At 68.6% G+C, this 115,029-nt stretch carries 101 protein-coding genes, 3 tRNA genes and 1 riboswitch (2 of these 105 only partly in view); of the genes, 46 read left to right on the forward strand and 58 right to left on the reverse strand.

Annotated features, from left to right (window positions below; translation table 11 throughout):
• The 3 genes from ACGFZA_RS23545 to pknB all read left to right on the forward strand — a co-directional run.
• Positions 1-640, forward strand: partial view of an FtsW/RodA/SpoVE family cell cycle protein gene (locus tag ACGFZA_RS23545; RefSeq protein ID WP_385277796.1) — the 3' portion only. Its footprint begins 773 nt before the window's first position; 640 of the gene's 1,413 nt are visible here — the last part of the coding sequence; the start codon falls outside the window, past its left edge; its stop codon occupies positions 638-640.
• A complete protein-coding gene (locus ACGFZA_RS23550; protein ID WP_393681676.1) occupies positions 637-2,100 on the forward strand; it encodes a peptidoglycan D,D-transpeptidase FtsI family protein in 1,464 nt (487 codons plus the stop codon). The genes ACGFZA_RS23545 and ACGFZA_RS23550 overlap by 4 nt, the downstream gene beginning before the upstream one ends.
• 167 nt (positions 2,101-2,267) lie before the next feature.
• On the forward strand, positions 2,268-4,265 hold the full coding sequence (gene pknB, locus ACGFZA_RS23555) for a Stk1 family PASTA domain-containing Ser/Thr kinase (RefSeq protein ID WP_393681678.1): 1,998 nt from the start codon (positions 2,268-2,270) through the stop codon (positions 4,263-4,265).
• A 171-nt stretch (positions 4,266-4,436) separates the two neighbouring features.
• Here the strand turns inward: pknB and ACGFZA_RS23560 are convergent, their stop codons facing one another.
• The 6 genes from ACGFZA_RS23560 to ACGFZA_RS23585 all read right to left on the reverse strand — a co-directional run bounded on the left by ACGFZA_RS23560 (position 4,437) and on the right by ACGFZA_RS23585 (position 9,169).
• A complete protein-coding gene (locus ACGFZA_RS23560) occupies positions 4,437-5,165 on the reverse strand; it encodes a class E sortase (protein ID WP_393681680.1) in 729 nt (242 codons plus the stop codon).
• A 34-nt stretch (positions 5,166-5,199) separates the two neighbouring features.
• Positions 5,200-6,525, reverse strand: a complete 1,326-nt coding sequence (locus ACGFZA_RS23565; RefSeq protein ID WP_393681917.1) for a class E sortase — start codon at positions 6,523-6,525, stop codon at positions 5,200-5,202.
• Positions 6,526-6,737: 212 nt separating this feature from the next.
• Complete coding sequence (locus tag ACGFZA_RS23570) at positions 6,738-7,376, reverse strand: aminodeoxychorismate/anthranilate synthase component II (protein WP_385277788.1); 639 nt, start codon at positions 7,374-7,376, stop codon at positions 6,738-6,740.
• Positions 7,373-7,561 (reverse strand): hypothetical protein, encoded by a 189-nt coding sequence (locus ACGFZA_RS23575; protein ID WP_385277786.1) that lies wholly within the window; start codon positions 7,559-7,561, stop codon positions 7,373-7,375. Before ACGFZA_RS23575 ends, ACGFZA_RS23570 begins: the two co-directional genes overlap by 4 nt.
• 56 nt (positions 7,562-7,617) lie before the next feature.
• A complete protein-coding gene (locus ACGFZA_RS23580; protein WP_385277784.1) occupies positions 7,618-8,376 on the reverse strand; it encodes a class E sortase in 759 nt (252 codons plus the stop codon).
• Between the two features lie 25 nt (positions 8,377-8,401).
• Positions 8,402-9,169 (reverse strand): DUF881 domain-containing protein, encoded by a 768-nt coding sequence (locus tag ACGFZA_RS23585; RefSeq protein ID WP_393681683.1) that lies wholly within the window; start codon positions 9,167-9,169, stop codon positions 8,402-8,404.
• A 142-nt stretch (positions 9,170-9,311) separates the two neighbouring features.
• Between ACGFZA_RS23585 and crgA the strand changes: the two genes are divergently transcribed.
• Positions 9,312-9,566, forward strand: coding sequence for a cell division protein CrgA (gene crgA, locus ACGFZA_RS23590; RefSeq protein ID WP_136326732.1), 255 nt, complete (start codon positions 9,312-9,314; stop codon positions 9,564-9,566).
• 319 nt (positions 9,567-9,885) lie between these two features.
• On the opposite strand, the gene ACGFZA_RS23595 is transcribed toward crgA, so the two are convergent.
• A complete protein-coding gene (locus tag ACGFZA_RS23595) occupies positions 9,886-10,785 on the reverse strand; it encodes a rhomboid family intramembrane serine protease (RefSeq protein WP_385278005.1) in 900 nt (299 codons plus the stop codon).
• 156 nt (positions 10,786-10,941) lie between these two features.
• The gene (locus ACGFZA_RS23600) at positions 10,942-11,469 is read right to left on the reverse strand and encodes a peptidylprolyl isomerase (RefSeq protein ID WP_393681686.1); all 528 of its coding nucleotides are present in this window, start codon (positions 11,467-11,469) and stop codon (positions 10,942-10,944) included.
• A gap of 384 nt (positions 11,470-11,853) precedes the next feature.
• Between ACGFZA_RS23600 and ACGFZA_RS23605 the strand changes: the two genes are divergently transcribed.
• Positions 11,854-12,579 (forward strand): DUF5324 family protein, encoded by a 726-nt coding sequence (locus ACGFZA_RS23605; RefSeq protein ID WP_385277777.1) that lies wholly within the window; start codon positions 11,854-11,856, stop codon positions 12,577-12,579.
• 99 nt (positions 12,580-12,678) lie between these two features.
• Here the strand turns inward: ACGFZA_RS23605 and ACGFZA_RS23610 are convergent.
• Positions 12,679-12,751, reverse strand: a tRNA-Ala gene (locus ACGFZA_RS23610).
• Positions 12,752-12,921: 170 nt separating this feature from the next.
• On the opposite strand from ACGFZA_RS23610, the gene ACGFZA_RS23615 reads away from it, so the two are divergent.
• Both ACGFZA_RS23615 and ACGFZA_RS23620 read left to right on the forward strand, forming a co-directional pair.
• Positions 12,922-13,470, forward strand: coding sequence for a DNA-binding protein (locus tag ACGFZA_RS23615; protein ID WP_326737397.1), 549 nt, complete (start codon positions 12,922-12,924; stop codon positions 13,468-13,470).
• A gap of 103 nt (positions 13,471-13,573) precedes the next feature.
• A complete protein-coding gene (locus ACGFZA_RS23620; protein ID WP_393681689.1) occupies positions 13,574-14,959 on the forward strand; it encodes a serine/threonine protein kinase in 1,386 nt (461 codons plus the stop codon).
• A 29-nt stretch (positions 14,960-14,988) separates the two neighbouring features.
• On the opposite strand, the gene ACGFZA_RS23625 is transcribed toward ACGFZA_RS23620, so the two are convergent.
• From ACGFZA_RS23625 to ACGFZA_RS23635, 3 genes are all read right to left on the reverse strand, one after another.
• A complete protein-coding gene (locus tag ACGFZA_RS23625; RefSeq protein WP_385277773.1) occupies positions 14,989-16,323 on the reverse strand; it encodes a hypothetical protein in 1,335 nt (444 codons plus the stop codon).
• The gene (locus ACGFZA_RS23630) at positions 16,323-18,176 is read right to left on the reverse strand and encodes a VWA domain-containing protein (protein WP_393681920.1); all 1,854 of its coding nucleotides are present in this window, start codon (positions 18,174-18,176) and stop codon (positions 16,323-16,325) included. Before ACGFZA_RS23630 ends, ACGFZA_RS23625 begins: the two co-directional genes overlap by 1 nt.
• Before the next feature lie 240 nt (positions 18,177-18,416).
• Positions 18,417-18,551: a DLW-39 family protein gene (locus ACGFZA_RS23635; RefSeq protein WP_003958712.1), complete on the reverse strand. Its 135-nt coding sequence runs from the start codon at positions 18,549-18,551 to the stop codon at positions 18,417-18,419.
• A 329-nt stretch (positions 18,552-18,880) separates the two neighbouring features.
• On the opposite strand from ACGFZA_RS23635, the gene ACGFZA_RS23640 reads away from it, so the two are divergent.
• Positions 18,881-19,255: a DUF6344 domain-containing protein gene (locus tag ACGFZA_RS23640; RefSeq protein WP_385277771.1), complete on the forward strand. Its 375-nt coding sequence runs from the start codon at positions 18,881-18,883 to the stop codon at positions 19,253-19,255.
• Positions 19,256-19,887: 632 nt separating this feature from the next.
• Here the strand turns inward: ACGFZA_RS23640 and ACGFZA_RS23645 are convergent.
• The 9 genes from ACGFZA_RS23645 to dnaA all read right to left on the reverse strand — a co-directional run bounded on the left by ACGFZA_RS23645 (position 19,888) and on the right by dnaA (position 33,015).
• A tRNA-Ile gene (locus ACGFZA_RS23645) sits at positions 19,888-19,964 on the reverse strand.
• 77 nt (positions 19,965-20,041) lie between these two features.
• Positions 20,042-20,653 (reverse strand): DUF3566 domain-containing protein, encoded by a 612-nt coding sequence (locus ACGFZA_RS23650; RefSeq protein WP_385277560.1) that lies wholly within the window; start codon positions 20,651-20,653, stop codon positions 20,042-20,044.
• Positions 20,654-20,746: 93 nt separating this feature from the next.
• Positions 20,747-23,410 carry a DNA gyrase subunit A gene (gene gyrA / locus ACGFZA_RS23655; RefSeq protein ID WP_385277562.1) on the reverse strand — a complete coding sequence of 888 codons (2,664 nt, stop codon included), beginning with the start codon at positions 23,408-23,410 and terminating at the stop codon, positions 20,747-20,749.
• Between the two features lie 52 nt (positions 23,411-23,462).
• On the reverse strand, positions 23,463-25,580 hold the full coding sequence (gene gyrB, locus ACGFZA_RS23660; RefSeq protein WP_385277564.1) for a DNA topoisomerase (ATP-hydrolyzing) subunit B: 2,118 nt from the start codon (positions 25,578-25,580) through the stop codon (positions 23,463-23,465).
• Between the two features lie 438 nt (positions 25,581-26,018).
• Complete coding sequence (locus ACGFZA_RS23665) at positions 26,019-26,579, reverse strand: DUF721 domain-containing protein (RefSeq protein ID WP_385277566.1); 561 nt, start codon at positions 26,577-26,579, stop codon at positions 26,019-26,021.
• Complete coding sequence (gene recF, locus ACGFZA_RS23670; protein WP_385277568.1) at positions 26,576-27,706, reverse strand: DNA replication/repair protein RecF; 1,131 nt, start codon at positions 27,704-27,706, stop codon at positions 26,576-26,578. Before recF ends, ACGFZA_RS23665 begins: the two co-directional genes overlap by 4 nt.
• Positions 27,707-27,824: 118 nt before the next feature.
• A complete protein-coding gene (gene gnd / locus ACGFZA_RS23675; RefSeq protein ID WP_326737411.1) occupies positions 27,825-28,703 on the reverse strand; it encodes a phosphogluconate dehydrogenase (NAD(+)-dependent, decarboxylating) in 879 nt (292 codons plus the stop codon).
• A 146-nt stretch (positions 28,704-28,849) separates the two neighbouring features.
• Positions 28,850-29,980 carry a DNA polymerase III subunit beta gene (gene dnaN, locus ACGFZA_RS23680; protein WP_385277726.1) on the reverse strand — a complete coding sequence of 377 codons (1,131 nt, stop codon included), beginning with the start codon at positions 29,978-29,980 and terminating at the stop codon, positions 28,850-28,852.
• A 1,238-nt stretch (positions 29,981-31,218) separates the two neighbouring features.
• Complete coding sequence (dnaA, locus tag ACGFZA_RS23685; RefSeq protein ID WP_385277571.1) at positions 31,219-33,015, reverse strand: chromosomal replication initiator protein DnaA; 1,797 nt, start codon at positions 33,013-33,015, stop codon at positions 31,219-31,221.
• 380 nt (positions 33,016-33,395) lie between these two features.
• Here dnaA and rpmH point away from each other — a divergent pair, with 380 nt between their 5' ends.
• The 9 genes from rpmH (at position 33,396) to ACGFZA_RS23730 (ending at position 40,273) form a co-directional block, all read left to right on the forward strand.
• Positions 33,396-33,533 (forward strand): 50S ribosomal protein L34, encoded by a 138-nt coding sequence (gene rpmH, locus ACGFZA_RS23690; protein WP_010985740.1) that lies wholly within the window; start codon positions 33,396-33,398, stop codon positions 33,531-33,533.
• Positions 33,534-33,554: 21 nt separating this feature from the next.
• Positions 33,555-33,926, forward strand: coding sequence for a ribonuclease P protein component (gene rnpA, locus ACGFZA_RS23695; RefSeq protein WP_148019659.1), 372 nt, complete (start codon positions 33,555-33,557; stop codon positions 33,924-33,926).
• Positions 33,923-34,282 carry a membrane protein insertion efficiency factor YidD gene (gene yidD, locus ACGFZA_RS23700; RefSeq protein ID WP_393681696.1) on the forward strand — a complete coding sequence of 120 codons (360 nt, stop codon included), beginning with the start codon at positions 33,923-33,925 and terminating at the stop codon, positions 34,280-34,282. Before rnpA ends, yidD begins: the two co-directional genes overlap by 4 nt.
• 3 nt (positions 34,283-34,285) lie before the next feature.
• Positions 34,286-35,554 (forward strand): membrane protein insertase YidC, encoded by a 1,269-nt coding sequence (gene yidC / locus ACGFZA_RS23705; protein ID WP_393681698.1) that lies wholly within the window; start codon positions 34,286-34,288, stop codon positions 35,552-35,554.
• A gap of 14 nt (positions 35,555-35,568) precedes the next feature.
• Positions 35,569-36,078 (forward strand): R3H domain-containing nucleic acid-binding protein, encoded by a 510-nt coding sequence (locus tag ACGFZA_RS23710; protein ID WP_326737415.1) that lies wholly within the window; start codon positions 35,569-35,571, stop codon positions 36,076-36,078.
• Between the two features lie 108 nt (positions 36,079-36,186).
• Positions 36,187-36,903 (forward strand): 16S rRNA (guanine(527)-N(7))-methyltransferase RsmG, encoded by a 717-nt coding sequence (gene rsmG, locus ACGFZA_RS23715; RefSeq protein WP_385277578.1) that lies wholly within the window; start codon positions 36,187-36,189, stop codon positions 36,901-36,903.
• 292 nt (positions 36,904-37,195) lie between these two features.
• A complete protein-coding gene (locus ACGFZA_RS23720) occupies positions 37,196-38,272 on the forward strand; it encodes a ParA family protein (protein ID WP_385277728.1) in 1,077 nt (358 codons plus the stop codon).
• On the forward strand, positions 38,269-39,426 hold the full coding sequence (locus ACGFZA_RS23725) for a ParB/RepB/Spo0J family partition protein (protein WP_393681701.1): 1,158 nt from the start codon (positions 38,269-38,271) through the stop codon (positions 39,424-39,426). Before ACGFZA_RS23720 ends, ACGFZA_RS23725 begins: the two co-directional genes overlap by 4 nt.
• Positions 39,427-39,655: 229 nt before the next feature.
• Positions 39,656-40,273, forward strand: a complete 618-nt coding sequence (locus tag ACGFZA_RS23730) for a GNAT family N-acetyltransferase (protein ID WP_393681703.1) — start codon at positions 39,656-39,658, stop codon at positions 40,271-40,273.
• A 116-nt stretch (positions 40,274-40,389) separates the two neighbouring features.
• Here the strand turns inward: ACGFZA_RS23730 and trxA are convergent, their stop codons facing one another.
• The 7 genes from trxA to ACGFZA_RS23765 all read right to left on the reverse strand — a co-directional run bounded on the left by trxA (position 40,390) and on the right by ACGFZA_RS23765 (position 49,926).
• A complete protein-coding gene (gene trxA / locus ACGFZA_RS23735; RefSeq protein ID WP_219569130.1) occupies positions 40,390-40,719 on the reverse strand; it encodes a thioredoxin in 330 nt (109 codons plus the stop codon).
• A gap of 42 nt (positions 40,720-40,761) precedes the next feature.
• Positions 40,762-41,724, reverse strand: coding sequence for a thioredoxin-disulfide reductase (gene trxB, locus ACGFZA_RS23740; protein ID WP_385277584.1), 963 nt, complete (start codon positions 41,722-41,724; stop codon positions 40,762-40,764).
• Positions 41,725-41,857: 133 nt separating this feature from the next.
• Entirely contained in the window at positions 41,858-42,793 is a 936-nt protein-coding gene (locus ACGFZA_RS23745; RefSeq protein ID WP_393681706.1) for an anti-sigma factor family protein, read from the reverse strand.
• Positions 42,790-43,494, reverse strand: coding sequence for an RNA polymerase sigma factor SigM (sigM, locus tag ACGFZA_RS23750; RefSeq protein WP_385277588.1), 705 nt, complete (start codon positions 43,492-43,494; stop codon positions 42,790-42,792). Before sigM ends, ACGFZA_RS23745 begins: the two co-directional genes overlap by 4 nt.
• A gap of 72 nt (positions 43,495-43,566) precedes the next feature.
• Positions 43,567-45,282, reverse strand: a complete 1,716-nt coding sequence (locus tag ACGFZA_RS23755) for a protein kinase family protein (RefSeq protein ID WP_385277590.1) — start codon at positions 45,280-45,282, stop codon at positions 43,567-43,569.
• Positions 45,283-45,410: 128 nt separating this feature from the next.
• A complete protein-coding gene (murJ, locus tag ACGFZA_RS23760; protein ID WP_385277592.1) occupies positions 45,411-47,579 on the reverse strand; it encodes a murein biosynthesis integral membrane protein MurJ in 2,169 nt (722 codons plus the stop codon).
• A 49-nt stretch (positions 47,580-47,628) separates the two neighbouring features.
• Positions 47,629-49,926, reverse strand: coding sequence for a DUF6049 family protein (locus ACGFZA_RS23765; protein ID WP_393681924.1), 2,298 nt, complete (start codon positions 49,924-49,926; stop codon positions 47,629-47,631).
• A 181-nt stretch (positions 49,927-50,107) separates the two neighbouring features.
• On the opposite strand from ACGFZA_RS23765, the gene ACGFZA_RS23770 reads away from it, so the two are divergent.
• Positions 50,108-51,550 (forward strand): CCA tRNA nucleotidyltransferase, encoded by a 1,443-nt coding sequence (locus ACGFZA_RS23770; protein WP_393681710.1) that lies wholly within the window; start codon positions 50,108-50,110, stop codon positions 51,548-51,550.
• A gap of 106 nt (positions 51,551-51,656) precedes the next feature.
• Here ACGFZA_RS23770 and ACGFZA_RS23775 read toward each other — a convergent pair whose 3' ends face one another.
• From ACGFZA_RS23775 to ACGFZA_RS23785, 3 genes are all read right to left on the reverse strand, one after another.
• Positions 51,657-52,916, reverse strand: coding sequence for an MFS transporter (locus ACGFZA_RS23775; protein ID WP_393681712.1), 1,260 nt, complete (start codon positions 52,914-52,916; stop codon positions 51,657-51,659).
• Between the two features lie 122 nt (positions 52,917-53,038).
• Positions 53,039-54,121, reverse strand: a complete 1,083-nt coding sequence (locus ACGFZA_RS23780) for an inositol-3-phosphate synthase (RefSeq protein ID WP_385277598.1) — start codon at positions 54,119-54,121, stop codon at positions 53,039-53,041.
• Between the two features lie 61 nt (positions 54,122-54,182).
• On the reverse strand, positions 54,183-54,887 hold the full coding sequence (locus ACGFZA_RS23785; protein WP_385277600.1) for a PadR family transcriptional regulator: 705 nt from the start codon (positions 54,885-54,887) through the stop codon (positions 54,183-54,185).
• Positions 54,888-55,287: 400 nt separating this feature from the next.
• Between ACGFZA_RS23785 and ACGFZA_RS23790 the strand changes: the two genes are divergently transcribed.
• Both ACGFZA_RS23790 and ACGFZA_RS23795 read left to right on the forward strand, forming a co-directional pair.
• A complete protein-coding gene (locus ACGFZA_RS23790; RefSeq protein WP_393681715.1) occupies positions 55,288-58,026 on the forward strand; it encodes a transglycosylase domain-containing protein in 2,739 nt (912 codons plus the stop codon).
• Positions 58,027-58,154: 128 nt separating this feature from the next.
• Entirely contained in the window at positions 58,155-59,651 is a 1,497-nt protein-coding gene (locus tag ACGFZA_RS23795; protein WP_393681717.1) for a glycosyltransferase family 87 protein, read from the forward strand.
• Between the two features lie 22 nt (positions 59,652-59,673).
• Here ACGFZA_RS23795 and ACGFZA_RS23800 read toward each other — a convergent pair whose 3' ends face one another.
• The 3 genes from ACGFZA_RS23800 to ACGFZA_RS23810 form a co-directional block, all read right to left on the reverse strand.
• Positions 59,674-60,705 carry an alanine racemase gene (locus ACGFZA_RS23800; RefSeq protein ID WP_136330867.1) on the reverse strand — a complete coding sequence of 344 codons (1,032 nt, stop codon included), beginning with the start codon at positions 60,703-60,705 and terminating at the stop codon, positions 59,674-59,676.
• A 133-nt stretch (positions 60,706-60,838) separates the two neighbouring features.
• Positions 60,839-61,957, reverse strand: coding sequence for a peptidoglycan bridge formation glycyltransferase FemA/FemB family protein (locus tag ACGFZA_RS23805; RefSeq protein WP_350988355.1), 1,119 nt, complete (start codon positions 61,955-61,957; stop codon positions 60,839-60,841).
• A 188-nt stretch (positions 61,958-62,145) separates the two neighbouring features.
• Positions 62,146-62,466, reverse strand: coding sequence for a hypothetical protein (locus ACGFZA_RS23810; RefSeq protein WP_350988353.1), 321 nt, complete (start codon positions 62,464-62,466; stop codon positions 62,146-62,148).
• Positions 62,467-62,746: 280 nt separating this feature from the next.
• Here ACGFZA_RS23810 and rpsF point away from each other — a divergent pair, with 280 nt between their 5' ends.
• The 4 genes from rpsF (at position 62,747) to rplI (ending at position 64,477) form a co-directional block, all read left to right on the forward strand.
• Positions 62,747-63,037 carry a 30S ribosomal protein S6 gene (rpsF, locus tag ACGFZA_RS23815; protein WP_018101872.1) on the forward strand — a complete coding sequence of 97 codons (291 nt, stop codon included), beginning with the start codon at positions 62,747-62,749 and terminating at the stop codon, positions 63,035-63,037.
• A gap of 74 nt (positions 63,038-63,111) precedes the next feature.
• On the forward strand, positions 63,112-63,732 hold the full coding sequence (locus ACGFZA_RS23820; protein ID WP_350988351.1) for a single-stranded DNA-binding protein: 621 nt from the start codon (positions 63,112-63,114) through the stop codon (positions 63,730-63,732).
• Positions 63,733-63,775: 43 nt separating this feature from the next.
• Positions 63,776-64,012: a 30S ribosomal protein S18 gene (rpsR, locus tag ACGFZA_RS23825; RefSeq protein WP_003967857.1), complete on the forward strand. Its 237-nt coding sequence runs from the start codon at positions 63,776-63,778 to the stop codon at positions 64,010-64,012.
• A gap of 18 nt (positions 64,013-64,030) precedes the next feature.
• Positions 64,031-64,477, forward strand: coding sequence for a 50S ribosomal protein L9 (gene rplI / locus ACGFZA_RS23830; protein ID WP_145764537.1), 447 nt, complete (start codon positions 64,031-64,033; stop codon positions 64,475-64,477).
• Positions 64,478-64,615: 138 nt separating this feature from the next.
• Here the strand turns inward: rplI and ACGFZA_RS23835 are convergent, their stop codons facing one another.
• Positions 64,616-65,953: an MATE family efflux transporter gene (locus ACGFZA_RS23835; protein ID WP_385277609.1), complete on the reverse strand. Its 1,338-nt coding sequence runs from the start codon at positions 65,951-65,953 to the stop codon at positions 64,616-64,618.
• 459 nt (positions 65,954-66,412) lie between these two features.
• Here ACGFZA_RS23835 and dnaB point away from each other — a divergent pair, with 459 nt between their 5' ends.
• The gene (dnaB, locus tag ACGFZA_RS23840; RefSeq protein ID WP_385277611.1) at positions 66,413-67,891 is read left to right on the forward strand and encodes a replicative DNA helicase; all 1,479 of its coding nucleotides are present in this window, start codon (positions 66,413-66,415) and stop codon (positions 67,889-67,891) included.
• A 158-nt stretch (positions 67,892-68,049) separates the two neighbouring features.
• On the opposite strand, the gene ACGFZA_RS23845 is transcribed toward dnaB, so the two are convergent.
• On the reverse strand, positions 68,050-69,324 hold the full coding sequence (locus ACGFZA_RS23845; RefSeq protein ID WP_393681926.1) for an MFS transporter: 1,275 nt from the start codon (positions 69,322-69,324) through the stop codon (positions 68,050-68,052).
• Between the two features lie 17 nt (positions 69,325-69,341).
• Entirely contained in the window at positions 69,342-69,890 is a 549-nt protein-coding gene (locus ACGFZA_RS23850; protein WP_385277613.1) for an ArsR/SmtB family transcription factor, read from the reverse strand.
• 259 nt (positions 69,891-70,149) lie between these two features.
• Between ACGFZA_RS23850 and ACGFZA_RS23855 the strand changes: the two genes are divergently transcribed.
• Positions 70,150-71,532, forward strand: a complete 1,383-nt coding sequence (locus tag ACGFZA_RS23855) for a serine hydrolase domain-containing protein (RefSeq protein WP_393681722.1) — start codon at positions 70,150-70,152, stop codon at positions 71,530-71,532.
• A gap of 67 nt (positions 71,533-71,599) precedes the next feature.
• Here the strand turns inward: ACGFZA_RS23855 and ACGFZA_RS23860 are convergent, their stop codons facing one another.
• Genes ACGFZA_RS23860 through ACGFZA_RS23870 form a run of 3 tightly spaced genes read right to left on the reverse strand, consistent with a single transcriptional unit; the run spans position 71,600 to position 73,742 of the window.
• The gene (locus ACGFZA_RS23860; protein WP_393681928.1) at positions 71,600-72,763 is read right to left on the reverse strand and encodes a winged helix DNA-binding domain-containing protein; all 1,164 of its coding nucleotides are present in this window, start codon (positions 72,761-72,763) and stop codon (positions 71,600-71,602) included.
• A 29-nt stretch (positions 72,764-72,792) separates the two neighbouring features.
• Positions 72,793-73,245 carry a GNAT family N-acetyltransferase gene (locus ACGFZA_RS23865; RefSeq protein ID WP_385277617.1) on the reverse strand — a complete coding sequence of 151 codons (453 nt, stop codon included), beginning with the start codon at positions 73,243-73,245 and terminating at the stop codon, positions 72,793-72,795.
• Between the two features lie 38 nt (positions 73,246-73,283).
• Positions 73,284-73,742 carry a MarR family transcriptional regulator gene (locus ACGFZA_RS23870; protein WP_326737439.1) on the reverse strand — a complete coding sequence of 153 codons (459 nt, stop codon included), beginning with the start codon at positions 73,740-73,742 and terminating at the stop codon, positions 73,284-73,286.
• A 140-nt stretch (positions 73,743-73,882) separates the two neighbouring features.
• Between ACGFZA_RS23870 and ACGFZA_RS23875 the strand changes: the two genes are divergently transcribed.
• Together ACGFZA_RS23875 and ACGFZA_RS23880 are read left to right on the forward strand one after the other, a co-directional pair.
• Complete coding sequence (locus ACGFZA_RS23875; RefSeq protein ID WP_393681726.1) at positions 73,883-75,097, forward strand: MFS transporter; 1,215 nt, start codon at positions 73,883-73,885, stop codon at positions 75,095-75,097.
• 112 nt (positions 75,098-75,209) lie between these two features.
• The gene (locus ACGFZA_RS23880; RefSeq protein WP_393681728.1) at positions 75,210-75,635 is read left to right on the forward strand and encodes a heme-binding protein; all 426 of its coding nucleotides are present in this window, start codon (positions 75,210-75,212) and stop codon (positions 75,633-75,635) included.
• A 478-nt stretch (positions 75,636-76,113) separates the two neighbouring features.
• Here ACGFZA_RS23880 and ACGFZA_RS23885 read toward each other — a convergent pair whose 3' ends face one another.
• The 6 genes from ACGFZA_RS23885 to ACGFZA_RS23910 form a co-directional block, all read right to left on the reverse strand.
• A complete protein-coding gene (locus tag ACGFZA_RS23885; RefSeq protein WP_393681730.1) occupies positions 76,114-77,022 on the reverse strand; it encodes a GNAT family N-acetyltransferase in 909 nt (302 codons plus the stop codon).
• Positions 77,023-77,027: 5 nt separating this feature from the next.
• On the reverse strand, positions 77,028-77,555 hold the full coding sequence (locus ACGFZA_RS23890; RefSeq protein WP_393681732.1) for a DUF2269 domain-containing protein: 528 nt from the start codon (positions 77,553-77,555) through the stop codon (positions 77,028-77,030).
• A 179-nt stretch (positions 77,556-77,734) separates the two neighbouring features.
• Entirely contained in the window at positions 77,735-78,214 is a 480-nt protein-coding gene (locus tag ACGFZA_RS23895) for an NUDIX hydrolase (protein ID WP_326737444.1), read from the reverse strand.
• 63 nt (positions 78,215-78,277) lie between these two features.
• Positions 78,278-79,174 carry a LysR family transcriptional regulator gene (locus ACGFZA_RS23900; RefSeq protein WP_393681735.1) on the reverse strand — a complete coding sequence of 299 codons (897 nt, stop codon included), beginning with the start codon at positions 79,172-79,174 and terminating at the stop codon, positions 78,278-78,280.
• Positions 79,175-79,381: 207 nt separating this feature from the next.
• Positions 79,382-80,512, reverse strand: a complete 1,131-nt coding sequence (locus tag ACGFZA_RS23905) for a cystathionine gamma-lyase (RefSeq protein WP_393681737.1) — start codon at positions 80,510-80,512, stop codon at positions 79,382-79,384.
• A gap of 67 nt (positions 80,513-80,579) precedes the next feature.
• Entirely contained in the window at positions 80,580-80,957 is a 378-nt protein-coding gene (locus ACGFZA_RS23910; RefSeq protein WP_385277634.1) for a phage holin family protein, read from the reverse strand.
• A 68-nt stretch (positions 80,958-81,025) separates the two neighbouring features.
• On the opposite strand from ACGFZA_RS23910, the gene ACGFZA_RS23915 reads away from it, so the two are divergent.
• From ACGFZA_RS23915 to ACGFZA_RS23930, 4 genes are all read left to right on the forward strand, one after another.
• On the forward strand, positions 81,026-81,343 hold the full coding sequence (locus tag ACGFZA_RS23915; protein WP_385277636.1) for a cupin domain-containing protein: 318 nt from the start codon (positions 81,026-81,028) through the stop codon (positions 81,341-81,343).
• 140 nt (positions 81,344-81,483) lie between these two features.
• Positions 81,484-81,699 carry a DUF5326 family protein gene (locus ACGFZA_RS23920; protein WP_385277638.1) on the forward strand — a complete coding sequence of 72 codons (216 nt, stop codon included), beginning with the start codon at positions 81,484-81,486 and terminating at the stop codon, positions 81,697-81,699.
• A gap of 240 nt (positions 81,700-81,939) precedes the next feature.
• The gene (locus ACGFZA_RS23925; RefSeq protein ID WP_385277640.1) at positions 81,940-82,710 is read left to right on the forward strand and encodes an IclR family transcriptional regulator; all 771 of its coding nucleotides are present in this window, start codon (positions 81,940-81,942) and stop codon (positions 82,708-82,710) included.
• Between the two features lie 101 nt (positions 82,711-82,811).
• Positions 82,812-83,249, forward strand: a complete 438-nt coding sequence (locus ACGFZA_RS23930) for an SsgA family sporulation/cell division regulator (RefSeq protein ID WP_114245561.1) — start codon at positions 82,812-82,814, stop codon at positions 83,247-83,249.
• A gap of 80 nt (positions 83,250-83,329) precedes the next feature.
• Here ACGFZA_RS23930 and ACGFZA_RS23935 read toward each other — a convergent pair whose 3' ends face one another.
• Positions 83,330-84,661 carry a YibE/F family protein gene (locus ACGFZA_RS23935; protein ID WP_393681741.1) on the reverse strand — a complete coding sequence of 444 codons (1,332 nt, stop codon included), beginning with the start codon at positions 84,659-84,661 and terminating at the stop codon, positions 83,330-83,332.
• Positions 84,662-84,731: 70 nt separating this feature from the next.
• Positions 84,732-84,865, forward strand: a riboswitch (TPP riboswitch).
• On the opposite strand from ACGFZA_RS23935, the gene thiC reads away from it, so the two are divergent.
• A complete protein-coding gene (thiC, locus tag ACGFZA_RS23940) occupies positions 84,858-86,648 on the forward strand; it encodes a phosphomethylpyrimidine synthase ThiC (protein WP_385277644.1) in 1,791 nt (596 codons plus the stop codon). It overlaps the preceding riboswitch by 8 nt.
• 79 nt (positions 86,649-86,727) lie before the next feature.
• Here thiC and ACGFZA_RS23945 read toward each other — a convergent pair whose 3' ends face one another.
• Positions 86,728-87,114 (reverse strand): VOC family protein, encoded by a 387-nt coding sequence (locus ACGFZA_RS23945; RefSeq protein ID WP_393681930.1) that lies wholly within the window; start codon positions 87,112-87,114, stop codon positions 86,728-86,730.
• Positions 87,115-87,233: 119 nt separating this feature from the next.
• Between ACGFZA_RS23945 and ACGFZA_RS23950 the strand changes: the two genes are divergently transcribed.
• On the forward strand, positions 87,234-88,145 hold the full coding sequence (locus ACGFZA_RS23950) for a LysR family transcriptional regulator (RefSeq protein ID WP_393681744.1): 912 nt from the start codon (positions 87,234-87,236) through the stop codon (positions 88,143-88,145).
• Between the two features lie 124 nt (positions 88,146-88,269).
• Here ACGFZA_RS23950 and ACGFZA_RS23955 read toward each other — a convergent pair whose 3' ends face one another.
• The 3 genes from ACGFZA_RS23955 to ACGFZA_RS23965 all read right to left on the reverse strand — a co-directional run bounded on the left by ACGFZA_RS23955 (position 88,270) and on the right by ACGFZA_RS23965 (position 91,620).
• Positions 88,270-89,097 carry a hypothetical protein gene (locus ACGFZA_RS23955; RefSeq protein ID WP_385277648.1) on the reverse strand — a complete coding sequence of 276 codons (828 nt, stop codon included), beginning with the start codon at positions 89,095-89,097 and terminating at the stop codon, positions 88,270-88,272.
• 181 nt (positions 89,098-89,278) lie between these two features.
• Positions 89,279-90,334, reverse strand: a complete 1,056-nt coding sequence (locus ACGFZA_RS23960) for a metallophosphoesterase (protein WP_393681746.1) — start codon at positions 90,332-90,334, stop codon at positions 89,279-89,281.
• Between the two features lie 173 nt (positions 90,335-90,507).
• On the reverse strand, positions 90,508-91,620 hold the full coding sequence (locus tag ACGFZA_RS23965; protein ID WP_326737456.1) for a LacI family DNA-binding transcriptional regulator: 1,113 nt from the start codon (positions 91,618-91,620) through the stop codon (positions 90,508-90,510).
• A 371-nt stretch (positions 91,621-91,991) separates the two neighbouring features.
• Between ACGFZA_RS23965 and hisC the strand changes: the two genes are divergently transcribed.
• The 5 genes from hisC to ACGFZA_RS23990 all read left to right on the forward strand — a co-directional run bounded on the left by hisC (position 91,992) and on the right by ACGFZA_RS23990 (position 101,469).
• Positions 91,992-93,071 carry a histidinol-phosphate transaminase gene (gene hisC / locus ACGFZA_RS23970; protein ID WP_393681749.1) on the forward strand — a complete coding sequence of 360 codons (1,080 nt, stop codon included), beginning with the start codon at positions 91,992-91,994 and terminating at the stop codon, positions 93,069-93,071.
• A gap of 273 nt (positions 93,072-93,344) precedes the next feature.
• Entirely contained in the window at positions 93,345-94,853 is a 1,509-nt protein-coding gene (locus ACGFZA_RS23975) for a cytochrome ubiquinol oxidase subunit I (protein ID WP_385277654.1), read from the forward strand.
• Between the two features lie 19 nt (positions 94,854-94,872).
• Positions 94,873-95,874, forward strand: a complete 1,002-nt coding sequence (gene cydB, locus ACGFZA_RS23980; protein ID WP_385277656.1) for a cytochrome d ubiquinol oxidase subunit II — start codon at positions 94,873-94,875, stop codon at positions 95,872-95,874.
• Between the two features lie 46 nt (positions 95,875-95,920).
• Positions 95,921-99,565, forward strand: a complete 3,645-nt coding sequence (gene cydD, locus ACGFZA_RS23985) for a thiol reductant ABC exporter subunit CydD (protein WP_393681752.1) — start codon at positions 95,921-95,923, stop codon at positions 99,563-99,565.
• 170 nt (positions 99,566-99,735) lie between these two features.
• Positions 99,736-101,469 carry a GAF domain-containing sensor histidine kinase gene (locus ACGFZA_RS23990; protein WP_393681932.1) on the forward strand — a complete coding sequence of 578 codons (1,734 nt, stop codon included), beginning with the start codon at positions 99,736-99,738 and terminating at the stop codon, positions 101,467-101,469.
• A 153-nt stretch (positions 101,470-101,622) separates the two neighbouring features.
• Here the strand turns inward: ACGFZA_RS23990 and ACGFZA_RS23995 are convergent, their stop codons facing one another.
• On the reverse strand, positions 101,623-102,489 hold the full coding sequence (locus tag ACGFZA_RS23995) for an HAD hydrolase family protein (RefSeq protein ID WP_385277660.1): 867 nt from the start codon (positions 102,487-102,489) through the stop codon (positions 101,623-101,625).
• 317 nt (positions 102,490-102,806) lie between these two features.
• Here ACGFZA_RS23995 and ACGFZA_RS24000 point away from each other — a divergent pair, with 317 nt between their 5' ends.
• Positions 102,807-103,769, forward strand: coding sequence for an LLM class flavin-dependent oxidoreductase (locus tag ACGFZA_RS24000; protein ID WP_393681755.1), 963 nt, complete (start codon positions 102,807-102,809; stop codon positions 103,767-103,769).
• Positions 103,770-103,859: 90 nt separating this feature from the next.
• Here the strand turns inward: ACGFZA_RS24000 and ACGFZA_RS24005 are convergent, their stop codons facing one another.
• From ACGFZA_RS24005 to ACGFZA_RS24020, 4 genes are all read right to left on the reverse strand, one after another.
• The gene (locus ACGFZA_RS24005; RefSeq protein WP_385277664.1) at positions 103,860-104,402 is read right to left on the reverse strand and encodes an RNA 2'-phosphotransferase; all 543 of its coding nucleotides are present in this window, start codon (positions 104,400-104,402) and stop codon (positions 103,860-103,862) included.
• 149 nt (positions 104,403-104,551) lie between these two features.
• The gene (locus ACGFZA_RS24010; RefSeq protein WP_393681758.1) at positions 104,552-105,523 is read right to left on the reverse strand and encodes a MerR family transcriptional regulator; all 972 of its coding nucleotides are present in this window, start codon (positions 105,521-105,523) and stop codon (positions 104,552-104,554) included.
• Positions 105,520-107,301: an SDR family oxidoreductase gene (locus ACGFZA_RS24015; protein WP_393681760.1), complete on the reverse strand. Its 1,782-nt coding sequence runs from the start codon at positions 107,299-107,301 to the stop codon at positions 105,520-105,522. The genes ACGFZA_RS24010 and ACGFZA_RS24015 overlap by 4 nt, the downstream gene beginning before the upstream one ends.
• Positions 107,298-108,149: a M24 family metallopeptidase gene (locus tag ACGFZA_RS24020; RefSeq protein ID WP_393681762.1), complete on the reverse strand. Its 852-nt coding sequence runs from the start codon at positions 108,147-108,149 to the stop codon at positions 107,298-107,300. The genes ACGFZA_RS24015 and ACGFZA_RS24020 overlap by 4 nt, the downstream gene beginning before the upstream one ends.
• 474 nt (positions 108,150-108,623) lie before the next feature.
• On the opposite strand from ACGFZA_RS24020, the gene ACGFZA_RS24025 reads away from it, so the two are divergent.
• From ACGFZA_RS24025 to ACGFZA_RS24050, 6 genes are all read left to right on the forward strand, one after another.
• Positions 108,624-109,622, forward strand: coding sequence for an ABC transporter ATP-binding protein (locus tag ACGFZA_RS24025; RefSeq protein ID WP_393681934.1), 999 nt, complete (start codon positions 108,624-108,626; stop codon positions 109,620-109,622).
• Positions 109,612-110,520: an ABC transporter permease gene (locus ACGFZA_RS24030; protein WP_385277671.1), complete on the forward strand. Its 909-nt coding sequence runs from the start codon at positions 109,612-109,614 to the stop codon at positions 110,518-110,520. The genes ACGFZA_RS24025 and ACGFZA_RS24030 overlap by 11 nt, the downstream gene beginning before the upstream one ends.
• Positions 110,517-111,428: an ABC transporter ATP-binding protein gene (locus ACGFZA_RS24035; protein WP_393681765.1), complete on the forward strand. Its 912-nt coding sequence runs from the start codon at positions 110,517-110,519 to the stop codon at positions 111,426-111,428. The genes ACGFZA_RS24030 and ACGFZA_RS24035 overlap by 4 nt, the downstream gene beginning before the upstream one ends.
• Positions 111,429-111,456: 28 nt before the next feature.
• Positions 111,457-112,176, forward strand: a complete 720-nt coding sequence (locus ACGFZA_RS24040; RefSeq protein WP_393059321.1) for an ABC transporter permease — start codon at positions 111,457-111,459, stop codon at positions 112,174-112,176.
• A gap of 285 nt (positions 112,177-112,461) precedes the next feature.
• Positions 112,462-113,157 carry a hypothetical protein gene (locus ACGFZA_RS24045; protein WP_393681767.1) on the forward strand — a complete coding sequence of 232 codons (696 nt, stop codon included), beginning with the start codon at positions 112,462-112,464 and terminating at the stop codon, positions 113,155-113,157.
• Positions 113,158-113,502: 345 nt separating this feature from the next.
• A tRNA-Ser gene (locus ACGFZA_RS24050) sits at positions 113,503-113,589 on the forward strand.
• A 21-nt stretch (positions 113,590-113,610) separates the two neighbouring features.
• Here ACGFZA_RS24050 and ACGFZA_RS24055 read toward each other — a convergent pair.
• Both ACGFZA_RS24055 and serS read right to left on the reverse strand, forming a co-directional pair.
• Positions 113,611-114,408, reverse strand: a complete 798-nt coding sequence (locus ACGFZA_RS24055; protein ID WP_393681769.1) for an HAD family hydrolase — start codon at positions 114,406-114,408, stop codon at positions 113,611-113,613.
• Positions 114,405-115,029 carry the 3' portion of a serine--tRNA ligase gene (gene serS / locus ACGFZA_RS24060; protein ID WP_385277681.1) on the reverse strand. It continues 665 nt past the right edge of the window, so the window shows 625 of its 1,290 coding nt (coding positions 666-1,290); its start codon lies off the right edge, out of view; its stop codon occupies positions 114,405-114,407. Before serS ends, ACGFZA_RS24055 begins: the two co-directional genes overlap by 4 nt.

A 115,029-nucleotide genomic window follows, 5' to 3' on the forward strand; every position in this document is an offset into this window, starting at 1 on the left:
CGTGATCATGCTGTACGTCGCTACCGAGCGGACCAGCTGGATCGTCTTCGGCCTGCTGATGTCCGCCGTCGGTGCCGTGGGTGTCTCCACGTTCGAGTCCCATGTCCAGCAGCGCGTGGATGCCTGGATGGACCCGTTCGCCTGCTATGCGACGGACGGCGCTTGCGAGCAGATCGGCAACGCCATCATGTCCTTCGGGTCCGGCGGCACGCTGGGCACCGGCTGGGGCCAGGGCCACTCCGACCTGATCGGCTTCGCCGCCAACGCCGACTTCATCCTCTCCACCGTCGGCGAAGAGCTCGGGCTGGCCGGGATGATGGCCGTCCTGCTGATCTACGGTCTGATCGTCGAGCGCGGTGTCCGCACGGCCCTCGCCGCGCGTGACCCCTTCGGCAAGCTCCTCGCCATCGGCCTCTCCGGCGCCTTCGCGATCCAGGTCTTCGTGGTCGCCGGCGGCGTCATGGGCCTCATCCCGCTGACCGGTATGACGATGCCCTTCCTCGCCGCCGGTGGTTCGTCCGTGATCGCCAACTGGGCGCTGATCGGAATCCTGATCCGGATCAGCGACACCGCCCGCCGCCCCGCCCCGGCGCCCGCCCCGTCCTCCGACGCCGAGATGACCCAGGTGGTCCGACCGTGAACAAGCCCCTGCGCCGGATCGCCATCTTCTGCGGCGTCCTCATCTTCGCCCTGCTCGCACGGACGAACTACCTCCAGTACGTGAAGGCCGACGAGCTCAACACCCGCGACGAGAACCGCCGCGTCCGCATCGAGCGGTACGCCCACGAGCGCGGCAACATCATCGTCGACGGCGGCAGCGCCATCACCGGGTCCGCCGAGACCAAGGACAGCGACTTCAAGTACAAGCGGGTCTGGAAGAACGGGCCCATGTGGGCCCCCGTCACCGGCTACTCCTCGCAGGCCTTCGGCGCCACGCAGCTCGAAAGCATCGAGGACGGCATCCTCACCGGCAACGACGACCAGCTCTTCTTCGACAACACGATGTCGATGTTCACCGGTGACGAGAAGCAGGGCGGCAACGTCGTCACCACGCTCAACAGCGCGGCCCAGAAGGCCGCCTTCGAAGGCCTCGGCAACAAGAAGGGCGCCGTCGCCGCCCTCGACCCGCGGACCGGTGCCATCCTGGCGCTCGCCAGCACCCCCTCGTACGACCCCTCGACCTTCGCGGGCAACTCCGACAAGGACTCCGCGGCCTGGCAGAAGCTTCAGAAGGACAAGGACAAGCCGATGCTCAACCGGGCATTGCGCGAGACCTACCCGCCCGGCTCGACCTTCAAGGTCGTCACCGCGGCCGCCGCTCTGGAGAACGGGCTCTACACCGACATCGACGCGGACACGAAGTCGCCGCTGCCCTGGCGGCTTCCGCTGACCACCGGACAGCCCCTGGCCAACGAGGGCAACATCCCGTGCGAGAACGCCTCGCTCCGGGAAGCGCTGCGAATGTCCTGCAACACCGTCTTCGGCAAGATCAGCGATGACCTGGGCAACCAGAAGATGATCGACCAGGCCGACAAGTTCGGCTTCAACAAGGAGATCTTCACTCCGGTCCGCTCCGCCGCGAGCATCTACCCCAAGGACAACCGCCCGCAGAACGCCATGGCCGGCATCGGCCAGGCGTCCAACCGCGCCACCCCGCTCCAGATGGCCATGGTGGCCTCCGCGGTCGCCAACGACGGCAAGCTGATGCAGCCCTACATGGTCGCCAAGCGGCAGGCGCCCAGCCTGGACGACATCTACACCCACGAGCCGGAGCAGCTCAGCCAGGCCCTCTCGGGTGAGAACGCCCAGAAGCTCCAGCAGATGATGGAGACCGTCGTCGCCTCCGGCACGGGTGCGAACGCCAAGATCCAGGGCGTGACCGTCGGCGGCAAGACGGGTACCGCTCAGCACGGCCTCAACAACAGCGAGAAGCCGTACGCCTGGTTCATCTCGTACGCGAAGACCGACAGCGGCTCCCCCGTCGCGGTGGCCGTGGTCGTCGAGGACAGCAAGGCGCTGCGCGACAACATCTCCGGTGGCGGCCTGGCCGCTCCCATCGCGAGGGACGTCATGAAGGCAGTCATCGACAGCGAGAAGTGACGTCGCTCATACCGGGCACCGTATCTGCACATTGGGATACCGGTCAGGTATCAGGTATTGCCTGCGGGCTGATCACGTAGTGAGCGGCCGGTAGCGTATGCGCGAACAGCACACCGCCGGACCGCACACCGGTGCGGTCAGGACTGACGGAGAGGGCTGGAACAGTTATGGAAGAGCCGCGTCGCCTCGGCGGCCGGTACGAGCTGGGCTCGGTGCTCGGCCGTGGTGGCATGGCCGAGGTCTACCTCGCTCACGACACCCGGCTCGGCCGCACCGTAGCTGTGAAGACGCTCCGGGCGGACCTCGCCCGCGACCCGTCCTTCCAGGCCCGGTTCCGCCGTGAGGCCCAGTCCGCCGCCTCGCTCAACCATCCGGCGATCGTCGCGGTCTACGACACCGGTGAGGACTACGTCGACGGGGTCTCGATCCCGTACATCGTCATGGAGTACGTCGACGGGTCGACGCTCAGGGAGCTGCTGCACTCCGGTCGCAGACTGCTGCCCGAGCGCACCCTCGAAATGACCGTCGGGATCCTCCAGGCGCTGGAGTACTCGCACCGCGCCCAGATCGTCCACCGCGACATCAAGCCGGCGAACGTCATGCTGACGCGCACCGGCCAGGTCAAGGTCATGGACTTCGGCATCGCCCGCGCCATGGGCGACTCCGGCATGACGATGACCCAGACCGCGGCCGTCATCGGCACCGCCCAGTACCTCTCGCCGGAGCAGGCCAAGGGCGAGCAGGTCGACGCGCGGTCCGACCTGTACTCCACCGGCTGTCTGCTCTACGAGCTGCTGGCCGTCAGGCCGCCGTTCGTCGGGGACTCACCCGTCGCCGTGGCCTACCAGCACGTACGGGAAGAGCCTCAGCCTCCCAGCAACTTCGACCCCGAGATCACGCCCGAGATGGACGCGATCGTGTTGAAGGCGCTGACCAAGGACCCCGACTACCGCTACCAGTCCGCCGACGAGATGCGCGCCGACATCGAGGCCTGCCTCGACGGCCAGCCGGTCGCGGCGACCGCGGCGATGGGCGCGGCCGGGTACGGCGGCTACGGCGGTTACGACAACGACCAGCCCACCACCGCCCTGCGGGCCGCGGACCACGGCGACCGCACGTCGATGCTGCCGCCGGTCAACCCGGACGACGGCGGCTACGGATACGACGACCGCCCCGACCGCCGCCGGCAGAAGAAGGGCAACACCTCGACGATCCTGCTGGTCATCGCGGGCATCCTGGTGCTGATCGGCGCGATCCTCATCGGCAAGGCGGTCTTCGGCGGCGACGGCGACAGCGGCGACGGCACGTTCAAGGCGCCGAACATGATCGGTTCGACGGTCAAGGAAGCGAAGCTGCTCGCGGTCAACACCAACACCATCCTCAAGCAGGGCCCGAAGGAGGAGTGCGAGGAACAGCCCGCGGGCAAGATCTGCCGGCAGACGCCGACGAAGGACCAGACGGTCACGGAAGGCGACACCATCACGGTCTTCGTCTCCAGCGGTGCACCGAAGGTCGAGGTGCCGGACGTCACGGAGAAGTCCGAGGAGAACGCCCGCAAGCTCCTGGAGGAAAAGGGCTTCACGGTCACGGTCAACTCGGTCGAGTCCGCCGACGCCGAACCGGGCACGGTCCTGGACCAGACGCCGAAGGGCAACGCCAAGGCCGAGAAGAACTCCGAGGTGAAGCTCTCGGTCGCCACGGAGAAGCTGCTCTCGATGCCCGATGTGAGCGATCGCTCCTACGACGACGCAGTCGCGCAGCTCACCGGAAACGGCTTCACGAACATCGGCAAGTCCGACGTCGACAACGAGAAGCCCGCAGGCACGGTCGTCGGCCAGACCCCGCCCGCCAACGAGAAGGTGGGCAAGGACACCGCGATCATCCTCAAGGTGTCCAAGGGCCCGACGCAGCCCGCGACAGTCCCGGTCCCGGAGGTCAGGGGCGGGAAGGTGTCCGACGCTCAGCAGAAGCTGAACCAGGCGGGCTTCACGCAGATCCAGTTCGCCCAGGGCAGCTCGCAGGACGGCAACGCCCTGGTTGCCAACATCGATCCGCAGCCGGGCACCCAGGCCGACCCGGCCACCACCGTCATCACGCTCACCACGGTGGGCGGAGGCGGGGGCGGGGGCGGGGGCGGCCTCCTCGGCGGGGGCAACGGCCGATAGGACGTACTCCCGGCACAGCACAGGGCCCCGGTCACCTCAACGGTGACCGGGGCCCTTTGTTCGTTGCCGTACAGGCCGTCCTCGGTACAGGTCAGTTGGTGTACGGGACAGTCGTCGTACGCATCAGCTGCCGTACAGGTCAGCTGTCGTACGGAGCAGTCGTCGTACAGCTCAGCGCAGCTCCGCCGGCTTCGTGCGGTCGCGGTCGACCTTCTCCGTGCGCACCAGCTCGCCCCACACGATGTAGCGGTACTTCGACGTGAAGACGGGCGTGCACGTCGTCAGCGTGATGTAGCGGCCGGCCTTCTTCGCGCCCGAGCCCTTCGGGATCGACTGGAGCACGTCGACGTTGTACTTCGACGTCTCGGGAAGCTCCTTGAAGACCTTGTAGACGTACCAGGTGTCCTTGGTCTCGAAGACGATCGCGTCCCCGGTCCGCACCTTGTCGATGTTGTGGAACTTCGCCCCGTGGCCGTCACGATGGGCGGCCAGGGTGAAGTTGCCCTCCTTGGCCGAAGGGAGCGCGGACTTCACCGGATCGGTGTAGTAACCGGCGATGCCGTCGTTGAGGTTCTCGGTGTCGGTGCCCTTCTTGACGAGCACCTCGCCGTTCTTCATCGAGGGGACGTGCAGGAAGCCGATGCCGTCCTTGGTGTCCAGCGCGCCCGGGCCGTCGGCCCAGCGGTCGCGGACGGTGTCGCCCTGTTTGGTGGCCTCGCGGTCGGCCAGCACGTTCGTCCACCAGAGGGAGTAGACGACGAAGAGCCCGAGCACCAGACCTGCGGTGATCAGGAGTTCACCGAAGACACTGACGGCGGTCGCGACGGGGTGACGTCCCCTGGGCCGCACCGGCGGCGCGGACTCGCCGATCTGTTCTTCGTCCTCGGTCCTCGCTGCCACCGCACCGCCCCTGTCGTGATGTCGTTCGGCCCGCTCAGTCCAGGAGCGCGTCGGGCTTTCCCTTGCTGCGCGGCCGTTCGTCGACCATCTTGCCCCAGACGATCAAACGGTACGTACTCGTGAATTCGGGCGTACAGGTCGTCAGGGTGATGTAGCGGCCGGGCTTCTTGAACCCCGACTGCGGAGGAACCGCGCCGATGACCGAGACATTGGACGGCGAGGTCTGCGCAAGGGTGCTCGTCATCTCGTACGTGTAGTAGGCGTCCTGCGTCTCCACCACGATCTTGTCGCCGGGAGTCAGCCGGTTGACGTAGCGGAAGGGCTCGCCGTGCGTGTTGCGGTGACCGGCCAGGGCGAAGTTGCCCTGCTTGTCCGCGGGCATCGCCGTGCGCAGCGGTGCCTCGCCGTAGTGCCCGACCATGCCTCGGTCGAGGACCTTCTCCTTGCTGATGCCTTCGGCGATCGGCGTGACGACGTCGAGTTTCGGGATGTGGATGATGGCGAAGCCCTCACCCGGCGCGAACACGCCGGGGCTGCGTTTGCCCTTGGCCCAGTCGTCCTGGATCTTGTGCGTCTCCTGGCCGGCGATCTGGTCGGCACGCACGTTCGTCCACCACAACTGGTAGGTGACGAACAGCAGCATCAGTACGCCCAGCGAGATGAACAGCTCGCCGACCACCCGGCTGACGACGACCGCGGGGCTGTCCTTGGCCGCCTTGGCTGCCCGTCGCGCCTCGACCCGCGACATCGGCTTCGGAGGTGCTCCACCCGCGCCCTCGGCCCCCGCCGCCGCGGCCCCCGGCGGCATGTCGCCGCGCCTGCGCCCCCGGCCCTTCGCCGCGCGCCGCCGCTCGGCCCTTCCGCCGGTGGACGGCGCGGCCGGAACGGAGAGAGCGGACGGAAGGGGAATGTCCGGTTCGTCTGTATCTCCGGGGCCGGAATCCCGATCGCGCTCCGGGTGAGGAGGGATCGTCGTCACCGGCAGGACCGCCGTCACCGCCTCGTCGGCGACGACTATGCGCCGCGGTTCCGCCTTCCGCAGCGCGACGGTCTCGTCATGGCGGGGCAACGGCTCGGCGAGTGGCACGGACGACGCGGACGGAACGGACGACGCGGATGGCACGGACGACGTGGGCGACGCGGACGGACCGGGCGACGCGAACGGGACAGACGACGCGGGTGGCACGGGCGCAGTGAACGCGACAGACGGCGTGGTGCCGGGTGAAGCCTGCGCGGGCTCCTGGGGGCCGTACCAGTCCCGTTCGTACCCCTCGGGGTCGTACCACTCCCGCGGAGGGTCCTGGGCCGCCTGTGGCCCGTGTGGCGCCTGCGTCGACGCCGTCCCTGCGCCGGCGCCGATGCCGGGTTCCCTCGCCGCGCCACCGTCCGTGGCAGCCTGCGGCGCGGGAGTGTCCTCCGCCCGGAACCACGGCGATGCGTGACGCCCCGGCAACGGGTCGTTCAGCGGGTCCGCCAGGTGGTCCACCGCCGCCTCGAACGCACCCGCCGCCTCGAACCCACCCGGTTCGTACGGGCCGTTCTGTCCGGCGTCGGATCCGTGGCGGGGTGGGGTCACGCGACGGCCTTGCCCACCACCGGCGCGAGCCCCGCCGACCTCTCGACGGCTTCGGCGTCACCGCACTGCGCCAGCCAGTTCGCCAGCATCAGGTGGCCGTGCTCGGTGAGCACCGACTCCGGATGGAACTGCACTCCCTCGACCGCCAGCTCCCGGTGGCGCAGCCCCATGATGATGCCGTCGGCCGTCCGCGCGGTGACCTCCAGCTCCTCGGGAACCGTGCGCGGCTCGGCGGCGAGCGAGTGGTAGCGGGTCGCGGTGAACGGCGAGGGCAGCCCGGCGAAGACGCCCCTGCCCTCGTGGAGCACCGGGGAGGTCTTGCCGTGCAGCAGCTCGGGCGCGCGGTCCACCACGCCGCCGTACGCCACCGCCATCGACTGCATGCCCAGGCAGACACCGAAGACGGGGACACCGGTCGCCGCGCAGTGCCGCACCATGTCGATGCAGACGCCGGCGTGCTCGGGCGTGCCGGGCCCGGGCGAGAGGAGGACGCCGTCGAAGCCGTCCTGGGCATGGGCCGTGGTCACCTCGTCGTTGCGGAGCACCTCGCACTCGGCGCCCAGCTGGTAGAGGTACTGGACGAGGTTGAAGACGAAGCTGTCGTAGTTGTCCACGACCAGGATGCGGGCGCTCATCGAAGGGCCCCCATCGCGCTCGTGCCGTCGCCGTCCACCGTCACATCGCCGAACGGAAGCAGTGGCTCCGCCCACGGGAAGACGTACTGGAACAGGACGTAGACGACCGCCAGGGCGAGCACGAGCGAAATGACTCCACGCACCCACGCGTTGCCCGGCAGATGCCGCCAGATCCAGCCGTACATGCTGACCCCTCCATTCGGTACGGGACCAGACTAGAGCCTGCCCCGAGAGCCGTGGGTCAGCTGTGGAAAGCCGCCGGCCTGCCGGCGGTCACGGGCTGGGTCGCGTCCAGGTGCGCCCAGGCGATCAGCCGGTGGCTGCTGCCCCATTCGGGATCACAGGTGGTCAGCGTCAGATAGCGGCCCGGCCCGTCGAAACCGGACTTGCGGGGAACCGGGTCGATGACGCCGACGTCGCCGGGCACGGTCCGGTAGGGCTTCTTGTCGATGCGGTACGTGAACCACGTCGTCCCGTCCGTCAGAAGCACCGCGTCACCGGGGCGCAGCTCCGGGAAGTCCTTGAACGGATCGCCGTAGGTGCGCCGGTGGCCGGCCACCGCGAAGTTGCCGGTCTCGCCTGCGGCAGCGGTGCCCCGGTAGTGCCCGAGCCCCTTCTGCAGGGTCTTGACGTTCGTGTTCTCCAGGACGGGCCACTCCCAGCCCTTCCCGAAGCGGGGTATGTAGAGCATCGCGAACGGCTTCCCGTCGCGGTACGCCCGGGGTGCGGGCGCAGGGACGGACGGTGTCGGACCGGACGACTCGGTATCGGACTGCGCGGAATCGGACGGCTTCGGGTCCGACGACGGAGACGGTGTGGGCCCGGGCACGGCAATCGCCCCCTGCGCCCACTGCCTCTGCAGGTCGTCGATCTGTCCCTCGGTCGCCCCCGCGGCCTTCACACCGGTCCAGAAAAGGACGTAGACCACAAAGAGGACGATCAGGGCGCCGACGGTGATGCACAGCTCGCTGAACGTCCTGACGATCAGTCGCACCGACACCGGTCGGCCTCCCCGCAGCTGTCCGCTACTTCACCGGCTCCGCATAGTGGAGATCCACTGTGCCCGAGTAGCCGGGAAGAGTCACCGCCCCGTGCTCCTCGACTTTCCAGCCGAGCCCGTACGCCTTCACGTACAGCAGGTAGTTCTGGATCGCCGGGGAGGCGTCGAGGGCCCCCTCCAGCTTTCCGGGATCACCCACTGCGGTGATCTTGTACGGGGGTGAGTAGACCCGCCCCTGGAGGATCAGGGTGTTGCCCACGCACCGCACCGCGCTGGTGGAGATCAGCCGCTGGTCCATGACCTTGATGCCGCGGGCGCCGCCCTGCCACAGCGCGTTGACGACCGCCTGCAGGTCCTGCTGGTGAATGACCAGGTCGTTGGGCTGGGGATCCGGGTAGCCGGGGCTCGCGGTGGCGTTCGGCGGGGCGTCGTTGAGGGTGACGGAGACCGCGCGACCGGAGAGCTTCGCCGTACCTGCGGCGCGTTCCAACGCCTTGAGCTTGGCGTCCTCCGCCTTGGTGCTGCCGTCGTCGCGCTGGGCGAGCGTGTCGATCTCCTCGCGCACGGTGGCCGCGGACTCGTCCAGGGCGGCATTCTTCTCGCTGCGTTCCTGAATGAGATCGGAGAGTTTCAGCAGCGAGGAGTCCGTACGGATATTGGTGCCCTTGGCGGTATTGGCGCTGGTGACGAAGATGAGGCCGGCCAGGGCGAAAACGGCAGCGGTGAGCACTTTGGCCGGATGCCGGAAGGTGCGCCGGACCGGCCCTGGGGGAGAGTCGGCAGAATTGCTCAACGTACCCTTATCTCCTTAGGCGCCACGGAAGCACTACGCTAACGGACGCCCGGGGGAGGCAGCATTCCCCCTCGCGCCCAGCTACCGGCGCCAGCCACAGTTCCCTGCGCGGTCACGCAGCGCATCGACAGGAGAGTTCCTCGTGCCGAAGTCACGTATCCGCAAGAAGGCCGACTTCACGCCCCCTCCGGCGAAGCAGGCAACCAACATAAAGCTGACCAACCGCAGTTGGGTGGCGCCGGTGATGCTGGCGCTGTTCCTGATCGGTCTGGCCTGGATCGTCGTTTTCTACGTGACCGACGGCGACCTGCCGATCGACTCACTGGGCAACTGGAACATCGTCGTCGGCTTCGGCTTCATTGCCGGCGGCTTCGGCGTCTCGACCCAGTGGAAGTAGCTCCGGGGATCGCCTAGAACCACAGCGGGCACCCGTCCCGCAACCCCTGCCCTGAGTTACCCACAGCGTTATCCACAGGCGGGGGAAAAGGTCAGACGATCTGTGGATAACTCCTCGGCCGTTGACGCCGGTGTGACTGCAGCCACCCCCCGAGCCGGGCGGCACGCCCCTTGTCCTAGCTGGAGAAAGCTGGAAATACCCAGCTCAGCGACAAGGGGCGCAGTCATGTCCGCAGGATGCACAAGATCGCGTGCACGCTGTGGACAACTTCGATCACAAACGGTCCATATCGGGCTTACGGCTTGCGTGGCGTCGCCACTTATGTCAGAGCAGCCGTTCTGGCGACCACGATCAGGACCACCACGACGAGGGCGACGGCACAGGTGCCGTACTGCACGAGATTCCGCCGCTCGCGCGGGGCGTGCACCATGCCGATCGCGATCAGCGCACCGGCGATCAGCCCTCCGACATGTGCCTGCCAGGCGATTCCGCCCCAGGGGTTGAAGGTGATGACCAGGTTGATCGCCAGGAGCGTGAAGACCGGGCGCATGTCGTAGTTCAGCCGGCGCATCAGCACCACCGTGGCGCCGAGCAGGCCGAAGATGGCTCCCGAGGCACCCAGCGAAGGCTGGTTCGGCGCGGCGAGCCAGTAGGTCAGGGCGCTGCCCGCCAGCCCGGAGATCAGATAGAGCGCGAGATAGCGGGCCCGGCCGAGCGCCGCCTCCAGCGGACCGCCCAGCCACCACAGCCCCAGCATGTTGAAGGCGATGTGCCACACCTCCTGGTGCAGGAACATCGACGTCACCAGCCGGTACCACTGGCCCTCCGCGACGCCCTCGGGCGGCCCGCCGTCGTAGTAGACGGCCCGGCCCAGCAGCGCCAGATCGTCGGCCAGCGCGCCGTTGGCCAGCACCGCGACGAACACCGCGACGTTGATCCCCAGAAGGATCTTGGTGACCAGCCGGGGATCGGCCGCGATCCTGCCGCCGGCGAGCGTACGCGGCCGGCCGGCGTCCGGGTGGTGTCCCGTACCGGACCCCTGGCGCACACAGTCCGGGCACTGGAAGCCGACCGAGGCGCTGACCATGCAGTCGGGGCAGATCGGGCGGTCGCAGCGGGTGCAGCGGATCGCCGTCCCCCGGCCCGGGTGGCGGTAACAGCTGACCGGTCCGTCGACGGACGGGCTCGGCTCCTGGCCGCCCGGCGGCTGCTGGTCCATCGGTCCTCCCATCACTCCCGGTCCTCTCGGTCCTCGTCGTGGCAGAGCACGCACGACACCGCCCTGCGCGTCCGCTCTCCTAACAAGTACGGACGGACAGGGCGGTTGGTTCCCGACGGAAGAGCCGGAGAGTGACCGGGCGGTGACGGCAGGCGATCAGCGCTTCTCGATGACGACCGACTCGATGACCACGTCCTGCACCGGGCGGTCGGTGCGGTCGTTGGTCGCGGTGGCCGCGATGGCGTCCACCACCTTCTGGCTCGCCGGGTCCACCACCTCGCCGAAGATGGTGTGCTTGCCGGTCAGCCAGGCGGTGGGCGACACCGTCACGAAGAACTGCGAGCCGTTGGTGCCCGGGCCCGCGTTGGCCATCGCCAGCAGGTACGGCTTGGTGAAGGCGAGGTCGGGGTGGAACTCGTCACCGAACTCGTACCCGGGACCACCGGTTCCGTTGCCCAGGGGGTCGCCGCCCTGGATCATGAAACCGCTGATGACCCGGTGGAAGACGGTGCCGTCGTAGAGCCGGTCCTTGGACTTGGCCCCGGTCGCGGGGTGGGTCCACTCGCGCTCACCGGTGGCGAGTTCGACGAAGTTCTTGACCGTCTTGGGGGCGTGGTTCGGCAGAAGCCGGATCTCGATGTCGCCCTGATTGGTCTTCAAGGTGGCGTAAAGCTGCTCGGCCACGATCTGCCTTCCGTAAGTCTGCTCTGACGTCAACCGATCCTCGCACGGACCACCCCGCCCGGCGCCCGGCCAGGCTGCGCCGCACCGTCCCGATGCACCGATCCGCCCCCCTGCCGACCCCGCCCGCCCGCGGCCTACACCACCGTCCACCGGTGGCCGGCGCGGGAAGACATGCGGCCAAGTGCGTGACGAACCGGCGCGTGGCGGGCCGAACCGTGGCATTGTCGTCGGCAGGCTCCCCTTGCACCTGCTTGCCCCGAGGCATCCCCGATGACCCGAATGACCCGGATGCCAGCCCCGCGTGCCGCACAGGTCCTCTGCAGGCATGATCTCGATCTGGGTGGAAAGGCGGAGTATCTACCCGCCACCAAGGAGGAGGATCCCGTGACCCGCATCGACAGCGTGCGCGCCGCAACCGACTCGGCGAGGGACAGCGTGCAGCACGCCGCGGTAGTGGTGGCGCCCTACGCCGACTCGGCCAAGGAACAGGCCGCTCACTATGCGCACGAGGCCCGCACGCTGCTCGCACCGAAGGTGTCGAAGGCAGCTCAACAGGCTCGTGTCCAGTACGACGCTCACCTCGCACCACGTCTCGAACTCGCCCTCGCACACGTGCCCCCCAAGGTCGACGAGGCCGCGCAGCGCGCCGCGCTGCGCACCCGCCAGGCCGCCCGGAGCGCCGCGGACTACACCGTCCCCCGCTTCGAGCACGCCGTCGCCGCAGCTCAGCCCGTGGCCGAGGAGGCCACGGCCCGCAGCGCGGCCGCCCTCGCCGCTCTGCGCGGGCAGGTGACGGCCAAGGAGATCAAGAAGCTGGCCCGGAAGCACGAACGGCGGGCCAAGTGCGGCCGCGCGTTCAAGGGACTGGCCGTGGCCGGACTCCTCGCGGGCGGCGCCTACGCCGTCTGGCGGTGGTGGGACAAGCAGGCCAACCCCGACTGGCTGGTCGAGCCCCCGGCCCCCACCGAGGTCGACGACCGTGACCCGCTGACCTCGGTCGACGGCAGCGACCGGACGATCCTGGACCCGGAGGTCCGGGCCAAGCAGTCCGACGCGGAGGCGGAGGGGCTGGACGCCCCGGACCGACAGGACCCGGACGACCGCCCCTGACCTGCCCCTGACGTCGGCGGCCGCCCCACCGGCCGTCGGCACAGCACGAAAAAGACCCCCCTGATCTGCGAAAACGCAGATCAGGGGGGTCTGATCATGTGGAGCCTAGGAGATTCGAACTCCTGACATCTGCCTTGCAAAGGCAGCGCTCTACCAACTGAGCTAAGGCCCCGGACAGCAGACAGCACCCGACACCAGGTGTCGTGCGCAACCGCCGCAGACCAGAGTACCGGGTGACCCCCTGAATCCTCCAAAAAGATTGGGACTCCCGGTCGGCAACCACTCTCCGTAAGATGCTCGTCGAGGTTCGCAGCAGCGAAGCCGCAGCGAAGGGGAGACGCCATGGATGCAGCGCAGCAAGAGGCAACGGCCAGAGCCAGAGATCTCCAGCGCAGCTGGTACGGGGAGCCGCTCGGCGCGCTCTTCCGACGGCTGATAGATGATCTCGGCCTGAACCAGGCCCGGCTCGCCGCGGTGCTCGGGCTGTCCGCTCCCATGCTCTCCCAGCTCATGAGCGGCCAGCGGGCCAAGATCGGCAACCCCGCGGTCGTCCAGCGCGTCCAGGCGCTCCAGGAACTGGCCAGTCAGGTCGCCGACGGCAGCGTCAGCGCGGGAGAGGCCACGGCGCGCATGGAAGAGATCAAGAAGTCCCAGGGAGGCTCCGTGCTCACCGGTACCGGCCAGACCACGACGCACGGCGGCGCTCCCACGGTGCGCCGCGTGGTCCGCGAGATCCAGTCACTGCTGCGGTCCGTCGCGGCCGCCGGCGACATCATCGATGCCGCCGACTCCCTCGCCCCGACCCACCCGGAACTGGCAGAGTTCCTCAGGGTGTACGGCGCGGGGCGCACCGCGGACGCGGTGGCGCACTACGAGGGGCACCAGAACTAGACACGACAGACCGGGCACCCGCCCGGCAACCGGAGCATCCGGGTCCGGGCGCAGGCACGAGGATGCGCGGACCGAGACAGGAACGGGGAGCGGGCGCAGCGCAATGGGTGAGGTCTTCGCTGGTCGGTACGAACTGATCGATCCGATCGGACGTGGTGGGGTCGGTGCTGTCTGGCGTGCCTGGGACCACCGGCGCCGCCGTTATGTGGCGGCCAAGGTCCTCCAGCAGAGCGACGCGCACACGCTGTTGCGCTTCGTACGTGAGCAGGCGCTGCGGATCGAGCATCCTCATGTGCTCGCCCCTGCGAGCTGGGCGGCGGACGACGACAAGGTCCTGTTCACCATGGACCTGGTCAGCGGCGGTTCGCTGGCCCATGTCATCGGCGATTACGGCCCGTTGCCCCCGCGATTCGTCTGCACGCTTCTCGACCAGCTGCTTTCCGGGTTGTCGACGGTGCACGCCGAGGGGGTCGTGCACCGGGACATCAAGCCCGCCAACATCCTGATGGAGGCCACCGGCACCGGCCGGCCGCACCTGCGGCTGTCCGACTTCGGCATCTCCATGCGGAAGGGCGAGCCCCGCCTCACCGAGACGAACTACGTGGTGGGGACGCCGGGTTACTTCGCTCCCGAGCAGATGATGGGCGCGGAGCCGGACTTCCCCGCGGACCTCTTCGCCGTCGGCCTCGTCGCCCTGTACCTGCTCCAGGGGCAGAAGCCCGACTCCCAGGCGCTCGTCGAGCACTTCGCCTCGCACGGGACGCCCGGCGCTCCCCAGGGCATCCCCGAGCCGCTGTGGCAGGTCCTGGCGGGGCTGCTGCAGCCGGACCCGCAGGCCCGCTTCCGCACCGCCACGGGCGCGCGCAAGGCCCTGACAGCCGCCGTCGAGATGCTGCCGGAGCCCGGGGACGACGAGGAGCCGGTGGAGGTCTTCGACCAGATCGGCCCGCTGCCCGCCGGATTCGGTCCCACCGGCCCCGTACAGGCCCCACCGATCCCTCAGGCCACCCCGGCCGCCCCGCAGGCCCCTCAGCTGACCGGACACCAGGAAACGGGACAGCGGCAGCCGGGCACGGGAGAACAGGCAGCCACCGGGCAGCAGTCGTACGTGCGGCCACCGGCCGCGATGTCGGAGACGGGCAGCTTCCACCTCCCGCCGCCCCCGCAGCACACGGCGCCCGCGCCCCAGGCCGCTCATCCCCTCGCTCCGCACCCGGCGGCCCACGCGGCGGCCCCCTTCGCCGCCCCCGCACCGGATCTTTCGCAGGCGCCCACCTCCGCCGTCCGGCACGAACAGCCGCCCACCCGTGCCTACACCGCCCAGCACCCGCAGGCCCCGGTGGCGGCACACGCTTCCGCGCCCACTCCGCACGCACCTGCGCACACCCCGCGAACGCGTCCGGGACCGTCCCCGAAGGTGGCGGTCCCGGTGCTGCTGGTGGCGCTGATCTGTTTCGCCGTGGGCATCTGGGCGCTGACCCAGGCCTGAGCGGGAGGCGGGCCGGCCGGGCCCGCCGGCTACCAGGCCTGCGGCGGCGGCCCCGCGTACGGGGGCTGCCCGCCGGTGGCGGCCGCGCGGCGCCGCGCGATGAGCATCCACGCGCCCAGAGCCAGAACCAGCACGGCGCCGGCGCCGATCCCCGCCGCTCCGACCAGCTTCATGGTGTTGCTCTTGCTCTCGGCCGCCTGCGGGCCGCTCCGGCCGCTCCTGGCCAGGTCCTTGTCGTTCTCCGTGACCGCGAAGATACCGGCATCGCCCGCGTACGGCGTCTTCCCCGCCGTGCCCTCGACCTTGACCGACAGCGTCAGCGGGAACGGCTTGTCGCCGTAGTCCTTGGCGACCGCGGGGCTCAGCGAGACGGACAGGTAGTACCAGCCCGCGAAGCGCATGGCGCTGACAGCGGTGTCGGAGTCGAACCTGTTCCGGTACGCGACCGGAGGCACCGGATCCAGCGAGACGGAGGCCGGCTTGCCCGTGTACGACATCGGTGACGCGTCGTCGACATGGCCCTGGGCCGGGTTGTCCAGGGACAGGGCGAGCGCGTTGCCGATGTACTCGTCCGAGGCGGGGCTGTTGCCGAGACGGGCCGTGGCGAAGATCTGCTGTCCCCAGTCCACCGGAACGCGGTAGAAGAGGGTCTGACCCGGCTCGACCGCGTCCTTCCACTCGCCCGTGTTCAGACTCGTGGCGTCGTAGTAACTGCTGCCGCCGTGCCTGCGGTTGTCGGAGGCGGGCGTGGGCGGCGCGGGCGACGCGGACGGCCAGTCCTGCGGCGCCTCGGTCGGCATCGCGGCGTCGTCGGCGAGCTGCGGCTCCGACGCGTACCGCAGTTCCAGGTCCCAGTCCTCCGGCCCCGAGGTGGCCTTGCTCTCCCGCTCGACCAGGACGTTGTACGTACCGGGGCCCTGGCAGCTGCCGCTGTCCCTCTCCACGACCCGGTAGGCGTACGCGGTGATCGGGCGGGGGAACTCCGCGGACTCGAAGTTGGCGTCCTCGGAGCTGCACTGCAGGTCCGAACTGTCCCTGATGCTGACCGTGATGCCGTCCCCGTAGGCGACCTTGCCGCCGCCCTTGGGCACGACGACGGCCGAGACGTACGCGTTCGTCGTCGCGTCCAGGTTCAGGCGGTAGTAGAGCTTCTCGCCGACCTTGATCGAACTCTTGTAGACCGAACCGGCCTTGAGCTCCGTCGCGTCGGTGTTGACCGCCGCGCCGCTGACCGCCTCCGCCTCCGGGTCGAACGCGTACGGCGCCGCATCACCGGACGCGTACGCCTGTCCCGGCAGCGCCGCCACCGCGCACATCGCCGCGACCGCGGCCAGCGTCACCCGGCCTCTGCTGCGCTGCCTCATCACGCGCTTCCCCTCGTCGTCCGTGCGCCTGCCCGGCGGCGGCTGCGTACATATACGAACACGGCGGCCGGCACGGCGATGACGGCCGCTCCGGCAGCAGCCGCGATGCCGGTCCATCCTGCCCCTCCCGCACCACCGCTGTCTGCGGACGCGATCGAATCGCCCTTCTCGTCCGCGTCCCGCGCGGCCCCGCCCTTCTTCGCCGCCACGGGGGCGCCGTGCTCCGGGCCGGTCCGCTCGTCTCCGAGCACCGACACCCTCAGCACCAGACCGATCTGCGGATTCTCCGCGATCTCGGCGGCCCGCGCGCCCAGCGTCACCGAGATGTAGAAGCCGCCCCCGGTATGGACGGGCTGGACGTCGGTCCGGTTCTCGTAGCGGTTGGTCCAGGCGACCGGAACCCCGCCCATCGCCACCGCCGAAGGCCGGCCGCTGTACATCGCGTGCGGGTTGAACTCGCTGCCCCCCGTGAGCGGGTAGCGCGCCGGTGTGTAGAGCTGGGTCGTCCCGTAGGAGTACGTGACCTCGGAGCGGTCGACCGTCGGCTCGTTCGCGAACTCCACGTCGTAGCGCACCTGCTGGCCCCAGCCCGCCGGAACCTTGTACCAGAGCGTCTGGGACGGCAGGATCCGGTCGCGCCACACGCCCTCGCCGATCGTCTCGGCGTCGTTGAACCCGGTACCGCCGCGCACGTCGCGGGGGTCGCCCGTCGGCAGCGTGGCCTCCTTGCCTCCAGGGCCGTACTCCGTCTGCGACTGCGCGGGCGTCACGCCCTTCGCCAGCGGCGCCTCGACCCCGTACACCAGCTCCAGGGGCCAACGCGCGGCGTCGGAACCCTTCTTGCTCTCCCGCTCCACCACCAGCCGGTACCGGCCCGCCCGGTCACAGGTGCGGGTGCCCTGTTCGGAACGGATGCGGGCCACCGCCGAAGTCAGCGGAACCGCACCCTCCTTCTGCAGGAAGCGCGCGGTGTGCGTCCCGCAGGAGCCGTACGCGTCGTACTCGATCGTGGTGCTCAGCGCGTCGAACGTGTCCACGGCAGCCCCGGGTTGCGGCACGGCCGTCGCCGCGAAGTCCACCGTGGACTCGGCGTCCAGATCGACCGCGTAGTACCGCTTCTCGCCCGGCCCGATGGTGTCCAGATACTGCCCGGGTACGAGGGCGGGGGCACGGTCCGCGGTGGCCGCACCCGTCACCCGCTCGCCTCGGAGGCGGTAACCGTCGGCGGACAGCTGGGAGGCACGCTGGAGCTGACGGGCCAGCGCCTTGGCGTCCGGTGCGTCGTAATAGCGGCCGTTGCCCGCGTCCGCGATGCACTCCAGCTGCTTGCGGGCCGCACCCTTCACCTGGAAGCCGACGGTGTCGATCCGCAGCCCGACCCCCTCCTTGCCGAGCTGCTCGGCGACCTCGCAGGGCTGCGGCGTACCGCAGTTGTCCTCGCCGTCGGAGATCAACAGGATCGTGCGCGTCCCGATGGCCCCGTCCGCGGGCTCCGGCAGGTCCTGTGCCGCCTTCCGGAGCGACAGGCCGATGGGGGTGTCCCCGCGGGGGCGTACGGCCGCCACGGCCTGCTTCATCGCGGCCCGGTCGAGCTTGTCCACCGGACGTACGAGCCGGGTGTCCGTGCAGCCCTGCGGCTGGTCGGCCCCGTACACACGCAGGCCGGTGGGATAACCGTCGGGGAGCCCGTCCACGACCGTGCCGACCGCCGTGCGCGCGCTCTCCATCCTGGTGCGCCCCGTGCCGTCGTCGTCCCCCATGGATCCGGACGAGTCGAGCACCATGACCAGGCTGCCGCTTCCGTCGGACCGGACCGCGTCAGGTGCGCCGCCGGCGTCCGCCGGGTCCGCCATGGCCGGTAGCGCGCCTGCCACCAGGGCGAAAAGCGCCCCGCCGATCCATGTCCCCACCCGCACAGTGCGCTGGTGATTGCGTGCCCTCACGCGTGCCCCCTCGACCGAATCCCCGGCTTCTTTGCTCAAGCAACCTATTGATTTGCTTCGGCGAACTCAAGAGCACAGGTGTCACGGTCCCGCAACAGCACGAAGCCCCGGTCGCATCTGCGACCGGGGCCCGCGACAGGCTGTTCTGTCTCACACACCCGAACCTGCGGGCACGGAGTCAGTCGCCTCCGTCCACAGATCCTGCTCGGCGCGATCCGCCTGGATCTGGCGGTACACGAGGAGCCCGCCGATGGCGGCCAGTGCGACCAGGAGAAGCTTCTTCACCGCGCGACCTCGTCTTTCCTTGGCATTGGGGAGTTCTGCTGCCCGACTATACACATCGGCCGATATCGACCGGTGACCTCCCCGCAACCCAACTGGCGCCTATGGAAGAGCGATCGTCGGAAGATTGTGCATCGGCGGCCGACCGGCACGGACGGCCACCGGAGGACCGCCCTGACCCGCCCCGGACACCGCGTTCCGGGACCGGTTGCACCATACGAGTGGTGTTCATCTGAAGAACGGCATATCGGTAGCGTCGGTCCACGAAATCGCGGGCCGGATCCACATCATCAGAAAGGTAAGCAAACCGGACCACCTGAAAGTGAGGGGCCATGAGCACCTTCAAGGCCAAGAGCATCTGGACCGCCTTCATCACCGCGTTCTTCGCACTTCTCGCGTCGCTGGGCCTCGCAAGCGCCGCCACCGCGGCCACGGAAGCCACGGTCACGGAGCCGGCGACCACGAGCCACGAGCACAGGGCCCCGACCGCCGCAACCCCGACCGCCCCGTCGGTGCGATGGACCCTTCCGCGTGACCGGGCACTGCCGCCCACGATGAAGCAGCGCATCCGCGCCGAGGCACACGGCTCCTCACCCGCCGGCCGGACGCTCGCACCTGACACCCTGGACACCGCCCGCGCCACTCACGGCGCCCACGCCGCCCTCGGCCACGCACAGGACCAGGACGGGGCTCCTCTCCCACCCTGAGCGCACAGCGCCTGACACCGCGAGGCCCCTGGACCGGGATTCCCCGGCAGGGGCCTTCTTCATGCCCTGATGCCGGTCGCGGGTGCGGGCGTAGGGGCTTGCTGGCGTGCGGGGCGTGGGCGCGTGCGGGCGTGCGGAACCGCCGCAGGCGTACGGGCGTGCAGGCGTACGGGCTTGCAGGCGTACGGGCTTGCGCTACCGCCTCAGGGCGTACGCCTGCGCGGACCGCCACACCCGTACGCCTGCGGACCACCGTGCCCGGCAGGCCCGGTCGGCAAATCCGCAGGCCCGGTCCGCAGGCCCGGTCCGCAGATCCGCAGGCCCGTCGGACAGACAGATCCGGCAGCCCCGGCCCCCCGCCTCGGCGAATCCCGCCGTCACGCGCCTCGGTGAATCCTGAATCCCGGTGTCACGCGCCTCCGGCGCCTTCGCATCCCCTCCCCGGGAGCGCCTCGCGGAGGCGTGCGCCCCGCTGCGGCATGCCGATACGGCGGAGACGGGGAGCGGGTTCCGGTCGTCGACCGGGGGCGTTCGAAACCGACAGCTCGTGCCTGGCCCCGCGGGGGCCTCCGCCGTCGGAGGCACCGAACACGCAGAGACCCCCAACCATGATCGGTTGGGGGTCTCTGTACTGGTGGGGCTAACAGGATTTGAACCTGTGGCCTCATCCTTATCAGGGATGCGCTCTAACCAACTGAGCTATAGCCCCGCCGCGCTTTTGTGTCGCGCTGACGTGAAGAAGATTAGCGCACGTCGGGGCCAGTCCCAAAATCGATACCCGCGCCGCTACTCGTCCTCGGCCAGCGTGAGCTCGACACCGCCCACGAAGCCGGCCGACAGGTTGTAGATGAAGGAGCCCAGCGTCGCCAGCGCGGTCGCCAGCACCACGTCGATCACCGCGATGACCGAGGTGAAGATCAGCACCCGCGGCAGGGACAGGAACGACTGCAGGTCGAAGCCGTTGCCCTCGTTGGAACCGGTCGCCTCGCTGATGGTGCCGCCCACGGTCTCGAAGACGCCCATCGCGTCCATGACCATCCACAGCACCGCCGACGCGACCACCGTGCAGATGCCGAGCGCGATGGACAGCAGGAAGCTGACCTTCATCACCGACCACGGATCCGCCTTGGCCACGCGCAGACGTGCCTTACGGGTACGCGGAGTCGTCCGCGCCCCCGTGCGGGGTCTGCGGGTCGCCTGGGCCGTTCCTGCGCCCTGCATGGCGCCCTGCCGCCCCCCGTGGGACCGGCCACCCTGGGTCCCGCCCGCAGGGGGCGAGGGGTAGGCCTGCGGCGGGTGGTACGGGCCCGCCTGGCCCGGTGCGGGTTCCCGCTCACCGGGCAACGGCCCGGTCGCGTAACCCTCGTACTGGGGCTGAGGGCCCCGGGTATCCGTCACAGTGCCCCCTTGGGAGTCCGTGGCAGGGCCACGGGCGCCGTTCTCGCCGGCTTCGGAAGCGGCCGAACCGGCGCCCGTGGCTCCACTCACGCTCTACTCCTCGTGCTCCCCGGTCGAGGACGTGTTGCCCTCGACTGTGCCGTCGACCGTGCTCTCGGCAGTCGCGTCGGCCGTGGTGGCCTCAGCTGTCACTGCCTCGGTCGTCTCGCCCTCGGCGTCGGCGGGACCGTCGACCTCTTCGGCCTCGCGACCTGCCTCGGCGTTGCGCGCGATGCCGACGACGGCGTCTCGCTTGCCCAGATTGATCAGTTGGACGCCCATGGTGTCACGGCCCGTCTCCCTGACTTCATTGACTCGCGTACGAATCACACCACCGCCGAGCGTGATGGCGAGGATCTCGTCCGTCTCCTCGACCACCAGCGCGCCGACCAGCGAGCCCCGGTCCTCCACGATCTTGGCGGCCTTGATGCCCAGGCCGCCGCGACCCTGGACGCGGTACTCGTCGACAGGGGTCCGCTTCGCGTACCCGCCGTCAGTGGCAGTGAACACGAAAGTACCGGGCCTGACGACATTCATCGAGAGCAGTTCGTCTCCCTCACGGAAACTCATGCCCTTGACGCCCGAAGTGGCGCGGCCCATCGGGCGCAGCGCATCGTCCGTCGCAGTGAACCTGATCGACTGGGCCTTCCTGCTGATGAGCAGCAGGTCGTCCTCGGACGACACCAGCTCCGCGCCGATCAGCTCGTCGTCGCTGCCGTCGGCCGTCTCGCGCAGGTTGATGGCGATGACGCCGCCGGAACGGGGCGAGTCGTAGTCCTTCAGCGCGGTCTTCTTCACCAGACCGCCCTTCGTGGCCAGGATCAGATACGGCGCGGCGTCGTAGTCGCGGATCGCCAGGATCTGCGCGATCTCCTCGTCCGGCTGGAAGGCCAGCAGGTTCGCCACGTGCTGGCCGCGCGCGTCGCGGCCGGCGTCCGGGAGCTCGTAGGCCTTGGCCCGGTAGACGCGGCCCTTGTTGGTGAAGAACAGCAGCCAGTGGTGCGTCGTCGACACGAAGAAGTGGTCGACGATGTCGTCTTCCTTGAGCTTCGTGCCGCGCACCCCCTTGCCGCCCCGCTTCTGCGAGCGGTAGTCGTCCGTCTTCGTGCGCTTCACATAGCCGCCGCGGGAGATCGTGACGACGATGTCCTCCTCGGCGATCAGGTCCTCGATGGACATGTCGCCGTCGAAGGGCACGAGCTTGGAGCGCCGGTCGTCGCCGAACTTGTCGACGATCGCCGCCAGCTCCTCGCTGACGATCTGCCGCTGCCGCTCGGGCGACACCAGGATCGCGTTGTACTCGTTGATCTTCGCCTGGAGCTCGTCGTGCTCGGCGGTGATCTTCTGGTGCTCCAGCGCGGCCAGCCGGCGCAGCTGCATCTCCAGGATCGCGTTCGCCTGGATCTCGTCGATCTCCAGGAGGCCCATCAGGCCCTCGCGCGCGATCTCCACGGTGTTGCTGCGCCGGATGAGGGCGATGACCTCGTCGATGGCGTCCAGGGCCTTGAGCAGGCCACGCAGGATGTGCGCGCGCTCCTCGGCCTTGCGCAGCCGGAACTTCGTGCGCCGGACGATGACCTCGATCTGGTGCGTCACCCAGTGGCGGATGAACGCGTCGATCGACAGGGTGCGCGGCACCCCGTCCACGAGCGCCAGCATGTTGGCACCGAAGTTGGTCTGCAGATCGGTGTGCTTGTACAGGTTGTTCAGGACGACCTTGGCGACCGCGTCCCGCTTCAGCACGACGACCAGGCGCTGGCCCGTCCGCGACGAGGTCTCGTCGCGGACGTCCGCGATGCCGCCGACCTTGCCGTCCTTGACCAGGTCGGCGATCTTCTGCGCGAGGTTGTCGGGGTTGGTCTGGTACGGAAGCTCCGTCACGACCAGGCACTGGCGGTTCTGGATCTCCTCGACCGCCACGACCGCGCGCATCGTGATCGAGCCACGGCCCGTGCGGTACGCCTCCTCGATGCCCTTGCGGCCCACGACGAGCGCGCCCGTCGGGAAGTCCGGGCCCTTGATCCGCTCCAGGAGAGCGTCCAGGAGCTCTTCCTGCGACGCCTCCGGGTGCTCCAGGTACCACTGGGCGCCGGACGCGACCTCGCGCAGGTTGTGCGGCGGGATGTTGGTCGCCATGCCGACCGCGATGCCCGCCGAACCGTTGATCAGCAGGTTCGGGAAGCGCGCCGGCAGAACCACCGGCTCCTGGTTGCGGCCGTCGTAGTTGTCCTTGAAGTCGACGGTCTCCTCGTCGATGTCACGGACCATCTCCATGGACAGCGGCATCATCTTGCACTCGGTGTACCGCATGGCGGCGGCCGGGTCGTTGCCCGGGGAACCGAAGTTGCCGTTGGAGTCCACCAGCGGCATACGCATCGACCAGTGCTGCGCCAGGCGCACCAGGGCGTCGTAGATCGAGGAGTCGCCGTGCGGGTGGTACGTACCCATGACGTCACCGACGACGCGGGCGCACTTGTAGAAGCCCTTCTCGGGCCGGTAGCCGCCGTCGTACATCGCGTACAGCACCCGGCGGTGGACGGGCTTGAGGCCGTCCCGCACGTCGGGCAGGGCACGCGACACGATGACGGACATCGCGTAGTCGAGGTAGGAGCGCTGCATCTCCGTCTCGAGCCCGACGGGCTCGACACGCATGCCCACGCCCTCGACGGGCGGAACCTCTTCGGGCGTCACGGGGACAGGGGTGTTCTCGTCGGCCATTGCTGGTCAAAGTCCTTTCGCGCTGCGGCTGCGGCTTGCTTGTACGGCCGACTCAGATGTCGAGGAAGCGGACGTCCTTGGCGTTGCGCTGGATGAACGAGCGCCGCGCCTCGACGTCCTCACCCATCAGCACCGAGAACAGGTCGTCGGCCTGCGCCGCGTCGTCGAGCGTGACCTGGCCGAGCACACGGTGGTCGACGTCCATCGTGGTGACACGCAGCTCCTCGGCGTTCATCTCGCCGAGGCCCTTGAAGCGCTGGATCGAGTCTTCCTTGATCCGCTTGCCGTTCTGCTTGCCGAGTGCCACGAGGGCATCGCGCTCGCGGTCCGAGTACGCGTACTCGAAGTCGTCCCGGCCCCACTTGATCTTGTAGAGCGGCGGGCGCGAGAGGTAGACGTGCCCGGCCTCGACCAGCGGTCGCATGAAGCGGAAGAGGAACGTCAGCAGCAGGGTGTTGATGTGCTGACCGTCGACGTCGGCGTCCGCCATCAGAATGATCTTGTGATAACGGAGCTTCTCGATGTCGAAGTCCTCGTGGACCCCGGTGCCGAAGGCCGAGATCAGCGCCTGGACCTCGGTGTTCTGCAGGATCTTGTCGATCCGGGCCTTCTCGACGTTCAGGATCTTGCCGCGGATCGGCAGGATGGCCTGGTACATCGGGTTACGGCCGGACTTCGCCGAACCACCGGCGGAGTCACCCTCGACGATGAAGATCTCGCACTTCGTCGGGTCGTTGGACTGGCAGTCGCTCAGCTTGCCCGGCAGCGAGGCGCTCTCCAGGAGCCCCTTGCGACGGGTCAGGTCACGCGCCTTGCGGGCCGCCACACGGGCGGTCGACGCGGCGATGCCCTTGCGGATGATGTCGGCGGCCTCGTTGGGGTTCCGGTCGAACCAGTCCGTCAGCTGCTCGTGGACGACCTTCTGCACGAAGGTCTTGGCCTCCGTGTTGCCCAGCTTGGTCTTCGTCTGGCCCTCGAACTGCGGCTCGCCGAGCTTGACCGAGATGATCGCCGTCAGACCCTCGCGGACGTCCTCACCGGTGAGGTTGTCGTCCTTCTCGCGCAGCAGCTTCTTGTCTCGCGCGTACCGGTTGACCAGCGAGGTGAGCGCCGCACGGAAGCCCTCCTCGTGCGTACCGCCCTCGTGCGTGTGGATCGCGTTGGCGAAGGAGTAGACACCCTCGCTGTACTGCGTGTTCCACTGCATGGCGATCTCGGCCGAGAGAAGACGGTCCTTGTCCTCGGCCTCGATGTCGATCACTGACTGGTGGATGACATCGCCCTTGCGGGAGTTGAGGTACTTGACGAAGTCGACGATGCCGTTCTCGTAGTGGTACGTGACCGTGCGCGTCGTCTCCTCTTCGGGGACGTCCACCGCCTCGGCGCTGTCCGCACCCGCCGTCGCCTTCGCCGACTCGCGCTCGTCGGTCAGCTTGAGGGTGAGGCCCTTGTTGAGGAAGGCCATCTCCTGGAAGCGCCGCGAGAGGGTCTCGAAGGAGTACTCGGTCGTCTCGAAGATGTCCCCGTCGGCCCAGAAGGTGACCGACGTGCCCGTCTCGTCGGTGGCCTCGTTACGGGCCAGCGGGGCGGTCGGGACGCCGAGCTTGTAGTCCTGGGTCCAGCGGTAGCCGTCCGTCTTGACCTCGACGGCCACGCGGGTGGACAGCGCGTTGACCACGGAGACACCGACGCCGTGCAGACCACCGGAGACGGCGTAGCCGCCGCCGCCGAACTTGCCGCCTGCGTGCAGCACGGTGAGGACGACCTCGACGGCCGGCTTGCCCTCGGACGGCACGATGCCGACCGGGATGCCACGGCCGTTGTCGATCACGCGCACCCCGCCGTCGGCGAGGATCGTGACGTCGATGGCGTTTGCGTGCCCGGCCATCGCCTCGTCGACCGAGTTGTCGACGACCTCTTGTACGAGGTGGTGGAGACCACGCTCACCGGTCGAACCGATGTACATGCCAGGCCGCTTGCGGACCGCGTCCAGACCCTCCAGCACGGTGATCGCGCTGGCGTCGTACGAGGCTTTCACCTCACCCGAAGCCTTCTGCTCGGCCTTCACCTCGGCCGGGGCGGGAGCAGCGCTGCTCTCACCGGGGGTGGACGGAATGTTCTCGTTGGGGTTGCCGGAATCGGCCACGAAGCGCCCTTTCTGGCACAGCACAGGCCGTTCTCCGGGCAGGCGGGAGCGGCTGCGTCGTTCGGCTTGTATCGACGAATCCCGCAAGGACGCGGGATTGTCCACCAGTCTACCGGTAGCGCCGACCCGAATGGGGGTTTGCCGGTACCTGAGTCCGCATGTGCCGCCCTGAATGAGCGCCTGACGACTCCCCATATTCGGGAAGGGGCCTCAAGAGGCTCACACGGGCATTGAGCGCTTCTGCCTGTCAGCCTCCCACTACGGTGAGGGACACCCGCTCGCCGCCACATGGCTGCAACCACCACATACTCCCGCCACAGGGGCAACGGAGTCATCGGCGACAAGCAGGGCACACCACACCCCGGGCCTCGCGCGCACAGCAGGGGGATCACGGTGGACCGGAAGGAGAATTGCCGCCCGCCAGCCGGAAAAGACCAGGTCAGGCGCGGTTGTCAGGAGGTGTCATCCGTAGGTGTCGCCCGGGCCGGTACTCCCCGGCGCGCGCAGCGGACCGTATCTGCGGGCCGGTCCTCCCGGTCCCAGGACCTTGATCATCCGCACGGTGCCGTGCCCGAGATCCGCGTTCAGCCGGGCCACCAGCTGCGGTGCCAGCAATCTGAGCTGCGTCGCCCACGCCGTGGAGTCGCACTGCACCGTGAGCACCCGCTCGTCGGGGGCCTCGTCATAACGCAAAGGCACACAGTGATTGGCCAGATCGTCACCCACGATCTGCGGCCAGCGGCCCATCACACCGCCCACCGCGGCCGGCGTCTCCCAGCCGCGCTCGGTGATCAGACGGTTGATCGCGGCCCCCAGCGGCAACGGATCCCGGCCGTCCGCCCGCGCACCGGAACGCAGCCCGCCGCCCCGCCGGGCCTGCTTCTTCTGCTGCGCGGCCGCACCGCGCGCCTTCGCCTGCTCCTTCGCCGCGCGCAGGGCCACCCGCGCCAGGTCCACACCCGAGGGCTCCGGCTGCTTCGCCGGGTCCCCGGCCGGGTCCTTGCCGCCCCCGTCGCCGCTCACAGCCGCTCCACCTCACCGGCGGACACCGCGTACCGCGTACCGGCGAGCACCCCGGGGACGTCGTCGTCCACCGCGGCCGTCACCAGCACCTGCTCGCCGGGGGCCACCAGCTCGGCCAGCCGCTCCCGGCGCCGGGCGTCCAGCTCGGCGAAGACGTCGTCCAGCACCAGCACCGGTTCGTTGCCCTCGGAGCGCAGCAGATCGTACGAGGCCAGCCGCAGGGCCAGCGCGTACGACCAGGACTCCCCATGGCTCGCGTACCCCTTGGCGGGCATCCCGCGCAGGCCCAGGACCAGGTCGTCGCGGTGCGGGCCGACCAGCGTCACGCCCCGCTCGATCTCCTGCTTGCGCACCTCGGCGAGGGCCGCGATCAGCTGCGCGTACAGCTCCTCGCGCGTGCGGGCCGGCTCCACCTCGGCGCCCACCGAGCTCCGGTACTCCAGCGTCACCGGACCGCCGCCCGGCGCCACGTCCGCGTACGCCTTGTCGGCCAGCGGCTGCAGCGTCGCGATCAGGTCCAGCCGCTGCGCCAGCAGTTCGGCGCCCACCCGGCCCAGATGCTGGTCCCACACGTCGAGCGTCGACAGGTCCATGGACCGTCCGCCGTGCCGGCGCGCCATCGCCGCGGACTTCAGGAGCGTGTTGCGCTGTTTCAGCACCCGTTCGTAGTCGGAGCGCACCCCGGCCATCCGCGGCGAACGCGCGGTGACCAGCTCGTCCAGGAACCGCCGGCGTTCTCCGGGGTCGCCCTTGACCAGCGCGAGATCCTCCGGAGCGAACAGCACCGTGCGCACTATTCCCAGTACGTCACGAGGCCTGACCTGCGAGGATCTATTGATCCGGGCACGGTTGGCCTTGCCCGGATTCAGCTCCAGCTCGACCAGCTGGGACCGTTCGCCCTGGGTGACGGCCGCCCTGATGACAGCCCGCTCGGCCCCCATGCGCACGAGAGGAGCGTCGGAGGAGACGCGGTGGCTGCCGAGCGTCGCGAGATAGCCGACCGCCTCGACGAGATTGGTCTTCCCCTGGCCGTTGGCCCCCACGAACGCGGTGACGCCCGGGTCGAGAGGCACCTCGACCCGGGCGTACGAGCGGAAGTCGGCCAGCGACAGATGCGTGACATGCATGGTGTACGCCGACCTTCCCGGCTTCCTGCTCCGTGCTGCGGGACGGACCGTCCGGTCCGTCCCGCCCCTCGTTGCGGTTACTGCTTGTGCGCGCGACCGCTGCTTCTCGTCGGTCCCGCTACTTCTTGTTCTCGACCGCGTGGCCGCCGAACTGGTTGCGCAGCGCGGCGATCATCTTCATCTGCGGGGAGTCGTCCTGGCGCGAGGCGAAACGCGCGAAGAGCGACGCGGTGATCGCGGGCAGCGGCACGGCGTTGTCGATGGCCGCTTCCACGGTCCAGCGGCCCTCACCGGAGTCGGCGGCGAAGCCACGGAGCTGGTCCAGGTGCTCGTCGTCGTCCAGCGCGTTGACCGCCAGGTCGAGCAGCCAGGAACGGATGACCGTGCCCTCCTGCCAGGAGCGGAAGACCTCGCGCACGTCGGTGACGGAGTCGACCTTCTCCAGGAGCTCCCAGCCCTCGGCGTAGGCCTGCATCATGGCGTACTCGATGCCGTTGTGAACCATCTTCGCGAAGTGGCCGGCGCCGACCTTGCCCGCGTGGACGGAACCGAACTCGCCCTCGGGCTTCAGGGCGTCGAAGACCGGCTGGACCTTCGCGACGTGCTCGGCGTCACCGCCGTACATGAGCGCGTAGCCGTTCTCCAGGCCCCAGACACCGCCGGAGACTCCGCAGTCGACGAAGCCGATGCCCTTGATGCCCAGCTCGACGGCGTGCTTCTCGTCGTCGGTCCAGCGGGAGTTCCCGCCGTCCACCACGATGTCGCCGGGCGAGAGCAGCTCGGCGAGCTCGTCGACCGTGGACTGGGTCGCGGCACCTGCCGGGACCATCACCCACACGACGCGGGGGCCCTTGAGCTTGCCCACAAGCTCTTCGAGGCTGTGGACATCGGCGACGTCCGGGTTGCGGTCGTAACCGATGACGGTGTGGCCGGCGCGGCGGATGCGCTCGCGCATGTTGCCGCCCATCTTGCCGAGGCCGACGAGACCGAGCTCCATCAGAGATTCCTTAAGCGTTGTGCCGATTCGTACCCGAGACCGAGCCTACGCCCGGCAGGGGACAGGACGCCGGGCATGCTCGGCGCTGAACGTGCCCGTCGGGTCCTGCCGCCGTTCCTTGAGCGTCGGCAGGACCGGTGGCCGGATCAGCCGGAGAGGCGGACCGGCATGATCAGGTACTTGTACGCTTCGTCCGCTTCGGCGTCCACGGCCGGGCGGCCGCTGAGCAGCGCGGGCTTGGTGGACGTCGTGAAGGAGAGCTGCGCGACCGGGGAGTCGATGGCGCTCAGGCCGTCGAGCAGGAAGGTCGGGTTGAAGGCGATCGAGATGTCGTCGCCCTCCAGCACCGAGTCGACGCGCTCCACAGCCTGTGCGTCGTCGCTGGAACCCGCTTCCAGGATCAGGACGCCCTGCTCGAAGCTGAGCCGCACCGGAGTGTTCCGCTCGGCCACCAGGGCCACGCGCTTGACGGCCTCGACGAACGGGGCCGTCTCGATGACCGCGACCGAGTTGAACTCGGTGGGGAAGAGCGTGCGGTACTTCGGCAGATCGCCTTCGAGCAGTCGGGTGGTCGTACGCCGGCCCGCACCCTCGAAACCGATGAGCCCCTCACCGGCACCGGAGCCCGACAGCGCCAGCGTCACCGTGTCACCACTGGTCAGCGCCTTGGCGGTGTCCAGCAGCGTCTTGGCGGGCACCAGCGCGACGGCGGAGGCGTCGGCGTTCTCCGGCTTCCACAGGAACTCGCGGACCGCGAAGCGGTAACGGTCGGTGGAGGCGAGGGTGACGGTGTCGCCCTCGATCTCGATGCGCACACCGGTGAGCACGGGCAGCGTGTCGTCGCGGCCCGCCGCGATGGCGACCTGGGCGGCTGCCGAGGCGAAGACCTCACCGGGCACGGTGCCGGTCGCGGTCGGCATCTGCGGAAGGGCGGGGTACTCCTCCACAGGAAGGGTGTGGAGTGTGAAGCGCGAGGAGCCGCAGGCCACGGTCGCCCGTACACCGTCTGTGGAAATCTCCACCGGCCGGTTGGGCAGGGCGCGACAGATATCGGCGAGCAGGCGGCCGGAGACGAGCACCGTGCCGTCCTCCTCGATCTCGGCGTCCACCGAGACCCGGGCCGAGACCTCGTAGTCGAAGCTCGAGAAGCTGAGGGCTCCGTCCTCAGCCTTCAGCAGAAGGCCCGCAAGAACGGGCGCCGGCGGACGGGCCGGGAGGCTACGGGCCACCCAGGCCACAGCCTCCGCGAGTACATCGCGCTCCACCCGGATCTTCACCGGAACCGCCTCCTGCTGTTGCTCGCTCGCCCTGCTGGCCTTCGTCGTCTGGTCGGGTCGCTCCACCGATGCCGGGGGGAGGACGCCGGGGACCAGTCTGACGTACGGCACCGACACTCGGTGCTGCTCGGGGTCAAGTCGCGACAAGAGGTTCGGGGAGCTCCGGCGCCGAGTTGTGCACAGCCCCCACTTCGAAGCGGATTCCGGGCTAACTATAGGTGGCAGTAGTAGTAGGGCCTGTGGAAACGGTGGATAACGTCGTTTTCGCAGGTCAGGCCCACTTTTTTGTCCACCGACCCTGTGGGTGGCACCGGTGGACAACCCGGTGTTTCTGTGGACACCCGAAAGTTGTGCACACCCGATACACAGGGCAGGGGGGTTTCTCCCCAGGGCTGTCCCCAGCTTTACCCACGTTCCCCACAGCCCAACCGACCCTCTTGGTGTGACGCCTTTCACTCGCGGCGGTGAAAGCGGGTGTCGCGTTGCCGAACAGTGGACAGCGGTGTGGAGAAGCCCGTCCTTCCTGGGGAAAACGACCACCGGCCTGTGGGCCGTCGGTGGACAACCGCGGCGGGCCCCTGTGGGCGAAAAACTTGTCCACAGGCTGTGGATCATTGTTGACCACAAATCCCCAGCCCTCTGAGCTGGCCTGATGGAGTATCGGCTGGCGCGCCTGTGGAAGCAGTATGGACAACTTTTGGATCCCCAGGCTGTGGAGGGAGGATTCTCCCCAGATCTGTGGAGAACAGCCCTTCCACAGCGGGGATTCGAACAGTGTGGGAGGTCAGGGGGCCTGCTCGATCCCCTGAGGAACGGTCAGAGAAGGCCGATCGGGCCGCTCGTGGAGGGTCCCGCGTGCCCCTCACCGCGGGTCTCGGCGACGCAGAGCAGCTCTCACAGCAACGCAGGCAGCCCTCGCGGCGGCGTATGACAGCTCTTATGGCGGCACAAGGCAGCTTCCGCGGCGGCGCACGGCAGCTCCCGTGGGCGACATCGGGCAGCTCCCACGGCGTCGTACGACGCCTTTTGTGGCGGCACAGGGCAGCTCTCCGGCGATCTACCGGGCTCCTGCGATGGCGTGCGGTCGGCCGCCGGGCTGTCCCAGCCGCTTCCTGACCCGCCTTTCCGACCCGCTTCCCGGGAATGCGGAAGGGCGCTCCGCAGACTCCCTGGGAGTCTGCGGAGCGCCCTTCTCGTCGGTGCCTGGTGGCGTGTGCCGGCGACGTTGCGGGAGCTCGTCAGCCGTTCTTGATGCGGTTGGTGAGCTCGGTGACCTGGTTGTAGATGGAGCGCCGCTCCGCCATCAGCGCGCGGATCTTGCGGTCGGCATGCATCACCGTCGTGTGGTCCCGGCCACCGAACTGCGCACCGATCTTGGGAAGCGACAGATCCGTCAGTTCACGGCACAGGTACATGGCGATCTGGCGCGCCGTCACCAGCACTCGGCTCCGGGAGGATCCACAGAGATCCTCCACCGTAAGACCGAAGTAGTCGGCGGTCGCCGCCATGATGGCCGTCGCCGTGATCTCCGGCGCCGAGTCCTCACCGCCCGGGATCAGATCCTTCAGCACGATCTCGGTCAGCCCGAGGTCCACCGGCTGACGGTTGAGGCTGGCGAAGGCCGTCACCCGGATGAGAGCGCCCTCCAGCTCACGGATGTTGCGGGAGATGCGGGAGGCGATGAACTCCAGCACCTCGGGCGGGGCGTTGAGCTGCTCCTGCACGGCCTTCTTGCGGAGGATCGCGATGCGCGTCTCCAGCTCGGGAGGCTGCACATCGGTGGTCAGGCCCCACTCGAAACGATTCCGCAGCCGGTCCTCCAGGGTCACCAGCTGCTTGGGCGGGCGGTCCGAGGACAGCACGATCTGCTTGTTGGCGTTGTGGAGCGTATTGAAGGTGTGGAAGAACTCCTCCTGCGTCGACTCCTTGCTCGCCAGGAACTGGATGTCGTCGACCAGCAGGATGTCGACATCGCGGTACCGCTTGCGGAAGGTGTCGCCCTTGCCGTCGCGGATCGAGTTGATGAACTCGTTGGTGAACTCCTCCGAGCTCACGTACCGCACCCGAGTGCCCGGATAGAGGCTCCGCGCGTAGTGGCCGATGGCATGCAGCAGGTGGGTCTTGCCGAGCCCCGACTCTCCGTAGATGAAGAGCGGGTTGTACGCCTTCGCGGGCGCTTCGGCCACCGCGACGGCCGCGGCGTGGGCGAAGCGGTTGGACGCCCCGATGACGAAGGTGTCGAAGAGGTACTTCGGGTTCAGCCGGGCGTGCGGTTCGCCGGGGCCGGGCGCCGGTGAGGGCTGTGCGCCCATCGGGCCGGTGCCGCCGCCGGGACGTCCGGTGCCGGCACCCTGCCGGTGCGGGGGCTCCTGCATGTCGTGGCGCTCGGGGCGCTGCGACTCGTACCCCTGGCGCTCGGGAGGCTGCGGACGGTAGTCGTGCTGGGGCTGCTGCTGGGGGCGGCCGCCGTACGGCTCGCGCCACTGGTCGGCCGACGTGTCGCGGTCCTGGAACCCGCCGAGCCGGGGCTGCTGCCAGGACAGGTCTTCCTGGGTACGCGGCCAGGCGCCGGGCTCGGGGCGCTGCTGCTGGTAGTCGGGGTAGGCGGGACGGGCCGTCGGCATGCCGTCGTCCGAGGGCCGGTGACCGTAACCGTCGTAGGCGTCGTTGTGCTGACGCTCGTCGTGCTGAGGCCCCTGATAGCGGTGCTGCGGCTGCTGGGACTGGTGCATCGGGGGCGCCGGCGGGTTCGGCGGTTCGCCCGCGGAGTCGTCGACCGTGATCGCGATCCGGATCGGCCGGCCGCATTCGCGGCTCAGCGTCTCGCTGATGAGCGGGGCGAGCCGGCCCTCCAGGACGCGCTTGCCCCATTCATTGGGGACGGCGAGCAGCGCGGTGTCGGCGACCAGGGCGAGCGGCTGACACCGCTCGATCCACTGCTTGTCCTTCGGCTCGATGCCCTGCTGGCCCTCCCCGAGGAGCTGCTCCAGCACGCGTGGCCACACTGCGGCAAGATCGGCAGGTACGTCAGCCACAAGGCACGCTCTCTCGCTGGTCCCACGAATGTGTGTTTCTCGGGACGTATGGGTCGGGATGGGTGAGGACCGGCAGGCGGGAAGAAAAAGAACCGGGGTTCAGCCACGGTAGGCGGGCCGACCCATGCGGTTCAAGTCGTTGTCCACAGGCTGTGCACAATGGGGGGTCCGACAGGGTCGGTTTGACCGGATGGCGTAGCCGCGCGTACCGTGACCAGGTCGAGTTGTCGATGGCTGCTGCCGCCTGCCTCCGATGGGCAAAGATCACGATCTGTGATTGTGAAGCGGTGCAACTAGGGCGTTTACGCGAGTCTCTCGTGGGCGCACGGTGACAGCCAGGCGATGTCCCGCCAATACACGATCATTACTGGAGCCCCCGAGTGAGCAAGCGCACCTTCCAGCCGAACAACCGTCGTCGCGCGAAGACCCACGGCTTCCGTCTGCGTATGCGGACCCGTGCCGGCCGCGCGATTCTCGCGTCCCGCCGTGGCAAGGGCCGCGCCAGCCTGTCCGCCTGATCGCGTACAGGTCGTCATGACGTGCTGCCTACCGAGAATCGGCTGAGGCGGCGCGAGGACTTCGCGACCGCGGTACGACGAGGACGCAGGGCAGGCCGCCCTCTACTCGTCGTCCATCTACGCAGCGGTGCAACGGACCCGCACGTGACTGGGGAGACTGCTCCCCCGCCGCGTGCGGGTTTCGTTGTCAGCAAAGCAGTGGGTGGCGCGGTCGTCCGCACAGCGGTGAAGCGAAGGCTTCGCCATCTGGTCCGAGAACGGCTTGCCCTGCTGCCCCCCGGTAGCCTGGTTGTCGTACGCGCGTTGCCCGGTTCGGGTGACGCCGACCATGAACAGCTGGCCCGAGACCTGGACGCCGCGCTTCAGCGGCTACTGGGAGGGGGCGCGCGATGAAGTACCCGCTGCTGGCTCTCATCAAGCTGTACCAGTGGACGATCAGCCCACTTCTCGGGCCTGTCTGCCGTTACTACCCGTCGTGTTCCCACTATGGATATACGGCGATCGACCGGCACGGAGCGATCAAGGGAACAGCGCTGACAGCCTGGCGCATCCTGCGATGCAATCCGTGGTCACCCGGCGGCGTGGATCACGTCCCACCACGCAAACGTCCGCGTTGGCACGAGTTGCTGCGTAGTGCCCTACGCGGCAGCAAGGGCGGGGACTCCGCCGCTGATGTGCCTCCCGGGAGGTCGGCCACCGATCTCCCGAGCTCGGCCGCAGAGACTTCGCCCAATGCTCAAGGAGCCTGATTAGTGGACACGATTGCCAGTCTGTTCAGCTTCATCACGTGGCCCGTTTCCTGGGTCATCGTCCAGTTCCACAAGTTGTACGGGGCGATCTTCGGCCCTGACACGGGATGGGCCTGGGGTCTTTCCATCGTGTCCCTCGTGGTGCTGATCCGTATCTGCCTGATCCCGCTGTTCGTCAAGCAGATCAAGTCGACGCGGAACATGCAGGTGCTCCAGCCGAAGATGAAGGCGATCCAGGAGCGCTACAAGAGCGATAAGCAGCGTCAGTCCGAAGAGATGATGAAGCTGTACAAGGAGACGGGTACCAACCCGCTCTCCTCGTGCCTTCCGATCATCGCGCAGTCGCCGTTCTTCTTCGCCCTTTACCACGTGCTCTCGGCCATCGCGTCGAACAAGAAGATCGGTGTCATCGACCAGTCGCTGCTGGACAGCGCACGTCAGGCGCACATCTTCGGTGCCCCGCTCGCTGCCAAGTTCATGGACAGCGCGGAGAAGGTCGAAGCGCTGGGCGCCTCGCTCGTGGACGTCCGGATCGTCACCGCGGTCATGATCGTGATGATGTCGGCCTCGCAGTTCTTCACGCAGCGCCAGCTGATGACGAAGAACGTCGACCTGACGGTCAAGACGCCGTACATGCAGCAGCAGAAGATGCTCATGTACATCTTCCCGCTGATCTTCGCCGTCATGGGTATCAACTTCCCCGTCGGTGTCCTCGTCTACTGGCTCACCACGAACGTCTGGACCATGGGTCAGCAGATGTACGTGATCAACCAGAACCCGACCCCGGGCAGCAAGGCGCAGGAGCAGTACCTCGGCCGTCTCCTGAAGAGCGTCACCGCTCACGGTGAGGTGCGGGGACGGACCAGGCGCAACACGGTCAAGCGGATCGCGGTCAAGGGTCCGGACCGTAATGACATCGAGCGGAAGTTCGTCACGGGACTGGCCAAGCTCGGCCTGGCCCCGCAGGAGGACGGCTCGGTGGTCAAGAGCGATACGGCCGTGGCCGAGGCCGAGGGCGGAGCCGCGCAGCGGCGTCAGCAGCCCAAGCGCCAGACGAAGGCGAAGCGCCAGACCGCGGCAGGCCACCCGGCCGGGGCCAAGGACACCGATTCCGGCGAGGCCGAATCCGAGTCCAAGACCTCCCTGCAGAAGAGTGCACCGCAGGACGACAAGTCCAAGCCGGCGGGCAAGCCCGCGTCCGGCTCCTCACGCCAAGCCAAGTCCGGACAGCGCAAGGGCCCGCAGCGGCCCAAGCACCCGTCCAAGAAGTAAGAAGGAGTCCATCCGTGACGGAAGGCACCACCTCCACGGCCGCTGAGGGCAGCGACACCTTGACCCGTCTCGAGCAGGAAGGGGAGATCGCAGCGGACTACCTTGAGGGCCTGCTCGACATCGCCGACCTGGACGGCGACATCGACATGGACGTCGAGGCGGACCGGGCCGCGGTCTCGATCATCAGCGATTCGGCACGTGAACTGCAGAAGCTCGTGGGTCGCGACGGTGAGGTGCTGGAGGCACTTCAGGAGCTGACGCGGCTGGCCGTGCACCGGGAGACCGGTGACCGGAGCCGTCTGATGCTGGACATCGGCGGCTTCCGGGCCAAGAAGCGCACGGAGCTTGCCGAGCTGGGTGCCAAGGCCGCGGACGAGGTCAAGAACACCGGTGAGCCGGTGAAGCTGGACCCGATGACGCCGTTCGAGCGCAAGGTCGTACACGACGCGGTTGCGGCCGCAGGTCTGCGCAGCGAGTCGGAGGGCGAGGAGCCGCAGCGCTTCGTCGTCGTCCTTCCGGCCTGACCGGACCCTCTCTTGTCGGCCCCGTCTGTTCGCAGACGGGGCCGATCTTTGTCAGCCTGATAGTCAGCCACCCATGGTGCGGTGATGCGGTATGGAAGGACGGTTCCCGTGACGGAGGAAGTAGAGCTTCCCCAGGCGCCCGACGAGGCCCGGGAGGTGTTCGGTGAGTGCTTTCCCGAGGCCGTCCGGTACGCGGAACTGCTGGCCGACGCGGGGGTCAAGCGGGGACTGATCGGTCCGCGCGAGGTCCCGCGTCTGTGGGAGAGGCATCTGCTGAACTGTGCGGTGCTCTCCGAGGTCGTTCCCGAGGGCGTCACGGTCTGCGATGTCGGTTCGGGTGCCGGCCTGCCGGGGATTCCGCTGGCGTTGGTGCGCCCGGATCTGAAGATCACCCTGCTCGAGCCGCTGCTGCGGCGGACGAACTTCCTCCAGGAGGTCGTCGAGCTCCTGGGCCTGGACCATGTCACGGTCGTCCGTGGCCGGGCCGAGGAAGTCTTGGGCACGCTCCAGCCCGTTCATGTGGTGACGGCCCGAGCGGTGGCCCCCCTGGACCGCCTGGCGGGCTGGGGAGTGCCCCTGCTTCGCCCGTACGGGGAGATGCTGGCGCTCAAGGGTGATACTGCCGAGGAGGAGATCAACGGCGCACGAGCGGCCCTCAGCAAGCTCGGGGTCGTGGAGACCGAGGTGCTCCACGTGGGCGAAGGTGTGGTCGATCCGATGTCCACCGTGGTGCGTGTGGTGGTGGGCGAGAGCCCCGGTGGTGTGAGGTTCGCCGCAAAGCGAGCCAAGGCCGCGAGAGTCAGCCGGACACGTCGTCGTCGCTGAGTAGCGCGATTACGCTACGCATCTGACTGTTACCTACCGTTTGATCCCGATCTCGGTCATATGTCGGTCAAGGAGCTGTGCGTACCCCGCGCGGAGTGTCGTGCCCCTGTAGCTACGCTGCAGGGGCATCGTGTTTCACGTGAAACGTCGCTCTCTGCTGCATGGAATCATCGGCCGCGGTCGTGCGGCTGCCACCCCTCGCCATCGCAGGCCCGTTAGGGCTACGGAGTTGTCCACAGAAGTGGATTCATCCACAGAAGAGCGGGCCTCGCTGGTTCACGACCCCGAAACCATGGCAGGCTCTGCTCATTGCGAGCCTGAAGTCGAGGAGAGTGAATCCTTGCGGTCCGACGCCAACATCGCGGGACCGATGACCGATCCGGTCCCCGGTCCCCGAACCGAATCGGCGGGGGACGGTGTTTCACGTGAAACACCGCCGCCGATGGATGACACACCTATCGGTCGTGCGGCCCAGCTGGCGGTGGAGGCCCTCGGCCGTGCCGGCGAGGGTCTGCCGCGGCCTGACCAGACGCGAGTCATGGTGGTGGCCAACCAGAAGGGCGGGGTGGGCAAGACCACCTCGACGGTCAACCTTGCCGCGTCGCTTGCACTTCATGGTGCACGCGTTCTGGTGGTCGACCTTGACCCGCAGGGGAACGCCTCTACGGCTCTGGGCATCGACCACCATGCCGAAGTCCCCTCGATCTATGACGTCCTGGTGGAGAGCAAACCGCTCTCCGATGTGGTTCAGCCCGTCCCGGACGTCGAAGGCCTCTTCTGCGCCCCGGCCACCATCGATCTCGCCGGTGCGGAGATCGAGCTGGTGTCGTTGGTGGCGCGGGAGAGTCGACTGCAGCGGGCGATTCAGGCCTACGAGCAGCCGCTCGATTACATCCTGATCGACTGCCCGCCTTCGCTCGGCCTGCTGACGGTCAACGCCCTGGTGGCCGGTGCGGAGGTGCTCATCCCCATTCAGTGCGAGTACTACGCGCTGGAAGGGCTGGGACAGTTGCTGCGCAACGTCGATCTGGTGCGGGGGCATCTCAACCCCGATCTCCATGTGTCGACGATCCTGCTCACCATGTACGACGGCCGGACCCGGCTCGCGTCACAGGTCGCAGAGGAGGTGCGCAGCCATTTCGGCAAGGAGGTGCTGCGGACCAGCATTCCTCGTTCGGTACGGATCTCTGAGGCGCCGAGCTATGGGCAGACCGTATTGACCTATGACCCGGGTTCGAGCGGTTCCCTGTCCTACCTGGAAGCAGCCCGTGAGATCGCCCTGCGCGGGGTCGGGGTCCAGTACGAGGCCCAGCATGCCCACACGGGCAGTCGCAACAGCCAGCAGAATACTTCGGAGGGGATCCAGTGAGTGAGCGTCGTAGAGGTTTGGGGCGAGGGCTCGGTGCCCTGATCCCCGCCGCTCCGCAGGAGAAGCAGGTGCCGCCCGCCGGGATGGGCACGTCGACGCCCGGAACGATGCCGGTGCTGACGTCCGAGCGGGGCGTGGCCGTCGCCAAGGTGACCACCCTTGGCTCGGGTGGACCTGTGGTGCCGGAGCCGAGCGCACCTGTTTCGGTGCCCGAGGGGACCGGCGGGCCGGCCGAGGTGGCGGGGGCGTACTTCGCCGAGCTGCCCATCGACTCGATCACGCCGAACCCTCGTCAGCCCCGCGAGGAGTTCGACGAGGACGCGCTGGCGGAGCTGGTGACCTCCATCAAGGAGGTCGGTCTCCTCCAGCCCGTCGTTGCCCGGAAGACAGGGCCCGGGCGCTATGAGCTCATCATGGGTGAGCGGCGTTGGAGGGCCTGCCGTAAGGCCGGGCTGACGCAGATCCCCGCGATCGTCCGGGCGACGGACGACGAGAAGTTGCTCCTGGACGCGCTCCTGGAGAACCTTCACCGGGCTCAGCTGAACCCCTTGGAGGAGGCGGCTGCGTACGACCAGCTGCTCAAGGACTTCAAGTGCACCCATGACCAGCTGGCCGACCGGATCGGGCGTTCGCGGCCGCAGGTGTCCAACACCTTGCGCCTGCTGCGACTGTCGCCGCGGGTTCAGCGCAGGGTCGCCGCCGGAGTGCTGTCGGCGGGACATGCGCGGGCGCTGCTCTCGGTGAACGACTCCGAGGAGCAGGACAAGCTGGCCCATCGCATTGTGGCCGAGGGACTTTCGGTGCGTGCGGTCGAGGAGATCGTGACGCTCATGAGCTCCAGGCCCACGAGCGCCGCGAAGCCCAAGGGGCCGCGGGCCGGCGGTCGGCTGTCGCCGGCTCTGACCGATCTGGCGTCCCGGCTGTCCGACCGGTTCGAGACCAGGGTGAAGGTGGATCTCGGTCAGAAGAAGGGCAAGATCGTCGTCGAGTTCGCCTCGATGGAGGATCTGGACCGCATCCTCGGCAGCCTCGCACCGGGCGAGGGCCGCGTTCTGGACCGTGCTTCCGCGGAAGAGACGGACCCCGCTGAGGGGGCAGCTTCTGCCGAGGGAACGGCTTCGTCTGAGACGACTGCCGAGGACGACGAGGGCTGACGTTCTGAGTGGTGAGTGGCGGGCTGTCTACCGGTGGGTGTCGGTGGACAGCCCGCTTTTTGCTCTCCGAGGAACACGGCTCGCCCTTTGCTTTCTCACGGTGTCGGCTTGATCCCCTGGTGGATACGATGCGTTCTGGTAGAGCACATCCAAGGTGATCCACCTCCGTGAACGGAGTGCACCGGCCGTCGCGTGATGGGGCGGGTGAGGGAAGTGAGGAACGACCTTCATGGGGCGTCGGCTCGTACCGCTCACATTGGACAACCTGTCCGATCTCCCGCAGCGTTGCCGGTCGTGTGTCTTCTGGGAGCTCGATCCGGTGCGCGGTGCCGCCGCGGTCAAGGGCGGGAGGTCCGAGGAGGAGAAGGAAGCCTGGATCTCCGCGGTTCTGCTGGAGTGGGGGTCCTGTGGCCGCGTGGTCTATGTGGACGATGTGCCCGTCGGATTCGTCCTCTACGCACCGCCTGCCTACGTGCCGAGAGCAACGGCCTTTCCGACGAGCCCTGTCTCCCCCGATGCGGTTCAGCTGATGACTGCCCTGATCCTCCCTGGGTACCAGGGCCAAGGGCTGGGGCGAGTCATGGTGCAGACGGTGGCTAAGGACCTGCTCCGCCGAGGGTTCAAGGCCATCGAGGCCTTCGGGGATGCCCGGTGGAAGGAACCCGCGTGTCTGTTGCCGGCGGAGCACTTGCTGGCGGTGGGATTCAAGACTGTTCGGCCCCATCCGGTGCATCCACGGCTGAGGCTGGAGCTGCGCACGACGCTTTCCTGGAAGGAAGACGTCGAGATGGCACTGGACCGACTGCTGGGCGTAGTGCAGAAGGAACCGGCGCTGCGTCCGCTGTGAGCGGTGCATGGCCAGGAACGTAGAACGGGCCCATCCCCTGGGGGATGGGCCCGTTCTACGTTCTTCACTTCTCACGCTTCATGTTTCACGTGAAACAGCGGGGCTGCTGTACTGCCCTATTCGGTGATGAAGCCTTCGAGGTCGCGGAGGATCGCGGCCTTCGGCTTGGCACCGACGATGGTCTTGGCGACTTCGCCACCCTGGTAGACGTTCAGCGTCGGGATGGACATGACGCCGTACTTCGCAGCGGTGGCCGGGTTCTCGTCAATGTTGAGCTTGACGATCTCGATCTCGCCGTGCTCGGCCGCGATGGCCTCCAGAGAGGGGGCGATCTGACGGCACGGGCCGCACCAGGCAGCCCAGAAGTCCACCAGCACGGGCTTGTCGCTCTTCAGGACGACCTCGTCGAAAGAGTCGTCGGTCACGTTCTTCAGGGCGCCGGCCACGGCGGCCTCCTTAACTTCGCGGGGTGTGGGGTGAGGCGTGGATCAAACGGTGGCTGCAGCGACCTTCTCGTCGTCGGCGAGCGCGGCCAGGAAGCGCTCGGCGTCGAGAGCGGCGGAGCAACCGGTGCCGGCAGCGGTGATGGCCTGCCGGTAGGTGTGGTCGACGACGTCTCCGGCACCGAAGACGCCGGAGAGGTTGGTGCGCGTCGAGGGGGCGGCGACCTTCAGGTAGCCCTCGTCGTCGAGGTCGAGCTGGCCCTTGAAGAGCTCGGTGCGCGGGTCGTGGCCGACGGCGATGAAGAGGCCGGTCACGGGGAGCTCGGACGTCTCACCGGTCTTGGTGTTGCGCAGGGTCAGACCGGACAGCTTCTGCTCGCCCTGCACACCGGCGACCTCGCTGTCCCAAGCGAACTTGATCTTCGGGTCGGCGAACGCCCGGTCCTGCATGGTCTTGGAGGCACGCAGGGAGTCACGGCGGTGGACGATGGTGACCGACTTGGCGAAGCGGGAGAGGAACGTGGCCTCTTCCATCGCGGTGTCGCCGCCGCCGACCACGGCAATGTCCTGGTCCTTGAAGAAGAAGCCGTCGCAGGTCGCACACCAGGAGACGCCACGTCCGGAGAGGGCGTCCTCGTTGGGCAGACCGAGCTTGCGGTGCTGCGAGCCGGTGGTAACGATGACGGCCTTGGCGCGGTGAACCGTGCCGGCGGTGTCGGTGACCGTCTTGATGTCACCGGTGAGGTCCACGGAGATCACGTCGTCCGGGACGAGCTCGGCGCCGAAGCGCTCGGCCTGGGCGCGCATGTTGTCCATGAGGTCCGGGCCCATGATCCCGTCCTGGAAACCGGGGAAGTTCTCCACGTCAGTGGTGTTCATCAGCGCGCCACCGGCGGTGACGGCGCCCTCGAACACCAGCGGCTTCAGCGAGGCGCGCGCGGTGTACAGGGCGGCTGTGTAGCCCGCGGGGCCGGAGCCGATGATGATCACATTACGCACGTCGCTCACGGGTTTCTTCCTCGTCTCTGCAGACTGCCTACTGTCCACGCCTACTGGGGTCGGTTCAACGACTCTCACCCCACCCAACGGATCCTACGGGGGATGCATTCCCGACGTGCCGGGGCGGCATCCGGCGTGATTCTCAGGGGCGCTGGTAGGCGTGCGTCAGTAGGAGCTTTCCCTTGGCCGAGGGCTTGGCACCCACACACGCCGCGTCGACGACGTAGGCCTGCACCCTGCGTGCGTCCGTGGGATGCGGCAGGACAACGAGGAAGGCATCGGCGCCTTCATACGTGCCCCGCTGTATGGCGAGAGCGGCACTCGTCCTACCGATGCCCTGCTCGACACAGGACGGGACCTTCACAGAGGGAGAGCGGAGCGGGTTCCGAGGCGATGCGGACGTGGGGGCAGTGGATTCCGGCGAGGACTTGGTGTCGGCGGAGGGATCCTGCGCCTCGCTGCTGGAGTCCTGCGAGCTGGCAGCATCAGCATGGGAGCGCAAGAGACTGTCGACCTGCTCTCCCAGTGTGGACTGAGAGAACGTGTCCGATTCTGTCTTCGAGAGGGCGGATCCTCGGTCCATCGCAGTCCTGTCGTCGCTGCTCTGGGAGAGCTGGACGTTCTGCATCAGGAAGATGCTGACGCTGACCAGGGCGGCTCCGAGAGCGGCCCCGAGCACCACAGTGCGCCGGCGTCGCCGTGCTGGGCGACGGCCGGGCCCGGTGGCAGCACGCGCGTGCCCGGCGGGCCGGTCTGCGAGCTCCGGGGAAGTTCCAGCGGATGTGGTTTCACGTGAAACATCGGCCGCCGCATCCGGTGTCCTGGGCAGGGAGCGGGCTTCTTCCGCGAGTGCGGCGTCGATGCGATCTGCGATGTCGGACGGCATGGGTTCCGGGGCGGGCAGAGCGCCGAGTAGACCGCGGATCTCCTCCAGCGACTGGTGGACGTCGGCGCAGAGCCCGCAGGCGGCCATGTGGCGCTGGACGTCAGCTGAGCGCGAGGGAGAGAGCAGCCCTTCGGTGAGGTCGGAGATCTCGGAGACGTCCGGGTGCTGGGTCGTGTCGGTCGTCGATGTCATGTGCGTCCACCTCCGCCCTTCGCTGCCGCCTGATCGCTTGTGTCTGCGTCTCTTGGTCCCGCCGCTGGTGGGACGGATGCTCTCGGCGTCCGGTTCCCTTCTGCCTCGGGACCCTCGCCTCCGCCGTTTCCGATGCGGAGATGAGTGAGCTGAGGGGCCAGCCTGGCGCGCCCCCGCGCGCAGCGGCTTTTCACGGTGCCGACCGGCACATCAAGGATCTGGGCCGCCTCCGCCACCGGGTATCCCTGCATGTCGACGAGGACGAGCGCGGCGCGCTGTTCGGCGGGGAGGGTGGCCAGGGCCGCGAGCAGCTCGCGATGGAGGTCCTGACGTTCGGCCGGTGCCTCGGCGGACTCATGCGGCTCCAGGAGCTGGTCGAACCGCGCAGGGTCGTCCACCGGCGCGGTTTTCCTGGAGGAGGCTTTGCGGACACGGTCGAGGCAGGCATTGACCGTGATGCGGTGCAGCCAGGTGGTGACGGCGGACTGCCCGCGGAAAGTATGGGCCGCGCGAAAGGCAGAGATCAGGGCGTCCTGTACGGCATCGGCCGCTTCCTCGCGGTCGCCCAGCGTCCGCAGCGCCACGGCCCACAGGCGGTCGCGGTGCCGGCGTACGAGCTCACCGAAGGCGTCCGGTTCACCGGCTACATGGCGAGCGAGGAGGTCTGAGTCGCTGAGTTGTCCGGACGGCTCGGCGGCCACCTCCCCCTCCCTCCCTCTCGGAATCAAGATCCGTCTGTCTATCACGGTTCAGGTGGGGAGGGGGAGGGGCGGTCAGCCGAGAACGGAGATCTCTGAAATTCCTCCGCGATATCCGCTGCCGGTGTCGTCCTGCGGGAGCTCCGTGATGTGGATCAGGAGATAGCGGGTCCGCACCGGCTTGGCGAGGGTCTCCTTGAGACTGCTTTCCGTCGTTCCCAGCTGAGTGAGGCGTTGCGGGAAGTCGGAGAGGGAGGAGGGCGCCGAGGCGTTCTCGTCGGCCGCCAGAACTTCGGCCTTCTGTCCGCTGCGGTACATGGTCACGTCGATGCCTGAGACGTCTTTCACGCTGCCCAGGTCTACGACTATCCCGCTGCCGTCCTTGCGGTTCGGATAGTTGCCGAAATTCGGGAAGCCCAGGTAGCGAGGAGTGATCCACGAGGTGCCCGGCTTGCCGTCGACGGCGTTCGGTGCCTCGTCCTGGCTGATGCCCGAGCCGCTGGGCATGAACTCCGCAGCATCGGCGATCTGGAGAGGCTTGGCGGGCTGGGACTTCGGCTTGTCGCCGTTCTCCGGGTTGGTCTGTGTGGTCCCCGGGTCGTCCGAGCCGTTGTCGCGGTCGAGGAGCGTCTCGGCGAGCTGCCAGCTGCCCAGACCCAGCGCGGCGATGAGCAGCGCGGACACGGCCCATTTGAGGGCCTTCCCGGTGCGGCTCTGCAGCGGGGCAGGGGGTGCGACGACGGGCGGGGTGACGCCGGCGCCGGGTACGGCCGGACGCCCGTAGGTGCCCTGCTGGTACGTGGTCCGCTGGTACTCGGGCGGCGCGGCGAAGGTCGGCTCGGGCGGGCGGATGCGCGGCATCGCCGCAACGGCCTTGGCCAACTCGTCGGGGGTGGTGCACGGCTGTTCCTGGCGGGAGGCCGTGGCTCCGTCATTGGCTAGCGCCCGCATGGCGATCTCGGAGAGACCGCGGTGGACTCCTGCCCGCACCTGGTCGGGTGCGATCAGCCCCACGCCCTTGGGGAGCCCGGTGAGGCCGTAGGCGTCGCTCTCGTAGGGCCAGCGCTGGGTGAGCGCGGCGTACAGCAGGGCACCGATCGCCTCGGTGTCGGCGCGCTGCGGTCCGGCGGAGGTGATCCCCCGCAGCGCGGCGTTCACCGCGAGACCCCGGATGCGGTACTGGCCCGAGGAACTGCGCAGCACCGCTCCGGGCGTGAGCCTCAGATGGGCCAGCCCCTCACGGTGTGCGGCCGCCATGGCCTGGGAGATCTGACTGACGAGCTGGTACGCGTCGTGCGCGTCCATCGGCCCCGCGCCCAGGAGAGCGGTCAGCTCGGTGGCGTCGGGGAGCCACTCGTGGACGACGTAGACGAGATCGTTCTCCTCCACGGCGTCGAGGACCTGCACGAAGCGGGGGTCGCCGAGCAGTGCGGAGGAACGGGCCGCGGCCAGCACGGAGCGGGCCCGCGGGTGGTCCGCGGGCAGGAGGTGTACACCCACCGCGCGCCGCAGTTTCTCGTCGACGGCACGCCAACTGCTGAACCCGTCCAGACGGGTGACGCACTCCTCGAGCCGGTAGCGCCCGGCAAGCTTGTGACCGCTGTGCAGATCAGGGGTCGGCACGGCGGTCTCGGAGCCGCTCGGCTCGTTCTCCGCGTCCTGAGGGTCTGTACCCGTTGAATCCTGAGCTTCTGCCGTACCGTCGCTCGTGGCCTCGTCCGCCTTCGCGGCCAGCGGCTCGTCGCCACTGTTGTCGGCCACGTCGACGGCAGCCGTGCTACGTTCCGCCACCGTCGTTCCTGCCTCCCCATCCGTTGGGCGATGCCAGCCAGCCCCGCACAGTCACGCCAATTGTGCCCACACTCCAGCGCTATGCACGACACGCGGAGACCGGTGATGGTTGTGCGGGCCGGTGATCCTCAGCGGCCGAGCCGTCCTCGGACCATGCCGACCATGCCGTTGATCTCTTCGATCCGCATGCGCTTCGCCGCGACGAAGAAGACTCCCAGCAGCACGATCCCACCGCAGGCCAGCGCGATGAGCGAGCCACCGGCGCCGTCGCCGAGCACCCGGAGAAGGCCGAATCCCACAGCGCCGCCGACCACTGCCGCCGGAATCGCGGCGAGGCACAGCCGGGCATAGGTGCGCAGCACGTGGGCGCCGTCCAGGTCGCCCCCCAGCCGGTTCCGCAGCCGCCTCCAGGCGATACCGACCCCGACGGCGTAGGCGAGCCCGTACGAGGCGGCCATGCCGACCACAGCCCACTGGGCGGGCAGCACGACGTAGCAGATGGCCGAGGCCGCCGCGTTGACCAGAGCGACGATGACCGTGTTGTAGAAGGGCGTGCGGGTGTCCTCGTACGCGTAGAACCCTCGCAGCACGACGTACTGGACGGAGTAGGGGATCAGACCGAGGCCGAAGGCCATCAGGATGAAGCCCATGGAGCGGGCGGCTTCCGGGCCGCTCGAGGCGTAGAGCAGGGTGCACATCGGTACGCCCAGGGCCAGGAACGTGAAGGCGACCGGCACGATGGCCACCGCCGAGTTGCGCAGCCCCTGCGAGATGTCGTCGCGCACCGCACCCGGGTCGTTGTCATGGGCGGCACGGGAGATGCGCGGCAGCAGGGCGGCCATGACCGACACGGTGATGATCGCCTGCGGCATGCCCCAGATCAGCTGAGCGTTGGAGTACGCGAGGAAGCCCGCCCCGTTCTGGCCGGACGCCTTGCCGGCAGAGGTCGCGAGCTGGGTGACGACCAGCACACCGGCCTGGTTGGCGAGGACGAACAGCACCGTCCACTTGGCCAGCTTGACCGTCTTGCCGAGCCCGTGGCCCTTCCAGTCGAAGCGCGGACGGAAGCGGAATCCGGCTTCGCGCAGATACGGGACCATGGCCAGGGCCTGGACGACCAGGCCGAGCAGCGTGCCGATGCCCAGCAGCCGGATGCCCTCCGGCGGGATCGTCGTGACGCCCATCTGGGACTCGTGCGAGGTGCCGTACACCCAGATGAACAGGCCGAACGTGACGATCATGACGATGTTGTTGAGGACCGGGGTCCACATCATCGCGCCGAACTTCCCGCGGGCGTTGAGGATCTGCCCCATGACGACGTGCACACCCATGAAGAAGATGGTGGGCAGGCAGTACCGGGCGAACGTGGTGGCCACGTTGTTGGCCGCCGGATCAGCGGCGATCGTCGACGACATCAGGCGGATGAGGAAGGGCGCGACGAAGACCGCGAGGGCGACGATCAGCCCGAGCGCGACCATGACGAGGGTGAGCAGCCGGTTGGCGTAGGCCTCGCCGCCGTCCTCGTCGTCCTTCATCGAGCGGACCAGCTGGGGGACGAAGACCGAGTTGAGGCCGCCGCCCACCGTGAGGATGTAGATCATCGTCGGCAGCGTGTAAGCGATGGTGAAGCTGTCGCCGAGGAAGGCCGCACCGAGCGCGGCGGTGATCACCAGGCTGCGGATGAAGCCGGTGAGCCGTGAGACGAGGGTGCCGGCGGCCATGACAGCGCTGGACTTCAGCAGACCGGACGCCCGGCCGCCACCGCCGGATTTCGGCGGCTGGGGGGCAGGAACGGGGGACGGCTCGGGCCGGTCGGGGGGCGGGGACCCGGCCGGACCTTCCTGATCCCGGAAGAGATGAGCGAACGCGTCCGGCTCCTCGCGGTTCGTCGACGCCTGGGTGACGAGATCGTCCAGGCCCACGAACTGGGTGGTCGCGGCGTCGTCCCCGTACGGCAGGTGGCGCGACGGGCCGTCCGGCTCGGGGGGCGGGGTCTGCGCCCAGATCCGGGGGTCGGGCGGGTACTGAGCGGCCGGCGGCTGCTGGTAGAGCGGCTGCGGCTGCTGGTAGTAGCCGGGAGGCGGCGGCGGATGCGCGGCGCGGTCGTACAGCGCCTCGCTCACCGGGTCCTGGGCGGAGAGATCCTGGGACCGGTAGGGGTCGTAGTCGTAGGCCGCCTGCAGGTAAGGGTCGGGGGGCGGGGGCATCTGCTCCGGCCCTGGCGGCACCGGTGGCCCGCCGGAAGACCCAGCTCCGCCCGTACCCTGACCGCGGTCACCGTCGTACGGCGCGTTCATCGAAACCCCACCTCATCGTCCCCGGCCGACCGGCCACGACAGACATCGCTCAACGGTCCACTTTCTCACCCGTGCCCGGCGGCTTCGTGCTTTCGGGACCGGTGTCCGGCGTCGGGTCACTCGGCTGCTCGGGTTCACTGCCGTCGTCGCCCGCCGCGCCGCCCGCGTTGGCGCGCTTGCGATGTGCATACATCCGGATGCCGGCGAGAACCAGCAGCAGGAGCCCCCCGGCGATCACGAGCAGGACGGTCGGGGTGAGTTCGGACACCTTCACGGTGAACGCCATCTCCTCGCCGTACGGCCTGCCGTCCTCCGTGTAGAGCTGCGCGGTCATCTGCACTTGACCGTTGATGTTGGCCGCGGCGTCGAACTTCACGGACTGGCTGTGGCCGGCGCCGATCAGGATCGGCTGTTCCGCCACTGCGCCGCCGTCGTTCAGCTCCAGACGCGTCGCGTTCTCCGACTTCAGGCGGAGCACGAGGTGCTTGACGTCCTGGAGCAGTCTGTTCTGCACCGTCACGGGAATGGTGGCGCTGCGTCCGGACAGGGTGACATCCGACTTCGAGATGAGCTGGACCTCGTTGGTCAGGCCCTGGAGGTAGGTGCGGACCGAGTCCCGGTACTGCTGGGCCTCCAGGGGCTTGCCCCGCCACGACGTCGACATGGAGCGGTTGATCGCGTTACCGAAGGGGGTCACCACCCGCTCGGGCTGGGTGAGGATGACCCGGAAGTTGTCGAGGGAGGCCTGGGTGGACTTGATGTCCTGGAAGGCCTGGGTGGGCAGCTCCTGGCTGCGCAGCTTCTTCGGGTACTGGGACGTCCGGGGGACCGTGGTGGTCGCGTCCGCGTCCGGCTTCGCACCTGCGGCTTGCATCAGGGTCTGCGACTGCGTCCAGCGCCCGTCGTCGAGGGCGTGAAGCGCGCGAGCCATCGACTGGGCCTGGGCGATGGTCGGCATCCGCTGGGGCGCCACGACGATGCTTCGGTCCTCGTCCGTGTCCTGCTCGGACAGGGCGAGCGTGAGGGCCAGGAACTTCTGCACGGCGAGCGTGGAGTTCCCCGCGTTCGTCATGTCGCCCTGGAAGGCCGTGGAGAGCCGGGCGTCGGAGACCACCGCGGTGGTGCCGCCGCCGATGGGTCGCGCAGCGGTCGGCGTGTACAACAGGCCGGCGGTCTCCTGAAGGCTGTCACTGCGGGCGATCACGTTGTGGGCACCGGTCGAGGTGGCGACATCCACGATGGACGGGTCGATCGCACCGTCGACGGGCCAGGCGAAATCGGTCGACGGCTTCATGTGGAGGATGGTCTCCACGGTCATTCCGGCGACCTCGCTGGCCGTCTGGAGGTGGCTGAGCGTCCCCGACACGTTTTTGCCGCGGTGGGCGATGGACGCCAGATCGGGATCTCCGAAGGGCAGCGCGACGACCTTGCCGTCGGCCACGGCCGATTCCAGTGAGCCGAGCCACTTCTTGGCCACGGCCTGGTTCGTACCGGGAACCGTGGTGTCGCCCGACTTGACGCGGTAACTCTTGGTCATGGCGTCGACACTGGAGAGCAGATCCGGGTCGATGACCCAGGTCACGGGCAGCTGACTGCCGAGCGACACCATGCGTTCGAGGCGGCCGCCCGGTGCGATCTCGGCGGCCAGGTCGTCATCGGCGAACACGGGGGTCTGCTGCTCGTCGGAGCCGGTCTCCGCGGTGAGATGCGCCGATGCGATCAACGGCCAGAGGTAGCTGATCCCCGTCTTGGAGTCGCTGTCCTTGTCCTGCCAGGGCAGGAAGGTCCGCTTGATGCCGAGCACGTGGTCGTACGGAGCGCGAGCCGTCCGGCCCGACAGTGATACGCCCAGTTGGTAGACGCCCTCGTCCCCGAGCTCCAGCTTGCTGACGGGCACGGACAGGGTGAAGTCCTGGCTGATGCCCGAGGCGAGCTTGGCGATCTTGACCGTGTATGTGCCCCCGAGCGGGTAGGGATCCGTCCCCGGGACGTATCCGGTGCGCTGAGCGGCCGCGTCGATCGAGGTCCGGCCGTAGAGCTGCGGGCCCACACGCAGGTCGACCTGCGCGTCGGTGACGGTTTCCTTGCCCTTGTTGGTCAGGGTGCCGGAGACGGTGAGCGTGTCCCCCTTCACAGGGGCGCTCGGCGTCAGCGTGTCCAGAGACACCGCGACGGTGCTGGACCCGGTGGGAGCCCGGCTCGGCTCGCCTGCCTGCGCCTGCGGGGCGGCCACCCCGGCCAGCAGGGTGGCGACGAGTGGAGCCCCGGCGAGCGCTGCGGCGGTGCGCCGCAGCCACCGGCGGGCAGGAGAGGGACTCATCCCCTGAATGTCTGCCGCCTCGGCCACGCGTATCCGTCCCTCGTCGTCGTCAGCTGCTGTCACTCGTTGTCCGTTGCTGCGTCCCCGCATGGTAACGATGTGCGCGGTGGCCAAGTGCCGGGGAGTGCGTCACATGATCGGGAGAGTCTCACAGCACGAGCGGAAACGATGACGCCCGGGCCGGTCCGGGCACGTACCCTTTTCTGTTGTGCCGAACGCCAATGAAGACAACTCCAGCGCCCTGACCCAGGTGCAGCTCCGCGCAGTCAGCGAACTGCTGCGGGTGTCCCCGGTCGCCGACGATCTCGCCCGCCGATTCCAGGATGCCGGATTCGGTCTCGCCCTGGTCGGCGGCTCGGTCCGGGACGCGCTCCTCGGCAGGCTGGGGAACGATCTGGACTTCACGACCGACGCACGACCCGAGGACGTACTGAAGATCGTGAGGCCCTGGGCGGACTCGGTCTGGGAGGTCGGGATCGCCTTCGGCACGGTGGGTGTCCAGAAGGACGGCTACCAGATCGAAGTCACCACATACCGGTCCGAGGCGTACGACAGGACCTCGCGAAAGCCTGAGGTTTCCTACGGTGACTCCATCGAGGAAGACCTCGTCCGCCGCGACTTCACGGTCAACGCGATGGCGGTCGCTCTGCCGCAGAAGGAGTTCGTGGATCCGCATGGTGGCCTCGCGGACCTCGCGGATCGGGTGCTGCGCACCCCTGGAACGCCCGAGGACTCCTTCTCCGACGACCCCCTGCGCATGCTGCGTGCCGCGCGTTTCGCCGCGCAGCTGGACTTCGAGGTCGCTCCGGACGTCATCGCCGCGATGACGGAGATGGCGCGCCGGATCGAGATCGTCTCCGCCGAGAGGGTGAGGGAGGAGCTCAACAAACTCCTGCTCTCTTCGCACCCCCGTAAGGGGCTGGCACTCCTCGTCGACACGGGGCTCGCCGAGCAGGTCCTTCCCGAGCTTCCCGCGCTCCGGTTGGAAAGTGACGAGCATCACCGTCACAAGGACGTGTACGAGCACTCCCTGACCGTCCTGGAGCAGGCGATCGCTCTGGAGGAGGACGGGCCGGACCTCGTTCTGCGCCTTGCTGCCCTTCTCCATGACATCGGCAAGCCGAGGACCCGCCGCTTCGAGAAGGACGGACGGGTCTCGTTCCATCACCACGAGGTGGTGGGTGCCAAGATGGTCAAGAAGCGAATGACCGAGCTCAAGTACTCCAATGACATGGTCAAGGACGTCGCGAAGCTGGTGGAACTGCATCTTCGCTTCCACGGGTACGGCGACGGGGAGTGGACCGACTCGGCGGTCCGTCGCTATGTGCGTGATGCGGGGCCCCTCCTTGAGCGCCTCCACAAGCTGACCCGCTCGGACTGCACCACGCGGAACAAGCGCAAGGCCAGTGCCCTCTCGCGGACCTACGACGGGCTGGAGGAGCGCATTGCCCAGTTGCAGGACCAGGAGGAACTGGATTCGATCCGGCCGGATCTGGACGGGAACGAGATCATGGAGATCCTGAGCGTCGGACCGGGGCCGGTCATCGGCAAGGCTTATGCGTTCCTGCTTGAACTCCGGCTGGAGAACGGGCCGATGGAGCATGACGCGGCCGTGGCAGAGCTCAAGAAATGGTGGGCGGCGCAGAGCTGAGGCCGCGAAGGCCCGCTCTGGCTGGAGAGCCGCTGGGCATGTTTCACGTGAAACATGCCCAGCGATGGTGATGCCGACGCCGTTGTTTCACGTGAAACAACGGCCGTCAGTCGGCCCTGCTCCATCGGAACAGCGTCGCTGCCACCAATGCGTAGAGCACGGCCACGCCGATCACCACTGTCGCCGATCTCCCATCGTCGGGCAGGAGCAGCGCAGAGGCCCCGGCGGCACCCACGAACGCCACGTTGAACAACACGTCATAGAGCGAGAAGACCCGGCCACGGAACGCGTCGTCCACCGCTGTCTGAACCACGGTGTCCGTCGCGATCTTCGCCCCCTGGGTGACCAGTCCGAGCACGAACGCCGCGATGAGCATCGGCAGGGGCCTGAACCAGAGGCCAAGTGCCGGCTCAAGGACGGCCGCGGCCGTAGCGCACACCACCATCCAGCGGAACCTGCCCAGGCGTCCCGCGGCCCAGGGAGTCAGCACGGCCGCGGCGAAGAACCCCGCCCCGGACGCTCCGACCGCCAGGCCGAGAAGTGCGAGCCCGTCGGAGTCGTGATCGGCCCAGGCGTATCGGCACAGCATCAGGACCATGACCGTCAGCGCCCCGTAACAGAAGCGGAGCACCGTCATGGCGGCCAGTGCTTGGGCGGCACTCCGTCGCGCCGCGAGATGGCGTAGGCCATGACCGAGGCCGCGTGCGGTGGTGGCCAGGGCTGTACGCAGCCGAAGGTGACTCCCGCTCCTGTCCGGCCCCAGCAGGCCCGACGCGAGGCTCAGGGACGCCAGTGCAGAGGCGAGGTAGAGCCCCGCTCCCAGGAGTACCACCGCGGCGTCGGAATCGGCGAGCAGGAGCCGTACGGCGAAGGCGAGACCGCCGCCCGCGGTGGCGGCCAGGGTGCCCGCGGTCGGCGACAGCGAGTTGGCCATCACCAACAGATCCCGGTCGACGACACGTGGCAGCGCAGCGGAGAGGCCGGCCAGGACGAAGCGGTTGACCGCCGTGACGCAGAGCGCCGAAGCGTAGAAGAGCCAGTCAGGGGCGGAACCGAGGATCAGGAGCGCGGTGCAGCAGGCGAGTGCGGCGCGCAACAGATTTCCGTAGAGGAAGACCTGCCGACGCGGCCAGCGGTCCAGCAGCACACCGGCGAAGGGGCCGATGAGCGAGTAGGGCAGCAGGAGTACAGCCATCGCGGAGGCGATGGCACCGGCGGATGCCTGCTTCTCCGGGGAGAAGACGACATGTGCCGCGAGGGCCACCTGGTAGACGCCGTCGGCCGACTGGGACAGGATCCGCACGGCCAGCAGGCGGCGGAAGTTCCGAAGGCGCAGGAGTATGCGCAGGTCACGCGCGACGGGCATGGAAGCAAGGGTCACATACGTTGAGGGTCCCCGGGCGGATTGCCCGGGGACCCTCAACGGTGCGGAGCCGAAGAGCGTTGCCGCTCTTCACCATGCCGCGCCGACACACCGTGTCCGGTGGGTCAGTTGGAGACCTCGCCGCGGATGAACTTCTCGACGTTCTCGCGGGCCTCGTCGTCGAAGTACTGGACCGGCGGGGACTTCATGAAGTACGAGGACGCGGAGAGGATCGGGCCGCCGATGCCGCGGTCCTTGGCGATCTTCGCTGCGCGGACGGCGTCGATGATGACACCGGCCGAGTTCGGGGAGTCCCAGACCTCGAGCTTGTACTCCAGGTTCAGCGGAACGTCACCGAAGGCGCGGCCCTCAAGGCGCACGTACGCCCACTTGCGGTCGTCCAGCCAGGCCACGTAGTCCGACGGGCCGATGTGGACGTTGTCCGCACCGAGCTCGCGGTCACGGATCTGCGAGGTGACGGCCTGCGTCTTGGAGATCTTCTTGGACTCCAGGCGCTCACGCTCGAGCATGTTCTTGAAGTCCATGTTGCCGCCGACGTTCAGCTGCATCGTGCGGTCCAGGACGACGCCCCGGTCCTCGAACAGCTTCGCCATCACGCGGTGCGTGATGGTGGCGCCGACCTGCGACTTGATGTCGTCGCCGACGATCGGGACACCGGCCTCGGTGAACTTGTCCGCCCACTCCTTGGTGCCGGCGATGAAGACCGGAAGAGCGTTGACGAACGCGACCTTGGCGTCGATGGCGCACTGCGCGTAGAACTTCGCAGCGACCTCGGAACCGACGGGCAGGTAGCAGACGAGCACGTCGACCTTGCGGTCCTTGAGGATCTGGACGATGTCGACCGGGGCCTCGGCCGACTCCTCAATGGTCTCGCGGTAGTACTTGCCCAGGCCGTCGTGGGTGTGGCCGCGCTGGACGGTGACGCCGGCGTTCGGCACGTCGCAGAGCTTGATGGTGTTGTTCTCGCTGGCGCCGATGGCGTCCGAGAGGTCGAGACCGACCTTCTTCGCGTCGACGTCGAAGGCGGCGACGAACTCGACGTCCCGGACGTGGTACTCGCCGAACTGGACGTGCATCAGGCCGGGCACCTTGCCGGCCGGATCGGCGTCCTTGTAGTACTCGACGCCCTGGACCAGCGAGGCGGCGCAGTTGCCCACGCCGACGATGGCTACGCGAACCGAACCCATTCCGGTTGCTCCCTGTGTGTAATGGATGTTCCTGATGAGCCCCCGCGGATCTGCGGAGAACTCACTTGGCGGTGTCGCCGGACGGATCCGGCGGGTTGTTACCCCGCCGGGGCAGGCCGTCCGGCTCTCCTGCGGTGTTCTGCTGAGCTGAGCCCTCGGGCGAGGATCGTCGATGATCCCGTCCCGACCGCTCGCTCTCGATGAGCTCGTTCAGCCAGCGCACTTCGCGCTCCACGGACTCCATGCCGTGTCGCTGCAGCTCAAGTGTGTAATCGTCGAGGCGCTCGCGGGTGCGGGCCAGAGAGGCGCTCATCTTCTCGAGACGCTCCTCCAGCCGGCTGCGACGGCCTTCCAGCACCCGCATGCGCACGTCGTGCTCCGTCTGCCCGAAGAAGGCGAAACGAGCAGCGAAGTGCTCGTCCTCCCAGGAGTCGGGGCCCGTGTGCGAGAGCAGCTCCTCGAAGTGCTCCTTACCTTCTGCCGTCAGCCGGTAGACGATCTTGGCGCGGCGCCCTGCCAGTGAAGAAGCGGGTGCCACAGCACGGCCGGCGCCGGGCGGAAGGTCTGCCGGAGCATTCCCCGGCTCCTCGATCAACCAGCCGTTGGCGACCAGCGTCTTGAGGCAGGGGTAGAGGGTTCCGTAGCTGAAGGCACGGAAGATCCCCAACGAGGTGTTGAGGCGCTTGCGCAGCTCGTAGCCGTGCATCGGGGACTCGCGGAGCAGTCCGAGGACGGCGAACTCGAGGATGCCTGAGCGTCTGCTCAACCTCGCCTCCTCCTTCTCCGAGTGCTCTCGCGTGCCCTGTGCCGAGCCTGTGTGCCGAGTCGATGTACCGAGCTGATGTATCGACTCGATACATCAGCACGATAGATCGGACTCCGGGCTGCGACAAGGGGGGCCTTAGTGAGCGGCGTCACATCACTAATTCGTAGCAACCGACTTGCGTATTTTGGGGTGAAGTTCGGCGCCGGGGGGGTTTTGACCGTGCGTAGTCTGTGCGGCATGCAGACCACCGGGAACCGTGTGACGTCCGAGCGCGTCAGTTCTCGCGGACTAACCGGATGCACTGCGGATGAGCCTTTCGCGGGGCTGGTCCGTAATTCGGGGGACCGGATCTCAACTGCCGCTTCCAGGCGCTCTCGCCTGCCCGAGGAGTAGTCGTTCGATGAGCGAGCACCGTCGCAAGATGCCGCAACCGCAAGGTGGCGGTCGTGCCGCGGCCAGACGAGCCGCCCAGCAGTCCTCCGGACGCCGCGCGGCACCGTCACGCGGAGTAACTTCCGAATCACCTTCCGATTCGTACGGGGACGAGACCCCGTACGGCGGGCGTGCAGCGGCCAGGCGGGCCGCCCAGCGGGGCGGCGGTGGCCGCGGTGGTTCCGACGGCGGCGGTGGCCGGCGTCGCGGAGGCGGGGAGGGCGGCCAGGAGGGCCCCGGGAGGGGCCGTGGGCGCGGCAGCCAGCGCCCGGGCAAGAAGCGCTTCATCGACTACCCGCGCTCCGGCAGGCAGGGCCTGCGGCGCTGGATGCCGTCGTGGAAGCTCGTCTCCGGCCTCTGTATCGGCTTTCTCGGCCTTCTGATGGGGCTCGCCGGTCTCGCGTACGCGATGGTCGCCAAGCCTCAGGTCCAGGCGGCCGCGAGGGCGGAGAACAACGTCTACTTCTGGAAAGACGGCTCGCAGATGGTGGCCACGGGCGGTGAGGTCAACCGTCAGATCATCGACTACGCCCAGATCCCGGAAGCGATGCGCAACGCCGTCATCTCCGCCGAGAACAAGACCTTCGACACCGACCACGGCATCGACCCGATGGGTATCGCCCGGGCCGTGTTCAACATGGCCAAGGGCGGCCAGACCCAGGGTGGCTCGACGATCACCCAGCAGTACGTGAAGAACGCGCAGCTGTCGCAGGAACAGAGTCTGAGCCGTAAGTTCCAGGAGCTCTTCATCACGCTGAAGGTCGGCAGCGAGATGGATAAGAAGGACATCATGGCCGGGTACCTCAACGTCTCGTACTACGGACGTGGTGCCTCGGGTATCCAGGCGGCGGCACGTACGTACTACGGCAAGGACGCCAAGGACCTGAACCCGAGCCAGTGCGCCTTCCTGGCCACCCTGCTCAAGGGAGCGAGCTACTACGACCCCGCAGGTGCCCCGGAGATCGACTCCGTGGAGGCAACCGCGCAGAAGAACAGGGACCGGGCCGAGAAGCGCTGGAGCTGGATCCTCGACGAGGAGGTGAAGGACGGCCGGATGTCGAAGGAGGACCGGGCCAAGTACACGAAGTTCCCGATGCCCGACAAGCCGAAGAAGAACGCCCAGCTGGGCGGCCAGATCGGCTACCTCGTCAATACGGCCAACACCTACATCGTCAACAACGACAAGAGCATCACCCGCGAGAAGCTCGCCCAGGGCGGTTACGAGATCCACACGACCTTCGACGAGAAGAAGGTCGGGCAGCTCAGCAAGGCCGTCAAGAAGATCTACGACACGAAGATCGACCCGAAGAAGCGCCCGAAGACGGACACCCACGTTCAGTTCGGCGGCTCCTCGGTCAATCCGAAGACCGGCGCCGTCGAGGCCATCTACGGCGGTGAGGACGCGACGAAGCACTACACCAGCAACGCCGATCCCACCGGTGCCGCCGTCGGCTCCACCTTCAAGCCGTTCGTGCTGGCTGCCGCGATGGAGTACGGCAAGCGGGACCCCTCGGGGGGCACGGAGCAGGACGAGTCCGAGCGTACGAAGGTCTCGCCGAAGAGCGTCTACAACGGCAACAACAAGCTGAAGATCAAGAAGTACAACGGCGAGATCTGGACCGACGAGAACGGCAAGGAGTGGCTCCAGACCAACGACGGCAATGAGTCGAAGGGCAATATCACCCTTCGTGAGGCGATGCGGGTGTCGGCCAACTCGCCCTACGTGCAACTCGGCATGGACGTCGGCACCGACAAGGTGAAGGCGGCTGCCATGGCAGCCGGCCTGAAGGACGACCGGTACATGGCCGACGCGCACGTCCCGTCGTTCTCCATCGGCACCTCCACGCCCAGCACGACCAGCATGGCGGGCGCGTACGCCACGTTCGCGGCCAGTGGCCAGCAGCGTGAGCCCTTCTCGGTGACCGAGGTGAAGAAGCGCGGCGAGATCGTCTACCAGCACAAGGTGGTCTCCAAGAGCGCCTTCTCCAACGTCATCGCCGACAACGTGACGGACGTACTCAAGAACGTCGTCGAGAAGGGAACCGGTACGCCGGCCAGGCTGCCCGGACGGGACGTCGCGGGCAAGACGGGTACGACGGACTTCAACAAGTCCGCCTGGTTCGTGGGCTACACCCCGCAGTTGTCGACCGCGATCAGCATGTACCGGATGGACGACGACGACAGCCACAAGGACCGTGCCTTCGAGAAGATGTACGGCACCGGTGGCGAGGAGAAGATCCACGGCGCCTCGTTCCCCGCCAAGATCTGGCACGACTACATGGCCGAGGCAATGGAGGGCCAGGAGAAGATCTCCTTCCCGAAGCCCGAGCCGATCGGTGACACGGTCTACGGCGGCGGCGCGAAGAGCCCCGAGCCGACCCCCACCCCGACCCCGACGCCTACGCCCACGCCTTCCGAGACGGCGACGGTCACCCCGTCTCCGACACCTGACGTTCCGACGCCCGACCCGACCGAGACGTGCAGTACGTGGGACGTGACCTGCCAGAACAACAACGGCGGCAACTCCACCGGCTGGACCGACGGGGGCACCGACAGCGGGACGACCGATGGAACCACGAGCGGCACTGACGCCGGGACCACGACCGGGACCACGGAAGGGGAGACTGCCGGAGGCGCCAGCCCCTCACCCGACACAGGCGGCACCGGGAACGGCAACGGCAACCCCTGGGGCGGCCAGGTCGGCTAGACGGCGGCTCACCCCACTCGTCCGCCGTCGCGGACCGAGGTGAGCCGAGCAGTGCGACGAGGGCCGCGGCACCCCAGGGTGTGGCGGCCCTCATCGTTTCCACACGTCGGTACGGCAGGATGTGCGGCATGCCAAGCGCAGAGGATACGAGCGTGCACCAGGAACCGTCTGTCGTACGGCCCACGCACCAGGACGAGGTCGCCGCGGCCGGCAGTGAGCTGATCGGCGGGAGGTCGGGCCGCTGGGCGCGGCTGGGCAGCACCGCGCTCACGCCCGTGGGTGCCGTCGCGCTGGTGGCGATCGGGATGTTCGCGCTCGGCATGGTGCAGAAGCTGCCCTGCTACAACTGGGCCTGGTTCAGAGGCGCGGGCTCCCAGTACACCCACGCCTGCTACTCCGACATCCCGCACCTGTACTCGGGGCGTGGGTTCGCCGAGGGCCTGGTGCCGTACTTCGACCGGCTGCCCGGCGACATGCAGTTCCTGGAGTACCCGGTCCTCACCGGCGTGTTCATGCAGATCGCCGCCTGGCTCACCCCGGGTGGCTCCATCCAGGACCAGGAACAGGCTTACTGGCTCGTCAACGCGGGCATGCTGATGATCTGCGCCGCAGTCATCGCCGTGTGCGTGGCACGCACGCACCGCCGCCGTCCCTGGGACGGTCTCCTGGTGGCACTGGCGCCCGCGTTCGCCCTCACGGCCACCATCAACTGGGACCTGCTGGCCGTAGCCCTGACGGCCGCGGCGATGCTCATGTGGTCGCGGAGCCGCACCCTCGCCTTCGGCATCCTGATCGGGCTGGCCACGGCCGCCAAGCTCTATCCCGTCTTCCTTCTGGGCCCGGTCTTCGTGCTGTGCTGGCGGGCGGGGAAATGGCGGGAGTTCGGGGTGGCGACGTTCGGCGCCGCAGGCTCCTGGCTGGTGGTCAACCTGCCGGTGATGGTGTTCGCGCCCGAGGGCTGGAAGAAGTTCTACACGTTCAGCCAGGAACGCTCGATCGACTTCGGATCCTTCTGGCTGGTCATCACCCAGCGCACCGGTGAGTCCATCGAGGTCTCCACGGTCAACACCGTCTCCACGCTGGCGACGGTGGGCCTGTGCGCGGCGATCGGGGCGTTGACACTGACGGCACCGCGCAGGCCCCGGTTCGCCCAGCTCGCCTTCCTCGTCGTCGCGGTGTTCATCCTCGTCAACAAGGTCTATTCACCGCAGTACGTGCTGTGGCTGATCCCCCTCGCGGTGCTGGCCCGGCCGCGCTGGCGGGACTTCCTGATCTGGCAGGCATGCGAGGTCATGTACTTCCTGGGGATCTGGATGTACCTCGCCTACACGACGAGCGGGGACAAACACCAGGGTCTGCCGACGGAGGGCTATCAACTGGCGATCGTCCTGCACCTGCTGGGCACGCTCTACCTCTGCGCCGTGGTCGTACGGGACATCCTGATGCCGGAGCGCGACGTGGTGCGGAAGGACGGTTCGGACGACCCGTCGGGCGGTGTGCTCGACGGGGCCGATGACGTCTTCGTGCTGGGTCACGCGGCGGCGCACCCGCCGCGCCATGCCGCGCTGACGGAGGCGGGACCGCGGGTGGAGTGGGGCACGACGGGCACACCGGCCGCCGACTGAGCGACCGGCGGCCCGGGGCGCCTCAGCGGTCGACGAGCCGGTCGAACTGTGTGGTCGTGTGACGCAGATGGGCCACCAGCTCGTCGCCCACCCGCGGCTCCTCGGCGTCCGAGGGCACGAACAGGATCGACACCTGCATGTGCGGCGGCTCCGCGAACCAGCGCTGCTTGCCGGCCCAGACGAACGGCGACAGATTGCGGTTGACGGTGGCCAGTCCGGCCCGGGCGACCCCCTTGGCGCGGGGCATCACGCCGTGAAGGGCCTTCGGGGCCTCCAGGCCCACGCCGTGCGACGTGCCGCCCGCGACGACGACCAGCCAGCCGTCGGAGGCGGCCTTCTGCTGCCGGTAGCCGAACCGGTCGCCCTTGACGACGCGCGTGACGTCAAGCACCGCGCCCCGGTACTCCGTGGCCTCGTGGTCGCCGAGCCACAGCCGGGTACCGATGCGCGCGCGGAACCGGGTCTGCGGGAACTGCTGCTGCAGCCGGCCCAGTTCCTCGGCGCGCAGATGACTCACGAACATGGTGTGCAACGGCAGCCGGGCCGCCCGGAGACGGTCCATCCAGGCGATGACCTCTTCGACCGCGTCCGAGCCGTCCGTGCGGTCCAGCGGCAGGTGCAGGGCGAAGCCTTCGAGACGTACGTCCTCGATGGCGGCGTGCAACTGCCCGAGCTCCTCCTCCTTGACGCCGTGGCGCTTCATCGAGCTCATGCACTCGATGACGACCCGGGCGCCCACCAGGGCGTGCACGCCGTCCACGGACGAGACGGAGCGGATGACCCGGTCGGGCAGCGGCACCGGCTCCTCGCCCCGCCGGAACGGCGTGAGCACCAGCAGATCACCGCTGAACCAGTCCTTGATCCGGGCCGCTTCGTAGGTGGTGCCGACCGCGAGGATGTCGGAGCCGAAGCGGATCGCCTCGTCGGCCAGCCGCTCGTGGCCGAAGCCGTACCCGTTGCCCTTGCAGACCGGTACGAGCCCGGGGAACTGGTCGAGCACGGATTTCTGGTGCGCCCGCCAGCGCGCGGTGTCGACGTACAGGGAGAGCGCCATGGCCGGTCCGGAACCTTTCTGGTGGCTGCGGTGGTGTCAGAGGGGTGCGGAGCTTCCGGAACAGCTTCCGGAAGAGCCCATTGAAACGAATAAAGCCGGTTTCGTCAGCCTTGCGCGGCGAAACGGCGGCCGGTCAGCGGCGTGACATGTAGATGTCGAGAGCCTTGTGCAGCAGCTTGTTGAGCGGGAAGTCCCACTCACCGAGGTACTCCGCGGCCTGGCCGCCGGTGCCCACCTTGAACTGGATCAGGCCGAAGAGGTGATCGGTCTCGTCCAGTGAGTCGGAGATGCCGCGCAGGTCGTAGACCGTGGCACCCATCGCGTACGCGTCGCGCAGCATTCGCCACTGCATCGCGTTGGAGGGGCGGACCTCACGCTTGTGGTTGGCCGAGGCGCCGTAGGAGTACCAGACGTGCCCGCCCACGATCAGCATGGTCGCGGCCGCGACGTTCTCGCCCTCGTGACGGGCGAAGTAGAGCCGCATCCGGTTGGGGTCCTCGTTGTTGAGGGCCGTCCACATGCGCTGGAAATAGCCGAGCGGACGCGGGCGGAAGTGGTCGCGCTCCGCCGTGATCTCGTACAGCCGCTGCCACTCGGCGAGCTCCGCGTAGCTGCCCTGGACGACCTCGACGCCGGCCTTCTCGGCCTTCTTGATGTTGCGCCGCCAGAGCTGGTTGAAGCCCTTGTGCACGTCTTCGAGGGAGCGGTTGGCCAGCGGCACCTGGAAGATGTAGCGGGGCTGTACGTCACCGAATCCGGCGCCGCCGTCCTCGCCCTGCTGCCAGCCCATCTTCCGCAGCCGGTCGGCGACTTCGAAGGCCCGGGGTTCGATGTGGGTGGCCTCGACGTCGCGCAGACGCTTCACGTCCGGGTCCTGGATGCCGGCCTTGATGGCGGTGGCGTCCCAGCGGCGGATCACGACGGGCGGGCCCATCTTCACCGAGAAGGCACCCTGCTGCTTGAGGTGCGCGAGCATCGGCTGCAGCCAGTCGTTCAGGTTGGGGGCGTACCAGTTGATGACCGGGCCCTCGGGCAGATACGCGAGGTATCGCTTGATCTTGGGCAGCTGCCGGTAGAGCACCAGACCGGCGCCGACGAGCTGGCCGCCCTTGTCGAACCAGCCCAGGCTCTCCGAGCGCCATTCGGCCTTCACATCCGCCCATGCCGGGACCTGCATGTGACTGGCCGCGGGCAGGCTCTGGATGTACGCCAGATGCTGCTCTCGGCTGATGGTCCTCAGGGTCAGGCTCATGCGGGGCGCTCCTCGGCAGGTGTGTCCCCATGGGTCAGGGGCTCCGGCTCTCGCGCCGAAGCCTACTGTGACCCGGAAGCGCGCGGTCTGGCCCCGTCGTACCCGTGCGCTCCCGCTATGGCGTACGGGGCGGCCCCGTCCGTGGACGGCGCCGCCCCGCCGACTGCCGGGACGCTCCCGCGGCGCGCTCAGCTGATCACGCCGCCGAAGAGTCCGCCGTGGGCCATGCCGAGGAAGAACCCGAGGCCGGCAGCGCCCATGCCGATGAACAGCGGGAACCTCTCCCGTGTGGTCGCGGAGATGTACAGCCCGTAACCGCCCGTGAGGATTCCCACGAGTCCGGCCCATGAGCTGACCAGATGCAGGCTGTGGAACATCGCCGTCACGAACGCGAGGGCGCCGAGCACCACGGTCACGGCCACCAGGGCGTCCTGGAGGGGGTGGGGCCTGCCGTCCGTCGCGAAGAGGGAGACGGAGGAGCGGGAGCGGGATCGCATTGCTTGTGCCATGGAATACCTCCTGGCCGAAAGGCGGCGCATCGTGGCGCCGCTCACACCCGATGTGTACAGATTGCGTCTCCTGACCACCGGATTTCAACCGGAAGCCGGTCTACGGGTACTCTGTACGGTCTGCACCGGTGTCTGCCCAGGCCAGCACAGTCAGCCCCTCCTCGACGGAGGGTGTTGTCAGTGGCGGCTGTTTTACTCGGAGACACTGATGCTTCACGCATCACGACCCTCCTGCCACGGAACGACCGTGGCCGCTGAGTCCAAAGGAGGTGGGTTCCACATGCGTCACTACGAGGTGATGGTCATCCTCGACCCCGATCTCGAGGAGCGAGCAGTCTCCCCGCTGATCGAGAACTTCCTCTCCGTCGTCCGTGAGGGCGAAGGAAAGGTTGAGAAGGTCGACACCTGGGGCCGTCGTCGGCTCGCTTACGAGATCAAGAAGAAGCCCGAGGGCATCTACTCGGTCATCGACCTGCAGGCCGAGCCTGCGGTCGTCAAGGAGCTCGACCGCCAGATGAACCTGAACGAGTCGGTCCTCCGGACCAAGGTCCTCCGTCCCGAGATCCACTGAGCTTCTAGCTCAGTGGTCATCGGGTTCGAGTAGCAGCAAGCAGCCAGAAGCAATCCCCGCCGAGAGGTTCATCCATGGCAGGCGAGACCGTCATCACGGTCGTCGGCAATCTCGTCGACGACCCCGAGCTGCGCTTCACCCCGTCCGGTGCGGCGGTCGCGAAGTTCCGCGTCGCGTCCACTCCCCGCATCTTCGACCGGCAGACCAATGAGTGGAAGGACGGCGAAGGCCTGTTCCTCACCTGCTCGGTCTGGCGTCAGGCGGCGGAGAACGTCGCCGAGTCGCTCACGCGAGGCATGCGCGTTGTCGTGCAGGGCCGGCTGAAGCAGCGGTCGTACGAAGACCGCGAGGGCGTCAAGCGCACGGTCTACGAGCTGGACGTCGAGGAAGTCGGCCCCAGTCTCAAGAGCGCCACCGCCAAGGTCACCAAGACCACCGGTCGCGGTGGTCAGGGCGGCCAGGGCCAGGGTGGATACGGCGGCGGTCAGCAGGGTGGCGGTAACTGGGGCGGCGGTCCCGGTGCTGGTGGCCAGCAGGGTGGTGGCGGCGCTCCCGCCGACGACCCGTGGGCCACGAGCGCGCCGGCCGGCGGCCAGCAGGGCGGGGGCCAGCAGAGCGGCGGAGGCGGTTGGGGCGGAAGCTCCGGCGGCTCCGGCGGTTCTGGCGGCGGCTACTCGGACGAGCCGCCCTTCTAGGGCAGCTCGTACCCCCACTTCTTGATCACACAGGAGAAACACCATGGCGAAGCCGCCTGTGCGCAAGCCTAAGAAGAAGGTCTGCGCGTTCTGCAAGGACAAGACCCAGTACGTGGACTACAAGGACACGAACATGCTGCGGAAGTTCATTTCCGACCGCGGCAAGATCCGTGCCCGCCGCGTCACCGGCAACTGCACGCAGCACCAGCGTGACGTCGCCACGGCTGTCAAGAACAGCCGTGAGATGGCGCTGCTGCCCTACACGTCCACCGCGCGATAAGGGAAGGGTGACCGAATCATGAAGATCATCCTCACCCACGAGGTCTCCGGCCTCGGTGCTGCTGGCGACGTCGTTGACGTCAAGGACGGGTACGCCCGTAACTACCTGGTTCCGCGTGGCTTTGCCATTCGCTGGACCAAGGGTGGCGAGAAGGACGTGGCGCAGATCCGCCGCGCCCGCAAGATCCACGAGATCGCCACGATCGAGCAGGCCAACGAGATCAAGTCCAAGCTCGAGGCCGTGAAGGTCCGTCTGGCCGTTCGCTCCGGCGACGCCGGCCGTCTCTTCGGCTCTGTCACCCCGGCCGACATCGCCTCGGCGATCAAGGCTGCCGGTGGCCCGGATGTCGACAAGCGTCGCGTCGAGCTCGGCTCGCCGATCAAGACGCTCGGCGGACACCAGGTGTCCGTGCGTCTGCACCCCGAGGTCGCTGCGAAGCTCGGCATCGAGGTTGTTGCTGCCTGATTGGGCCGCACCTCAGCAGAACAGTGAAGGGCCGCACCCTCTGGGTGCGGCCCTTCGCCGTTGTCCCGGGCAGCCGGGTTTCACGTCTTCCTGTCTTCATGGCTGCCTGTTTCACGTGAAACAGGCAGCCATGAGCCCTCAGCGGGTGGCCCCGGTGATCATCCAGGCGCCGGAACGGACGCGAAGCCAGAGGGTTGCCATGCGAACGAGCATCATCAGCGTCATCGCACCCCACAGCGCGGTCAGGCCGCCCCCGAGGACGGGTACCAGCAAGGCCACCGGGGCGAAGACGGTCAAGGTGATGAGCATGGCCCAGGCCAGATAGGGCCCGTCCCCGGCGCCCATCAGGACGCCGTCCAGGACGAAGACGACCCCGGCGATCGGTTGCGTCAGAGCTACCACCAGCAGGGCCGGGAACAGTGTGTCCTGCACGGACCGATCGCTGGTGAAGAGAGGGACGAACAGAGGACGGGCGAGAAGGATCAGGGCTCCGAACACCACCCCGGAGACGACGCCCCACTGCACCATGCGGCGGCAGGCCTCGCGCGCGCCCTTGGTGTCATCCGCTCCCAGGTAGCGTCCGATGATGGCCTGCCCGGCGATGGCGATGGCATCCAGCGCGAAAGCCATCAGGCTCCACAGCGACAGAATGATCTGATGCGCCGCGATGTCGGTGTCGCCCAGCCGGGCGGCGACGGCCGTGGCGATGAGCAGGACGGCGCGGAGCGACAGGGTACGGACCAGGAGGGGGACACCTGCCTGGGCGCTGGCCCTGATGCCTGCGATGTCGGGACGCAGGGACGCTCCGTGGCGCCGTGCGCCGCGGACCACGACCACGAGATAGACGATGGCCATCCCGATCTGAGCGATCACCGTGCCCCAGGCCGATCCTGCGATGCCGAGCCCGGCACCGTAGACGAGGGCTGCGTTGAGGGCCGCGTTGGCAGCGAATCCGCCGACGGCGACGTAGAGCGGAGTGCGGGTGTTCTGCAGGCCCCGGAGGACACCGGTCGCCGCCATCACCACGAGCATCGCGGGGATTCCGAGGCTGGAGATCCGCAGATAGGTGGTGGCGTAAGGGGCTGCTGTGTCGGAGGCGCCGAACACCTCGACGAGCCAGGGAGCCAGGGGGAGGGTGAGGGCGATGACGGCAAGGCCCAGCAGAATCGCCAGCCAGATGCCGTCCATGCCCTGGCGGATTGCTGAGGCCAGATCGCCGGCGCCGACCCGCCGGGCGACAGCCGCGGTGGTGGCGTAGGCGAGGAAGACGAAGATGCTGACGGCGGTCGTCAGCAGGGCTGCGGCGACGGCCAGGCCGGCCAGTTGCGGAGTGCCGAGATGGCCGACGATGGCGCTGTCGACCATCACGAAAAGCGGCTCGGCCACGAGTGCGCCGAAGGCGGGGACGGCGAGGGCGATGATCTCGCGATCATGCCGCCGACGACGGGACGGCGGGGTCGTCGGTACCTGGATCATGGGAGGCAATCTAATCTTCCACAGGTAATGGACGCAAGCATCGAGAGAGTCTTACACACTCCACGGTGTGACGTTCTGGCATGTGCCGGTTGTCGGGAACTTGTGCCGACTCGGAAAGTTTTTCTCCCCCACAGCCCGTGGATGGAGAAAGTGCAGGTCAGGTGCTTATTGGTGTCGTCGCTATGAGTTTGTCCACAGTGCTGTCCCCCGGTCCGTGCACAGGTTCCGGGGAGTTCTCCACAGCATCTGGTCCGTCGTCCACATGCCCTGTGGATAACCAGATTGGCTGACGCTTCCGGGACGCCTACCGTGGTCCGGCGCCCCCACCTCGTTTCGGCCCTGGAAACCCGCAGATCCCGACACACCGGAACCGGAGTCGGGCGTCCTGATTGTCGGTGCTGTGCCGTAAGAAAGAGTGGCACGGCTAGGTCCGCGGAGCGGACGGGAGGTGGTGGCCGGATGAGCATTCCCGAGCCTTTGGACGATCCCTGGGCCGATACCGGTCCCAGCGACCGGCTGCCTGTTTCCCGCCAGCGACGGGGCGAGGGCAGGGACCGCGGTGAGCAGCACGACCGAGGCCGGGAGAGCGGCGGATGGGAGGGCGGTTCCCCCGGTTTCGAGCGGGTCCCGCCCCAGGATCTCGACGCGGAACAGTCCGTCCTCGGCGGCATGCTCCTGTCGAAGGACGCCATCGCCGACGTCGTGGAGATCATCAAGGGCCACGACTTCTATCGTCCCGCGCACGAGACCGTGTACCAGGCGATCCTCGACCTGTACGCGAAGGGCGAGCCGGCCGACCCGATCACCGTGGCGGCCGAACTGGTCAAGCGTGGCGAGATCACCAAGGTGGGCGGAGCCCCGTACCTGCACACCCTGGTCCAGTCGGTGCCGACCGCGGCCAACGCTTCGTACTACGCGGAGATCGTTCACGAGCGGGCCGTCCTGCGGCGACTCGTCGAGGCCGGCACGAAGATCACGCAGATGGGATATGCGGCCGACGGTGACGTCGACGACATCGTCAACTCCGCCCAGGCCGAGATCTACGCCGTCACCGAACAGCGGACCAGTGAGGACTACCTGCCGCTGGGCGACATCATGGAGGGTGCGCTCGACGAGATCGAGGCGATCGGGTCCCGCAGCGGAGAGATGACCGGTGTGCCGACCGGGTTCACCGACCTCGACGCCCTGACCAACGGTCTCCACCCGGGACAGATGGTCGTCATCGCTGCCCGTCCCGCCATGGGTAAGTCCACGCTCGCCCTGGACTTCGCCCGGGCCTGCTCGATCAAGAGCAACCTGCCCAGCGTGATCTTCTCCCTGGAAATGGGCCGGAACGAGATCGCGATGCGTCTGCTGTCCGCCGAGGCACGGGTGGCGCTCCATCACATGCGCTCGGGCACGATGACCGACGAGGACTGGACGCGGCTGGCGCGGCGGATGCCCGACGTCTCGGCGGCCCCGCTCTACATCGACGACTCGCCGAACCTCTCCATGATGGAGATCCGGGCCAAGTGCCGGCGCCTCAAGCAGCGGAACGACCTCAAACTGGTGGTCATCGACTATCTGCAGCTGATGCAGTCCGGTGGTTCGAAGCGTGCCGAGAGCCGTCAGCAGGAGGTCTCGGACATGTCCCGAAACCTCAAGCTGCTGGCCAAGGAGCTGCAGTTGCCGGTGATCGCGCTCTCCCAGCTGAACCGTGGACCGGAGCAGCGCACCGACAAGAAGCCGATGGTTTCCGACCTTCGTGAGTCCGGATCGATCGAGCAGGACGCCGACATGGTGATCCTGCTGCATCGTGAGGACGCTTATGAGAAGGAGTCACCACGTGCGGGTGAGGCCGACCTGATCGTGGCGAAGCACCGTAACGGTCCGACCGCGACGATCACGGTCGCCTTCCAGGGTCACTACTCGCGCTTCGTGGACATGGCGCAGACCTGACCGGTGTGGGCACGGGGCCGGTTCGGCCCATGCATCGTGCCCGTGGGCCGACTGCGCGTCACCCACGTCGGGTTCAGCCGGACCCGCGGGGCCGACGCTGACGACGGCCCACCGATCGGCCCTGGCTCCGCCGTGCCGTGCCGGCTTCCGCGAAGGCATCACGGCAATTCGGCCGCACCTTCCCGGGCGGGATCCGCGGACTCCGGGCGCTCCGGTCCGTCGGCCGGGGCTGCGGCGCGCAGGGCCGCCTCGACCCGGCGGTTGCCGGTCATGGTCGCCGTGACGGCGGTCATGGCGAGGAGGAGACCGGCGGCGGCGTACAGCGGGGTGCGTATGTCATACGCGGTGGCCAGCCAGCCGCCGAAGAAGGCGCCGAACGGGGCGGCGCACATGGCGAGCATGCGAGAGGTGGAGGCGACCCGGCCCATCAGGTGGGCGGGGACGATCGTCTGTCGGAGGGAGGGACCGAGCACCATCGTGGCACCCATGCCCGCTCCGCAGACGGCGAGTGCGAGTCCCGCCAGGTAGGCATTCGGGGCAGCCGCAAGCCCCAGGATGGCAAGCCCTTCGATCGATGCCGTGCAGGTCAGCGCGGTGCCTATGCCGAGTCTCCGGCCGAGGAAGGAGGCGATGCCCGCGCCGAGCAGGCCGCCGGTGGCCTCCGCGGTCAGGAGCAGGCCGAAGCCGAACGCGCCGATGCCGAGACGCTCGCGAGCGAAGAGAGCGAGCACCGTCTCCACGGCGAGGAAGGCGACGTTGCCCACTGCTGGACGGAGCGCGAGCCCGAGCAGCAACCGATCCCGGAAGACGTACGAGGCCCCGGCCCGGGCCTGCCGGAGCAGCGACTCGCGGGACTCCGGTACGGGCAGGGGCGCGGCGGGCAGCGAGCGGACGAGCAGCGCGGAGAACGCGAACGACACCGCGTCCGCGAGCAGGGGAACCGCCCGCCCGAGTGTGAGCAGCGCACTGCCCAGGGGCGGCCCCGCGAAGCCGGACGTGGCCGTCTGGGTTCCGCGCAGGCGGGAGTTGGCGCGCTCCAGGAGCGCGGGGTCGCGGCCGAGCAGATCCGGCAGATAAGCCGTGGCTGCCGTGTCGAAGAAGAGCCCGCCGACCCCGAGCAGGAAGGCGACGGCCGCGAGCAGCGGAATGCTCAGCATGTCGAGCGCGGCGGCCGCCGCCGGTATCGCGAGCAGCGCCGCGCGCGTGGCGTCCGCGACCCACATCGTGCGCCGGCGGTCCCAGCGGTCCACCAGTGCGCCGCCGAGCACCCCGAAGAGCAGCCACGGCAGCGTGCCGGCGGCCGTGACGACGGCGAGCGCCATCGGATCCCGCGTCAGCGACAACGCGAGCAGCGGAAGCGCGCCATGCGTCACTCCGTCACCGAGCGAGGACACCGTCTGCGCGGTCCACAGCCGGCCGAACCCGGCGGGCAACCTTCTTCCGTCAGACTTCACTTGGCATCCTCTTCGGTCTGCTCGTGGGGTTCCGGCCGCGCCGGCCGGAACAGTGCGAAGGCGAGCGATACGTCGGGCAGGGACGGATCGGACAGCTCGCGGTACTCCTCCGCCAGTGCCTGCAGGCGCGCACCCAGTTCCGTGAACTGCTCGGCGGTGAGCCGCAGATGCGCCATCCCTACATGTCGTTCGCTCTCCACAGGGGCCGACTCCAGGTCCGCCACCGCATGTCGCATCAGCACATCCGGCTGCCCCACCCCCGGATCGGGCAGCTCGATCGTCCGTGCGGCCATCGCGTAGTACCGCTCGGTGACCCCCCGCACCTTCCGCGTCCGCACGACCTTCACCAGGCCGGCCCGTTCGAGCAGTCGCACGTGGTAACTGGAACTTCCCTTCGCGAGACCCACCCGGGCAGCGATCTGGGTGATCGTCGCCGGCTCGAAGCGGAGCACGGCCATGATCCGGTGACGCGTGAGATTGGAGACGGCGCGCAACTGCGCGTCAGTGGTGACGTGAAGGGTCTCGGGGAGTTCGTCGGCAGGCATGTGCTCAATGGTCAACGAGTCTTGACCATTAGGCAAGAGGAAATGCCCGCCGTCTTCCGGGAGTTCGTCGTCCGGGCGCGAGACCGTCGCTTCTCCGTGCGGCAGTGGCCGGTGCGCCGCCACCGATGGCCGGGACCGTCGACATGGCTGCCGCCTCGTGGACAACCCCATTCGACGAAGGTCTCGATCGCGCTGAGAGGGCCGCGACGGCACCGGAAATGAAGTCGCCCCACGGCGGTCCGGGAGGTAGTTGTTGACGATGACTTCTCCCGCTGAACAATTGCTGCCGGGCACGCAGCGCGCGCTGCTGCACCGCATCGCCACGGCTCAGGCCGAGGGGCGCTCACCTTCTTTTGCCGCTGCCGTACAACGGCAGGGCCGCATCGTCTGGGACGGCTCCCGCAGCTGTGTCGACGGCCATGCTCCGGACACGGACACACAGTTCAGGATCGGTTCGCTCACCAAGACGTTCACCGCCGTGCTGGTCCTGCGGCTCCGGGACGAGGGCCTGCTGGACCTGGGCGATTCCCTGGAGAAGCATCTGCCCGGTACGGGCGCGGGTGACGTCACCCTTCACCAACTGCTCGGCCACAGTGCGGGGCTCGGTGCCGAGTCGCCCGCGCCTTGGTGGGAACGGACACCCGGCAGTCTGCGGCCGGGCCTTGCGGACGTCCTCGGTGACCGGACCAGGATGCACCCTCCCGGCCGCCGGCATCACTATTCGAACCCGGGCTACACACTGCTCGGAGCGCTGATCGAAGCGGCCCGCGGAGCGTCGTGGGCCGAGGTGCTGCGCAGAGAGATCCTGGAGCCGCTGGCCATGCACCGGACGAGCCCGCAGGCGCAGGCTCCGCACGCCGGTGGCTGGGCCGTGCATCCCTGGGCGGACGTCATGCTGCCCGAACCGGCCGAGGACCTGGGGCTGATGGCGCCGGCCGGTCAGCTCTGGTCCACCACCGCCGACCTTCTGCGTTTCGCCGCCTTTCTTGCAGAGGGAGACGACCGGGTGCTCTCGGCCGCATCCGTGGCGGAGATGCGGGAGCCGGCGGCTCCGCCCGAGTCCGGGGACTGGGACGGGCATTACGGGCTGGGCCTTCAGGTGGTCCGGAGGAAGGGCCGCACACTTATGGGGCACACGGGGTCGCTCCCCGGCTTCTTGGCGGCGCTCTGGTTCAGCGTCGAGGATGATGTGGCTGCTGTCGCGGTCGCCAATGTCACGTCCGGCGTGCTGGTCGGTGAGGTGGCCGCCGAACTCGTCGACATCGTTGCCGAGGCGGAGCCCCGTATCCCGGAGCCGTGGCGCCCGTTGCCCGAGGTGGATGCGGAGCTTCTGGCACTTACCGGCCCTTGGTACTGGGGTACCCGTCCGAACGTCCTGCGACTGACCCCGGACCGGGGGCTGGAGCTGCGGACGCTGAACGGTCAGGGCCGCGGGGCCCGCTTCACCGCCCGTCCGGACGGGACCTGGATCGGGCTGGACGGCTATTACGCGGGGGAGACGCTGAGCGTGGTGCGGAACAGCGACGGCAGCGTGAACCATCTGGATCTTGGTTCGTTCGTCTTCACACGTGAGCCGTACGATCCCGCTGCGGCCGTTCCGGGTGGCGTGGACGCGGACGGATGGCGAGGCCTGGAAAGCTGAGTGGGTGGGCGTTGAGCTGCTCGGAGAGTTGAGTCGCCCGTTTCACGTGAAACGGGCGGCGGGCCGGTCAGGCGGTCAACTCCCTTTCCAGCGGCGTGCGGAAGCGGGGCGTGATCCGTGCCTCGCCCACCCAGCCCGCAAGCCGTGATGCCTCTGTCTCGATTGCGGCGGAGGCATCGCGGCCCGCGTCGGTGAGGAGCCGCCACACCGGCTCGCCGTCGCCTCGCAGAGCCCATCCGCCCACGATCCGGCCGTTCCACCACACGGTGGGGCCGACATTGCCGGAACGGTCGAAGAGCGCTTCCCGGTGCTCGGCGGGAAGGTGGAAGCCGCGATCGGCCCACCCCATGGCACTCGGATCAAGTGCGGGCAGCAACGCGGCCCAGGGCTCGGGCGCCGGATCGGGTTCGTAGTCCTGCGGCGCGATCCAGGCCGTGGCGCCGCTGTCGAGCCGTGCCTCTTCCGCCCCTGCTGTTGCCAGTGCCCGGCGCACCTGGCCGATCCCCCAGCCCGTCCACCACTTGAGGTCTCCCTCGGACGCGGGGCCGTAGGAGCGGAGCCAGCGCAAGGCCAGCTCCGCCTGAGCCCGGCCGGTGTCCTGTGCGGGCCGTGGCGAGGATGCCGTCCACCGGAATTGGCTGGAGGTCCAGGAGCCGCGTGGCCGGTCCCGGCGGATCCGCCCTTCGGCTGCCAGCACACGGATGACCCGTGAGGCCACGCCCTGCACAGCTTCCTGCTTCTTTCCGGGGAAGAGCGTGATCTTGGTGCGCAGAGCGGGTACGGCGGCGGAGAGCTCGCTGCCTGTGGCGGAGCCGCGGACTGCGAGGGCTGCGAGGACGGACTTCTCGGTGCCGGTCAGCCACTGGTCGTCCAGCCCGTTGCCGTCCTCCGCCAGGTGTTTGAGGAGATTCCGGCGTTCTTTGGCGGCGACAGCGCGCGCATTGGAGGCCTCGGCCCACGGGGCCATCTCCTGCGACATGACGAACAGGGTGTTGCGCATGGAGAGCAGCCGGACCAGGGAGACGTCCTCGTAGAGGTGCTGCTCCACCAGGGCGACGTCCGGCTCCCGGAGACGTGCGCAGGTGGAGAGGAAGACGGTGGCCGCGTCGGTGGCGTGCAGGGCGACGACGGCGTCGGCCACGGCGACGGGGGACTCGGACCGCACCGAGGGGGCGAGAAGGTGGCGGCGGCCGATCCTGATGCGGCGCTGTTCGTCGCTGATGCGGTGCACAATCGACTCCTCCGAGACGGGAACCTCGGTCAAAGGGCGAGCTTGAAGCCCACATGGCTGGCCACGAAGCCGAGCCGTTCATAGAAGCGATGAGCGTCGGTCCGAGTCGCATCGGACGTCAGCTGAACCAGCTGGCATTCCTGTCGTCGTGATTCATCCACGGCCCACTGAATCAGCTGCGTACCGAGACCGCTGCCGCGCTCGTCCGTGTGAACGCGGACGCCCTCGATCACCGACCGTGTCGAGCCGCGCCTGGAGAGCCCTGGGATCACGGTCAGCTGGAGTGTCCCGACGACGCGGTCCGCGCGTACGGCGACCATCACATGCTGATGGGGATCGTCGGTCAGCCGGCGGAACGCCGCGAGGTAAGGGGCGAGGTCGTCCGGTGACTCGCGTTGGGCACCCAGCGGATCGTCGGCGAGCATGGCCACGATCTCGGAGAGATCGCCGACGGCCGCAGGACGGATTTCCGGATCGCTCATGATCGGCAGCCTACGCCGCGACCCAGTGGCGGGACCCTCTATGCGGGAACCTTCAGCTCCTCGACCGTCCGGACGAGCGGGGCCAGTTCGGGGTTCTTGGCGGCCTCGTCCAGTGCGGCCCTCAGCGCGGTGTCATTGGTCGGCCGCGCCTCGGAGAGCAGTGTGAGGCCGGCTTCGGTGACATCGGTGTAGATGCCCCTCCGGTCGGTGTCGCAGAGGTACCGGGTCAGCAGGCCCCGGTCCTCAAGGCGGGTGACCAGACGGGTGGTGGCGCTCTGGCTGAGCACGACGGCGTCGGCCACCTGCTTCATCTGCAGATGGCCGCCCGGTCCGTTGTGCTGGCGGCTCAGGACGTCCAGCAGGGAGTACTCCCGCACGCTGAGGCCGTGCCCGGTCTGCAGGGCCCGTTCGATGTGGGCCTCGATCTTCCCGTGGAGCAGGGAGAGCGCGCACCAGCCCTGGGAAAGGGCGGTCAGGGCCGGGTCCGTCGCTGTCATGGGTCTCTCCTCCGTGCCGGAGTTGCTTGCGTCCAGGATAGGCGACGAGCGCAATAGCTCGCGCTTGCAATTAACCCGCGCCTGCAATTATTGTGGACGCTCGTAAGGCGCAGACGCAATCTCCAGGGAAGGTGAAACCCATGCCGCTCGCGCTCCTCGCCCTCGCCATCGGGGCATTCGGTATCGGAACGACCGAGTTCGTGATCATGGGGCTGCTCCCCGAGGTGGCTGCGGACTTTCAGGTCTCGATCCCGACTGCGGGCTTCCTCGTCACCGGCTACGCGCTCGGTGTCGTCATCGGAGCCCCGCTGATGACCCTCCTCGGCACCAAGGTCAGCCGCAAACGCATGCTGATGATCCTCATGGCGCTGTTCGTCATCGGCAACGTGGTCTCCGCGACGGCTCCCGTCTTCGGAGTGATGCTCGCGGGCCGGGTGATCGCTTCGCTCGCCCACGGCGCGTTCTTCGGCATCGGATCGGTGGTGGCAGCCGACCTGGTCGCCCCGCACAAGAAGGCCGGCGCGATCGCCATGATGTTCACGGGGCTCACCGTCGCCAATGTCGTCGGTGTGCCGCTGGGCACCTACATCGGTCAGAGCGTCGGCTGGCGGAGCACGTTCTTCGTCGTGGCCGCTCTCGGCGTCATCGGTCTGCTCGGCGTGGCCCGGCTCGTTCCCGACCAGCCCCGCCCCGAAGGTGTCCGACTGCGCCACGAGCTCGCTGCCTTCCGTAACGTGCAGGTACTGCTCGCCATGGCGATGACCGTGCTGGGCTTCGGAGGGGTCTTCGCCGCGATCACCTACATCACGCCGATGATGACGGAGATCGCCGGCTACTCGGCCTCCTCCGTCACCTGGCTGCTGGTGCTCTTCGGCCTCGGCATGGTCGGAGGCAACCTGCTCGGCGGCAAGTTCGCAGACCGCCACCTGATGCCCCTGCTGTACGTGTCGCTGGGTGGCCTCGCCGTCGTCCTGTTGCTGTTCACGCTGACCGCCCACAACCAGATCGCGGCAGCCGTCACCATCTTCCTGATCGGTGGCCTGGGCTTCGCGACCGTGCCCCCGCTGCAGAAGCGGGTGCTCGACCAGGCGGCCGGGGCCCCGACCCTCGCCTCCGCGGTGAACATCGGCGCCTTCAACCTGGGCAACGCCCTGTCCGCATGGCTCGGCGGCATCGTCATCGCAGCCGGTCTCGGCTACACCGCACCCAATTGGGTCGGTGCCGTGCTCGCCGCCTCCGCGCTGGTGCTCGCCGTCGTCTCCAGCACCCTGGAGCGCCGTACGACCACTCGAAGCCGCCTCGTGACCGCCCACACCCCGGAGCCGGCCGGCGTACCCGTGGCCGCCCGGCACTGACGGCTCCGTATCCCCCACACCCCGGAGTCGGCGGCCATACCCGTGGCCGCCCGGCAGTGACGACTCCGTATCCCCCACACCCCTCACCGCACCACATCAAGGAGACACCCCCATGAGCACGCTCACCGCCGCTGTAGCCCCGCTGACCACGCAGGAAGCGGAGGCGCTGATCGACGCAGCCCGTACGGCCGCCGAAGCCGCAGGCGTCGCGGCAGCCGTCACCGTCCTGGACGCGGGAGGCCACCTGCTGGCCTTCCGCCGCGACGACCGGGCCGTTCTGATCGCCGGCGAGACCAGCACCCGCAAGGCGTACACGGCACTTCAGCTCGACGCCTCCACAGCCGACCTCGTCGAGGCGGTACAGCCGGGCGGACTCTTCCACACCCTGCCGACCGCACTGGACCGCCCGCTGCTCTTCATCGCCGGCGGTGTCCCGGTCCATCGCGATGGCCGGCTGATCGGCGCCGTCGGGGTCGGTGGCGGTGCGCCCGAGCAGGACCACGGATTCGCGACCACCGCCGTCGCAGGCCTGGTCTGAGGTCCGTTCGCCCTGCATGCACAGATAGTCAGCCTGCGCGCAGAAGCAATTGGATGGTGCCGGTTCCCATGTGCCCGGAGGATCTCCGTCCATGGGAGCCGGCATTCACGGGTCCATCGCGTGCCGGGCGCGAGAGTCGCAGCCGGAGGACGTGTGGTCCGCGGCCGTCGATCCGGACTTGCTGTCGGATGGGCGGGACTCCCCGCCGATCCCGCGGCCGGCGTGACCGGTGCCTCCGGCCCGATGGACTGGCCGGATAGGGAGCGAACGGAGCGGCGGGATGATGACCGCTTCTACCGGCTGCAGCGGATGACCCCGGCGCGAGGCCGTGCCGCCGGACGGTGCCTGGAGGCCGGTGTCGTCCGTGAGGGATGCTCTCGCCGCCGTCCATGAGGACGCCGACGTCCGGCTCACCGTGTGTTTCGACGACTGAGACCGGACCGGGGCGACCGATGGCGGGCGGAGTATCGGCAGCGCTTCAGCCCGTTGCCACGCTCAGCGGTGCGAAACGCCGTGTCCAGTCCCCCGGTGGTGGCGGGGTGCCGAGGGTCATGATCGTGGTCGACGAGCCCGGCTCCAGACCACATTCCGCGAACCAGGCCAGCAGTTCTTCGTGACGAGCATCGACGTCCGCGCGCAGTGGACGGTCCGTCGCCCCGGCGAGCGAGATGACGAGCAGCTTCGCCGTGGCGGTGTCCCGCGCGATCAGCGGCCCGACCACATGGTTGTCCGAGCTGGGCCACAGCGCGGCGTACCCGATGAGTTCCCCGTTGTCCTCGGCCACGCGCAGATGGTCGGCGAAGGCCGGGAGACGGGCCAGGAGCTGCATCCGGTCGAGACCGGACACCTCCGAGTCCAGATGCAGCATGGCGGGCAGATCCCCCGCCGTGGCAGGGCGGACAGTCAGGCCCGTAACGTCATCCGGGCCCGGCTGACCCCCCGTGGTGCGGCTGCCCGGCTCCGAGGCCGGCCGGAAGTGCCCGCTCACTCGTTGGGTCCGTCCCACCGTCCTGAAACCGAGCTCCTCGTAGAGCGGGCGGCCTGCCGGTGTTGCGTAAAGGCTGAGCGGAGCGCCCCCGGTCGAGTCGATCACCCGGTGCATCAGGTGTCGCGCGACCCCCTGGCGGCCGTAGCGCCCGGCGACCAGAAGCATGCCGATGGCCGCCATGTCCGGACCGTACGAGGTCACCACGCAGGTCGCCATCAGACCCTTGCCCTCGGGATCGTCGATGCCGTAGGCCGTCCCCGCGGTGAGGAGTAGTCCCCATCGGTGCTCATCGCGGGGCCAGCCGCGTTCCTCGCTGAGATCGGCGCACGGGACCAGATCATCCCGGGTGAGACGCCGGACGGGTAGGTCGGCGAGCGGGCGGGTCAATGAGCTGGGCATAGGGGTCAGGCTGTCCGACTCGGTGATCGCTCGTCCACCGCTTTAACGGATCTGTTCGAGATACGCAGCCGTCGGCCGCGTCGAGTAGGCCCCCAGGGCTTCAGTACGGAGATTGCGGTGATGAACAGATAGGTCGCCGTGGCGACCGAAGGTGCCACGACAAGGCTGATGTCGGCAGCCCCGCGTTCCGCCGCTTCGTTGATACCGGGGCGCAACGAGAAGACCGACAGTCCCGTCGCGACCAGGGTGAGCCAGAACTTCACCCAGATCCAGCGATGTCTGGCCAGTCCCCAGGGGGTGCCGAGGGACAGGATCAGGCCGGTGAGCAGGGACCCCAGCGCGACCGGGACGACGAGCCAGTCACCGAAGATCTTCATGGCCCTGGTGGCCGCCTGCGCCGTGACCGGATCGCCGGTCGAGAAAGCGGTGATGCCGAGCGTCAGCAGACCGACGGTGAGACCGAGCCAGCTGACGGATACGGATACGTGGGCGACGAGCAGGCTTCTGCGGGTGCGGCGCTTCAGTGGTTTCACGTGAAACACGGTGCAGCGGACCGCGTGAAGGGTCATCTGCCGAGGGGAGTATCCCCGTGTACTGGCCTCGGCGTACGAGTGGCTCGGAAGCGGGACCGTTCGCCCCGCGATCCGGCTGCTGCCCCTGCGAACCGGCCCGGACCCGTGGTGCCGCCCCAGGTCGGTACGCCTTCGGGGAATCAGCCCAGGTCGGGTGCGTGCATTGCTCGCACACCCTCGATATTGCCGTCCAGGTAGTGCCGCAGTGAGAGCGGCACGAGGTGCACGGCAGCGATCCCGACCCTGCTGAACGGCACCCGCACGACGTCGTACTCCCCGCAGGGGTCGTCGATCTCGGGGCCGTGACGCAGGGACAGGTCCATCGATTCGAGTCGGCAGACGAAGAAGTGCTGGACCTTGACGCCCTTCACGCCGCCGCCCTCGATGTGCTCCACGGTGTCGACGAAGCAGGGCACCACATCGGTGACCTTGGCGCCGAGCTCCTCGTCCAGCTCGCGGTGCAGGGCCTCGACGACAGTGGCGTCCTCGCGCTCGACCCCGCCACCTGGTGTGAGCCAGTACGGGTCCACCCCCGGCTTGGTGCGCTTGATGAGGATGAGGTCGTTGCCATCGAGCAGGACGGCGCGTGCGGTGCGCTTGACCACAGGACGTTCGGTCATGGCAAGAGAGTGGCCCGCAGAACCGGTTCTGAAACACCTGAGGCCTGCTGGACCGTCCTGCGGTCACCAGTCGGCGGCGGCGCGCAGAAGTAAATCGTGCGCCCGAGCGAGATGCGGAAGAGCGAGCGTGCCGGTCCGCGCAGCCAGGAAGTACGTACGCAGGGGCGGCACCGGGGGATCGAGCAGCGCCACCACCTCACCCCGTTCCAGTGCGCCCGCGCACAGATACCGGGGCAGCACGGCGAGCCCGGCCCCCGCCGCCGTGCATTCCAGGACCGCGCGCAGATCGGGTGCGATGACGGCCCCGGTTGCCGCGGGGCGGCTGTCGAAGACCGCTGCCCAATAGCGGGAGACGAGGGGCAGGCTCTCATGCACCTCGACCACCGGAAGCTGCTCCAGGACCACCGGGCCGTTGCGGCGCAGCGTTCCCGGTCCGAGACGTCCGGCCCATCGGGGTGCTGCGACCAGAACGTGTTCCTCGTCGCAGAGCGGCGTGGCGGTGAGCAGCCCACCGCGCGGGCGGGCCGTCACGATGGCCAGGTCATGGTGACCGGCGGCCAGACCGTCGAGCGCCTCGTCGGTGTCTGCGGAGAACGAGCTGCGCAGTGCGAGCCCCTGGGTGATCAGTGGGGTGAGGGCCGGCAGAGCCCGCAACGAGGCGAACTCCGGTGGTCCCGCAAGATGCAGCGTCCGAACGCCCGACTCCTCGTCGAGCTCGGTCTCGGCGATCTCGACGAGCGCGTCCAGGTGGGGAGCAGCCCGGTGCGCGAGCTCGTCGCCCATGGTGGTGGGTGTCACGCCACGGGCGCGGCGGAGGAAGAGTGGGCGGCCCAGCTGCCGTTCCAGGGTGCGGATCTGCGAGGTCACGGCGGGCTGGGAGAGGCCGAGAAGCGCGGCGGCTCGGGTGAACGAGCCCGCGCGGTGCACGGTGACGAAGGTGCGCAACAGGGTCAGGTCCATGTCCGTCCCCTCTCACGCGTGTGACTCGTCGGACCCGGACAACTATAAATATGTCGATAGGTCGCTGCCGCTACTGTGATTGGACACTGACGCAGAGTCAACTAGCCTTGTCGAGGCGGTTCTTCGCGAGGAGAAGGCGGAGAACCGGGACGGTCCGAGCCACGAGGGGGGAGGCTCGGACCGTCCGTACCGTACCGGCGTGGGAGATCAGCTCCCGGTGACGGCCTCGGCCAGGGCGCGTTCGACGTCGGCCACCAGGTCGGCGGCGTTCTCGGCGCCGACGGAGAAGCGGATAAAGCCGTCCGGTACGGCGTCGCCGCCCCAGCGGGCCCGGCGTTCGGCGGTGGAGCGTACGCCTCCGAAGCTGGTGGCGTCCTCGGCGAGATGCAGTGCCGAGAGGAAGCGCTCGGCAGTCCCGCGATCCGCCAGCACGAACGAGACGACGGAACCGAAGCGCCGCATCTGCCGCACGGCGATCGAGTACGAGGGGTCCGTAGGCAGACCGGGATAACGCAGCCCGCTCACCTCGGGCTGCTTGGCGAGAGCCTCGGCAAGCACGAGGGCGTTCGCGCACTGCCGCTCGATCCGCAGCTCCAGCGTTGCCAGGGAGCGGTGAGCGAGCCAGGCCTCCATGGGGCCGGGGATCGCACCGACCACCTTGCGCCAGCGCCGTACTCCCGCCGCCAGCTCGGAGTCGCGGCAGGTCACATGGCCGAGCAGGATGTCGCCGTGGCCGGTCATGCCCTTGGTGTCGCTGGCCACCGAGAAGTCGGCGCCCAGCTCCAGCGGGCGCTGGCCGAGCGGGGTGGCGAGGGTGTTGTCGACGGCCACGAGCGTGCCGCCCGCATGCGCCGCCTCGACCAGCCGCCGTATGTCACAGACGTCGAGCCCGGGGTTGGACGGGGTCTCGATCCACAGGAGCTTCGCCCCCTCCAGGGCGGCCAGCTGAGCGTCGCCCCCGGTCGGGGCGGTGCGCACCTCGACGCCGTACTCCTCGAGCTGTGCGCGTACCAGCGGAAGGGCCTGGTACCCGTCGTCGGGCAGCACGACGACATCGCCGGTACGCACCTGGGACAGCAGGACCGCCGAGATCGCCGCCATGCCGGAGGCGAAGACCGTGGTCTCGACGTTCTCACCCGGAGCCTCGAGTTCGCCGATGGCCCGCTCCAGACGGGTCCAGGTCGGATTGGTGTCACGGCCGTAGGTGTACGGCCCGGTCGGTTCGCCGGACAGATGGAAATGCGCGGCGAAGACCGGCCCGGGGAGTGTGGGCTCGAACTGCTGCGGTTCCGGCAGGCCCGCACGTACTGCCCGGGTTCCGTCGCCCATGGTGCTCATACAGCTTCCTCGCTTCTCTCCCCGGTCGGTCGCCGGTCCTGGCGTCACTGTTTCAGGTGCCCGGGGGTCAGTCCTCGTCGGGCAGGATGACGTTCAGCGCCCAGGACACGATCGAAATGATCAGGCCACCGAGGATGGCGGTCCAGAAGCCGTGGACGTGGAAGCTCAGATCCAGCACGCCGGCCAGCCACGAGGTCAGCATCAGCATCAGGGCGTTCACGACCAGGGTGATCAGGCCGAGCGTGAGGATGAAGAGCGGCAGTGTGAGCAGCTTCACCACCGGCTTGACGAGGAAGTTGACGAGGCCGAAGATCAGCGCGACCACGATCAGGGTGATTATCTTGCGGCCGGTGCTGCCACCGGTCAGCGTGATGTCCTGGAGCAGCCAGATGGCCACGGCCAGCGCACCCGCGTTGGCGATCGTCTTGACTACGAAATTCTTCATGTGTCTGATCGTGGCAGACATGATCGGTGGCGGACACCGGCTGGGCACAGGCGAGGGGCGGACGGGCCGTGAAGGCATTCAGACTGGACGAGCTGGAGGCGGAACGCGCCGCCAACGACGGTGCCTATCTTCAGTTCGTTCGCGAACGGAACATGTCCGTCGGTCTGTACGCCCTGAACGCCGGTGAACTCGACCCGCAGCAGCCGCACAACCAGGACGAGGTCTATCTCGTCGTGAGCGGGCGAGCTTCGATCACCGTGGGCATGGAAACGACCCAGGTGGGCAGGGGAAGTGTCGTGTACGTACCGGCCGGCACCGCCCATAAGTTCCACCACATCACCGAGGACCTGCGCGTGATGGTGGTCTTCTCGCCGCCCGAAGGCTGAGCCGGTCCCACCGGGGGACGTTCCGCACCTCGGGGATCCCTAGGGGATCGATCAGGGGAGTTCAAGGGATCGGGAGCCCCGCAGCCCGCCCCCGCGCCTCTAGCATCGAAGCAGGAACTCACAGAGACGAGGTATGGACGATGGCCGTGCGGGAGATATTCGCGGGAATGCCCTGGTGGGTGAAGTGGATCGCGGTGCCCGTCATCGCGATCGTCGTGTTCGGCGGGCTGATCGCCAGCATCGTCGGCTTCGTGATCGGTCTGCTGTTCAAGCTTCTGCTCTGCGTGATCCTGATCGGCGGGCTTGTGTTCGTCGTGCGGAAGTTCACGTCCTCCTCCTCGCGCAGCGACTGGTAAGCGCGGCCCGGCTGGGCGATTAGCCCAGCTGAGCTAAGCGGAAGGCGAAACGGCACCCGGCCCGGATGCTCCCGATACAGTGGCAGTCCGCTGCCGCCGCCTGGGAAAACACCGTCAGTCGCCACCCTGACCAGTGGTTTGTACGGCATCCGGCCTTCTGGACCCCAGGCCTGTGGCAGATCTGTGGGGGCGGCCCCCACAGGCGGGCTGACCGCCCGTCACCATGCCTGGGGGTGACCGTTGACCACGGCATCGAGTACCGCTGTTCCGACGCTGATCGGATCGGTGCAGCGGGCGCTGAGGTTGCTGGAGGCTGTGGGCACCCATCGCGACGGTGCGCCGGCCAAGCAGCTGGCCCGGGAAGCGGGACTCCCCCTTCCCACCGCCTACCACCTGCTGCGCACGCTGACACACGAGGGATATCTGCGCAGGGAGAACGGGGTCTTCCTCTTCGGTGCCGCCGCGGAGCGGCTGGTGGACGACGGCGCACTGCAGAATCGTCGCAGCAGAATGACGCAGTCCCTGGGGCGGTGGCGGGACATCATCGGGGCCCCGGTGTACTGCGCGGTCTACCGCGACGGTGAGATCGAACTCGTCGCGGTCGCGGACACTCCCGCTCTGCCGGCGGTGGAGGAGTGGGCGGCCTTCGGCGAAACGGGCCATGCCCACGCGATCGGCCAGTGTCTGCTGAGCCAGCTCGACGAGCAGGCGCGCGAGGACCATCTCGACCGGCATCCGGTCCGCCCGCTGACTCGCTACTCGGTGCGTGACCGCCCGGCACTTCTCGAGCGGCTGCGGTCGGTCGAGCGTACGGAACCTGTCATCGAACGACAGGAGTACGCCCTCGGGACGGTCTGCGCGGCCATCCCGATCACGGCCGGATTCACCGCCGCCGCGATGGCCATTTCGGTCCCCCTCGACCAGGAAGATCGGTTGCTCCCCGCAGTCGAACGACTACGTGGCGAAGTGGCCAGCCTCTTGCGTTCGTTCGTGTTCTCTATCAGTATCTGAAAAATCACTCCTTGTGATCTGCTATCGGGTGCACCACGATGGCGTCAATAGGGCCATGGGGGATCATTCCTGGCCAGATTCATCTACTGCGGGGTTGAACGATGCGCGAGTCGGTTCAAGCTGAGGTCATGATGAGCTTCCTCGTCTCCGAGGAGCTCTCTTTCCGTATCCCGGTGGAGCTCCGGTACGAAGTGTGCGATCCGTACGCGATCCGGATGACCTTCCATCTCCCCGGCGACGCCCCCGTCACCTGGGCTTTTGGCCGTGAGCTGCTGCTCGACGGTCTCAACAGCCCCAGTGGTGACGGCGACGTGCACATCGGGCCGACGGAGCCCGAAGGGCTGTCCGACGTCCACATCCGGCTCCAGGTGGGCGCCGACCGTGCGCTGTTCAGGGCCGGCACGGCACCTCTTGTGGCCTTCCTCGACCGGACGGACAAGCTCGTGCCACTCGGGCAGGAGTGCACGCTGGGTGACTTCGAGGGCAATCTGGAAGAGGCGCTGGGGCGGATTCTGGCCGAGGAACAGAACGCCGGCTGACGAAGACCGTGCCCATGGCCTGTATGCCGCTCGAACAGCACACCTGCCGAACGGGTGAATCGCTCTCCGTGTCCGGGCACTCAGGACCTCGCCCGGCGACGGCGTCCCCTGCCGTTGCGTACGGGTGCCTGCGCTTCGGATTTCGCCGCGAATCCGGTGCGGTCCGCAGCGACGACCAGTGCCGCGAGCGCGGTGGTCACCGGCACCGAGGCGACCAGTCCGATCGAGCCGATCAGGGTGCGCACGATCTCCTCCGCCACCAGTTCGCTGTTGGCCACCGCTCCCACGCTGCTCCGGGCGATCGAGAACAGCAGCAGCAGCGGAAGCGCGGCGCCCGCATAGGCCAGCACCAGGGTGTTGACCACAGAGGCGATGTGGTCGCGTCCGATTCTGATCCCTGCCCGGTAGAGCTCCTTCGCACTCATCGTCGGGTCCGCCTGATGCAGTTCCCAGACCGCCGAGGTCTGGGTGACCGTCACATCGTCGAGTACCCCGAGGGATCCGATGATGACGCCGGCCAGCAGCAGCCCGCTCATGTCGATGTGCGGATACAGGCCGTGGATGAGGCCGGTGTTGTCGTCGGTGTTCCCGCTCAGGCTCGCCCAGCCGATGAAGAGCGAGCCGAGCAGTCCGATCAGCAGCAGTGAGATCAGGGTGCCGATGACGGCGACCGAGGTGCGGGCGGTCAGTCCGTGGCAGATGTAGAGCGCGATCAGCATGATGGCGCCGGCCCCGACGACTGCCACGACCAGCGGGTTCGAACCTTGCAGGATCGCCGGAAGGATGAACAGCGTCAGGACGGCGAACGACAGGGCGAGTGCCACCAGAGCCATGACCCCGCGCATCCTGCCGACGGCGACCACCACCAGGGCGAAGATCCCGGCCAGCAGCAGCAGCGGGAACTTCCGGTCCACATCGGTCACGGAGTACTGGAGGTCATGGGGCGCGTCGGGGGCGTATGCGACGACCACCCCCTGTCCCTCCCGCAGCTGTCGGGGTGCGTCCGGCTGGACGACCTCGATGAACCGGCGGCCCTTTTCCTGGCCGCTCGTCACTTCGACGGTGGCCTTCTCGCACAGGTCCTCGCCGGTGGGCGGTTCACTCGTGGTCGGTGACGTGTCACCGCTGACGGGGATCTGGGAGGCGTTCACGTCCTTGCAGTCGATCTTGTCGATGTTCACCACCTTGCCCTGCTGGGTCTGCCGGTCGAAGCCGACGCCGGTGCGCTCGTGCGCGGGCGCACCACCGGGCCAGAGGACCACGAGCCCGACGACGACCGCAGCCGCGAACGGAATCAGCACGGCGGCGATCACTTTGCGCAGATGGCCGGAGACGGGTGCGGCGGGGCCATGGCTGTGGGAATGCGTGTGCTGATGGCCCTGCGGTGCGGAGTCGTTATGAGGGGATGTCACCGGCCGATCATCGCAAGAGGGACGGGGCCCTCTGGCCAGCCGGCCGATGAGGGCGCTAGCGTGGTGGCACCTTTGCACACGCGGGAGCTCGGAGCACCGGGCTGAGAGGGCGCTGATCTCCGTACGTCCGTACGGGACAGGCTGCGCCGACCGCCGAACCTGTTACCGGGTAATGCCGGCGTAGGGAGTAGGTCTCATGACCACATCGGACGTACGCACGCCTGCCTCGAACCAGAGCGACGAGGCGGAGAAGTCCATCGGATGGCACAAGGGTTACGTCCAGGGCTCACGCCCGGACCTCCGGGTGCCGGTCCGCAAGGTGCACCTCACCAACGGCAACGACGTGACGCTGTACGACACCTCGGGGCCGTACACCGATCCCTCGGCCGAGACCGATGTCCGCCGCGGACTGGCGCCTCTGCGGGAGAACTGGATCATCGCCCGCGGCGACACCGAGGAGTACACGGGGCGTCCGGGCCGTCCCGAGGACGACGGGCTCAAGCACACCTCACCGCGCGGTGGGCTGCGCAATCTGGATGCCGTCTTCCCGGGCCGTCCGCGCCAGCCGCGGCGCAGCCGGGACGGCCGGCCCGTCACCCAGCTCGCGTACGCCCGCCGGGGCGAGGTCACCCCGGAGATGGAGTACGTCGCGATCCGGGAGAACGTCGCGCCGGAGGTGGTCCGCGAGGAGATCGCCGCCGGCCGGGCCGTGCTGCCGGCCAACGTCAACCACCCGGAGATCGAGCCGATGATCATCGGTAAGCGGTTCCTGGTGAAGGTGAACGCCAACATCGGCAACTCCGCGGTCTCGTCCTCCATCGAGGAGGAGGTGGACAAGATGACCTGGGCGACCAAGTGGGGCGCCGACACCGTCATGGATCTGTCCACCGGGCGCAACATCCACACCACCCGTGAGTGGGTTCTTCGCAACTCCCCCGTGCCGATCGGCACCGTGCCCCTGTACCAGGCCCTAGAGAAGGTCGACGGCAAGGCGGAGGAGCTGACCTGGGAGATGTACAAGGACACCGTCATCGAGCAGGCCGAACAGGGCGTCGACTACATGACGGTCCACGCCGGCGTGCGCCTGCCGTACGTTCCGCTGACGGCCCGCCGTAAGACCGGCATCGTCTCCCGGGGCGGCTCGATCATGGCGGCGTGGTGTCTCGCGCACCACAAGGAGTCGTTCCTCTACGAGAACTTCGAGGAGCTCTGCGAGATCCTCGCCTCGTACGACGTGACGTACTCCCTCGGCGACGGGCTGCGGCCCGGGTCGATCGCGGACGCCAACGACGAGGCCCAGTTCGCGGAGCTGCGTACGCTCGGCGAACTGAACACCGTCGCCAAGCGGTTCGGCGTCCAGACCATGATCGAGGGCCCGGGGCACGTCCCGATGCACAAGATCAAGGAGAACATCGACCTTCAGCAGGAGATCTGCGAGGAGGCGCCGTTCTACACGCTGGGCCCCCTGACAACCGATGTGGCACCGGCGTACGACCACATCACCTCGGGCATCGGTGCCGCGATGATCGCCTGGTGGGGGACGGCGATGCTCTGCTACGTGACGCCCAAGGAGCATCTCGGTCTGCCCAACCGGGACGACGTGAAGACCGGGGTCATCACCTACAAGATCGCGGCCCATGCGGCGGACCTCGCCAAGGGGCACCCGGGGGCGCAGGAGTGGGACGACGCGCTGTCGGACGCCCGGTTCGAGTTCCGCTGGGAGGACCAGTTCAACCTGGCCCTCGACCCGGACACGGCACGGGAGTTCCACGACGAGACGCTGCCGGCCGAGCCGGCGAAGACGGCGCACTTCTGCTCGATGTGCGGACCGAAGTTCTGCTCGATGAAGATCAGCAGGAGCATCACCGAGCAGTTCGCCCCCGATCTGGTCCTGAACAGCGACGCCGAGGTGCAAGCGGGGATGCTCCAGAAGTCGAAGGAGTTCTCGGAGGGCGGGAACAGGCTGTATCTGCCGCTCGCGGACTGATGCGGGACGGCGGAGGCTGATCGCGCCCCGAGGAGCCCGGTCCGGGTGAGGCCCACCTGGACCGGGCTCCTCGGCGTGGTCAGGCCGCGGTGTCCTGCGGGTACCAGCGGAGTTCCACGGTGTTGCCGTCCGGGTCCCGGACGTAGACGGACGTGGCGGTGCCCCGCGCGCCGAAGCGCTCGACAGGTCCTTCGAGGACGGAGAAGGAAGCCGACCCGATGAACTCGTCCCAGTCCAGCGGTTCCACGGTGAGGCAGATGTGGTCGACGTTGGATTCCCCCCGAGGGCGGCCGACCAGGTCGATGATGGTCTCAGGGGTGATTCTCACGGAGGGGAACGGGATCTCGCCCGCGCGCCACTCGGCCACGCGCACCGGCTCCAGCCCGAGGCGTCCGACGTAGAAACCCAGGGCCCGTTCGACGTCCCCGACGTTGAGGACCAGGTGGTCGAATGCCTTGACGCGCAGAGAGGTCACTGCTTCTCCAGAACGATGAGTCGGTGCGGGACGGCCGCTGCCTACGATCCGCCGGAGGACGTCCGCCAACAAGGCAGGATCTGCATACGAACGTTGAGCCCGGTTCAACGATGAGGGGATGGATCATGCTGGAGCGGGTGGAGGTCGAGACCTTCCTGACGCTTGCCGAGGAGCTGCACTTCGGCCGTACCGCCGAGCGCCTGCGCGTGACGACCGGGCGGGTGAGCCAGGTGATCAAGAAACTTGAGCGGCGGATCGGCGCCATGCTGTTCGAGCGGACCAGCAGAACCGTGCGGCTCACGCCGCTCGGACGACAGCTGGCCGATGACCTGGTGCCTCTCGTCGCAGGGATGGACGAGGCGATCCGAAGGGCCTCCGACGCCGGCCGTGGCGTCACGGGATCGCTGCGGGTCGCCTTCCTCGGTGAGTGGACCGCCCCCGCACTCCTGAAAATCGTCGATCTGTTCAGCGAGCGCCACCCCGACTGCAGGGTCGAGGTGCGGGAGGTTCAGCTGTCCAACTCGCGCGCGAGTCTGCAGGACGGTTCGGTGGACGTCCTCATCGCCTCGTACCCGTTCGACGGTATGGCCTGCGGGCCGAAACTGCTGACGGAGGAACGGGTGCTCGCCGTTGCGGCCGGGCATCCGCTCGCCGCCGAGGAGTCCGTCTCCGTCGAAGTGCTCGCGGAACACCCCGTAGTGCAGTACCCGGAGGTGACGTCGGCGGGGTTCAAGCGGGATCGCACACCGGACCACACCCCGTCGGGCAGGCCGGTGCCGAAGGGGCCGGCCGGAGGATCGTTCTCCGAGATGCTCACACTGGTCGCGATGGGCAGGGGTGTTCTTCCGGTCGGGGAGCACTCCCGCCTCTACTACCCCCGGCCGGACGTCGCCTATGTGCCCCTGCACGACGCGCAGCCGATCGAGCGGGGACCGGTCTGGATGCACGAGAACGCCACCGAGCGCGTGCGCGAGTTCGTACGTGCTGCGGCGGACGTTGCCGAGGAACTGTCGACGCCATGAGTGCGCGACCCCCGCGGTGGGTCGTTCCCTCGTCCGGCCGATGTCACCGGCTCCGGTCCGGGGGAGCCTTCGACGACTCCCCCGGAAGGTCCGCCGGCAGGTCTGCAGGACGCAGTCGGCCCGCTCAGTCCAGCTCGTGCTCCGGGCCCCCGAAGTCGGGGCTCGTGAAGTCCGGGCTGGTGAACGTCGGGCGGGGCGCGGCTGCCGGACCGTCGCCCGGACTGGAGAAGTCCGGCCTGCTGTAGCCGATCTTCGGGATGCGGTTGGCCGAGCGGTGCGGGATGCGTGCGGCGGGGGCGGCCCCGGGGTCGGCGAGGGCGTCCCGCAGGAACGGCAGGATGCCGCGTTCCAGCAGGGCGTGCCGCCAGGCCTCCCTTGCGCGCGCCACGTCTTCGGGCAGCTCCTCGCCCTGTTCCTCGGCGGCCACCGACGTGGAGCCGTTGCGCAGAGCCGTGACGAGGAGGCCGACGGCGGCGACGAGGATCGCGGCCGCGGTCGCCGCCGCGAAGAACCAGCCCGCGCCGATCATGGTGCGCGCGAAGGCCGGGGGCGGGTCGAGCGCCCTGAGGATGTAGCCGATGAGCAGGAAGATCACCGCGGCGGTACCGGCCAGCACCGGGGCCAGCACGGTGATGACGACTCCTATGCCCGCGCCCGACTGGTTCGCGTCGGCCGGGCCCGTGTCGGGTTCACCGTCCTCGTCCCGGCGGGTGGCCGCGGCGGCGCGGATCTCCTCGCGCGCCTTGACGTAGTACTCGTACTCGGTGGCCGCGGCGGCCGTGATCAGCGCCGTGGCGGCCATCGCCATGGTGCGCAACTGCACCGGGTTGAGCCGTTCGCCGACAGCGGCCAGATCCGGTCGTTCATGGGCGTGACGCAGTGCGTCGTCGAGGATCCGCTCGTACTCGGGGCGGTCCTCGGTCAGCAGGTGCGGAGCGCTGTTCATGTGCATCCCCCGATGCTCCGTAGGGCCTGTGTACCCGGTCGAACCGGGCTGTCGGGCGGAAACGGAGGAGAGCCTGCTACTGATACGCCGATGGTAGAGCGCCCACGGCACGGGGTGACAGGGGGTTTCCGGAAATAGGCCCAGTGGTCCGCGTGTTCAGGTCGGGATGCGTCTTCCCCGAAGAACGTCAGTCATGCAGCGGGAGTTGCACGACCAGTAGCTTTCCGGCCATGGTCACTCCGCCGTCCATGGCGATGGCGAGCCCGCCCGCGTACACGTGCGGTCCGTCCACCAGCGGTCCCGACCTGTCCTCGCCGTCCTCGGAACCGACCTCGCCCAGGAGGTAGGGGATGGGGCTGTGACCATGGACGACGCGTCGGCCGCCGTACGCAGCCATGAGCTCCTGCACCGCCTGCGGACCCGATTCGTCGCGGAAGGCGAACCGCTTGGTCAGCTTGCGGAAGAGGTCCCAGCATTCGTCGGCGTCGTTCCGCGTGAGAATGGCGTGCACCGTGTCGTTGACGTCCTCGATGGTGGTGCCGTAGTCGAGGTACGCCGTCGTGTCCGAGTGCATCAGGAGGTGCTCGTCCTCCTCGACGACGGCGTCAAGCCGGGACATCCACTGGAGGTGGACGTCCTGGAGCCGTTCCATGTCGGCCTTCTGGCCGCCGTTGAGCAGCCAGGCGGCCTGGAAGGTGGCCGTGCCGGCGCCGGAGTTGACCGGGGTGTCGCCGAACCTCTTGGCGCCGATGAGCAGCAGCTCGTGGTTGCCCATCAGGGCCTTGCAGTAGCCGCCGGCGGCCGCGGCCTCGGCGGAGAGGCGCATCACGAGGTCGATGACGCCGATGCCGTCGGGCCCCCGGTCGGTGAAGTCGCCGAGGAACCAGAGGCGCGCGTTGCCCGCGGCCCAGCTGCCCTCGGAGTCGATCAGGTCCTGTTCGGCGAGGGCGGCGAGAAGCTCGTCCAGATAGCCGTGGACGTCACCGACGACGTAGAGCGGTCCGAGACCCGGCTCCCGGGCGGGCCGCGGCTCGGGCACGCTCCGCACCTGGACCGTGTCCTCGCGGCTGATCACGGGGAGGTCGCGCGCGGTCGGCGTGTACCCCTCCGGCGGCTCGCCCCCCGGGAAGTCGTTGCCCGGGTGCGGGGCGGGCGGCGCAGCGGACTGCGCATAGGGCGGTACGCGGAAGTCGCGCAACGTCGCCGTCCGCACCACGGGTTCCTGACCGGCCCCCTGTGTCATCGACCCCTCCACCACCGTCGCGCCGCCGTACACCTGACGGGCCCTGCTGGTCGGGGTGGTCCGCGGTGTCGTGCGCCCATCATAGGAATGAGGATCGTGCTCTGTGACGCACCAGGGGTGGTGAATCCGCGCGCACGCCAGGTTCATCGGTCGATTAGTCCCAATTGGCCTGATCAATCCCCTGCCGGGGAGCGTGGTGCGCTCACCGTGGTGCGTGGCGGACGGCGTTGCGACGAGGTCCGGACGATGAGTTCCGTCGGTATGACCTGCTCCACCGGTCCGTCCTGGTCGACGCCTTCGATGGCGTCGATGAGTAACTGGACGACCGCCGTGCCGATGCGTCGCGGTTTGAGCGAGAGCGTGGTGATGGGCGGCTCGGTCGTCGCGTACACGGTGGACTCGCTGCAGCAGACCAGGAGCAGGTCCTCCGGGACGCGCAGGCCGTACCGGCGGGCGGCCGCGAGCAGATCGGTCCCGTTGGGGTCGAAGAGGCCGTAGACGGCGTCCGGGCGGTCCGGACGGGCCAGCAGGCGGTCGGCCGCCACGGCGCCCGCGCACGGGTCGTGGGCCGGGTACGACTCGTACACCGGGTCCTGGCCGACGCGCTCGCACCAGTGGAGGTACGCGGTGGTGGACAGCCGGGTGTACGTGTCGGTGGTGGTGCCGGTGAGCAGCCCGATGCGGCGGGCGCCGGCTGCGGCGAGATGGTCGAGGAGGTCGAGGACGGCTGCCCGGTGGTCGTTGTCGACCCACGCGGTGACCGGGAGGGTCCCGGCCGGCCGGCCGTCGGAGACGACGGGCAGCCCCTGGCGCACGAGCTCGGTGACCACCGGGTCCTGGTCGGAGGGATCGATGACGACGGTGCCGTCGAGCGCGACATTCGACCAGACGTCGTGGCGTGAGGTGGCGGGAAGGATGACGAGGGCGTAGCCGCGGGCGAGCGCGGCAGAGGTGGCGGCTCTGGCCATCTCGGCGAAGTACGCGAATTCGGTGAAGGTGAAAGGTTCATCCCCGTAGGTCGTCACGGTCAGGCCGATCAGGCCCGACTTGCCGGTACGGAGCGTTCGGGCCGCGGCGGAAGGGCGATAGCCCAGGCGCTCGGCGACCTCGCGGACATGGCTGCGGGTGGCGTCCGGGAGCCTGCCCTTGCCGTTGAGCGCGTCGGAGACGGTCGTGATGGAGACCCCGGCGGCGGCGGCCACGTCCCGGATTCCTGCTCGTCCCTGCCGGCCGCCGCGCCGGGGGGTCTCCGTCCGGCTCACCTGGTGCTTCCCTGCTGCTGTCATGGCGAGCCGATAGTAGGGCTCGGGCAGGCACTTGGCCTGGTCGCATATGCACTCGTTGACAGGCACGTTTCTGCATGATCATCAAGGTCCAATTGCCTTGGTAACAGAGGGTCTTATGGGGAAGTGCCATCAAGTGTCACGTGTCCGGCCGGATGGGCCTGCCGATACGTCGATGTCTCGAAGAGGTCTCAACTCACCTCTTCGAGGGACGCGCGCCACGGAGTGAGCCACCGGCGCGCGCCACAGCCGGGGGCGCTCCCCCTCATTCCGGGGTTCACCGGACGAATCATCGGTCCACCCATTCGCACCGGCGCCCAATCCTCATAAGGTGAGCAGTATTGATGTGTACGGACGGTCGAGGAGGACCTGCGGTGAGCGAGACGAGCCCCAAGCTGCGCGCCGAACTGGATGGCGTACCCGCCTATGTGCCGGGCAAGCCGGCCGCGGCGGACGGACCGCTCGCGTTCAAGCTGTCCTCCAACGAGAATCCGTATCCGCCGCTGCCGGGGGTGATGGAGTCCGCACTGGCCGCGGCCGCGAACTTCAACCGGTACCCGGACATGGCGTGCACCGGCCTGATGAACGAGCTGGCGAACCGTTTCGGTGTGCCTCTCTCGCACCTGGCCACCGGCACCGGTTCGGTCGGCGTGGCCCAGCAGCTGTTGCAGGCCACCTCGGGCCCGGGCGACGAGGTCATCTACGCCTGGCGCTCCTTCGAGGCGTACCCGATCATCACCCAGGTCAGCGGGGCGACGTCGGTGAAGGTGCCGCTGACCGGCGGTGAGGTGCACGATCTGGACGCGATGGCGGACGCCATCACCGACCGGACCCGGATGATCTTCGTCTGTAACCCCAACAACCCCACCGGCACTGTGGTGCGCCGGGCGGAGCTGGAGCGGTTCCTGGACCGGGTGCCCGGCGATGTGCTCGTGGTGCTCGACGAGGCGTACAAGGAGTTCATCCGCGACGTCGAGGTCCCCGATGGCATCGAGATCTACCGGGACCGGCCCAATGTGGCGGTGCTGCGGACGTTCTCCAAGGCCTACGGCCTGGCGGGGCTGCGGGTCGGCTTCGCCGTGGCCCACGAGCCGGTGGCGGCCGCGCTGCGCAAGACGGCGGTGCCCTTCGGGGTCAGCCAGCTCGCCCAGGACGCGGCGGTGGCGTCACTGCAGGCCGAGGACGAACTCCTGGGCCGGGTGGGTTCCTTGGTGTGCGAGCGGCAGCGGGTGTACGAGACGCTGGTGCGGCAGGGCTGGACGGTGCCCGAGTCCCAGGCGAACTTCGTCTGGCTGCGGCTGGGGGAGCGTACCGCCGACTTCGCCGCTGTCTGCGAGAAGGCCGGTGTGGTGGTGAGGCCCTTCGCGGGTGAGGGCGTGCGGGTCTCGATCGGCGAGGACGAGGCGAATGACCTGTTCCTCAAGGTGACGGAGTCGTACCGCAAGGACCTGTAGCGCCGGCCACCTCCGGCCGCCACGGCCCCGCCCTCGTTCGCGAGGTGCGGGGCCGTTCTGCGTGCGTGGGCGCCGATGCGGGGGTGTCTGCTTCGGCGGCAATGATCGTTACGTCCCCAGGGGCACCCCCGGTCTTACCGTCCGAAAGCGTGTGCGCCATAATTGCTTGTGAATGTGAACGCGTTCACAAGCGTGTCCTGTTTCCTCCGCTGTTCAGCCGGATTTATAGGACAAACTGCCGATGTATTGGCGGCGACGTAAGGAGAAGACGACGTGGAGCTGGCTCTGGCGCCGGAGACCCTGGCGCGATGGCAGTTCGGAACGACCACCGTCTACCACTTCCTCTTCGTTCCCCTGACGATCTCTCTGGCCGCGCTGACCGCCGGCCTGCAGACCGCCTGGGTGCGGACCAACAAGGAGAAGTACCTCAGGGCCACCAAGTTCTGGGGAAAGCTCTTCCTGATCAACATCGCCATGGGCGTCGTCACGGGCATCGTCCAGGAGTTCCAGTTCGGGATGAACTGGTCCGACTACTCGCGGTTCGTCGGCGACATCTTCGGTGCCCCACTCGCGTTCGAGGCCCTGATCGCCTTCTTCTTCGAGTCCACGTTCATCGGCCTGTGGATCTTCGGCTGGGACAAGCTGCCGAAGAAGATCCACCTCGCCTGCATCTGGATGGTCTCGATCGGCACCATCCTCTCCGCGTACTTCATCCTGGCGGCCAACTCCTGGATGCAGCACCCGGTCGGCTACCGCATCAACAAGGAGCGCGGACGCGCCGAGCTCACCGACTTCTGGCACGTGCTCACGCAGAACACCGCGCTCGCCCAGTTCTTCCACACCATCACGGCGGCCTTCCTGGTCGGCGGCGCGTTCATGGTCGGCATCGCGGCCTTCCACCTGGCGCGCAAGAAGCACATCCCTGTGATGCGTACCTCGCTGAGGCTCGGACTGATCACCATCGTGATCTCCGGACTCCTCACCGCTGTCAGCGGTGACCAGCTGGGCAAGGTGATGTTCAAGCAGCAGCCGATGAAGATGGCGGCGGCCGAGGCGCTGTGGGACGGGCAGAATTCCGCGCCCTTCTCGATCTTCGCGTACGGAGACGTGAGCAAGGGCCACAACTCCGTCGAGATCTCCATCCCCGGGATACTGTCCTTCCTCGCCGACGACAACTTCAACTCGTACGTCCCCGGCATCAACGACATCAACAAGGCCGAGCAGGAACGCTTCGGGCCCGGTGACTACCGGCCCAACATCCCCGTCGCCTTCTGGAGCTTCCGGTGGATGATCGGCTTCGGCATGGCGTCGTTCGGCCTCGGGATCCTCGGGCTCTGGCTGACCCGGAAGAAGTTCATGCTGCCGCCGGGGATGCGCACCGGTGAGGACGAGGTGCCCCATCTGGTCCTGTTCAAGAACAAGGCGCTGAGCCCGAAGCTCGCCAAGTGCTACTGGATCGTCGCGCTGTGGACCCTGCTCTTCCCGTTGATCGCCAACTCCTGGGGCTGGATCTTCACCGAGACGGGCCGCCAGCCCTGGGTGGTCTACGGCGTCCTGCAGACCCGTGACGCGGTCTCCCCCGGCGTCTCGCAGGGCGAGGTGCTGACCTCACTGATCGTGTTCACGGTGCTGTACGCGGTGCTCGCCGTCATCGAGGTCAAGCTCCTCGTGAAGTACATCAAGGCCGGACCGCCGGAGCTCACGGACGCCGACCTCAACCCGCCCACCAGGATCGGCGGCGACCACGACGACGCCGACCGCCCCATGGCCTTCTCCTACTGAGAGCACAGGGAGCCGAGAGATGGAACTCCACGACGTCTGGTTCGTGCTCATCGCCGTTCTCTGGACCGGCTACTTCTTCCTGGAGGGATTCGACTTCGGGATCGGTGTCCTGACCAAGCTGCTGGCGCGGGACCGGAAGGAACGACGGGTCCTGATCAATACGATCGGGCCCGTCTGGGACGGCAACGAGGTCTGGCTGCTCAGTGCCGGCGGGGCGACCTTCGCCGCGTTTCCCGAGTGGTACGCCACGCTGTTCTCCGGCTTCTACCTGCCGCTGCTGATCATCCTGCTCTGCCTGATCGTGCGGGGTGTCGCCTTCGAGTACCGGGCGAAGCGGCCCGAGGTGAAGTGGCAGACCAACTGGGAACACGCGATCTTCTGGACCTCGCTGATCCCGGCCCTGCTCTGGGGCGTGGCCTTCGGGAACATCGTCCGCGGCGTGAAGATCGACGCGGACATGGAGTACGTGGGCAACTTCTGGGACCTGCTCAATCCGTACGCGATCCTCGGCGGACTGGTCACGCTCACCCTGTTCACCTTCCACGGTGCGGTGTTCGCCGGTCTCAAGACGGTCGGGGACATCCGGGCCCGGGCGCGCAGGCTGGCGCTGAAGCTGGGCGCGGTCACCGCGGTTCTCGCTCTGGGCTTCCTGATCTGGACCCAGATCGACAACGGTGACGGCTGGAGCCTGATCGCGATGATCATCGCCGTGGTGGCCCTGGTCGCCGCGATCGGCACCATCGCGGCAGGGCGCGAGGGCTGGTCCTTCGCCTTCTCGGGCGTGACCATCGCGGCCGCGGTCGCCATGTTGTTCCTGACGCTCTTCCCGAACGTCATGCCGTCCTCGCTGAACGACGCCTGGAGTCTCACGGTCACCAACGCGTCGTCCAGTCCGTACACCCTGAAGATCATGACCTGGTGTGCGGGGATCGCCACTCCCGTCGTCCTCCTCTACCAGGGCTGGACGTACTGGGTGTTCCGTAAGCGCATCGGTACTCAGCACATCGCCGACGCGCACTGATTCCAGTGAGTGCCTTGACCGAGCCGAGCGCCATGGGGTGTTTCACGTGAAACCGATCGATCCGCGTCTGCTCCGCCACGCCCGTGCCACCCGCCTCTTCCTGGTGGCAGTGGTGGCCCTCGGGCTGGCCGGGGCGGCGCTGGTCATCGCCCAGGCGATGCTTGTCGCCGAGGTGGTCGTGGGCGGCTTCGAGGACGGGCTCACCGGTGCGGGCCTCCGCACGCCCCTCCTCCTGCTCGCCGCGGTTGCACTCGGCCGGGCCCTGGTCTCCTGGCTCACCGAGCTGGCCGCCTACCGGGCGGGTGCGGCCGTCAAGTCCGAACTGCGCGGGCGCCTTCTCTCCCGGGCGGCAGAGCTGGGACCGGACTGGCTGAGCGGGCAGCGCACCGGTTCGCTGGTGGCTCTCGCCACCCGGGGGATCGACGCGCTCGACGACTACTTCGCGCGCTACCTCCCGCAGCTCGGACTCGCCGTGGTGGTGCCGGTGGCCGTGCTGGCCAGGGTCGTCACCGAGGACTGGGTCTCGGCGGCGATCATCGTCGTCACGCTGCCGCTCATCCCGCTCTTCATGATCCTGATCGGCTGGGCCACCCAGTCGCGGATGGACCGGCAGTGGCGCCTGCTCTCCCGGCTCTCCGGCCACTTCCTCGACGTGGTCGCGGGGCTGCCGACACTGAAGGTCTTCGGCCGGGCCAAGGCCCAGGCCGAGTCCATCCGAACCATCACCTCGCAGTACCGGCAGGCCACCCTGCGCACGCTGCGGATCGCTTTCCTCTCGTCCTTCGCCCTGGAGCTCCTGGCGACGCTTTCGGTGGCGCTCGTCGCCGTCACGATCGGCATGCGGCTCGTCCACGGTGAGCTCGACCTCTACACCGGACTGGTGGTGCTGATCCTCGCGCCCGAGGCCTACCTGCCGATCCGGCAGGTAGGCGCTCAGTACCACGCCGCTGCCGAGGGACTCTCGGCAGCGGAGGAGATCTTCGCCGTCCTGGAGACCGAGCCGCGCATGGGCGGTACGCAGGACGTTCCCCGCTCGCTGCGGCTGGAGCTGGAAGGAGTGACCGTCCGGCACGCCGGGCGCACCGAACCCTCGCTCGCCACGGCCTCACTCGTCGTGGACGAGGGGGAGACCGTCGCGCTGGTCGGTCCGAGCGGCGTCGGCAAGTCCACCCTGCTGAACGTGGTGCTGGGGTTCGTGGAACCCGACGAGGGGCGGGTTCGGGTCGGCGGGACCGATCTCGCGGCCCTCTCCCCCGAGCGCTGGCGCGAGCGGATCGCCTGGGTGCCGCAGCGGCCGCACCTCTTCGCGGGTTCGATCGCGGAGAACGTCCGGCTGGCCCGCCCCGAGGCGGACGACAGCGCGGTGACGGCCGCGCTGCGCGATGCGGGGGCGTACGCATTCGTGTCCGCGTTGCCGGACGGCGCCCGCACGCTCCTCGGCGAGGACGGTGCGGGGCTCTCCGCCGGACAGCGCCAGCGGCTCGCGCTTGCCCGGGCGTTCCTTGCGGACCGGCCGGTGCTGTTGCTCGACGAGCCGACGGCAAGCCTGGACGGCGAGACGGAGGCGGGCATCGTCGAGGCGGTACGACGGCTGGCGAGGGGCCGCACCGTGCTGCTGGTCGTCCACCGGCCGGCGCTGCTGTCGGTGGCCGACCGGGTGGTGACGCTGGCGCCTGCCGGAGTGACCGGGCCGGCTTCGGACGCGGCGGCTGCTGCGGTGGCCACATCTGCTGCGGTGCCCGGGGCAGAAGCGGAAGAGGCGTCTCTGCCCGGGGCGGTGTCGGACGAGACGTTCGCTGCGGTGCCCCGGGCGGCGTCCGGCGTCGCGTCCGACACGGTGGCTCAGCCGGTGGGGACGCCGACGGCCGCTGCGGAGTCCGAGCCGGCACATGAACCCAGGACACTGCGGGACACCGCTGCGTGGACCGGACACGTGCTCGCCCGGGTGAGGGAGGCCGCCGGAGCGCAGCGTGGCAGACTGCTGCTGGCCCTGCTGCTGGGAAGCCTGGCGACGGGCTCGGCCGTCGGCCTCATGGCCGTTTCCGGCTGGCTGATCTCCCGCGCCTCCGAACAGCCTCCGGTGCTCTATCTGATGGTGGCGGTGACGGCGACCCGCGCCTTCGGGATCGGGCGAGCGGTCTTCCGCTACGCCGAACGCCTCGTCTCGCACGACGCCGTGCTCCGCATGCTCGCCGAGCTCCGCGTTGCCGTCTACCGAAGCCTGGAGCGCATCGCGCCCGCGGGCCTGCGCCGGACCAGGCGGGGCGATCTGCTCTCACGGCTCGTCGCCGATGTGGACGCCCTCCAGGACTACTGGCTGCGGTGGTTGCTGCCCGCCGGGACCGCGGTCGTCGTAGGAGCGGGAGCCGCTGCATTCACCGGCTGGCTGCTGCCGGAGGCGGGCCTCGTACTGGCCGCCGGACTGTTGCTGGCCGGAATCGGGGTCCCGCTCGTCAGCGGAGCCTGCGCCCGGCACGCGGAGCGCCGCCTGGCGCCCGCACGGGCCGATCTGGCCACCCGGGTCACCGACCTGCTCGGCGGAACCGCCGAGCTGACCGTCGCGGGCGCGCTTCCGGGGCGCGTCGCCCGGACCCGGGAGGCCGACGGCGCACTGACCCGGATCGCCGCCCGCGCGGCGGCCGCCACCGCGCTCGGTGGTGGTCTCAGCGCCCTGATCGCCGGCCTCACCGTGGTCGCGGCCGCCCTCGTCGCCCTTCCCGCAGTGGCCGATGGCCGACTGGCCGGGGTGGAACTCGCCGTGGTCGTCCTCACCCCGCTGGCCGCCTTCGAAGCGGTGACCGGCCTGCCGGTCGCCGTGCAGTACCGGCAGCGGGTCAAGCGGAGCGCGGAGCGGGTGTTCGAGGTGCTCGACGCCCCGGTGCCCGTGCGGGAGCCCGCCGTCCCGGCCGATACACCCGCGTCGCCCTTCCCTTTGGAGGTGCGGGGGCTGTCCGCCCGTTACGCGGGTGCCGGACACGACGCGCTGGACTCCATCGACCTCACGCTGGAGGCGGGCCGGCGCATCGCGGTCGTGGGGACGTCCGGCTCCGGGAAGACCACACTGGCCCAGGTCCTGCTCAGGTTCCTGGACGCGCGGGCGGGGACGTATCGGATCGGCGGGGTGGAGGCGTCCGCGCTGGACGGGGACACGGTGCGGCGGTTCGTCGGCCTCTGCGCCCAGGACGCCCACATCTTCGACAGCTCGATCCGGGAGAACCTGCGGCTGGCCCGCACCGGTGCGACGGACGGGGAACTGCGCGAGGCCCTCGGCCGGGCCAGGCTGCTCGATTGGGCCGAGGGGCTGCCGGACGGCCTGGACACCCTTGTCGGTGAGCACGGCGCCCGGCTGTCCGGCGGTCAGCGCCAGCGGCTCGCCCTGGCACGGGCACTGCTCGCGGACTTCCCCGTGCTGGTCCTGGACGAGCCGGCCGAGCACCTCGACCTGACGACGGCCGACGCCCTGACCGCGGACCTGCTGGCGGCCACTCAGGGGCGTACGACGGTATTGATCACTCACCGTCTCCAAGGGCTGGAAGCCGTCGACGAGGTGGTCGTGCTGGAGGCGGGTGCCGTCGTACAGCGCGGCTCGTACGAGGTCCTCGCGGCGGTGGACGGGCCGCTGCACCGGATGCTCGCGCGTGAGCGGGAGACCGCACTCGCTTCCGGTGAACCCGTGCCAGCACCTGCCTGAGAGGGTGTGCCGGCTTCGGCTCTCGACTTTCCCTGGCAAATGGGACTAACTACGCTCTGGGTATGTCAGAGCAGGACCCGAACCACCCGCAGCATGCGAAGGACCCGGACCGCTCGGATCAACCGCTGAAGTCGTCGGGCCCGAGGGATCCGCTCGGCCCGCTCGAACCGATGGAGCGGGCCGAGCCGGCGGGCCCGCCCGGCCCGGCAGGCGCGGGGGATTCACTCGATGCCGCGACGGAGGCGACCCGCAGTCTGCGGGGTTTGTCCACCGAACTCACCGCCCGCGTACCGCGGCTGCTGGAAGCCATGCGGTCGGTGGGCACGGGACTCGAACTCCACTCCACGCTCGACCGGATCTGTGAGACGGCCGCCGAGCTGGCGCACTCCCGCTATGCGGCCATCGGTGTCGTGGACGAGGAGGGCGAAGGGCTCTCCGACTTCGTCACGTACGGGGTCTCCGAAACCGTCGCGCGCCGGATCGGGCGCCGGCCGGACGGGCACCGGGGGCTGCTCGGTGCCCTCATCCACGACCCAGGGCCTCTGCGGCTGGCCGACCTGACGTCCGACCCGAGATTCGCGGGCTTCCCGCCGGGCCATCCATCGATGCGCACGTTCCTCGGCGTTCCGATCCGGGTCCAGGGCGAGATCTTCGGCAATCTGTACCTGGCCGAAAAGACCGACGGCGGCGAGTTCAACGACTACGACCTGCACATGGTCCGCGTGCTGGCCACCGAGGCCGGCATCGCCATCGGCAACGCGCGGCTGTACGAGGCGGCCAGGCAGCGCGAGCGGTGGATCGACGGTTCGGTGGCCGTGACCACCGCCCTGCTGTCCGGCGGGGACGCCGACGACGCGCTCTCCGTCGTGGCCGAACAGGCCCGCCACCTCGCCGGATCCGCGGCCGGCATCGTGCTGCTGCCCGCCGAGGACGGGGGACTGGAGATCGTCGCCGTCTCCGCCGACGACCCGTCCGGCTCGCTCGGAGTGATCATTCCGGCACACAGCCCCGTGGTGGCCCGGCTGGTGAGCGGCGAGGCGGTCTTCATCGATGACTCGGCCACCGACTCCCGCATGATCACCAGGCTGGCGGACCGGTTCGGCCCGAGCATGATGCTCCCGCTGCACAGCGGGGGCCGGGTGCTCGGCGCGCTCGCCACACCGCGAGCCAAGGGCGGCCGGCCTTTCACGGAGACCGAACGGACTCTCGCCACCCAGTTCGCCTCGCAGGCCGCACTGGCGCTCATGATGGCCGAGGCGCAGCGAGACCGGGAGCGGCTCGCGGTCTACGAGGACCGCGACCGTATCGCCCGTGACCTGCACGATCTGGTCATCCAACGGCTGTTCGCCACCGGGATGATGCTGGAGAGCGCGCAGCGGCGGTCGGACGTGCCGGAGGTGCAGACCGGGGTGGGCAGGGCGGTCGACGAACTGGACGTGACGATCCAGGAGATCCGTACCGCGATCTTCGCGCTGCAGCAGGAGCCGGCCGAAGCACCCTCCGGGCTGCGCACCCGCGTTCTGCGCGAGATCAACATGGCGGCGGTTCCCCTGGGCTTCAAACCGTCTCACCGCTTCCTCGGCCCGGTCGACTCCCTGGTCGGTGAGCTGACCGGAAAGAACCTGATCGCGGCGCTGCGGGAGGCGTTGTCCAACGCCTTCCGCCACGCCCGTGCGGCACGGATCGACGTGGTCGTCGACGCGACGGCCACGCTGCCCGACGGACGGGACGCCGTGCGGCTCTCGGTGGCCGACGACGGTGTGGGCATCCAGGCGGGCGGCCGGCGCAGCGGGCTGCGGAACCTGGCGCGCCGGGCGGAGTCACTCGGCGGGGCCAGTTGGTTCGGACCCGGCATCGGGGAGAACGGCGCCGGCACCAAGGTGGTGTGGCAGGCGCCGCTCTGACCGTCGGGGACGGGGCAGGGGTGGGTCCTGGCTCTGACCGGCCGGGGACTGGGCGGGAATGGGTCCTGCGGCTCTGACCGGCCGGGCCTCAGGCGTCGGTCGCTCGGCCGTCGGCCCCTTCATCAGCGCCCCGCGCTGCGAGCGCCGGCCCCCTCAGCGCCCCGCGCGGGCCCGGGAGTTCTCGGCGATGATCCGTTCGATGACGACCGCGACGCCGTCTTCGTTGTTGGTCGCGGTACGGCCGGAGGCCGCCGCCAGAGCGGCCGGATGTGCGTTGCCCATCGCGTACGACGTACCCGCCCAGCTCAGCATCTCCACGTCGTTCGGCATGTCGCCGAAGGCGACGACCTCGGCGGCGGTGATGCCGCGCTCGGTACAGCACAGTTCCAGCGTGCTGGCCTTGGAGACACCGGGCCCGCTGACCTCCAGGAGTGCGGTGGGGCTGGACCGCGTGAAGGAGGCCCGGTCGCCGGCCACCCTGAGGGCCAGGGCGAGGAAGTCGTCCGGGGCAAGTTCGCCGTGGTGGGCCAGGAGCTTCAGCACGGGAGCGCCCGCACCCGGCGTCTCCTCCCGGAGCAGCTTCTCGGCGATGGCCACCGTCGCACCCGGGTCCAGGTGGAAGGGCGGGTACGCCGGTTCGTAGTGAATGCCGGTGGCCAGCTCGACGGCGAACGAAGTGCCGGGGGCCGCCGCGCGAAGCGTGTGCACGACATCGAGAGCCGTCTGCCGCTCAAGGGCCCGCACCTGCAGCAGCCTGCCGCCGGCGTGCAGGTCGGCGACGGCGGCGCCGTTGGCGCAGATCGCCAGGCCGTGGCCGTGCACATGGTCACTCACGACGTCCATCCAGCGAGCGGGACGTCCGGTGACGAAGAAGACCTCGATCCCGGCCTCCTCGGCAGCGGCGAGCGCCGCGACCGTGCGGTCCGACACGGTCTTGTCATCGCGCAGGAGCGTGCCGTCCAGGTCGGTGGCGATCAGCCGGGGAGCGGCAGGAACGGGCTGTTCGGTAGCTGAGGTCACTGGTCCATTCTCGCGCACGAGGGTGCACGGGCGTGCGTAGGGGCGCACATTTGAGTACGCACGCCCGTGAACTGGCGAACGTTCCCCTGGCATATGCCGTCGGATTCTCGCGGCGTGCCGGGTCGCCCCCGGGGCATCCGAGCCGCCAGAAGGCGTCTCGCAGCCTCTGTCGACCATCTAGCTGTGACGCGGCTGTCCGGCCACGCACCGCCGTCCCGATCGCGGCACACGGCACGGGTCCCGTCCGTGGCGCCGGCACCCGTCAGACGTTCGATCCGAGAAGGTGGGTCCGGACGGCCCGCCGTAAACTCTGAGCCATGAGCCCCACTCTGCGCCTCAGCACTGTCATCCTGCCCGTCCGCCGCTGGCACGAGGGCGGGCGCTCGCAGTGGCAGCGCGCCGAGGAACTGGGGCTGCACGCCGCATACACGTATGACCATCTGGCCTGGCGTGCCTTCCGGGACAGGCCGTGGTTCGGCGCCCTCCCCACCCTGACCGCGGCCGCATGCGTCACCTCCACTCTGAGACTGGGGACGCTCGTGACCTCGCCGAACTTCCGGCACCCGGTCACGCTGGCCAAGGAACTCATCTCGCTCGACGACATCTCGGGCGGACGCATCACGCTGGGCATCGGGGCCGGCGGCAATGGTTTCGACGCGACGACGCTCCTGCGGGGAGACGAGCAGCCGTGGACGCCCCGCGAACGGGCCAACCGTTTCGGTGAGTTCGTGCCGTTGCTGGACGCCCTGCTCCGTGAGCCCGCCGGACTGACGTCCGAGGGCGACTTCTACGCCGCCACCGAGGCGCGGAACCTTCCAGGCTGTGCACAGCTGCCGCGGCTGCCGTTCGCCGTGGCCGCCACGGGTCCGCGCGGGCTCAGGCTTGCCGCGCAGTACGGGCAGGCGTGGGTGACCACGGGAGATCCGAAGCGGTACGAGGCGGGCAGCCCGGCGGATTCGCTCGCGGCCATCCGTGGCCAGGTCGCCGCGCTGGGCAAGGCCTGTGCGGAGAGCGGCAGGGACGTGGACGAGCTCGACAAGATTCTGCTCACCGGTTTCACTCCGGAGTTCAACCCGGATCTCACCAGGGGTGGGGGCGGGCCGTTCGAATCCGTGGACGCCTTCGTGGACTTCGCGGGCAGGCATGCGGAACTCGGATTCACCGAGATCGTGATCCACGCACCGGTACCCGAAGGCAGCCCCGAATTCTCCGCCGCGGTGGCGGACGAGAAGCTCTTCGAGCAGATGGTGACACAGGGCCTGGCCCAGCTCGCGAGCTAGCGACCGGCGCCGGACCGGCGCGTGGCAGGGCGAGGGAGAGGGCAGGGCCCGGAACGGTGCCGGGCCTCGTGGGTCGGGGTGACGGCCGTGTCAGCCGGGCAGGCGCAGGAATTCCGGGGGTACGGCGGCGGTGAGCCAGACGCCGTTGGCGCTGACGTAGAAGACGTGTCCCGCCCGGTGCATCGCACCCGCGTCCACGGACAGGACGACGGGGCGGCCGCGCCGGGCTCCGACACGGGTCGCCGTCTCGCGGTCGGGCGAGAGGTGGACGTGTGTGCGGTTCATCGGACGCAGCCCCTCATCGCGGATCGCGTCCAGGGAGCGGCCGACCGTGCCGTGATAGAGGTACGCGGGCGGGTCGGCAGGGGGCAGGTCCAGGTCCACGTCGACGGTGTGCCCCTGGCTCGCCCGAATGCGGTCGCCCTCGATGGCGAAGCGCTGCTTGTCGTTGGACGCGACGACATGGTCGAGCTCGGCGCGGGTGAGCGGGAAGTGGTGGCGGGCAACGGCCCGCAACAGCTCGTCGATCGTCACCCAGCCGTTGGCGTCCAGCGTGAGACCGATGCGCTCGGGCTGATGGCGGAGGTGTTTCGAAAGGTACTTGGACACCTTGACGGTGCGTCTTTCATCCATCCCGACAGCCTGCCCGTGACGGCCTCTCCGTCGCATCCGGATTTGGCTTCTGATTTCGCTCGGCAATTTTCTGCCCACAGGTTTGATCCACAGCCAACTTGGGTTATCCACAGGCAATTTGGCGATTCTGTGGACAAGTGCCGTACTAATTAAGGCTTTTGGTTAACTATGCCCGTATTGACGTGAGATGGCGCAAGTGCATCCAATGTCCTTGATTGCAGCTCTCGTTCGGTAGCCGCCGTGATGAACGCGGTCGCGTTGTCCCGCCCAACCAGACGCTCCACCGCGCTGATCGTCGCGCCCGGGAGTGCGACGGACGTCGGCGGGGGCAGAGCCGAATGGCCGGTGAAAGGGCCCTCGGCGGCAAGGTGGTGTTCCAGATGACGGGTGGCGAACGTCCGCATGGCACGCGCCAGTTCGGCGTCCACTGTCTGCTGGGCGAGTGGGCGCAGCCGGCGGACCATCGAAGCCGCCTCGGCCGCATCGGCGTCGGTCGGCGGGCGATGGCCGAGATATCGGGCGAAGACGTGCTCCGTCGTGAACTCCAGGAAGCGGGACGCTATCTGTTCGACCTGGCCTCGAAGTTCCCGCAGGTGACCGGAGATTGCACTCAGTGGGACTCCTGCGGCATACAACTCCACCGCAACGGCCAGTTCTTGAGGGCTCGGCACCAGGAACTCGTCATCTCGGCCCGGGACCGGTTCGAGTACTCCCAGCTCCACCGCCTCCGAGACCGCCTCGTCGTCGGACCGCCCGCCGAACTTCACCTCCAGCTCCGCGCGGGTGATGCGGTCGGCCCGCTCATCCGTCCACGGGCCGTGCACCTCGGCGACGAGCCCGAGCACACCTCCGAGTCCGCGTCCTGTGTCCCAGGCCTCCAGCAACTCCTTGATACTGGCCAGGGTGTAACCACGGTCCAGCAGGTCTGCGATCTGCCGGAGCCGGGCGAGATGGGTGTCCCGGTACACATTGGCCCGGCCCCGCCGCTCCGGGGTCGGCAGCAGCCCGCGGTCCTGATAGGCGCGGATGGTGCGGACCGTGGCGCCGCTGGCGTGTGCGAGGTCCTCGATCCGGTACTCGGCGGCTGCCCGGCCGGCCGGCGACGGCCCGGTGGCGCTCACAGCGGCGGCTTCAGCCGGGCGATTCCGCGCAGCACTCCCGGACTGAGCCGGGACACGAACCGGGCGGCATGGGACTCCGGCGTCACCGGGACGACGGCCTGGTTGCGTACGACCGCCCTGAGGATCGCGTCGGCGACCTTCTCCGGCGGGTAGTTGCGCATCCCGTACAACTTGCTCGTCCGCGTGCGCAGCCGCTTCTCCTCCGCCGCGTCCGTCCCGGCGAATCGCGTGGTCGCGGTGATGTTCGTGTTGACGATGCCGGGACAGATCGCACTGACCCCGATCGACTTCTCGGCGAGCTCGGCGCGCAGACATTCACTGAGCATCAGTACGGCTGCCTTCGACGTGCTGTACGCGGGAAGGGCCCGGGAGGGCTGATACGCCGCAGCGGAGGCCGTGTTGACGATGTGGCCGCCCTGTCCGCGGTCGGCCATCTGCTTGCCGAAGAGCCGGCAACCGTGGATGACGCCCCACAGATTCACGTCGAGGACGTTCTTCCACTCCTCGGCGGTCGTCTCCAGGAAAGAACCGGAGAGCCCGATGCCGGCGTTGTTGACCAGGACGTCGACGATGCCGTACTCGGCGGCGACCTTCTCGGCCAGCTTCTCCATGGCCTGCTCGTCACTGACGTCGACGGTCTCGGCCCAGGCGGCAGGAGCGCCGATCAGCCGGGCCAGCTCCGCCGTCCGGCTGGCCCCCTCCGCGTCCCGGTCCACGACCACCACACGGGCCCCGGCCTCGGCGAACGCGAAGGCCGTGGCCCGCCCGATCCCGCCTGCCGCGCCCGTCACCAGGACGAGCTGACCGCCGAACCGTTGCGCGTACGCCCCGTCGGGTGCGGAGTCCCGTACGGGAACACCGCTTTGCGCGGCTGCCTCATGGGCGGCGGCGAACTCGTCGATCCAGGAGGCCAGCTGGTCCGGCCTGGTGCGCGGCACCCAGTGCTTGGCGGGCAGCGAGCGACGCGTCAACCGGGGCACCCAGGCGTCGAGCTCGGCATAGAGCTGTTCCGAAAGGAATATGTCACCGGTCGGAGTGATCAACTGGACGGGTACATGCGCGAACGCGTCGGCGCGGGGCCTGCGGAGCCGGGAACGGACGTTGTCGCGGTAGAGCCAGGCCCCGTGCGCGGCGTCGTCGGGCAGGGAGGCCGTCGGATAGTCGCCCGGCGGGACCTTCTCCAGCCGCTCCAGGATGCGCGGCCACCGCTTGCCCAGCGGGCCGCGCCAGGCGAGCTCCGGAAGGACCGGCGTATGCAGCATGTACACGTACCAGGACTTGGCACCCTGGCCCAGCAACTGGCCGACCCGGCGCGGGGTGGGCCGGGACATCCGCTGCTTGATCCAGTGCCCGAAGTGGTCCAGCGACGGGCCGGACATCGAGGTGAAGGAGGCGATCCGTCCCTCGGTGCGGCTGACCGTCGCGAACTCCCAGGCCTGCACGGAACCCCAGTCGTGCCCGACCACATGGACCGGCCGGTCCGGGCTCACGGCGTCGACGACGGCCAGGAAGTCATCGGTGAGCTTCTCCAGCGTGAAGCCGCCTCGCAGCGGCACGGGCGCAGTCGACCTGCCGTGACCGCGCACGTCGTAGAGCACGACGTGCCACTGTTCGGCGAGCTGCCGTGCGACCTGCGTCCAGACCTCCTTGCTGTCCGGATAGCCGTGCACCAGCACGATCGTGGGACGTGTCGCCTCACCCAGTTCGACCACGCACAGGTCGATTCCGCCCGTGGACACCCGGCGCTCGCGCGCTCCCGGCAGATTCTGCAGACTCACGCCGCCACCCTTTCCTCGGCCCAGCGCCGCACATGCGGCAGATCGTCGTCCAGCCAGAAGGCACTCTGTTCGGGATCCCGTGAGTCGGTGACGACGAGGATCTCCTCGAACTTGGCCCCGGTGCCCCGGAATCCGAGGTGGGGCTCGACCGCCCACAGACCCGGCTGCGGGGGATGGTCCGAGAAGCGGTGGGGGCTCCAGAGCGGCGACCAGCCCTCCCGATGCCCGTGCACCGCGTCGCTCAGAAGTCCCTTGAGCGATTGAGTGCCGAACCCGAACACGTGGGGCGACCAGCGCCGTTCGGTGACTCGGTCGACCTTGTGGGCGATGACCCCGAACGGATAGGCGCGGTGCCGGTTGGCGTATCCCTGCCGGGTCATCAGGCGCTCGACGTCCTCGTAGATCTCGCGCAGCGGACGCCGTTCGCGCACCTTGCGCAGGATCAGCTCGCGGTGGACCTCCAGATCGGCGAGCAGCCGGTCGTGCAGGGGATTGAGCCCGAGGCAGCCCGAGTACCCGATGTCGGCGGTGAATCCCTTGTACACCGGGGCCATGTCGAGGATGAACGGCATCCCGGGCTCCAGCCGGCGGTCGGTCGGGAAGAACTGCAACGGCACCTTGAAGCCCGCGAACGCCGTGCGGTCCCCGAACCAGGCGAACGGGAGATGGAACCAGTCGCGCACCCCGCGCTCGCGCAGCCACTCGCGCTGCATCCGGGCCGCATCGCGCTCCGTCATCCCCGGCCTCAGGCGGGCGGCGACCGCTTCCGCGCAGGCGTACGCGAGACGTTGCACCTCCCTGAACCCCTGCAGTTCCGGGGTCCGTTCGTCCTTGGCGCGCGCGACCATGCCACCGTCCGTTCCCTGCTGTGTGCGGTACGTGCTCGTAACGTGACACTGATGAATGTGACAATGTCCGGCGGCTACGTCAAGGGGCTTGCGTAGCCTGTGGACAACCGCGGGTGCCGTACGGTCGGACGCACCGGCCCGCATGTCCGGCGCACCCGGCCCGCATGTCGGACGCACCCGGCCCGCCTGGCCGGAGCACTGGTCCGGCCAGGCGGACGGACCCGCCCCACATGGCCGGACGTGCCGGTCCCGTGCGTTCCGACGCACCGGCCCCGCCCCTCGGAAGAGCCCTGCTCCCGCCCCTCGGATGCCCTGCTCCCGCCCGTACCGCGCCGCTGTCATCCTTCCCGGGGTCCCCCTACGGGTCCGTACATCTGGAGTCTGACGGGAATCCAGCCATCAGGTCTGACGACTGGTGTGGCCGACGCCACTACCGTCGATGACGTGACTGTGATTGCGACCGAAAGCCTGAGCATGCGGTTCCCCCGGGTGACCGCGCTTGACCGGCTCTCGTTGGACATCGGCCCCGGCGTGACCGGGCTGGTGGGCGCCAACGGAGCCGGCAAGTCCACGTTGATCAAGATCCTGTTGGGTCTGTCCTCCGCGACCGAGGGCCGGGCCGCAGTGCTCGGGCTCGACGTCGCGACCAGCGGCGCCGCCATCCGGGAACGGGTCGGCTACATGCCGGAGCACGACTGCCTGCCGCCCGACGTCTCGGCCACCGAGTTCGTCGTCCACATGGCGCGGATGTCGGGACTCCCTCCGACGGCGGCCCGGGAACGCACCGCGGACACGCTGCGGCACGTCGGCCTGTACGAGGAGCGCTACCGGCCCATCGGCGGCTACTCGACCGGCATGAAACAGCGGGTGAAGCTGGCCCAGGCGCTGGTACACGATCCGCAGCTGGTCCTCCTCGACGAGCCGACCAACGGACTGGACCCGGTCGGCCGTGACGAGATGCTGGGCCTGATCCGGCGTATCCACACGGACTTCGGCATCTCGGTCCTCGTCACCTCGCACCTTCTGGGCGAACTGGAACGGACCTGCGACCACGTCGTCGTCATCGACGGCGGAACGCTCCTGCGCTCGAGCTCCACCAGCGACTTCACTCAGACCACCACGACCCTCGCGGTCGAGGTCACCGACAGCGACACCCACCCTGACGGGACCGACGCCCTGCGTCAGGCCCTCACCGGTGCGGGGATCAAGCTGGTGGGCCTCGACGGGCTGGACGCGGAGGGGCTGCCCGGGGCGGGCCACATCCTGCTGATCGAGGCGACCGGCGAGGAGACGTACGACCTCGTCCGCGACAGCGTCGCCGGGCTCGGCCTCGGCCTCGTCCGGATGGAACAGCGCCGCCATCACATCGCCGAGGTCTTCCGTACCGAAGAGGCACCGGCGGCGCACCTCGAGGCGCGGACCGCGTCCGTGGCCGCCGCAGAGCAGAAGGGGAGCGGTCGCGATGAGCACTGAGACCGGCGCCGCGACCGGGAGCGAGACCTCCCGGATCCACAACATCGGCTACCGCGCCTACGACGGCCCGCGCCTGGGCCGCGCGTACGCGCGCCGCTCGCTCTACTCGCAGTCCCTGCGCGGTTCCTTCGGACTCGGCCGCTCGGCCAAGTCCAAGGTGCTCCCCATGCTGCTGTTCGGCGTGATGTGCCTGGTCGCGGCGATTCTCGTGGCGGTCGCCATCGCGACACCGAACTCGACGAAGCTGCCCATCCAGTACACCTCGTTCGCGATCTATCTGCAGGCCGTCATCGGCCTGTTCATCGCGGCGCAGGCACCGCAGTCGGTCTCCAGGGACCTTCGGTTCAAGAGCGTTCCGCTGTACTTCTCCCGGCCGATCGAGCGGTCCGACTACGTCCTCGCCAAGTTCGCGGCCATGGTCTCCGCCCTCTTCGCCCTCACCGGTGCGCCGCTCGTGATCCTTTACGTGGGCGCGTTGCTGGGCAAGTTCGACTTCGCCGACCAGAGCAAGTGGTTCGCCCAGGGGATGGTGTCGGTGGCGTTGCTGTCCGTGCTCTTCGCCGGTCTCGGTCTCGTGATGGCCGCCCTCACGCCCCGGCGTGGCTTCGGTGTCGCGGCGGTGATCGCCGTGCTGACCATTACGTACGGCGCCGTCAGCACGATCCAGGGCATCGCCTGGTCCACGGGGTCCACCGGGGCCGTGCCGTGGCTGGGGCTCTTCTCCCCGATCACGCTCATCGACGGTGTGCAGACCGCGTACCTCGGGGCGACCTCGGCCTTCCCCGGAGGGGAAGGCCCGGGGGCCGGTGCCGGCGTGGTCTATCTGATCGTTGTTCTCGCGCTCGTCGCCGGCTCGTACGCCGTACTGATGCGCCGCTACCGGAGGGTCGGGCTGTGACCACCATCGAGATCGACCACACGTCCCGCTGGTTCGGCAATGTGGTCGCCGTCAACGACGTGAGCATGACGGTGGGCCCGGGGGTCACCGGTCTGCTCGGGCCCAACGGGGCCGGCAAGTCCACGCTGATCAACATGATGGCCGGATTCCTCGCCCCGTCGACGGGCACGGTCACGCTCGACGGCAAGGCGATCTGGCGCAACGAGGCCGTCTACCGGCAGATCGGCATCGTGCCGGAGCGGGAGGGGATGTACGACTTCCTGACCGGTCGCGAGTTCGTCGTGGCCAACGCCGAACTGCACGGTCTCGGCGACGCCGAGGCGGCCGCCGCGCTGGCCACGGTCCAGATGGAGTACGCGCAGGACCGCAAGATCTCCACGTACAGCAAGGGCATGCGCCAGCGCGTGAAGATGGCGTCCGCTCTGGTCCACGACCCGTCCGTGCTGCTGCTCGACGAGCCGTTCAACGGGATGGACCCGCGCCAGCGGATGCAGCTGATGGAACTGCTGCGACGGATGGGAGCGGAGGGCCGCACGGTCCTCTTCTCCTCCCACATCCTCGAAGAGGTCGAGCAACTCGCCTCGCACATCGAGGTGATCGTGGCCGGGAGGCATGCGGCGTCCGGTGACTTCAGGAAGATCCGCCGGCTGATGACGGACCGCCCGCACCGCTATCTCGTACGGTCCAGCGATGACCGGGCGCTCGCAGCCGCGCTCATCGCCGACCCGTCGACCGCGGGGATCGAGGTCGACCTCGGCGAGAACGCCCTGCGTATCCAGGCCGTCGATTTCGGACGCTTCACCACGCTGTTGCCGAAGGTGGCGCGTGATCAGGGAATTCGGCTTCTGACCGTTTCGCCGTCCGACGAGTCCCTCGAATCGGTCTTTTCCTATCTCGTAGCGGCCTGAGTAGTGGCCTGAAAGGAGCTGTGACGTCATGTACGACCCCACAGTCGCCCGGCTCACCTACCGGGCCCTGCTCGGCCGGCGCCGGGCCGCCATCCTGTTCGTCCTGCCCGCGCTGCTGATCGTCATCGCGGTGGCGGTACGGATGTTCGCGGGGGCCGACGACCAGGTGGCCTCGGATGTGCTGGGCGGTTTCGCCATCGCCACCATGGTGCCGCTGATCGGCGTGATCGCCGGGACCGGCGCCATCGGGCCGGAGATCGACGACGGCTCGATCGTCTATCTGCTGTCCAAGCCGGTGACCCGGCCGACGATCATCTTCACCAAGCTGATCGTGGCCATCGCGGTGACGATGGTGTTCTCGGCGGTGCCGACCCTGATCGCCGGTCTGATCCTCAACGGCAACGGTCAGCAGATCGCCGTGGCCTACACGATCGCGGCGCTGGTCGCCTCGATCGCCTACAGCGCGCTGTTCCTGCTGCTGGGCACGGTCAGCCGGCACGCGGTGGTCCTCGGACTCGTCTACGCGCTGGTGTGGGAGGCCCTGTTCGGCAGCCTGGTGCCCGGTGCGCGCACGCTCAGTGTGCAGCAGTGGTCCCTCGCGGTGGCGGAGAAGGTCGGCGGGGGCGGCGCGATCACCTCCGACGTCGGGCTGCCGGCCGCGACGGTCCTGCTGGCCGCGGTCACGGTGGTCGCGACCTGGTACGCGGGCCAGAAGCTGCGGACGCTGAAGCTCGCCGGCGAGGAGTGAGCGCAGGCGGCTCGTCATCTGCGACAACCCCCGTCCGATGGACGGGGGTTGTCGCATATCGGACAGTCTGACGCGTAACTGTACGGTTATCGGTTCGTTGTTCCCGATGCGTGGAGGCAACTGGAATCCGTGGCGTCGTAGCTTTCGTGAAGATGTGGATAGCCGATCCGGTGGGAGCCATCCGTCGGCCGGTCATTGAGTGAGTGGCAACCGTGAGCGTCCTCCGCCCCCAAGGCCCGGGGAAAGGGCTGTCCGCCGTCGCATTCACGATCGGAAGGCACGCTCATGCCCACGGAAGTCGCCCTGCTCGAATCACGCGCGCTGCGTGTCGAACAGATGGGGCGCGTCGACGCCCTGGACAAGGTGAAGAGCCTTGTCATGCTCCCGGACGGAGTTCACGTTCGCACCGAGGACGTGGCGCGGTACTTCGAAGTATCCACAGAGGTCGTCAAAAAGGTGACCCAGCGCCATCGAGCCGAGATGGAGGAGAACGGTCTGACCTTGCTGCGCGGTCCTGACCTGCGAATCTTCCATAGGGACATGATGTCCCTATGGGGCGGTGGTGAGGGCGGAAGTTATCCACAGGCGGCCACGCAACTCACGCTCTACACCCGCAGGACCGTCCTCAACGTCGCCATGCTTCTTCGCGACAGTGACATCGCCCGATGCGTCCGTACGTATCTCCTCGATGCCGAGCAGGACCTCCGCGCCGGATACGCGTCGCTCGAACACCGCGTCACCCGGGTCGAAAGCTGCCTCGCCGGTGTCGGCGCCGCCCTCCAGGAGCTCGGGCCCGTGCTCGGCCGGATGTCGCACCGGCTGGACAGTCTCGACCGGAGGCTTGAGGTCACCCAACAGGTGGTCGGCGCCATGAGCGTGCGGCTGGGCAGCGTGTCCGAGGACATCGGCCGGCTGGACGGGCGCATGGACGAGCTCGTGCGCCATCTGAAGGACCTGAGCCACCGCAACAGGAACCGCTGAGGAAGGCCGTTGCCCCGGTGCCGCCCGTAATCGAGTGGCACCGGGCAACGGGGACACGGCACAGTAAGCGGTACGGAACAGCACGTTGCGGCAAGCAGCAAGCGGTGGAGCAGGCTGCGCGCACCAGCCGGCGGGACAGCAAGCCGCACCAGCCGCACGGCACACGTCGGCAACGGCACCAGGGACCGGGAGAGGAGCGCGGCGATGACCGAGAGTCCGAGTCCGTCGAGCTCCCAGCAGGGTGTGCCCGAGCCGGCACCGGAGTAGTCAGCGACTGCTCCGCCGCGCCGCTCCCGACAGCACGCCCGGGCGGCCGTTCCCGCGCATCGCGCGCGGCCGCCTCCCGGAGGATTGGCCGAGTGGTAAGGCAGCGGCTTGCTAAGCCGTCGTCGGGGCCGGAACCCCGCGCGCGTTCGATCCGCGCATCCTCCGCCGTCACGAACCGCCCGAAACCTAGAGCAACTGCTCCAGCACCACGGCGATCCCGTCGTCCTCGTTCGACGCGGTGATCTCCTGCGCGACGGCCTTCAGGTCCTCGTGCGCGTTGGCCATGGCGACGCCGTGCCGCGCCCACGCGAACATGGGGATGTCGTTCGGCATGTCACCGAAGGCGATCGTGTCCGCCGCCTTCACGCCCAGCCGGCGCGCGGCAAGCGAGAGGCCGGTGGCCTTGCTGAGTCCCAGCGGGAGGATCTCGACGACACCCGGACCCGCCATGACGACGTCCACCAGATTGCCGACCGCCGCCCGCGCGGCCTTCGCCAACGCGTCGTCGTCCAGCTCGGGATGCTGTATGTAGACCTTGTTCAGCGGAGCGGACCACATCTCGGCCGGGTCCTCCACGAGGACGGCCGGCAGGGGCCCCTCCTGTACGCGGTAGCCGGGGCCGACCAGTACTTCGCCGTCGAGCCCGTCGCGGCTGGCGGCCAGCGCCAGCGGACCGACCTCGGCCTCGACCTTGGAGAGCGCGAGTCCGGCCAGCTGCCGGTCCAGCGTCAGCGAGGTCAGCAGCTTGTGCTCGCCCGCGTGGTAGACCTGCGCGCCCTGGCCGCAGACCGCGATGCCTTCGTAACCCAGGTCGTCCAGGATGTGGCGTGTCCACGGGACGGAGCGGCCGGTGACGATGATGTGCGCCGCACCGGCCGCGGTGACCGCGGCCAGTGCCTCGCGCGTGCGCTCGGAGACCGTGTCGTCGTCACGCAGCAGCGTGCCGTCGAGGTCGGTCGCGACGAGCTTGTACGGAAAACTCACTTGGCGACCGGTTCCAGGAACTCACGCCCGCCCAGGTACGGACGGAGTACCTCGGGCACCCGTACCGAACCGTCGGGCATCTGGTGGTTCTCCAGGATCGCCACGATCGTGCGCGGAACGGCGCAGAGCGTGCCGTTCAGCGTGGACAGTGGCTGGAGCACCTTCTTGCCGTCGCGGGTGTCGCGCATCCGGACGGACAGCCGGCGCGCCTGGAAGCCGTCGCAGTTGGACGCGGAGGTCAGCTCCCGGTACTTGCCCTGGGTCGGGATCCACGCCTCGCAGTCGAACTTCCTGGAGGCCGAGGAGCCGAGGTCGCCGGTGGCGACGTCGATCACCTGGAAGGGCAGGCCGAGTGCGGTGAGCCACTGCTTCTCCCAGTCCAGGAGGCGCTGGTGCTCGGCCTCGGCGTCCGCCGGGTCGACGTACGAGAACATCTCGACCTTGTCGAACTGGTGGACCCGGAAGATGCCGCGGGTGTCCTTGCCGTACGTACCCGCCTCACGGCGGAAGCAGGGCGAGAAGCCCGCGTAGCGCAGGGGCAGCTTGTCCGCGTCGATGATCTCGTCCATGTGGTACGCGGCGAGCGGGACCTCGGAGGTGCCGACCAGGTAGTAGTCGTCC

The organism is Streptomyces sp. NPDC048211 (assembly GCF_043202315.1).
Lineage (GTDB): Bacteria > Actinomycetota > Actinomycetes > Streptomycetales > Streptomycetaceae > Streptomyces.

Excerpts from the sequence above, each read along its gene's own strand:
- ACGFZA_RS23930 (WP_114245561.1), top strand. The coding sequence starts at position 82,812 with ATGCGCGAGTCGGTTCAAGCTGAGGTCATGATGAGCTTCCTCGTCTCC.
- ACGFZA_RS23745 (WP_393681706.1), bottom strand. The coding sequence starts at position 42,793 with ATGACATCGACGACCGACACGACCCAGCACCCGGACGTCTCCGAGATC.
- cydB (WP_385277656.1), top strand. The coding sequence starts at position 94,873 with ATGGAACTCCACGACGTCTGGTTCGTGCTCATCGCCGTTCTCTGGACC.
- yidD (WP_393681696.1), top strand. The coding sequence starts at position 33,923 with ATGAAGTACCCGCTGCTGGCTCTCATCAAGCTGTACCAGTGGACGATC.
- pknB (WP_393681678.1), top strand. The coding sequence starts at position 2,268 with ATGGAAGAGCCGCGTCGCCTCGGCGGCCGGTACGAGCTGGGCTCGGTG.
- ACGFZA_RS23865 (WP_385277617.1), bottom strand. The coding sequence starts at position 73,245 with ATGAGCGATCCGGAAATCCGTCCTGCGGCCGTCGGCGATCTCTCCGAG.
- ACGFZA_RS23810 (WP_350988353.1), bottom strand. The coding sequence starts at position 62,466 with ATGGCACAAGCAATGCGATCCCGCTCCCGCTCCTCCGTCTCCCTCTTC.
- ACGFZA_RS23855 (WP_393681722.1), top strand. The coding sequence starts at position 70,150 with ATGACTTCTCCCGCTGAACAATTGCTGCCGGGCACGCAGCGCGCGCTG.
- ACGFZA_RS23720 (WP_385277728.1), top strand. The coding sequence starts at position 37,196 with ATGGCAGGCTCTGCTCATTGCGAGCCTGAAGTCGAGGAGAGTGAATCC.
- ACGFZA_RS23875 (WP_393681726.1), top strand. The coding sequence starts at position 73,883 with ATGCCGCTCGCGCTCCTCGCCCTCGCCATCGGGGCATTCGGTATCGGA.
- ACGFZA_RS23950 (WP_393681744.1), top strand. The coding sequence starts at position 87,234 with ATGAGGGGATGGATCATGCTGGAGCGGGTGGAGGTCGAGACCTTCCTG.
- ACGFZA_RS23775 (WP_393681712.1), bottom strand. The coding sequence starts at position 52,916 with ATGCCCGTCGCGCGTGACCTGCGCATACTCCTGCGCCTTCGGAACTTC.
- thiC (WP_385277644.1), top strand. The coding sequence starts at position 84,858 with ATGACCACATCGGACGTACGCACGCCTGCCTCGAACCAGAGCGACGAG.
- ACGFZA_RS24025 (WP_393681934.1), top strand. The coding sequence starts at position 108,624 with ATGCGGTTCCCCCGGGTGACCGCGCTTGACCGGCTCTCGTTGGACATC.
- ACGFZA_RS24040 (WP_393059321.1), top strand. The coding sequence starts at position 111,457 with ATGTACGACCCCACAGTCGCCCGGCTCACCTACCGGGCCCTGCTCGGC.
- ACGFZA_RS23620 (WP_393681689.1), top strand. The coding sequence starts at position 13,574 with ATGGGTGAGGTCTTCGCTGGTCGGTACGAACTGATCGATCCGATCGGA.
- gnd (WP_326737411.1), bottom strand. The coding sequence starts at position 28,703 with ATGGAGCTCGGTCTCGTCGGCCTCGGCAAGATGGGCGGCAACATGCGC.
- recF (WP_385277568.1), bottom strand. The coding sequence starts at position 27,706 with ATGCATGTCACGCATCTGTCGCTGGCCGACTTCCGCTCGTACGCCCGG.
- ACGFZA_RS23920 (WP_385277638.1), top strand. The coding sequence starts at position 81,484 with ATGGCCGTGCGGGAGATATTCGCGGGAATGCCCTGGTGGGTGAAGTGG.
- ACGFZA_RS23990 (WP_393681932.1), top strand. The coding sequence starts at position 99,736 with ATGGAGCGGGCCGAGCCGGCGGGCCCGCCCGGCCCGGCAGGCGCGGGG.
- ACGFZA_RS23780 (WP_385277598.1), bottom strand. The coding sequence starts at position 54,121 with ATGGGTTCGGTTCGCGTAGCCATCGTCGGCGTGGGCAACTGCGCCGCC.
- rplI (WP_145764537.1), top strand. The coding sequence starts at position 64,031 with ATGAAGATCATCCTCACCCACGAGGTCTCCGGCCTCGGTGCTGCTGGC.
- ACGFZA_RS23570 (WP_385277788.1), bottom strand. The coding sequence starts at position 7,376 with ATGAGCGCCCGCATCCTGGTCGTGGACAACTACGACAGCTTCGTCTTC.
- ACGFZA_RS23820 (WP_350988351.1), top strand. The coding sequence starts at position 63,112 with ATGGCAGGCGAGACCGTCATCACGGTCGTCGGCAATCTCGTCGACGAC.
- rpsF (WP_018101872.1), top strand. The coding sequence starts at position 62,747 with ATGCGTCACTACGAGGTGATGGTCATCCTCGACCCCGATCTCGAGGAG.
- rpsR (WP_003967857.1), top strand. The coding sequence starts at position 63,776 with ATGGCGAAGCCGCCTGTGCGCAAGCCTAAGAAGAAGGTCTGCGCGTTC.
- gyrA (WP_385277562.1), bottom strand. The coding sequence starts at position 23,410 with ATGGCCGACGAGAACACCCCTGTCCCCGTGACGCCCGAAGAGGTTCCG.
- dnaB (WP_385277611.1), top strand. The coding sequence starts at position 66,413 with ATGAGCATTCCCGAGCCTTTGGACGATCCCTGGGCCGATACCGGTCCC.
- ACGFZA_RS24005 (WP_385277664.1), bottom strand. The coding sequence starts at position 104,402 with ATGGATGAAAGACGCACCGTCAAGGTGTCCAAGTACCTTTCGAAACAC.
- ACGFZA_RS23900 (WP_393681735.1), bottom strand. The coding sequence starts at position 79,174 with ATGGACCTGACCCTGTTGCGCACCTTCGTCACCGTGCACCGCGCGGGC.
- ACGFZA_RS23730 (WP_393681703.1), top strand. The coding sequence starts at position 39,656 with ATGGGGCGTCGGCTCGTACCGCTCACATTGGACAACCTGTCCGATCTC.
- ACGFZA_RS23895 (WP_326737444.1), bottom strand. The coding sequence starts at position 78,214 with ATGACCGAACGTCCTGTGGTCAAGCGCACCGCACGCGCCGTCCTGCTC.
- ACGFZA_RS24045 (WP_393681767.1), top strand. The coding sequence starts at position 112,462 with ATGCCCACGGAAGTCGCCCTGCTCGAATCACGCGCGCTGCGTGTCGAA.
- ACGFZA_RS24020 (WP_393681762.1), bottom strand. The coding sequence starts at position 108,149 with ATGGTCGCGCGCGCCAAGGACGAACGGACCCCGGAACTGCAGGGGTTC.
- ACGFZA_RS23795 (WP_393681717.1), top strand. The coding sequence starts at position 58,155 with ATGCCAAGCGCAGAGGATACGAGCGTGCACCAGGAACCGTCTGTCGTA.
- ACGFZA_RS23910 (WP_385277634.1), bottom strand. The coding sequence starts at position 80,957 with ATGAAGAATTTCGTAGTCAAGACGATCGCCAACGCGGGTGCGCTGGCC.
- ACGFZA_RS24030 (WP_385277671.1), top strand. The coding sequence starts at position 109,612 with ATGAGCACTGAGACCGGCGCCGCGACCGGGAGCGAGACCTCCCGGATC.
- ACGFZA_RS23615 (WP_326737397.1), top strand. The coding sequence starts at position 12,922 with ATGGATGCAGCGCAGCAAGAGGCAACGGCCAGAGCCAGAGATCTCCAG.
- ACGFZA_RS24000 (WP_393681755.1), top strand. The coding sequence starts at position 102,807 with ATGAGCCCCACTCTGCGCCTCAGCACTGTCATCCTGCCCGTCCGCCGC.
- murJ (WP_385277592.1), bottom strand. The coding sequence starts at position 47,579 with ATGAACGCGCCGTACGACGGTGACCGCGGTCAGGGTACGGGCGGAGCT.
- ACGFZA_RS23965 (WP_326737456.1), bottom strand. The coding sequence starts at position 91,620 with ATGACAGCAGCAGGGAAGCACCAGGTGAGCCGGACGGAGACCCCCCGG.
- ACGFZA_RS23805 (WP_350988355.1), bottom strand. The coding sequence starts at position 61,957 with ATGAGCCTGACCCTGAGGACCATCAGCCGAGAGCAGCATCTGGCGTAC.
- ACGFZA_RS23625 (WP_385277773.1), bottom strand. The coding sequence starts at position 16,323 with ATGAGGCAGCGCAGCAGAGGCCGGGTGACGCTGGCCGCGGTCGCGGCG.
- ACGFZA_RS23905 (WP_393681737.1), bottom strand. The coding sequence starts at position 80,512 with ATGAGCACCATGGGCGACGGAACCCGGGCAGTACGTGCGGGCCTGCCG.
- ACGFZA_RS23850 (WP_385277613.1), bottom strand. The coding sequence starts at position 69,890 with ATGCCTGCCGACGAACTCCCCGAGACCCTTCACGTCACCACTGACGCG.
- ACGFZA_RS23630 (WP_393681920.1), bottom strand. The coding sequence starts at position 18,176 with ATGGCGGACCCGGCGGACGCCGGCGGCGCACCTGACGCGGTCCGGTCC.
- ACGFZA_RS23595 (WP_385278005.1), bottom strand. The coding sequence starts at position 10,785 with ATGGACCAGCAGCCGCCGGGCGGCCAGGAGCCGAGCCCGTCCGTCGAC.
- ACGFZA_RS23870 (WP_326737439.1), bottom strand. The coding sequence starts at position 73,742 with ATGACAGCGACGGACCCGGCCCTGACCGCCCTTTCCCAGGGCTGGTGC.
- ACGFZA_RS23790 (WP_393681715.1), top strand. The coding sequence starts at position 55,288 with ATGAGCGAGCACCGTCGCAAGATGCCGCAACCGCAAGGTGGCGGTCGT.
- ACGFZA_RS23960 (WP_393681746.1), bottom strand. The coding sequence starts at position 90,334 with ATGACACAGGGGGCCGGTCAGGAACCCGTGGTGCGGACGGCGACGTTG.
- ACGFZA_RS23575 (WP_385277786.1), bottom strand. The coding sequence starts at position 7,561 with ATGTACGGCTGGATCTGGCGGCATCTGCCGGGCAACGCGTGGGTGCGT.
- ACGFZA_RS23640 (WP_385277771.1), top strand. The coding sequence starts at position 18,881 with ATGAGCACCTTCAAGGCCAAGAGCATCTGGACCGCCTTCATCACCGCG.
- ACGFZA_RS23955 (WP_385277648.1), bottom strand. The coding sequence starts at position 89,097 with ATGCACATGAACAGCGCTCCGCACCTGCTGACCGAGGACCGCCCCGAG.
- ACGFZA_RS23885 (WP_393681730.1), bottom strand. The coding sequence starts at position 77,022 with ATGCCCAGCTCATTGACCCGCCCGCTCGCCGACCTACCCGTCCGGCGT.
- ACGFZA_RS23800 (WP_136330867.1), bottom strand. The coding sequence starts at position 60,705 with ATGGCGCTCTCCCTGTACGTCGACACCGCGCGCTGGCGGGCGCACCAG.
- ACGFZA_RS23880 (WP_393681728.1), top strand. The coding sequence starts at position 75,210 with ATGAGCACGCTCACCGCCGCTGTAGCCCCGCTGACCACGCAGGAAGCG.
- ACGFZA_RS23835 (WP_385277609.1), bottom strand. The coding sequence starts at position 65,953 with ATGATCCAGGTACCGACGACCCCGCCGTCCCGTCGTCGGCGGCATGAT.